The sequence below is a fragment of the Paenibacillus sp. FSL F4-0097 genome (genome assembly GCF_038593125.1).
GTDB classification, from domain to species: Bacteria; Bacillota; Bacilli; order Paenibacillales; family Paenibacillaceae; genus Paenibacillus_AQ; species Paenibacillus_AQ odorifer.
Genome location: NZ_CP151965.1, coordinates 922740 through 1038082 on the forward strand (window position 1 = coordinate 922740; position 115343 = coordinate 1038082).

Here is a 115343-nt window from a genome sequence, read left to right on the forward strand (position 1 = left end):
GAAGAAGTCAATAAGTACACTAAAGAGAAGATAAATGTCACCCTGAAGATGAATATGATTGATTTTGGTGATTATACACAAAAAATGCAGGTCAAAGTAGCCGCTGGTGAACCCATGGACATTCTCTTTACGTGCTCTTGGGCGTTCGATTATGTGCAAAATGCCCGCAAAGGCGCTTTTATGGAATTGGACAGCCTGCTTAATGAATATGGAAAAGGCATCGTAGACACGATTGATCCGGCGTTCCTGGAAGGTTCCAAGGTAGATGGACATAATTATGCCGTTCCTGCCAACAAAGAGCTTCCGGCGCAAGAAGTTTGGCGCTTCAATAAAGAGCTGCTCGACAAATATAACCTCGACATTTCCGGGGTGAACACAATGGAAAGCATTGAACCACTGCTGAAGACGATTAAAGAGAATGAACCGGGCATCACGCCTTACGCTATGGTGAAGGATTTCATGCCAGTGCTGCCGTTCGACTACATCATTGAAAAGATGCCAATGGCTGTTTATATGGACACGAAGGATTACAAGATCGTGAACATTCTGGAATCCCCAGAACTCAAAAGCACTCTTGAAACCGTTCGCAAATATTACAAGGCAGGTTATATCTCGCCGGAAGTAGCAACTACAACTTCGGTGGATGATCTATATAAATCTTCGAACTGGTTCATGGATCGCGCGGCTACCCAGCCGATGGCGGACAATCTGTGGTCGGCAAGCTACGGCTATCCTGTAGTTTCCACGCCAGCTGGCAAACCTTACATCTACAACTGGTCCGTTATGGGTTCGATGCAAGCCATCTCGGCTAACTCCGCATATCCGGAGAAAGCGATGGAGTTCCTGAACCTGCTTAACACCGATCCGGTGCTTCGCAACATGATTGACTCCGGAATCGAAGGCGTGCACTACGAGAAGACCGGTGAGAATTCCATGAAGAACCTGGATGAATCCAAGAACTATGACATGCCAACCTTCTCGCTGGGCAATATCATGATCAACTATTTGAACGAGGGTGACCCTGAGAACAAATGGGAAGAGTTCAAAAAGTTTAATGAATCCGGTGTAAATGCACCGCTGCTTGGTTTTAACTTCGACACTTCTAAGGTGACCACTGAAATCGCTGCGGTTCAGAACGTAAAAGAAGAATACTGGTCACCACTGATGACTGGAACCGTTGATCCTGACGAGTATCTACCGAAAGCTATTGAGAAATTCAAGGCAGCTGGTTTGGACAAAATTATCGCTGAAGCGCAATCGCAAATTGATGCCTGGAAAGCGTCCAACAACAAGTAAAACATCAACGTAAGAGAAGATCGGGGCAGGGGCGTGGCCTCTGACCCGGTCTTTTTTTGAAATATAAGGACATACAGGAGGGATCTAAGTGTGAAGACAATCAGCGGATTTATAAAAAATATTATGAATAACAAGATTATGCTGCTCATGGTTTTACCAGGTGCGCTTTGGTTTCTCTTTTTCTCTTACCTGCCGATGATAGGAACGATTATTGCTTTCAAGGAATACCGCTTTAGCCGCGACGGCTTCTGGGCGAGTATTATCAACAGCAAATGGGTGGGGCTAGACAACTTCAAGTTTTTGTTTACCACCAATGACGCGTACATCATTACCCGCAACACCTTGCTCTACAATGGAGCGTTTATCCTGCTTGGCTTGATCTTGTCGGTTCTGATGGCGATTGTGCTGTCCGAGATTGTGAACAAGAAGCTGGCCAAAGTGTATCAGACCGGCATGTTCCTGCCCTACTTCCTGTCATGGGTCGTGGTCGGCTATTTTGCATTTAGTTTCCTGAGCTCCGAACGTGGGATGCTGAACCAGATCATGGGCTTTTTTGGCGCAGAGTCAATTCAGTGGTATTCGGAAAAAGCCTATTGGCCGTTCATCCTGATCTTAGTCTATCTGTGGAAAGCGGTTGGTTACAACAGCGTAGTTTATCTCGCAGCTATTATGGGGATCGACAAGTCGCTGTATGAAGCGGCGATGATCGACGGAGCTAGTAAGTTCCAACAGATTCGCAATATTACACTGCCGTTGCTGAGTCCAATTATTACGATCATGACCCTGCTGGCCATCGGTAAAATCTTCTACGCCGACTTCGGTCTCTTTTATCAGGTGCCTCGTAATTCCGGTACGCTCTACAGTGTCACGAATGTTATTGATACCTATGTCTATCAAGGCCTCAAAACAACAGGTGAGATTGGTATGAGCACTGCCGCAGGTCTGTATCAATCGGTTGTCGGCTTTACGCTAGTCATGACCTCCAACTATATTGTCCGCAAATACAACAAGGATAGCGCTTTGTTCTAGAACCTCATGAAAGGAGTGGGCCATATGTCTTCCATTACTAAGACTAAAAAAGAACGTGATTTCCACCATCTCTCAACGCCCTGGAATATCACTTTTAATCTGATAGCCGGCATCTTTGCGTTTCTGTGCGTGTTTCCGTTTCTGTTCGTCGTGATCATCTCCTTCACCGATGAGGTGGCGCTGGCGCGGGATGGCTATAAGCTGATTCCGGCAAAATGGAGTCTCGGCGCATACCGTTATGTGTTTGAATCCGGAGATATGCTGCTGCGTTCCTATGGTGTGACGATTTTTGTAACGGTGATCGGGACGATCATCAGCCTTTTGTTTATCGCTTTTTATGCGTATGCCATTTCCCGGAAAAGCTTCCGTTACCGCAATTTTTTCTCGTTCTTCGCGTTTTTTACCATGCTGTTCAACGGTGGACTTGTGCCGACTTATATTATCGTTACGCAGTTTCTAAGCCTGAAGGATACGATCTGGGCGCTGATTTTGCCGCTGGCGGTGAATGCTTTTTACATTATGATTCTGCGCACCTTCTACAGCACGAGTGTGCCTGATGCCATAATCGAATCCGGCAAAATCGACGGGGCGGGCGAGTTCCGTATCTTCCTGAAATTGGTGTTGCCTTTATCACTGCCCGGTCTGGCTACGATTGCCTTGTTCAGCACCCTCGGCTATTGGAATGACTGGTTCAATGCGCTGCTGTACATCGACAACCCGAATTTAGTCCCGCTGCAATCGATGCTGATGCGGATCGAGACCAGTATGCAGTTTATTTTGCAGAACTCCCAGAACAGTTCGCTCAGTCTGGAAGCTCTTCGCTCCATGCCGCAGGATACATCGCGGATGGCGATGGTGGTGCTGGCGACAGGGCCGATTATTTTTGCTTATCCGTTCTTCCAGCGTTATTTCATTCAAGGTCTTACTGTAGGGGCTGTTAAAGAATGAGTTATACAAACCCGAATTTACCTGCTGAAGAACGGGCGGAGCATCTGCTCGGACTGATGACTTTGGAAGAGAAGGCCGGCCAGCTGATTCAGCCTTTTGGCTGGCAGGCCTATGAACATAGAGACGGTAAGATGACCTTGACAGAAAGCTTCAAGGAGAAGGTTGCGGGGGGCGGCGTGGGCTCGCTTTACGGGATGTTGCGCGCTGACCCGTGGACCGGTGTGACGCTGGCCACTGGCCTGTCTCCGCGTGAAGGTGCGGAAGCGGTGAATACGCTCCAGCGGTATGTGCTGGAGCATTCGCGGCTGGGCATTCCGGTATTGATCGGCGAGGAATGCTCGCATGGTCACATGGCGATCGGGGCCACCGTATTCCCGGTGCCCCTGTCGCTCGGCAGCTCCTGGAATGTGGAGCTGTATCGTGAGGTCTGCCGCGCCGTAGCGCTGGAGACACGCAGTCAGGGCGGCGCGGTTACGTATTCGCCGGTGCTGGATGTGGTGCGTGATCCCCGCTGGGGCCGCACCGAGGAGTGCTTCGGCGAGGACGCTTACCTGATCAGCGAGATGGCGGTTGCGGCCGTTGAAGGTCTGCAGGGGGAATCCTTGCAGAGCGGCGGCAGCGTGGGGGCTACGCTGAAGCATTTTGTGGGATACGGCAGCTCAGAAGGCGGCCGGAATGCCGGGCCTGTGCACATGGGCTGGCGTGAACTGCTGGAAGTGGATCTGCTGCCCTTCAAAAAAGCGGTCGAAGCGGGTGCAGTCTCCATTATGCCTGCTTATAACGAAATAGACGGCGTGCCTTGCACGACAAATACAGAACTACTAGAGGATATACTCCGCGAAGCATGGGGGTTTGAGGGTCTAATCATTACCGATTGCGGAGCTATAGAGATGCTGGCCTCTGGCCATGATGTAGCTGAAGATGGCATGGATGCAGCAGTGCAGTCAATGGAAGCCGGCATCGACATGGAGATGTCCGGGGAAATGTACGGCAAATACCTGGTGGCTGCCGTCCGTGATGGCAAGCTGGACCCGGCACTGCTGGATCGTGCGGTCCGCCGTGTGCTGACGCTCAAATTCAGGCTGGGCCTGTTCGAGCAGCCATATGCTGATCCTGATGCGGCTGAACGCGTCATCGGCAGCAAGGCGCATCAAGAGCTGGCCCGGCAAGTGGCGGGCGAGAGCATCATCCTGCTGAAAAATGAAGCAGGTGTGCTGCCATTATCCAAGACGGCCGGCACGATCGCCGTCATTGGCCCTAACGCCGATGCCGGGTACAACCAGCTCGGCGACTACACCTCGCCACAGCCTCCGGCTAAGGTAGCGACCGTACTCAGCGGCATCCGCAGCAAGCTGGCTGCAGAGCCGGAGCGGGTGCTCTATGCACCGGGATGCCGGATCAAAGGCGATTCGCGCGAAGGTTTTGAAGCCGCGCTCGCTTGTGCAGAGCAGGCCGATACCGTTGTTATGGTCGTCGGCGGCTCCAGTGCACGCGATTTCGGGGAAGGCAGTATCGATCTCAAGACAGGCGCGTCCAAGGTGACGGAGAATGCCTGGAATGATATGGACTGCGGCGAAGGCATTGACCGGGTGTCGTTGACCCTGTCGGGAGTGCAGCTGGAACTGATCCAGCAGGTTCATCAGCTCGGCAAACCTGTGATCGTCGTTTATATTAACGGCCGTCCGGTGAGCGAGCCTTGGATTGACGAGCATGCACATGCCATTCTGGAAGCCTGGTATCCAGGCCAAGAAGGCGGACACGCTGTTGCGGATATCCTGTTCGGCGATGTGAACCCTTCCGGGAAGTTGACTGTATCTGTGCCGAAGCATGTGGGCCAGCTCCCGGTCTATTACAACGGCAAACGTTCCCGTGGCAAAAGATATCTGGAGGCCGATTCCCAGCCTCAGTATCCGTTCGGCTTCGGGCTTAGCTACACCGAATTTACGTACTCCGGCTTAAAGGTAGAACCAGAAGTAATTACGGCTGGGGAGACGGCTACAGTTTCCGTGGACGTTCAGAATACAGGAGACCGTGAGGGCGCAGAGGTGGTGCAACTGTACATTTCCGATGTCGCCAGTAAGGTCACCCGTCCCGCCAGGGAATTGAAGGCTTTTGACAAAATCAAGTTGGCTCCGGGTGAGAAGCAAACCGTGTTGTTCACGGTAGGACCGGAGCAATTGCAATATATCGGACCGGATTTAAGACCTGTTGTAGAGCCAGGAGCCTTTAAAGTGCTGGTGGGTAAGCATGTGAATGATACACTGAGCACCGATTTGACGGTGAGGGGGTAAAGACATGGAACGCATTAAACGCTTCATCCGCGAGCTCTCCGAGCAGCAATGGTTAGAGGTGGAGGAATTGCGCGATTGGGAGATTATGTCCTCGGTGTATCAATTGCCGGGACAGTATGACAAGCTGCAGCCTTACAAGGACGCCAGCAATTATGATCTCTTCCCGAGTGTGCAAGGAACGACCTATTTCTTCCGCCGTACTTTGGAGATTCCGGCTAACTGGCTGCCGGGCCACATCGGACTGATTTTTGCTTCAGGTGGGGAAGGGCTGCTGCGGGTGAACGGTGAATCGCGGCAAGGACTCGACCGCAATCATACCTTTGTGACCCTGACAGGTGATCCTTCTGGCCGTCCGTTGGAACTGGAAATCGAACTCTTCGATCCGGTCCCCGAGCCGGTGGACCCATTAAATCAACAGGCGGTGATCCAGCCGCCGATTCGGCTGATCCACAGCCAGCTGGTGCTGGTGAACAGACCTGTGCAGAGTCTAATGTACACGGCAGTAGTGATTCGCGATTCGGCAATTCTGCTGCCTGAGCAGGACCAGCGCCGTAACCGGATGCTGGAAGCTTTGTATGTGGCGATGGATGAATTCGTTGGCCTTACCACGCAGGAGATCCGCGATGGTGGTGAGATTACGCGAATCGAGCAGAAGCTGCGGGGCAGAGTCGGGGAGATCGGCGGTCATGCCGAAGGAACAATCCACATGGTGGGCCAGTCCCATATCGATATTGCTTGGCTGTGGCCTGCGCGCGAGACCGTGCGCAAGACTAGCCGGACGTTCTCGACGGTGAATGCCCTGATGGACGAATATCCTGACTATCAATATGCGCAGAGCCAGCCGCTGCTGTTCGAATATTTGAAAGACAATGACCCGGTACTCTATGAGAAGGTCAAGACGCGCATCCGTGAAGGACGCTGGGAACTGGTCGGTGGAATGTGGATCGAACCGGATCTGAACATTCCGAGCGGAGAATCGCTGATGCGGCAAATGCTGTATGGCCAACGCTTTTATCTGGAAGAGTTCGGGCGCACCTCGCAGATTGAGTGGCTGCCGGATACCTTCGGCTACTGCGCCTCTCTGCCGCAGATTCTGCAGCATGGTGGAATCAAATATTTTATGACCACCAAGCTGGGCTGGAATGACACTAATGTCTTCCCTTACGATCTGTTCCATTGGGTCGGCATTGACGGCACGCCGATGTTGTCTTACCTGAATCATGGGGTGAATGAGAATACGCTGCCCAAAGATGTTCATGAACACTATCAGTCCTTCCGCGAAAAAGATAAACATAACGAGCAGATGCTGCTCTATGGGCATGGTGACGGCGGCGGCGGGGTCACCCGCGAGATGCTGGAATATATCCAGCGTGCCGAGCTAATGGTCGGCCAGCCGGAGAGTAAATACAGTAATGCCGCGGATTTCTTCGCAGGTATTACGCGCAGTCAGCCGCAGCTGCCGCAGTGGCGGGGCGATCTGTATCTGGAGCTGCACCGCGGCACCTACACTACGCACGGCCGCAACAAGCGGAACAACCGCAAGGCGGAAGTGTTGTACCGTGAAGCGGAGCTGTGGCAGACACTAGCTTCGCCGCAGCTGGACACAGAGCAACGCGCCGTAGTTGCCGGGCAGCTGCATCAGGGCTGGAAGCTGATTTTGTTGAACCAGTTCCATGATATTATTCCGGGCTCGGCGATTACCGAAGCTTACGAGACCTCGGAGAAGGAATACGCAGAGGTGTTTGAGCTTGGTCGTGTTGCGCTTCAGCCGGGGCTTGCGGCATTGGCGGGGAACATTAACACATCAGGCGAGGGCACACCTTACATTGTTTTTAATAGTTTGGGTTGGACGCGTGATGCCGTGGTCGAACTTGCTCTCAGCGAAGAAGGAGCCGCCTGCGGAAACTTTGCGGTGTATGGCGAGGATAACGTACTGCTGGAAGCAGATGTCCTGACGGAGGAGGCAGCAGTTTCTGGTGTCTCGGTTCTCGTTCCGGAGATTCCAGCCTTTGGCTACAAAACGATCTGGATTCGTGATCTGTCTCAGAACACATCCGATGAAAGTCATGCAGAATCTGCCGCTGCTGAACATAATCAAACAGCTGTAGGAGCTGTTCCCTTCGGCGACCGTTGGGAGACGGACTATTATCGTATTACCTTTAACGAGCGGGGAGAAATCACCAGTCTTTTTGATAAAAAAGGAAACCGGGAGATCGTAAAATCCGGTGAGCCGGCGAATCGCTTCCACTTTTTCCACGACCGTCCCACGCTTTGGGATGCCTGGGACATTGACAACCGTTATGAAGCCCAACCCGCCGGGGAGGCTGAACTTATAGAAAAGGCAGTGATCCGCACTGGTGCGTTGCAGGATATTTTGCGCTTCCGCTGGAAGCTGGGCAAATCGGAGATTACTCAGGATATGATTCTACATCACCATAATCCCCGGATTGATTTCCAGACGCATGTAAGCTGGAACGAAGCCCATAAGCTGCTTAAGGTAGGGTTTCCGATTGATGTTGTGGCGGATAAAGCGACTTACGAGATACCTTTTGGTGCGCTGGAACGTCCGACCCACCGCAACACCAGCTGGGAGCAGGCGCAATATGAGGTTTGCGGGCACCGTTTTGCCGATGTATCCGAACGCGGATATGGTGTCAGTCTGCTGAATGATTGCAAATACGGCTATGACATCCAAGGCAGCACCATTCGTTTGTCGCTCCTGCGCGCGCCGAAATGGCCGGATGCTACTGCGGATCTCGGCGAGCATGACTTCACCTATTCGCTATATCCGCACCGTGGGGATTGGCAGGAGGCTCATACTGTTCGCCGTGCAGCAGAGCTAAATCATGAGCTGTATACTTTTGCCGCTTCATCAACACAGGGGCAGCTGCCGCCAACGGGCTCATTTATCGGATTCTCCGGTGAGCATGTGGTGCTGGATACGATCAAGCCATCCGAGGATGGGCAGGGGACTGTTCTGCGTTTCTACGAATCCTCGGGAGGCCGCGAGCGGGTTCAGCTCAAATGGCAGCATCCGGTTCAGAGCGTCTACCTGTCCAATGCTCTGGAAGAGCAGCTGGAACTGATCGAACACACGGCTGGTGGTGAACTGGAACTTCACTTTGCCCCTTACGAGATCAAAACAATCTACATCAGAAGTTAAATAATCACATCACAGATGCAAAGGAGCATAACTCACTTGGAACAATTCCGATTACCCAAAATAGCAATGCCCCAGCTACCGCTGCCGCAGGCTGTACAAGAAGTGCTTGCCGAAGCAGAGGAGAAGCTGGCACATCGCCCGAAGCTGTTGCAACTGTTCAAGAATTGTTTTCCGAATACGCTGGAGACGACGACTAAACTGCTGGATGACGGAACCACCTTTGTGATTACCGGCGATATTCCGGCCTCCTGGCTGCGTGATTCAGTGGAGCAGGTAATTCAATACGTGCCTCTGGCCAAAAACGATCCCGATCTCCAGCGCATTATCGGAGGTCTTATCAAACGCCATATTCAGTATATTCATATCGATCCTTACGCCAATGCATTTAATGAGTTGGCCAATGACTGGCACTGGAACACTACGGATGTGACCGAGATGTCGCCATGGGTGTGGGAGCGTAAATTTGAGATTGATTCGTTATGTTTTGTCGTACGCCTCGCTTATACCTATTGGAAAGAGACGGGTCTGACTGATTTCTTCGACGCGGGGTTCAAGTCGGCCATGCGCCAGATCTTCGATTTGTTCAAAAGAGAGCAGCGGCATTTCGAGCAGTCTCCGTACCGGTTCAGCCGCAATAACGGCATTCCGGAAGATTCTCTGCGCAATAGCGGTCTCGGCATGCCGGTGAACTATACCGGAATGATCTGGTCGGGCTTCCGGTCCAGCGATGATGCCTGTGATTTCCACTACAACATTCCTGGCAATATGTTCGCTGTTGTCGCGCTGCGCCAGATGCAGGAATTCGCGGAGTGGGTCTTCCGCGACCTAGACTTCCTGGCTGAACTTAAAGAGTTGGAATTTGAAGTGGATCATGGCATCAAACTCTACGGCATTTATCGCCATCCGGAGTTTGGTCCGATTTATGCTTATGAGACCGATGGCTTCGGCAATTACTGCCTGATGGATGATGCGGGAACGCCCGGACTGATCTCCATTCCGTATCTGGGTTACGCTTCGGCGGATGATCCCATCTACCAGAACACCAGACGTTTCGCGTTGAGCAAAGAAAATCCGTTCTATTACGAAGGCACAGCTGCCAAAGGGATCGGCAGCCCGCACACTCCGGAGAACTATATCTGGCACATGGCGTTGTCCATGCAGGGCATTACGGCTCAGACTGCCGAAGAGAAGCTGGAACTGATTGCGATGCTGGAAAGTACGGATGCCGGAACCGGATATATGCATGAAGGTTTCCATGTAGATGATCCTAGTGTATTTACCCGCAGCTGGTTTGCATGGTCTAACAGCTTATTTTCGCAGCTTGTCTATCGGGCGATGAAGGAAGGTATTCTGTGAGCGGGGGCCGTATCATCCTGTTCGCGGACCCGTCTTTTCCCGGGTATACCGCAGCGGGCGGACTGACCACAGAACAGGCACAGTCCATAGGATTACATCATACTGACTCTCCTGTTCATGCAGAACAGCTGGCCGAAACGCTGGACAGCGCCAAGGCCGGGGACTGCTTCGTTAGCTTCCATGCTCCATACTTCCCGAAGGAGGCTTGGCCTTCCATCGTCGCTTATTTGAGCAGAGGCGGCAGCTTGATCAGCATTGGGGGTGCCCCGTTTAAGCATCCAGTCCGCCTAGTCGCTGAAGAGTGGCGGATCGAAGCTGAGCAGACTGCCTATCACCGCCAGCTGCATATCCATGAAGCGCTGCGTGTGAGCAGCACAGATCGCATACAGCAGCATGTTGCGCTTAGAGACATTCCGCTCTTCGTAGGTGATGAGCAGCTGCTGGCTCTGGCGGATACCTGGAACCTGGTGCCGCATGTCACTAAAAGCAGTGACCTGCCGGAGCAGATGGGTTCCAGTGGACCTATGGACACGCGGATTTATCCGCTGCTTAAGGGCATTACCGCCGCCGGGCGGGAAGTTTCAGCTCCAGCTGTGCTGTGGGAGCATATCGGCGGGCCTTTTGCCGGTGGCCGCTGGATCTTCATCGGCCAACCGCTTACGCCTGACTTCTGGAATCAAGGCGGCACGGAAGCATTAACCCGCTGGGCAACTTTTGCCGCTCGGGGTGTAACAGAGCTGTGGCTGAAGCCTAACTATGCTTCTTATGAAGAAGGCGAGCGGCCGCTGCTGTTTATGCAGGGCCAGCGGCTAAGCCGCAGCCAATCGTCACCGACATCAGCGCAGTGGACCCTGAACATCACTCTGAGCAAAGACGGGGAGTCTATCCCATGTTTTACTCACGAGTGCAAGCTTGAGGTCAGTCGCGAGCTGAACTTCCTGCGTGTACCGCTTGCTGTAGAAATTCAACCTGGCCTGTATCATCTTTCTTGCCATGCTGTTTCTGAAGAAGGCGAAGTGCGGATGTTGCGTCAAGGCTTCTGGGGATATGACGTGGACCTGTTATCGCAGGGGGAAGCGATTAAGGCTGGAAGAGATTATTTTATCAAAGACGGTCAGCCTTTACCTGTTGTCGGCATGACTTATATGACCTCTGACGTAGCGCGGAAGTTTCTATTCCTGCCAAATGCTGATGTCTGGGATCGGGATATGGCACAGATGCGGAAGGCAGGCATCAACTGGATTCGTACCGGCATCTGGACAGCCTACCGCAATATTATGCAGGTAGACGGCCATGCCTCGGAAGAAGTGCTGCGGGCGATTGATGCTTTTCTACTGACTGCGAAGCGGCATGGGCTGCAAGTTACCTTTACGTTCTTCTCCTTTACGCCGGAGACTTGGGAAGGGACGAATCCTTATCTCGATCCGCGCAGTGTAGAAGCGCAAAAACGGTTCATCCGCTCCATCGTCGCCCGGCATCGCACGACAACCCATGTCGATTGGGATCTGATCAATGAACCGTCAATGTTTGATCCGCCGCGGATTTTCTCGGACGGACCGAGCTCGGCGCGAGATAAATATGAACGCGCTGCTTTCTCTGCTTGGCTGGAGGAACGCCATGGTGATATAACTTCGCTGCAAGAGCGCTGGAATATGACGCCGCTGGAATTGCCGGATTTTGCGGCTGCACAACCTCCTGAGCAAGAAGAGATTAACTTCAGTGTGCAGGATATTCATTCCGGGAAGCGCGGCACGCGTTGGCTCGACTACTGCCTGTTCTCCATGGACATGCACAACGTATGGGCAAGGGAGCTTAGCGGCACTATCAAGGAACTCTGCCCAGATCATTTAGTGACTGTAGGGCAGGATGAGGCTTTGGGTGCCCAGCGGCCATCGCCGTTCTTTTATGAGCGCGATGTCGATTACACCACTGTTCACAGCTGGTGGTTGAATGACAATCTGCTTTGGGATGGGATTTTTGCCAAAACCCATCACAAACCGAACCTCATCCAGGAGACCGGCATCATGTATGTGGAGACGCCAGACGGACGGGCTAAACGCAGTGAGGAAGAATTGCGGGCCATGCTGGAGCGCAAATATGCCTATGCGTTTGCTTCTGGAGGTGCCGGGGCTGTGCAATGGATCTGGAACACGAACTTTTATATGGATAATGCCAATGAATCGCAGATCGGTGCGCTGCGGGCCGATGGGACTGAGAAGCCGGAAGCGGATGTGTCTTATGATTTTGGGCGGTTCATCGGCGAAGCCGGGGGGTTATTTGACGGGCGGAAGCTGGAAGAGATTGCCGTGGTTTTCCCTTACTCTAATGATTTCTCGAACCGGAAGCTTGCCTATGATGCGACTACCCGCCTGACACGGATCTTATCTTATCAGCTTCATTTGCCTTTCCGCGCCGTATCGGAATACGATCTGGCTCCGCTGGAGGCAGAGCCGGCTAAGTTGATTCTCCTGCCAAGTGTGCACAATCTGGATAATGACGCCCTTCAGCACTTGCTGGACATAGTGGAGCGTACAGGTGCCGTTCTGCTCATTACTGGAGCATTGGGTGTAGATGCATACTGGCAGCCTTCGGATCGTATGGACGCAATAGTAGGAGTCCGTAAACTTGGCAACATGCGCCGTGAGGAGCAGCTTCTATTGAACGGACGCAAGTTTGCCGTCTCCTACGGACAGAAGCGAATCGCGGAGCTAGTCAAAGAAACGCCAGCAAATGCAGATGTTGATTCGTCTAGCTCAGGAGGTGTAGGTGATCACCTCATCGAACGCCAGATTGGCACAGGTCGCCTGATCTGGTGCCCGCTACCTTTAGAACTGAATGACCGCGACGAGCCAATCGCCGCGCTCTACCAATATGCTGCACAAGCCGCAGGTATCGAAACCGAGCTGGAATGGATCAGCGGTGGAGACCTGCCAGGTGTGTACGGGCGAAAGCTTGCTTTTGCAGAAGGTTCATTGTATATCTTCGTATCTGAATACGCCTGGGATGCCGAACTTGAAGTAAAAGATCCTGCAACTGGAGCTCATTACTCATTTTTACTGGAGAAGGAACGTTCGGTGTTGTTTGCAGCTGATTCAGCGGGCAAGCTGGTAGCTGTCTATAGACCTGAAGAGGTTAACATTACGCTTAATAAATGCTGAAGAACTGAGGTGTACACACAGATGACCCACACAACAACCAAAACAGCCCATATCGTGTCCCATACTCACTGGGACCGTGAATGGTATTTGCCGTATGAGAAACACCACGTCCGTCTGGTTCAGCTGGTGGATGCACTGCTTGCCAAGCTGGACGGAGATTCCGCCTTCCGCAGTTTTTACCTCGATGGGCAAACCATTATTCTGGAGGATTATCTTCAGGTTCGGCCAGAGAACAAAGAGAAGCTGGAGCAGTATATCCGGGATGGGCGAATCTTGATTGGACCTTGGTACATTTTGCAGGATGCGTTCCTGACGAGCGGTGAGGCAAATGTGCGGAATATGCAGATCGGCCATCAGGATGCCGAGAAATACGGCGAGCCTTCCAAAATCGGTTATTTTCCCGATACCTTTGGCTTGGTCGGACAGACTCCGCAGCTGATGTTGCAGTCAGGGATTACGAATGCTTTTTTTGGACGCGGGGTGAAGCCTACGGGATTTAACAACACTGTATCGGATGCGGGTTATGAGTCCTCTTTCTCCGAGCTGATCTGGGAAGGACCGGATGGATCCAAAATTCTCGGTATCCTATTTGCCAACTGGTATTCTAACGGCAATGAAGTTCCTGTAGAGGAAGGTGCGGCCCGGGAATTCTGGGACCGTAAGCTTGCGGATGCAGAGAAGTTTGCTTCAACGGGGGAGTTATTGTTCATGAACGGGTGCGACCACCAGCCTCTGCAATTGGATTTGCCGGAAGCTATCCGCACCGCCGAAAAGCTATACCCTGAAGTGAAGTTCGTGCATTCGAATTTCCCGGACTATCTGCAAGACTTGGATCAGCAATTATCTTCGGGTCAGCGGGAGCTCTCCACCGTTACCGGGGAACTGCGCAGCCAGCGTACAGACGGATGGGGCACCTTGGTGAACACAGCCTCAGCCCGGGTTTATTTGAAGCAGATGAACCAGCTGGGCCAGACTCTATTGGAAAAAGTAGCCGAGCCGCTGGCCTCCATCGCCCGCCTGTCCGGACAGGACTACCCACATCATCTATTCACCTATGCCTGGAAGACGCTGATGCAGAACCATCCGCATGACAGTATCTGTGGTTGTAGTGTGGATGAAGTGCATCGTGAGATGGTAACGCGTTTTGATAAAAGCCGGCATGTTGCCGAAAGCATCATAGATGACAGTGCTAAGTTTATCGCAGATCAAGTGGAGACTTCGGGCTTTTCCGCCTACGGGGAAGATGCAGTTCCTTTTGTAGTGATGAATACCACGGGGTGGAAGCGTACGGGAACGGTGACTATAGAGCTGGATGCTGAACGGTTATATCTGCGCGAGGGTTATCCGTTGGATGAGACCGCCCGCAGAATGTTGGCTGTTGATTTGTCCGGCCGGATTCTCGTCGATCACACAGGGGAGGAATTAGCGTCTACAGTGGAAGATCTAGGTTTAAGCTTTGGTTATGATCTGCCTGATGACCAATTCCGCCAGCCGTATATGTGCCGCAAGGTGAGACTTACTTTTGAAGCCCGCAATGTGCCTGCACTTGGACTCTGTACTTACGCTTGGGTACAATCAACTACGGAATCCGCTCAGGGAAGCTCTTTAATAGAAGGAGAGCGCAGCTTGGAGAATGCATCTCTCAAGGTAGTTGTTGCTGAGGATGGTTCATTTACGTTATTGGATAAGCATAGCGGTACCACTTATCGTGAGTTGGGGATTTACGAGAATACCGGAGACGTAGGCAATGAATACATGTACAAGCAGCCAGAAGGTGAACAAGCGCTGACGACCAAAGGCCAGCCTGGAGTCATTAAGGTGATTGAAGACTCTCCCTTCCGTGCGGCCATTGAGATCCGAATAGACTGGGAGATTCCGGCTTCGGCGGATGACACCTTGGAGGCGGAACAGCGTGCACTTGTGTATTATCCTGAGCGTAAAGCGCAGCGGAGTGTAAATACGGTGGTTTTGAAGCTTCGTACCGTCGTTTCGCTGGAGCGGGAAGGCAAAGGTGTGCATATTGAATCCACAATTAATAACCAAGCCAAGGATCACCGGGTGCGAATGCTGTTCCCTACCGATCTGTCTACCGATGTGCATCGTGTAGATTCTATGTTCGAAGTGGCTACGAGGGACAATAATCCGGCACCAGAATGGGCAAATCCGAGCAACACTCAACATCAGCAATCCTTTGTGGATGTCAGCAATGGCGATGTAGGACTTACGGTAGCCAACCAGGGATTGAACGAATATGAGGTTCTGCGGGATGGACGCAATACTATTGCCGTCACCCTGCTACGCAGCGTAGGGGAATTGGGGGATTGGGGTTGGTTCCCAACTCCGGAAGCTCAGTGCCTGGGTGAATATACAGCACAACTGGAGCTGATTCCTCATTCTGGTGAGGGAAGTGAACAGCGGGCATTTACAGAGGCCTATCAATTCCAGATCCCTTGGACGGTATGTCAGACCGGCCTGCATAGCGGGAAGTTGAAATCTGGATATACCCCATTGGTTTGGGAAGGAGACAACATGGCCTTCTCATCCATGAAAATGAACGGAACTTCAGGCGACTTGTTTTTGCGTTGGTACAATATGTCCGCTCAGCAGACACAACTGCAACTGAAAGTGAACAGTCCTCAAGAGTATTTATTTAAAAGCAATATCTTAGAGCAGCTTAACCCTGCTTTACAAGGAGCAACGTCTTCGGTTCACCACTTAGAGATAGGTCCATCTGAGATTGTAACTGTAGGTGCGAAATTAAGCTTCTAGGTAAAAAGATGCCCCGGCGCTTCCCTGCCGGGGCATCTTTTGATTTACTTTCTTCTATAAGACTTGTGCCAATCTTGAATGGCCTCTTGGCGGGAGGGAAATCTCATCTGGATCCAGTTGTTTGTTTCCCATTCATGAATCGCCTGCTGTTTAGTTTGGTAAAAGCTGTAGTCGCAAATGTTCCAGCTGTTATACAGTTTCTGATACCATTTCCCTTTAGGGATGTCGCCAGGGGAGCGGCGGACGGCTTTATTGGCTTGCTTTTTAGCCCATGAGGAACCGTGTTTCTGTTGGTCGCTGCACACGGGTTGCTTTTTCACACTTCTGCTCATTGATTCTCCAACCTCCTTTTAGAGGGAAGCTAGAGATCATGCAAGGTCTTTATATGAATCACCTCTTTGCCAAAAATAATGGAGTTGATACCTATGTATGAAGGGGACTTTGATGTTGAATAGATAGACGCGGAAAAGGGGAATGCGGTTGCGATACAATTGCGGAAAAGTATGTGTTTAGTTTTTTTAAAATAAAGCTTGCAATGAATCTCTATACATGATATATTCTAAGTCCGGCCAAGAAATACACATGCCGAGCTCGAAAAAGAAATTGAAAAAAGAGCTTGACATTAAATAGCTGAACATGATATAGTATAAGAGTTGCTGCTGAGACATTAAACGGCGCCAACGAGAACTTGATCTTTGAAAACTGAACAACGAGTGAGTAGGAAATCACGCAAGTGATATCCAAAATTAGAGAATTAATTTTCTCGTCAGATGTTTCAAAATGAGCATATCGCTCTTTTCAATACTAATTGGAGAGTTTGATCCTGGCTCAGGACGAACGCTGGCGGCGTGCCTAATACATGCAAGTCGAGCGGAGTTATTTTGAAAGCTTGCTTTCAAAATAACTTAGCGGCGGACGGGTGAGTAACACGTAGGCAACCTGCCCTTCAGACTGGGATAACTACCGGAAACGGTAGCTAATACCGGATAATTTCTTTTTCTCCTGAGAGAAGAATGAAAGACGGAGCAATCTGTCACTGAGGGATGGGCCTGCGGCGCATTAGCTAGTTGGTGGGGTAAGGGCCCACCAAGGCGACGATGCGTAGCCGACCTGAGAGGGTGAACGGCCACACTGGGACTGAGACACGGCCCAGACTCCTACGGGAGGCAGCAGTAGGGAATCTTCCGCAATGGGCGAAAGCCTGACGGAGCAACGCCGCGTGAGTGATGAAGGTTTTCGGATCGTAAAGCTCTGTTGCCAGGGAAGAACGTCCGGTAGAGTAACTGCTATCGGAGTGACGGTACCTGAGAAGAAAGCCCCGGCTAACTACGTGCCAGCAGCCGCGGTAATACGTAGGGGGCAAGCGTTGTCCGGAATTATTGGGCGTAAAGCGCGCGCGCAGGCGGCTATTTAAGTCTGGTGTTTAAACCTTGGGCTCAACCTGAGGTCGCACTGGAAACTGGGTGGCTTGAGTACAGAAGAGGAAAGTGGAATTCCACGTGTAGCGGTGAAATGCGTAGATATGTGGAGGAACACCAGTGGCGAAGGCGACTTTCTGGGCTGTAACTGACGCTGAGGCGCGAAAGCGTGGGGAGCAAACAGGATTAGATACCCTGGTAGTCCACGCCGTAAACGATGAGTGCTAGGTGTTAGGGGTTTCGATACCCTTGGTGCCGAAGTTAACACAGTAAGCACTCCGCCTGGGGAGTACGGTCGCAAGACTGAAACTCAAAGGAATTGACGGGGACCCGCACAAGCAGTGGAGTATGTGGTTTAATTCGAAGCAACGCGAAGAACCTTACCAGGTCTTGACATCCCTCTGAATCTGCTAGAGATAGCAGCGGCCTTTGGGACAGAGGAGACAGGTGGTGCATGGTTGTCGTCAGCTCGTGTCGTGAGATGTTGGGTTAAGTCCCGCAACGAGCGCAACCCTTAACTTTAGTTGCCAGCAGGTAATGCTGGGCACTCTAGAGTGACTGCCGGTGACAAACCGGAGGAAGGTGGGGATGACGTCAAATCATCATGCCCCTTATGACCTGGGCTACACACGTACTACAATGGCCGGTACAACGGGAAGCGAAGCCGCGAGGTGGAGCCAATCCCATCAAAGCCGGTCTCAGTTCGGATTGCAGGCTGCAACTCGCCTGCATGAAGTCGGAATTGCTAGTAATCGCGGATCAGCATGCCGCGGTGAATACGTTCCCGGGTCTTGTACACACCGCCCGTCACACCACGAGAGTTTACAACACCCGAAGTCGGTGGGGTAACCCGCAAGGGAGCCAGCCGCCGAAGGTGGGGTAGATGATTGGGGTGAAGTCGTAACAAGGTAGCCGTATCGGAAGGTGCGGCTGGATCACCTCCTTTCTATGGAGAATCGTCTTCTGCAATGAAGACATTCAAATCGGAAGCTTAGCTTCCACAATCTCAGGTTTAGGCCTGTTACTCACTCGTTGCTCAGTTTTGAGAGTTTAAGCTCTCAAGTAAGACTTGATCCTTGAAAACTGGATACCGAAACGAATTTGCGTTTTAGAACATCTTTTAGCAACTTGTGTAAACAAGTAAATGTTATTAGTGAGATTTTTCTTCGGAAGAATCAAGGTTAAGCTAATAAGAGCACACGGAGGATGCCTAGGCGCCAGGAGCCGACGAAGGACGTGGCGAACAACGAAACTGCCTCGGGGAGCTGTAAGCAAGCTTTGATCCGGGGGTGTCCGAATGGGGAAACCCAGCTGTGGTAATTCGCAGTTACTCATTTCTGAATACATAGGAAATGTAGAGGCAGACCAGGGGAACTGAAACATCTAAGTACCCTGAGGAAGAGAAAACAATAGTGATTCCGTCAGTAGCGGCGAGCGAACGCGGAACAGCCTAAACCTAAGAGCTTGCTCTTAGGGGTTGTGGGACGTCTCACATGGAGTTACAAAGGAATATGGTAGGTGAAGAGGTCTGGAAAGGCCCGCGATAGAGGTAAAAGCCCTGTAACCTAAACTGTATTCTCTCCGAGACGGATCCCGAGTAGTGCGGGGCACGTGAAACCCCGTATGAATCCAGCAGGACCATCTGCTAAGGCTAAATACTACCTGGCGACCGATAGTGAAACAGTACCGTGAGGGAAAGGTGAAAAGCACCCCGGAAGGGGAGTGAAATAGAACCTGAAACCGTGTGCTTACAAAAAGTCAGAGCCCTATTAATGGGTGATGGCGTGCCTTTTGTAGAATGAACCGGCGAGTTACGTTTAACATGCAAGGTTAAGCCGAGAAGGTGGAGCCGCAGCGAAAGCGAGTCTGAATAGGGCGACTTAGTATGTGGACGTAGACCCGAAACCGTGTGATCTACCCCTGTCCAGGGTGAAGGTGCGGTAACACGCACTGGAGGCCCGAACCCACGTACGTTGAAAAGTGCGGGGATGAGGTGGGGGTAGCGGAGAAATTCCAATCGAACTCGGAGATAGCTGGTTCTCCCCGAAATAGCTTTAGGGCTAGCCTCGGTATAAGAGTAGTGGAGGTAGAGCACTGATTGGGTGCGGGGTCCGCAAGGATTACCAAGCTCAGTCAAACTCCGAATGCCATATACTTATTGCCGGGAGTCAGACAGTGAGTGCTAAGATCCATTGTCAAAAGGGAAACAGCCCAGACCATCAGCTAAGGTCCCCAAGTGTGTGTTAAGTGGGAAAGGATGTGGAGTTGCACAGACAACCAGGATGTTGGCTTAGAAGCAGCCACCATTGAAAGAGTGCGTAATAGCTCACTGGTCGAGTGACTCTGCGCCGAAAATGTAACGGGGCTAAACACACCACCGAAGCTATGGCTAGATACGTATGTATCTGGGGTAGGGGAGCGTTGTGTAGGGGTTGAAGGTGTACTGAAAAGAGCGCTGGACACTACACAAGTGAGAATGCCGGTATGAGTAACGAAAAGATCAGTGAGAATCTGATCCGCCGAAAGCCCAAGGTTTCCTGAGGAAGGCTCGTCCGCTCAGGGTAAGTCGGGACCTAAGGCGAGGCCGAAAGGCGTAGTCGAAGGACAACAGTTTGAAATTACTGTACCACCGTAATCCGCTATGAGCGATGGGGTGACGCAGGAGGGTAGTGACGCGGACTGATGGATGTCCGTCTAAGCAGTGAGGCTGATGTGTAGGCAAATCCGCACATCATTAAGGCTAGGCTGTGATGGGGAGCGAAAATTGTAGTAGCGAAGGTCATGATCTCACACTGCCAAGAAAAGCCTCTAGCCAGGAGAAGGTGCCCGTACCGCAAACCGACACAGGTAGGCGAGAAGAGAATTCTAAGGCGCGCGGAAGAACTCTCGTTAAGGAACTCGGCAAAATGACCCCGTAACTTCGGGAGAAGGGGTGCCCCGGTAGTGTGAATAGCACGAGGGGGCCGCAGTGAAAAGGCCCAAGCGACTGTTTAGCAAAAACACAGGTCTGTGCGAAGCCGCAAGGCGAAGTATACGGGCTGACGCCTGCCCGGTGCTGGAAGGTTAAGGGGAGTGGTTAGGGGTAACCCGAAGCTATGAACCGAAGCCCCAGTAAACGGCGGCCGTAACTATAACGGTCCTAAGGTAGCGAAATTCCTTGTCAGGTAAATTCTGACCCGCACGAATGGCGTAACGACTTGGGCGCTGTCTCAACGAGAGATCCGGTGAAATTTTAATACCTGTGAAGATGCAGGTTACCCGCGACAAGACGGAAAGACCCCATGGAGCTTTACTGCAGCTTGATATTGAATTTGGGTACGATCTGTACAGGATAGGTGGGAGCCGTAGAAATCGGAGCGCAAGCTTCGGTGGAGGCGCCGTTGGGATACCACCCTGATCGTATCTAGGTTCTAACCTAGTACCCTTATCGGGTACGGGGACCGTGTCAGGCGGGCAGTTTGACTGGGGCGGTCGCCTCCTAAAGAGTAACGGAGGCGTTCCAAGGTTCCCTCAGAATGGTTGGAAATCATTCGCAGAGTGCAAAGGCATAGGGAGCTTGACTGCGAGACCTACAAGTCGAGCAGGGACGAAAGTCGGACTTAGTGATCCGGTGGTACCGCATGGAAGGGCCATCGCTCAACGGATAAAAGCTACCCTGGGGATAACAGGCTTATCTCCCCCAAGAGTCCACATCGACGGGGAGGTTTGGCACCTCGATGTCGGCTCATCGCATCCTGGGGCTGAAGTAGGTCCCAAGGGTTGGGCTGTTCGCCCATTAAAGCGGTACGCGAGCTGGGTTCAGAACGTCGTGAGACAGTTCGGTCCCTATCTGTCGTGGGCGCAGGAAATTTGAGAGGAGCTGTCCTTAGTACGAGAGGACCGGGATGGACGTACCGCTGGTGCACCAGTTGTTCCGCCAGGAGCATGGCTGGGTAGCTACGTACGGACGGGATAAGCGCTGAAAGCATCTAAGCGTGAAGCCCCCCTCAAGATGAGATTTCCCAATTAGTAAGACCCCTTGAAGACGACGAGGTAGATAGGTTGGAGGTGGAAGTGCAGCAATGCATGGAGCTGACCAATACTAATCGGTCGAGGGCTTATCCTATACTTAGAATGCAGATTTGTTTCGGATTCAGTTTTCAGGCGATTAAGCCTGAGCATTTACGCTGTAAATGCCCGTTTGGTGGCGATAGCGGAGGGGTTCCACACGTACCCATCCCGAACACGACCGTTAAGCCCTCCAGCGCCGATGGTACTTGGACCGAAGGGTCCTGGGAGAGTAGGACGCCGCCAAGCGGACAACCACATTACCCGTGGTATTTTTTTTGCCCTTAATATTAATATGTCTTAGAAGGGCCTTTAGCTCAGCTGGTTAGAGCGCACCCCTGATAAGGGTGAGGTCGGTGGTTCGAGTCCACTAAGGCCCACCATATTCCCTGATAGCTCAGTTGGTAGAGCACTCGACTGTTAATCGAGTTGTCACAGGTTCGAGTCCTGTTCGGGGAGCCATTTATGGAGAGGTGTCCGAGTTTGGCCGAAGGAGCACGATTGGAAATCGTGTAGGCGCCACAAGCGTCTCGAGGGTTCGAATCCCTCTCTCTCCGCCATAAAAATTATTAGCATGGCCCGTTGGTCAAGGGGTTAAGACACCTCCCTTTCACGGAGGTAACATGGGTTCGAATCCCATACGGGTCATATCATGGAGGCTTAGCTCAGCTGGGAGAGCATCTGCCTTACAAGCAGAGGGTCGGGGGTTCGATCCCCTCAGCCTCCACCATATTATTTTCACTGACGCGGGGTGGAGCAGCCCGGTAGCTCGTCGGGCTCATAACCCGAAGGTCGCAGGTTCAAGTCCTGCCCCCGCAACCAATTTACTCTTATACATTATGTTTAGGGATAAGCTGGTATGGTGAAAATGAATAGTATATACTTATTAATGACGCGGGGTGGAGCAGCCCGGTAGCTCGTCGGGCTCATAACCCGAAGGCCGCAGGTTCAAATCCTGCCCCCGCAACCAATTTACACTTATGCATTATGTCTATGGAACCGTGGTGTAGTTGGCCTAACATGCCTGCCTGTCACGCAGGAGATCGCGGGTTCGAATCCCGTCGGTTCCGCCATTTAGTTAATTATTATTGGGGATTAGCCAAGCGGTAAGGCAACGGACTTTGACTCCGTCATGCATAGGTTCAAATCCTATATCCCCAGCCATTTATGAGAGCCATTAGCTCAGTTGGTAGAGCACCTGACTTTTAATCAGGGTGTCGAAGGTTCGAGTCCTTCATGGCTCACCATTTTCTTTAAAGTGTGCGCGTGTGGCGGAATTGGCAGACGCACCAGACTTAGGATCTGGCGTTTCACGACGTGGGGGTTCGAGTCCCTTCACGCGCACCATGTTTTTGCGGACGTGGCTCAGCGGTAGAGCATCGCCTTGCCAAGGCGAGGGTCGCGGGTTCGATTCCCGTCGTCCGCTCCATATAGATTTTGCGCCCTTAGCTCAGCTGGATAGAGCGTTTGACTACGAATCAAAAGGCCGGGAGTTCGAATCTCTCAGGGCGCGCCATTTTTATTACTAAGCAGTTATAGTATTGTTAACGGGATGTAGCTCAGCTTGGTAGAGCACCTGGTTTGGGACCAGGGGGTCGCATGTTCAAATCGTGTCATCCCGATTTTATACCTTTGCGGGTGTAGTTCAATGGTAGAACTTCAGCCTTCCAAGCTGATAGCGTGGGTTCGATTCCCATCACCCGCTTATAATGAGAAACACCTGCCGGTATTAGGCGGGTGTTTTTTTGTGTAACTAAGCATGTATGGATACAATAGAGACTAGAGATTTTTATTTAGGGAGGGACCTGTGTTAAAGGGAATTGGACATTCTTACGGAGGCTTAAATAATAGAACAGCGTCCTCCTCCTTAATATAGGAAAGGGACGCTGCTGTAGTGGGTTTATAAGGGATCGTCCTTATATAAGAACGCCTACCTCACCATTATTCACGAACTTAATACTTTCGATCTTCACCTCTAGTTGACCTGAAGGAATCGCTAGCTGACAAGTACTGCCGAGCTCAGCCAGCAGCAACTGCATGCCTATAGGTGACAACATAGAAATCTTGTTATCGTTAGGTTCTGCTTGGTTAGGAAATACGATGGTATAGATATCTGTAGTATTATCGTCCAAGTAACGAAGCTGCAACTGGCTTCCGATAAAGACCTGAGAATTTAAATCTTCACCATTAAACTCAGTTAGTAATTGTTCCAGCTCAGAGCAATAACGGGACAACAGCGTTTCAGCATTGCTTCTATCCTTGCTTCGTACCGGAAAGTATTGATTTAGAAATGCGATTTTTTCTTCATCAAAATAGATAAGCTGCTGAAGCAGCTGTGTCCGTGAGCCTTCATAGATAAGACTATGGTTCATAGTAGATTTCACCCCCTCTAAGTAGCACATTCCTTGTAAACTTGTTATGGTGTGTTGCCATCTTAAAATCCCTCCTATACAAATAGAGGTCCCCCAATGGAGACCTTCTGATCAGTATACCAGCTTCTATTTGTAAATCCAATCCATTTTAAAAGGGGAATTAAAACCTTCTAAATATTGTAATGAAAACCTTTGACTATTACATACTTGGGTGCTATGATAGGCTGATGCATAGGCATTTCGTAGAAAACTGCGAAATGCCTATACTGTATTTTGAAGATATTTTTACATTAATTGTTACCTGGGGAGTGATACGCCATGTACATTTCGTTGAGTTCACATATAGATTCCAGAACTATAAAATAACTACTTAATTTATTAAAGGAGGAGATCAGGATGATTCAAGTTAAAGAGTTTGTAGATGCTGATAATTCTTATGCAGAGAATAAAGCTAATGAGTTCCTGGCAGGACTACGGGAGGAACAGATTGTGAATATCTGTTACGGTTCGGTAGTTAAATCATCACGTGATGGGGCAGAGCACCAAAGAACCACTATACTGGTCGTGTATAAGACAAATGAAAGGCAATAACTGGAACACGTTTTTTTCATGTCTATCCATTGTCTCTACGCTGTGCGTTGTGATTGTCATCATTTATTATGTTTTCAGCTAATTAGTAAAAAGAGGACCTTTCCCATCTACGGGCAAAGGTCCTCTTTAGTTTATAAGTGCATTTACAGTCTTACATTCCGTCTGGTACGGATAGACCCAAACCGGATGCGATACGCTGTCCCAAGTCTGGATCAGCCTTAAAGAAATGTTCAATCTGGCGACGTTTGATATCGTTACTTTCAACAGGAGTCATAGCGCCAACGATGTTTTGAACTAGACGGGTACGTTCTTCTTCAGACATTAGACGGTACAAGTCACCTGGTTGTGTATAGTGATCGTCACTATTGTAGGCGACACTATCCGCATATCCGGAGACTTCGAACGGCGATGTTTTATGCTGCGGTGATTCTTTTGGTCCACCTAAGCTGTTAGGCTCGTAATAGGCTCCGGAACCGCCATTGTTGCCCAAGGCCATGCCACCATCACGTTGATAGTTCTTCACTTCTACTTTTGGACGGTTGATAGGCAGGCTGTTGTGGTTAGGGCCAACCCGGTGGCGGTGTGCATCACCATACGCGAACAGACGGCCTTGTAGCAATTTATCCGGCGAAGCTTCAATACCAGGAACGAAAGAGCCGGGAGAGAATGTGACTTGTTCTACTTCAGCGAAGTAGTTCTCCGGATTGCGATCCAATACCATACGGCCAACCTCGATTAACGGATAATCTTTTTGTGACCAGACCTTTGTTACATCAAATGGATCAAAACGGTAAGTCTTCGCATCCTCGATCGGCATAATTTGCACGTAGAGCTTCCAAGCAGGGAAATCTCCTTTATCAATAGCATTGAACAAGTCTTCTGTATGATAATCCGGGTTTTCCCCAGCGATTTTGGAAGCAAGGTCTGCATCTAGATTCTTAATGCCTTGTTCTGTTTTGAAATGGTATTTCACCCAGACTGTATTACCCTCGGCATTTACCCACTTGAAGGTATGGCTACCAAACCCATGCATATGTCTCAGCGTAGCTGGAATTCCGCGATCCGACATCAAAATCGTTACCTGATGCAGAGATTCAGGCGATAAAGACCAGAAGTCCCATACAGCATTCGGGTTCTTCAGATGTGTCTGTGGATCACGTTTCTGTGTATGAATAAAGTCCGGGAATTTAATCGCATCACGAACGAAGAATACAGGCGTATTGTTACCTACGAGATCATAGTTTCCTTCTTCAGTATAGAACTTCACGGCAAAACCACGAGGGTCGCGTACGGTATCAGCAGAACCTAATTCACCAGCTACAGTAGAAAAACGAATGAACAACGGTGTACGTTTGCCTACTTCAGACAAAAAGTTAGCTTTTGTGTATTGGGTCAGATCTTTTGTAACTTCAAAATACCCGTGAGCGCCAGCACCTTTAGCATGAACGACACGTTCAGGAACACGTTCTCTGTTAAAGTGGGCTAATTTCTCAAGCAGATGGACATCTTGCAGCAAAGTGGGACCGCGGTCACCGGCTGTCATTGAATTCTGATTGTCGCCTACTGGAGCACCCCAGCTGGTTGTAAGATTATTATTATTGGAGCTCATTAATAGAATCACCTCATGAGATTTGATTTTAGATTTAGTATAAGTTCTATATTAATGTTTTTTAAAGAAATTGCAACACTTTTTAAATAATTGGCACATTACAATATGTGGGAATCGTCATTACATCGTTGGCACATTCAGATATATATGATAGACAAAGTGATTAATTGCTTAGCAGAATTAAAAAAGAAACAGCGCATCCCTACCATCACTGGAGGGGTGCGCTGCATTTTTTGATATAGAAGATATTCGGTTCTTGTACTTAGGCTTTAATGTACATTCTGTTGTAATATTCATCTAGCATTCTTTTGGTGGCAAACTCCGTACGGGTGGTTTCGATACTCTTTTTCATCATTTGTACCCATTGTTTACGATTCTCGTAAAAGGTTGGGAGCACACGTTTCAATAAGGTGTCGTACAGTGCATCACTATCATGCTTATCCAGCACCTCAAAGTCTGTAGTTTCGAAGCCGTCTCCAATCTGCCAGCCATTCTCACCATCGATGCAGGCTTCCGGCCACCAGCCATCCAGAATAGAACAGTTCAATACACCGTTCATTGCTGCTTTCATCCCGGAGGTGCCGCTGGCTTCCAGTGGTCTGCGTGGATTGTTGAGCCAAATATCAGCACCGCGCGTCAGCTGGGCGCCAATCGTCATATCGTAATTCTCGAGGAACACCACACTCTTTGGATACTTTTTCATCATCGCTACTAGGTTGCTGACGATTTTTTTACCGTTATCATCGAGTGGGTGCGCTTTGCCGGAGAATACAATTTGTATCTTTCCAGACTCCAGATAAGGTTCGATAATTTCTGGCTGCGAGAAGATCAGGTCGCTTCGTTTATATGGAGCTGCTCTGCGTGAGAAGCCAATGAGTAGATTGTCAGCATTTAGGCTAATGCCGGAACGTTCTTTGATGAACTGGATCAGTTCGCCCTTGATCTCTTTATGCACTGCCCATAAGTCGCCATCTTGTTCGTAGGCATGCGTCATTCTTTCATCTACCCAGGTAGGAGTATGGATGGCATTAGTAATGCCTATAATTTCTGATCTTCCGGCTACTTCCTTCCACATTTTATTAGCCGTATCGGCGTGTAGCTGGGCAACTGCGTTGGAGATACGTGACAGCCTTAGACCTGCAACCGTCATATTAAATGGCTCGCCGCCGATCCGCTCCATCTGGTCACGGGTTAAGCCGTTGAACGCACTCATATACTCAAGTCGGTCGAGAGGATGGGTTTCGTTGCCTTCTTTGATTGGTGTGTGGGTAGTGAATACTACTTCTTCGCGAGTCGCTTTCCAAGCTTCTTCGAAGGTATGGCCTCCGGACATTTTTTCACGGATTAGCTCGATAGCCGCTAGAGCCGCATGACCCTCATTGAAGTGATAGACATCAATAGGGATTTGCAGCGCACGCATAGCCTTGACTCCACCAATCCCAAGCACGATCTCTTGTGCGATCCGTTCCTCGCCGAACCAACCATACAATTGGCCTGTGATCCAGGCATCATTATTCTCGGGGATATCCGTATCCAGTAAATACAATGTGCTGTTGCCAAAATAATCAGTTTTCCATACTTTGCATACCACATCGGTTTTTCGGACTTTAACAGTTACCTTAACCCCTGTATCTTCAAGAAACTCATAAACATAATTGTGATAGGAGTCGTACGGATTGCCGTTTGCATCAATCTTTTGGTCCGTGTAACCTTGTTTCCACTTCAGCCCAATAGGGATGATAGGGGCGTTGATATCTTTTGCACCCTTAATGTAGTCTCCGGCAAGAATGCCCAGACCTCCGGCATACATTTTGAAATCGGAATGCAGCCCGTACTCCATACTAAAATAAGCGACTGACGGTAATTTTTGTTCGTTCACTTGATAAGCCTCCTAATCACGGATTAGATTAAATTGCAGTGAAGCTGCGGGCATTATCTTAGGTGCAAACGTTTGCTCAAAATAGTGCAGGCAATCATTGTGGAAGCGATTGCACCACTATTCTAGCACACTCGATGAATAAAAGCATAACGTCAATTTGGTGAAAACAACCATTTTGAATCCAATTGAGCGGAATTGATTGATAAAGTGGACAGAAGCCCCTAAGATAAAGAGATTGAAGAAATAATTAATGGTGGTGTCTAAGTTGGATATAGTTGTGATTGGAAGCTTGAATATGGACATGGTGGTACGTACAAAACGGTCACCGGATGCTGGAGAAACCCTAATTGGACAAGCCTTTGCTCTATCTCCTGGCGGAAAAGGGGCAAATCAGGCCGTTGCCGCAGCACGTCTGAATGCAGAGGTTAGTATGATCGGAAGAGTTGGAAAAGATACCTTTGGTAGCGAAATGCTGGAGATTATCAGGAATGAAGGCATTCATATAGAGCATATTTCTGTAAGTGAACATCAGGCAACAGGAGTCGCTTCGATCGTTATTGAAGAAGATGGAGAAAATCGGATTATCGTGGTACCTGGAGCGAATATTGAGCTTACGGTAGAGGATATTCAGGCATTGGAGGCTGTGATTAGCCAGGCTAAGATCATTGTGCTGCAGCTTGAAATGGATCTGGCGATGAGTGAGCAGGCGATTGCGATTGCCCATCGTAAGAGGATTCCGGTGATCCTTAATCCTGCACCAGCTAGAGTGCTAAAGGATGAGATGCTGGCTCAGGTATCTTACCTGACACCTAATGAGACAGAAGCCGGGATTTTGTCCGGAATGACTGTGGATAGCGCAGAGACTGCTGAGCAGGCAGCCCGTATTTTGCTGCAAAAAGGAGTACAGAACGTTATCGTAACCTTGGGCTCAAAAGGCGCTCTGATTGTGAATGCTGAAGGAGCCAAGGCTGTTCCAGGCTTCCCGGTAAAGGCGGTAGATACAGTTGCTGCCGGAGACTCATTTAATGGCGCATTAGCCCAGCAGTTAGTCTTAGGAAAGACCTTGGAGGAAGCCGTGAGCTTCGCTAATGCTGTAGGTGCATTGGCTGTAGGGAAAGAAGGGGCGATCCCTTCATTGCCGCAGTTGTCCGAGGTCGAGCAGTTTCTAAATCGTAAATCGCTGTAGAATAGACAGTACAGGATACTCAAGATCTATACTAGATGAGATAGGATAAGGAGCTTAAATAATGAGCAGAACAGTAACCGTTAAAAATGTGATCATCGGCGAAGGAATCCCTAAGATATGTGTTCCGCTAATTGGAGCGACCTTGTCTGAGCTGAAGCAGGAAGCTGAAGCGCTGAAAGTACTGCAACCTGATTTGGTGGAGTGGCGGACGGATTTTTTTGCTGAAGTGGAAGACGTTGCTTCTGTTAAGAACGCACTAAGCGAAATCTGTTCTGTGATTCCAGATCTGCCGCTGATTTTTACTTTTCGGAGTGCAAAAGAAGGCGGAGAGAAGCAAGTCAGCACGGAATATTACACAGCACTGAATAAAGCTGCTGCCGAGAGCGGTCTAGTAGATATAATAGATGTTGAATTATTTAATGATGAGCAGGATGTAAAGCTATTGGTCGAAGCTGCTCATACTCATAATGTATCTGTCATTATTTCAAATCATGATTTTCAGGGAACACCTCCTAAAGAGGAGATCATCTCGCGGTTATGCAAGGCGCAGGAGCTTGGCGGGGATTTGCCCAAAATTGCCGTTATGCCCCGAGATGCAGGCGATGTGCTAACTTTGCTGGAAGCTACACACATCATGAAGGAAAAATATGCAGACCGCCCAATTATAACGATGTCTATGGCGGGAGCCGGGGTGATCAGCCGTTTAGCTGGTGAAATTTTCGGTTCAGCGCTTACCTTCGGAGCTGCAGATAAACCTTCTGCACCTGGACAGGTAGCTGTGGTTGAGCTTCGGAATACATTGTCACTGCTGCACCGCAGTCTGTGATTTCTGCTGTTGATATTGCCGCAAAAAAAGGCGTCCGGAATATCCGGATGCCTTTTTCTATTTTAAAGTATTGTTCGTGCGCTTACGCATTTTTTCCCGTATATACATGTACGGCATCTCTTAGAAACGCAGCGAGTCCAGGGTGGCGCTTGTCATAGTATTCGGTAAAACGTTCATCATCAACATACAATTGTGCAACACCTACATGAGCTTCTTTGGAATAGGAATTCCAATAGTAGGAGAGCCACTCACGGTGTAGGTCAGCACTTTTTTGCGCCAATACACTGGCAGGATCTCCATGCTCCATCGCTTGCAAGAGCGTTTCGAACATCTCTTCCTCAAGCTGTTGTATAGCTGCATATTGTTCTTCTGTCATCCCTTTAAGCTTTTGGTTGGATTGATTAATGGTGTCATCTCCGTATTTCTCCCTTATTTCTTGGCCATATTTCTTTTCGTTATCATCTACCAGCTTTTGCTTAAAGCCTTCGAATTTTTCAGTATCACTCATGGTAATTCTCCCTTCTTTTTGAGCCAGCGTCTTTTCGACGTTAGCGATTAATAGATCTAATTGCTGTCTTTTTTCCAGTAGCTTGTCATGATGCTCCCGCAGCGCTTTGGCTCCGTCGAATGAGGGCTCTGTCATAATAGCCTTGATACGTTCCAGACTTAAGCCAAGCTCCCGATAAAACAAAATTTGCTGTAGTAGATCTACTTCGGTACGGCCATAGATACGATACCCTGAAGAGTTGATTCTCGCCGGCTTAAGAATGCCAAACTCATCGTAGTAGCGCAGGGTCCGTGTGCTGATTCCAGCTAACTCTGCGAGCTTCTGCACTGTGTATTCCGTAGTATCACCTCCTACAAATCAAATGTACACCTTTACGTAACGTGAAGGTCAAATGGTTTTTTTAGCATACCCAAAATAGCGGCAGCTACCCTCTGAATGATCATGGGGAAGTCTGCCGCTGCTATGAATAAGTCTATAATGTTGGACTTTGCTGCTGCCTGAATTTATTTATGGCCCATTTGTGCTGTGAAATAATTGTGCAATTCCTCCAGCTTGCGAGGGTCCGCAAGGGTTGCTTTGTCTGAGAAGTAGTGTTCAACGACAAGGTCCCAGGTAGGTACAATTTTTTGTGAGGTCATTGCCTTAATGGCTACCTTAACTGTTTTGCGTTCTTTGGCATTGGAGAAGGTATCTACGTAATGCTGTGAACGTTCAAAATCCAGATCCTTAAACACGGCGCGGAAGATCTCTGACGTCATCCGTGCATCATCCAGCGCCCGGTGTGCAGATCCAGTAGGCTCAAGCTCAAACAATGCCATCGCGCTTTCCACGCTGACATCATTGCTAAGACCACGCGCACGTAGAACTCCTTTGAGCAAATCGAAATACGTAGCGGACATCCAGTAGGATTCGTCCATCTTGTGCATGCGCACATCCTGAATGATTCGCTTCATATCTTCGCCACCCCAGGTAAGCAGCAGAACTCCATCTGTACTTAGATCAAGCCACTCTCTAAAAGCAGTGATGACTTTGGGGAAGCGGGCGGCAATGTCGATTTCCTCTTGAGGGATACCGGTTTTTTTCTTAATAAAGGAATTCAGGGTGGAGAAATATATAGGTTTGATCAAGGAAGAAAATTCATCCTTATACTGCAGTGAAGAGTCTAACCGGACGGCTCCAATCTCAATGACCTCCATAGGGTGCTCGCTGGCAAACTTACGGCCGTTGAATTCGATGTCCAGAATAATATAATCCACAGGTACTTGCCTCCGTTTCCATGACTGACGCTGTAGTGCTTAATACGTCGACTTCTCTATTTTAACAAAAAAAGTGATGTAATGGGGAATATGGAGACAAGCTAATATTTGCACAAAAAAATGAACCAGCACAACATCTGCGCACTGGTTCATTTAATCAGTATTTAAATTTAATCCTATAAAAGATTAATGTCCTGAATCGGCAGCAGGTTCAGGCATATGAATCGGCTGTTCATTTATAACAGATCCGTCATCAAGACGAAGCCAGGTATTGAAGTCTTGGTTGCCTTTGACCAGTTCTATGACGCGTGCTCCCCGCATAAAGCCTTCTTTTCCATAAGTATTGTAGCCGGTAGCACGGCCATAAGAAAGACGTATGCCATACAGGTTGCCGCTAAAATCGTTGATATGGTCATGTCCACAGAAGGTGCCAAGCACATCACCCATTTCCAACAAAGCCGAGAATAAGCCCGAGTTCACCTCAGGTGAGCATACACGCTCAAACTTATGCCCATGACAGACTTGTGTAGACCAGACATCCCGATATTCGGGAATTGGAATATGGAAGAAAGCCAAGGCAGGCAGCCTGTTCTCAGCAGTCTTCGGATTCAGCCGCGCAGATTCAGCCGTCAGCCAGTTGATCTGATTCCGCCCAACCCAATTGTAGCCCGGGATATCCTCATACTCGGAATAGCCGCCAGAGTCTAGAAAATACAAAATAGCGGCCGCGTGGTCTTCCTGATCTTTAATTTCAAGAGTGTAATTGCCCGAGCCCTCCAGCTCTTCTGGACCGGCTTCGGTCAGGCAGTGGGGATGTTCCAGGGCAATTTGCATCAGTTCACTTTTTGAAATCAGAGTTTCTGTGTCATGGTTGCCAAATACAAAGGTCCAAGGGATGCCGGATCTCTCCACGGCAGCGACAGCCTCACGAAATGCTTGTGCGGGGTGCTCGCATGCCTTGTTTCCCGGTGATACAGGACCCGTGTAAATAAGATCTCCCGTGAAAACCACAAGATCAGGTTGTTCCGCATCCAGAATGCGTTCCATCAGTGCTTCGGTAAGCTGATCCTCAGCTCTTCCATCCATCCAGTGCAGATCGGTAAATTGTACGATTTTAAAAGTGCCATTTTGCTGAAATGATAAACTGTGTCTCATTAGAAGTATCTCCCTCACTATCGAATATTGAATAGCAAGCTGTGGAGGCGCCAACCACTCATTGCGCCAAGAGGGCGTTGAGGGCTGACGTCGTTAGAAGCATAGCTATACGCAGGTCAGCCGATCCAGATCCGCTGAGTGCAATGATCTCCAGAGTTTCTACCGATCATAATATCATATTCCCCAGGCTCGAAGACCAACTGATCATCTTTCCCGTAGAACATTAACATTTCTCTGGTGATTTCGAAGGAAACCACCTGTTTCTCATGCGGTGCGAGTGTAATCTGCTGGAAACCTTTCAGTTCCTTGACCGGGCGCACGACACTTGCGCTGACGTCGTGGATATAGAGCTGAACGGTTTCCTTGCCGGCGATGTCCGAAGTATTCTCTACTTCAATGGAGGCAACCACCCGATCCGCAGCTTCAACATTGAAGCTGTTGTAAGTAAACTTGGAATAGCTCAGGCCATAACCAAAACAGAACAACGGGTCATTCGGGCAGTCCAGATAACGGGTAACGTAACGCACATTAGGATACATAGGATCATAAGGACGTCCCGTTTGATAAGCATTGTAATAAACAGGAATTTGCCCAACCGAGTAGGGGAAGCTCATCGATAAACGTCCGGAAGGATTATAATCTCCGAACAGCACATCGGCCAGCGAATTTCCTGACTCTGTACCCAGAAACCAAGCCTGCAGCAGAGCGTCGCTGGCATCAAGAACGGGTTTCAGCTCCAGTGGTCTGCCGCTGAATACAATGGTGACGATCTTTTTGCCGGTATCCTTCAGACGCCAGATCAGCTTCTCCTGATTGGCCGATAGGCGGAGATTGGATTTACTTCCGCCTTCCCCGGTATCCTGCTGATTCTCACCGACAGCGGCGAGAATTACATCACAATCCTTCAGCTGCTGGTAGGCGTCCTCGATTTCATCCTCCACATCAAAAACACCCTCAAGCATGCTTCCCAGCTCACCAGTCATGGCCGTAAGTATATCTTCGGCAGATGTTTTTTGCAAAATGCCGGTGTAGAGTGATACAGCCGGATCTTTTTCTGTCCCGGCCCAACCGCCCAGCACATGAATGGAGGTGGCGAAAGGACCAGCCAGACCAATCTTCATGCCACGTTTAAGGGGCAGAGCTTCATTGTCGTTTTTGAGCAGCACAACTGAGCTAGCTCCAAGCTCCCGTGCGGCCTGCAGATGCTCCGCGCTAGGTTTCGGAGCCTCATCCACCAGCGGATCTGCATCCTTGAATGGATTATCGAACAGGCCGAGCGCATCCTTGAGCTCCAGCACCCGGATGACGGCTTCATCGATCAAGGCGATGTCAAGCTTGCCTTCCTCGACCAGAGCAGCGCCGTGGTTTAGATAGTGAGTGGACATCATCTCAATATCCAGCCCAGCAGCCAGACTTTTCTCCGCTGCCTCACGGCCATCTATCGCGGCGCCATGGGGAATCAGCTCATTAACGGAATTGAAATCGGCGATGGTAACGCCGTTGAAGCCCCATTCTTCCCGTAAAATCCCGCGAAGAAGCTCGGAATTACCACTTGCCGGGATACGGTCAATGGTATTAAATGCGGCCATAACCATGGCCACTCCAGCATCTACGGCAGCCTTATAGGCTGGCAGGTAGAACTCACGCAATACGCCGGAAGACATATCCACTGTGTTGTATTCCCGTCCGCCTTCGGGAGCACCGTAACCAGCGAAATGCTTCACACAGGCAGCGATGCGTCCTTTTTCTTTTAGGTCTTTGCCCTGATAACCCCGCACCATACTTTCGGTGACACGGGCATTCAGATAGGGATCCTCACCAGATGTCTCCATGACGCGTCCCCAGCGCGGGTCGCGTACGAGATCCGTCATGGGCGAGAAGGTAACGTGAATACCGGCAGCCGCACTTTCCTTGGCGGCGATTTCGGCAAACCTTTCACAGGCTTCAAGGTCAAAGCTGCTGCCCATGGCCAGCGGAATCGGGAGGATGGTCCGGTAGCCGTGAATGACATCCGCCATGAAGAGCAGAGGAATCTTTTGTCTGCTGGTTTGCAAATGTCGGGTCTGCTGCTCGATTACATTCCGGGCTCCAATACCGTTAAGAACACTTCCGATACTCTCCATTACCTGCGGCTTAATGTTCAGTTCCTTAAATGGTCCGGTTAAATCCACGGTATCGTCCAAACCCCAATAGTGAGGACCTAGCTGGGTTAATTGGGCCAGCTTTTCGTCCAGGGTCATATCGTTCACAAGATCTTGGATAAACGTTTTAGTCATGGTTAACTCCTTCCTCGTGAGCGCATCGAAAGTTAGTTTGTTAAATAGATGTGTAGTTCCCCGCCGGGCAGCGTAAGCATGATTTTTATTTGCAAAGCTTACGTTATATAGGCGATAAGGATGGGAGTGAACCGTTAACTCTCCTGGCACGCAGCTCCGAGATGCGGAATGGGCCTGAGCTATAATCAGGTTCAATTGTTGTGAAAATCATAGCATTTCTCTCTTCGGATACAGGGATGAGGCATGAATTAAATCAGAAGAGGATTGCATCATTAAGATGTTACATATGGAGACTGACATGTCTATGAAAGAAAAGTATAAAAACGTTTCCACAAACGATACACCTCGATATTAGTCTGAACACCAAAAAAAGTCAATCGCCTTTGGAAAAACAGCTAATTTATATTTTTTTACGTGAAATGTGTAACTTTAGTACTTGTAATTCGAAAATAAAATAAATTGACAGCGCATACATTTTGGGAGTATGCTTCTCACACAGAGAGTTTTACAGAAACACTGGAAACGTTTCTACAACGCTCGATACACTTTTTTATGAAGGTTGGGCAAACTGTTTTTATTCTGGCTGCTGGACAAGAAAGGAAGGTAATTTATGCATGTGACTGAATGCATCTTTCAAATTGGAGGTGGGCACTTTGGCGAGACTGAAGCTTGTGGGTGGAAACATTGTTCGGGAAGTCATTAAGAACAAAGTTCTTTTTCTAATGTTGCTGCCTGTAATCGTATATTTCGTTATCTTTCACTATGCTGTAATGCCTGGAGCTTACGTCGCATTTGTAGATTACAAGCTCAATAAGGGGATTTTTGGAAGTAACTTTATCGGCCTTAAGAACTTTGAGTTTCTGGTTCAAAATGGGGATCTATGGAATATTACCAAGAATACGCTGCTCTATAATATCGTCTTTCTAGCTCTAGGTAATATCATTCAAATAGTATTTGCCATTATGTTGTCTGAGATCTCAGGCAAGTGGTTCAAAAAAATATCACAATCCGTTATCCTGTTACCGAATTTCATCTCCATGGTTATCGTCGGTGTGTTTGCCTACAATATATTCAATTTCAATTCCGGGTTTATCAATACGATGTTAACTGGAATGGGGCTAGACCGTTACGAGTTCTATTCCGATCCGGGCATCTGGAAATATATTATTGTGGCTTTCAAGATCTGGGCGGGTACCGGATATGGAATGATTGTTTATCTGGCAACGATCACAGGAATTAATCATGATCTGTACGAGGCTGCTTATATGGATGGAGCGACTACCTGGCAGCGAATCCGTTATATGACCTTGCCGATTCTGAAGCCAACCTTTATTCTGCTTCTACTGTTCGGTATGGGTGGAATTCTCAAGGGATCCTTTGACCTTTTCTATAATCTGATCGGTACGAACTCCGTACTGTATCCGCAGACAGATATTATCGATACCTATGTCTTCCGTTCACTGGTGGGACAATTCAACTTCTCTATGGGTGCCGCAGTGGGCTTCTACCAATCCTTATTCGGCCTGATTCTGGTGCTTGTGGTTAACTTTATTGTACGTAAGGTAGAACCGGACAGCGCTTTGTTCTAAGACTAGACACGAAACAGGGGTGATAAATATGGAAAATACGACCATCAAACAGGATTCCGGAAGCATTCTCATAAAAGCAGTCAGTTATATCTGTATCGCAATCTTTGCGCTATTCTGTTTATTCCCCTTCGCGTTGATGATCTCCTCATCGTTCATGAACGAGCAGGAAATTGTTCGTGAAGGTTATAAGCTGCTGCCGAAGGCATTTTCCTTTAAAGCTTACGAGATGCTATTCAACAACTCTACTCAGCTGGTGAATGCTTATCAGGTAACTATCTTCATTACTGTAGTGGGTACGGTACTCGGACTGTTTATGATGTCGATGGCCGGGTTCGTGCTCAACCGTAAGGATTTCAAGTATCGCAACTTCTTTTCCTTCTTGATTTACTTTACAACACTTTTCAGCGGTGGCTTGATTCCGACATACATCCTGATGGTGAAGCACCTGCATATGAAGGACAGCTTATTCGCTATGATTCTGCCAGGTGTAGTTGGCGCATGGTCCATCTTCCTGATGCGTAATTTCATGAAGGCGATTCCGGATTCCTTATATGAATCCGCTACCATTGACGGTGCTGGCGACTTTCGCATCTATTGGCGGATATTTATTCCGCTGGCGGTTCCATCCTTGGCTACCATCGGGCTTTTCTCAGCACTAGGCTTCTGGAATGAGTGGTATAACGGGATGTTGTATATTGACAGTCCGACGAAATATCCGCTCCAATACTTTTTGCAGCGAATGGTCAATCAGACGAACTTAGGAGCGCTAATCAACTCGGGAGCGGTCATCAATACTGCTGATCTTCCGACGCAATCCATCAAGATGGCTACAGCTGTGCTGGCCACTGGACCGATTATTCTCCTGTATCCATTTGTACAGCGTTATTTCGTAACAGGCCTCACCATTGGGGCTGTAAAGGGTTAATGGACGCAATCTTCTTTTCGAAGAGCGTTTATTATAAATGAAAGTTTCATAAATAGAAGAGAAAAGGGAGGCTTACCTAAATGAAAGGTAAAAAGATCGCGTCTTCTTTAATTGCTGTCCTCATGCTTACTGGAGCACTGACAGCCTGCACATCCAAGAACAACAATGAGCCGAGTAATGATCCGGCAGCCACGAAAGCTCCAGAGGCTTCAGCCAATGCAGGCGGAGTGGATACTTCCAAGGAAGCTAAGCTGGTGTACTACCTGTGGGGCAGCGAAGGAGTTAAAAATAAAGAAATCCTCGCTGAGATTAACAAGAAGCTCAAAGCTGATCTAAACGCTACGATTGAAGTGAAGTATATTGACTGGCCGGATATCGCTACTAAATACCCGCTGCTATTTGCTTCAGGCGAAGAATTTGATATGTCGCATGCATCTCCCGGAGCTCCGGTGTCTTATTTCACATTGGCTAGTGAAGGTGCTCTAGTGGACCTTACAGAAATGCTGGATAAAGTTGCTCCTAAGCTGAAGGCGGAAATTCCGGAAAGTGTGTGGGAAAATACAAAATACAAAGGCAAAATTTATGGTGTACCAAGTCTTTATAGCGAATATACACCTGCCGGTTATGCCTACCGTTCTGACTTGCTGAAGAAATACGGAATGGATAAAATCACTTCCATTGATGATATGGTTAAATACATGGATAATGTGGTTGCTAATGAGTCCTTCCCGCCAATTAACGGCAAGGCAGAAGATGCGGCCAATATGTTCAGAATGCTCGTAGATACTACAGGGATGTGGCTTAACGCTCCTGGTATATCTTTGAATGAGCTGAATCTTGTGACCAAAAGTCCAGAGGACTACAAGACCGTCTTCCATCCAGCCTTCACTCAGGAATTTGAAGATTGGGCTGTGAAGATGCGTGAATGGGCGGATAAAGGCTACTGGAGTAAAGATGTGCTGTCTGCAACCCTTGGCAGCAAGGATAACTTCAGAGCAGCCAACTCCGCAGGCTATTTGACTCATGCTCAGGACTGGATCGGCCAATACGGTGCGGATTTGAAAGCACAACCGGAATCAGATCCTTACTTCTTTACTTTTGCGGAAGCTAATAAGAAGATCAAACGTAAAATGGGCGTTGATAACTCGACTGTAATCAGCACGAACTCAGCTAATCCAGAGCGCGCTCTGATGGTGATCGAGAAGTTCATGACCGATGAAAGCTACTACAACCTCATCCAAAACGGTATTGAAGGCAAACAATATGTGATGGAAAATGGTGTTAAAAAGCAGCCTGCAGGCTTCAATGATAAAACGGACGGCGGAGGTTTCGCTGCTTGGTCACTTCGTAATGACAAATTCGTAGTTCCTACGGATACAGAAAACCCAATCCGTAACTCCTTATTCGCAGAATGGGATAAAGTGGCTATCGATGATCCTTACAATGGCTTCAGCTTTGATCCAACCAATGTTACAACTGAAATTGCTTCGATTTCCAACGTGAATTCACAGCTCGGTATTCAATTGATGCTTGGTAAAACAAGCAAAGATCCAAAAGCAGCTGTTGCAGAGTACCGCGATCAGCTGAAAAAAGCAGGAGTTGACAAGGTCATTGCCGAAGTAGAGAAGCAATTGGCTGCGTTTGTTCCTGTCAACTAAAGAAAGTTAAGGGGTGTAAGGGAGCTATAATTCGATATAGCTCCTTTACCCATAAATGGGGGAGTAAAGTGGATGTAAATATCAAGGATATCGCGCGGATTTCCGGTGTGGGCATCTCGACGGTCTCCAGGGTAATCAATAACAAGGGACCGGTGAGCAAGTCTACACGTGAGAAAGTGATGAGTGTGGTTAAGGAATACAATTATATTCCCAATTCCAACGCGCGGAATTTGAAAACTACACAATCTAAGAACATTGCACTTATGGTCAAGGGGATTACCAATCCTTTTTTCTCTAATATGATCAGAGAAATTGAACGGCAGGTCAATCTGCGGGGCTACCCGTTTCTTATCCAGCAAGTAGAGGATGGGACCGATGAAATCAATGCTGCTATTCAACTGGTGAAGGAGAAGAATCTGTGCGGGATTATCTTCATGGGTGGAACCTATGATCATTCTGAAGAGAAGTTCAAACAGCTGACGGTTCCGTTTGTGCTGACAACGATCACCTCAACGCAGGAGGTGAACCCGCTTATTTTTTCCAGCGTTATTATCAATGAAACGAAGGAAGCCTATAAGGCTACCAATTATTTGATCTCATTAGGTCATACGAATATCGGCTTTTTAGCCAAGTCTCCTTTATTGGATGAAACCACGGGCAACCGGCGGTATTTGGGCTACAAAAAAGCACTCGAAGAGCAGGGTCTGCCCTACGATTCGGGGCTGGTCGAGGATTGTGAATACAGTCCCAGCTCGGGTTTTAATGCTGCGCGAAGACTGCTCAACAAGAACAAGGGAATTACAGCTATATTTGCCGCTTCCGACACGATTGCCATCGGTGCTGCCAAAGCGGTGCTTACCGCGGGGTTATCTATCCCTGATGACATTTCAATCATTGGCTTTGACGGGATCGAGATGGCTGAATATTATCATCCTTCTCTGGATACAATCAGCCAGCCGGGTACGGAAATGGCCTTATCCAGTGTAGGTGTTCTGTTCGACCTCATTTCCGGACGGTCAAACCATCAGCATATTGTCTATGATGCGGTATTGCTCAAGCGTGGTTCCTGCAAGATGATTAAACCTCGTTAAGATCACACTATAAACCTTTATTGGAGTGGAACCGAAATGCAAGATACACTGAGAATAGGTACGATTGTTCGTGGTGGAGAAGCCGTTAAGGTCATTCCACAAATTGTGGGGCATGGATTTGAATCATTTAATCTGAACTTTTGGCAGACCACCGGCGAAACCGATTTGATCGAAACGGCTGCACGACTGAGGGAGTTAGCTGCTGAGCATGATTTTGTCATCTCTTCTGTGGGCATCTATGGCAATCCGCTGGATGGCAGCGGCGACAATGCCGACACATTGGCCAGCTGGGAGCGGCTGATTGATCATGCACATTTATTTGGCACAGATATTATAGGCGGGTTCACCGGCCGATTGCCAGGTTTGTCCATTGACGAGTCCATCCCGAAGTTTACAGAGGTGTTCGGAGAACTGGCGAAGAGAGCGGCAGATCGCGGCCTGCGAATTGCTTTTGAGAATTGTGCTATGGGCGGAAACTGGCAGAGCGGAGAGTGGAACATCGCTCACAATCCTTCGGCCTGGGAGAAGATGTTCAATGCCGTTCCGGCAGATAATCTGGGATTGGAATGGGAGCCTTGCCACCAGATGATCGCATTAATTGATCCGCTTCCGCAGCTGCGCAAATGGATGGATAAAGTATTCCATGTGCATGGCAAGGATGCGACCATCGCTTGGGACATCGTCAAGGAATACGGTATTCATGGCCCCAAACCTTATGTATGGGATCGAACCCCTGGCTTCGGGGATACCAATTGGGTAGATGTAATCACCATCCTGCGCCAAGCGGGTTATAAAGGTACGATTGATATCGAAGGCTGGCATGATCCAGTGTATCGTGATGAGCTGGAAATGACCGGCCAGGTGCATGCACTGAATTACTTGAAATATTGCCGTGGTGGCAGCTTTGTGCCTAATCCGGTTTAAATGGTGCGATATGAAAACAACCCAAAAATGACCTCGAAATCCACAATGAAGTGGAGGATGAGGTCATTTTTTTATAGTTAATCCTGAATCAGATATCCTTGTCCCAGCTGTATTTCTTTGAAACCTGCCAAATGGCGGGCTTGAAAGCGGACAGGGGAGCTGCCGCCAACCATAATGATATTTTGGATATCAGCGGCCCCTTCTGAAGGCAGGGAGAAGGCTTTGATATAGGCGTACTCTTCGGTAAGCGTCGTATAAATCGCGTTGATAAGCGGGTCATTTTCACCTTTTCCCATTAGATTCATGAGAATATATCCGCCTGTGTTTAGCTTCGAACGGGTAATACTGAAAAATTCACGGGAGACTAAATGCCTTGGTGTACCAGCGGCAGTAAATGCGTCCAAAATGATGTAATCATATACTTGCGGATTTTCACCTTCAAGGATCTGACGTCCGTCACCGATCACTACGTTATCTTGACTATATCCGAAGCAGCGGCGGCTTAATTCGACTACTTCGTTGTCTAGCTCGGCTACTTTAAATCTTTTCTCCGGAAAATGCCCGGCAATTGTTCCAATTCCATGCCCAATAAGAAAAACATCCTCAAAAGAGGGGAGGTTGAACTCCATGAAGTGAATGATGGCCCGCGGATATTCAAAGAGAATTCGTTGCGGGTCATTAAGATCCATCGCACCTTGAGTGGCATGATTCGAGAACTGCATAACGCGGAAGGAGCCTTTTTCACCATATAGTTCTGTTGTGTCGTAGACGGTTATTTCATGATTTTCGCTATTTCTTTGAAGCTCTGAATGCAAGTGATCAATCTCCTTATACAATAGAAATTCGTTTATATTCATTGGGTGTAACCCCGACAACACGTTTAAAAAGCTTGTTGAAATAGGCAGGGTCGCCATATCCAACCTCTGCCCCAATCTCGTGAACCTTTAGGTCCGGAGCATTCTTGAGCAGATGTTTGGCTTTGCGCAGCCGAATTTCGGTGATGTAGTCCGTCAGTGTAAGTCCAGTCTCTTGCTTGAACAGCTTGCTTAAATAGCTTGGGGTCAAAAAAACCATATTCGCCAAAGTGTTCAGATCCGCATGCTGATTATAGTTAGCGGATATCCAGCGTTTGATGGTTTCTATGGCTGTACCGGACATTTCCAGACGATGGGTTCTGATTTCGGTCAGAATATTTGTAAAGTGGGCGGTAAACATCTCCTCAATGTCGCTAAAGCTTAAGCTGGACGCGATTCTGTCATCCAACCTGAGGTCGGGAGCACTTTTATTGCGGGCCTCGAATTCTTGCAGTTCCTTTTGTGCGGTTTCTTCAATCCATCGACAGACACGGAGAATTTGGTCAGAGCCGGCTTGTTGCGCTTTCAACACTGAGAACAGGTCATGAACCCATTCTAAGATGCCTGTCACATTCAGAATCTGCAGGTTATGGATCAGCGGTTCTCTAATTGTATTAAAGTGATCCAGGATGTTTATCTCCGGCTGTTGAATATCCTGAATATTCGCGTAATGCACAGGCTCCGGATTATATATGCCCAGGTTGCACGCTTGTTTAGCATCTAGGTATGCCTGTCTAAGCTTGGAAACCTCATTATAACAACCGCTGGTACCTACATGTAGGATCTTTCCGTGCGCAGATATCCGCATAATGTCACCGATATCTTTTAAATCGTTGTCTGACAGCGGCTCAGCAGAATATACAATCCAGACGTATAGTCCCTTTTGAAGCTCTAAGCTGTCAAAGCTCAACGCCTTCTCTTGCCGCAGACTGTCTGCACAGGAGCAGACGGTTTCTCTGGTGCTCCCTTTGAGGACAAAGACCGAGAAATAAGTCTGGGGCAAGGTAAGGCTGGATAATAGTAGAGGGGAAGAGGGCTCTTCGATATGTAAGAATGTCAATAAAAGCCCGGAACGGTGGCGTTCTTCCTTGTCGCGCGCGAGCTGCCGTTCTTTGTCTAGCCGATATAGCAGCTCGAACAGCTGCTCTTTATTGATTGGTTTTAATAAATAGTCTACAGCTGAGCTGCGGATGGCTTCTCGGGCATAATTAAATTCAACAAATCCACTCATTAGAATAGAATAGATCTGCGGATGGGTGGCTTTTAACTGCTTAATCAGCTCCAAACCATTGATTTGCGGCATACGAATATCTGTAATCACGACATCAAGTTGAAGTGTGGTTAACTCATCTAATAGATGTTTTCCGTCGGAGTAGGTGCCGATGACCAGAAATTCGGCGCTTTCTTTACTGATCATTCGAGCCAGTCCTTCGCGGATTAAGATCTCATCATCAACAATCGCAATACGCAGCAATCAGAGCAGCCCCTCTCCTAAATAAATTCATCTTCGCTATATTTAGCGTTAATATCCTCAATGCGCAGGGTAACACGAGTGCCGACTCCAAGCTCACTCTCTACAAGCAGTCCAAACGAGCTGCCGTAATGCAGGCGGATTCTCTCATTTACATTACGTAGTCCAATCCCGAACCTTTCATTGTCCGTTCCAGTTTGCAGACTATTGTTTAAGGAACGAAGAGTAGCTTCATCCATACCGATCCCATCATCTTCTACACAGAAAACGGCATCTCCATGCTCGCTCCATGCGGTGATGCTCAAGGTGCCCAGTCCTACTTTTTGATCCAAGCCGTGAAAGACTGCATTTTCTACGATCGGTTGAAAGACAAGCTTAATAACAGGAAGATGAAGGAGTTCGTCCGGCACGTCAATGTTAAGTCTGAATTTGTCTGGGAATCGGATTTCCAGCAGCTGATAATAATTCCGTACATGATCCAGCTCTTGTCTAATTGTAACAGCCTCTTCGTTTCGGACAATGCTGTAACGCATTTGAAGTCCCAGTAAATAGGTTAGCTTCGCCACACGTGGATCATCATTGCTTTCTGCAAGCATGCGGATGGATTCCAGCGTGTTATAAATAAAATGGGGATTGATTTGGTTCTGAAGTGCCCGCATATCAGCCTTCTGCTTCCGTTTCTCCGTGATGGATACTTCTTGTAACAGATCTTTGACCCTTACGATCATCCGATTAAAATGACTGCCCAGCATCCCAATCTCATCATTATATTTGGAATGCTGCCAGACATCCAGATTACCATGCTGCACCCGTTTCATTAGGCGGACCAAGGATTTAAGGGGTTTGGTCAGGGCATGGGAAATTATAGTCGCAACAAAAAGCGCAAAGGCAATGATGATCAGTGTGGTCAAGATAAGCGTATTCCGATTCTTTTGTACAGGGGATAGGATACGTGTTAAAGGAATCGTAACCATGGTGGTCCAACCGGTCTGTTTCGAGACGGTATACACTGCAAGATAAGACTGGCCATTCAAGTCTATTTGAAAATGATCCTGCTGCTGATTTACTTGCTGCAGCAACAGCTTTGTATTCAGAGTTTGTGTATCGGCAGCCAGATTCGGAACCGCTGAATCTTCACTGGCATAGATCAGTTCTCCATTGTTATCTACAATGAACGTATTTCCTTGCGTAACTGCATTTACGGGATCGATAATACCCTTAAACAGATTGATGTCTACATCGAAAACGAGAATTCCTATATTCTGCAAAGTACTTACAGAGTTAATCGTACGCAGAACACTAAAGACCTCTTTATGGACATTCGAGTTGGTACGGATTGTATGTCTGCCCTGAATGACAGGCGCCGCTCCGGCATCTTCACTCATGGCTCTCCATTTAGCTAATCGTTCCTCTGGATACAGCTCATTAATTCCGGCGTCCTTATCATAAAAGACCGAACCGTACTGGTCTACCAAATACACGGCAATGATCTCTTCCTTAGTATGATTCAAATAGCTAAGGAACATCGCCATGCCCGTATTTTTTTCCCAGTCGGTATTTTGCTGTGTCAGGTAGACTTGCACATCGGTGTTATACAGCGGCAGGGCTGTATATCTCTTGAGGTCGGCAATATACCGGTCAATGGTATCTGAAGCATTCGATGTCATTTGACCCGCACCGTCAGTCGCATTCACAAGAACCGAGTTGAACATGGAGCGGGATGATAGATAACTCACATAAGTGATCGGCAGAGAGATCAGAAAGACAAAGATAACGATCAGCTTGCGCTCCATCGGTAGATTGGCAAGGAACAACCACATTTTGCGTAAAGTTAACCGGATGTATGATAGCATTTGCGTTGTTCCTTTCCTGTAATAAGCTACCTTATTTGACCGCTCCGCTGGTTACGCCTTCAAAGATGTAACGCTGCAGGAAGAAATATAGAATTACTGTTGGCAGCAGAATAAGCAGAATAGCTGCACAGATTAAATTCCATTCCCCCGAATTGACCCCTTGAAAACGCATCAGGATCGTCGTAACTACACCAAGGCTTTGTTTAGGCATATAGAGATAAGGGATGTACATGTCATTATAGATACTAATGGTTTTTAAAATAATCAAAGTAGCCGTTGCTGGCGTAAGTAAAGGGAAAATAATCGACCGATAGATTCTGAACAGAGAGGCACCTTCTACCATCGCACTTTCATCGAGATCCACGGGAATATTACGGATAAATTGCAGGTATAAAATGATTTGAATTACATCTGCTCCAATATAGAGCACGATCGGGGCGCCAAGCGTATTGTAAAGACCCATATTTTTGATGATACCAAAAGTCGCTACTTGTGTCGTGATACTAGGAATGATAGTGGCTACTAAATAAGCACCGAAAACAATGGGTTTCAATTTGAAAGAAAAGCGTCCTAATACAAATGCTACCATAGTCCCGAACAAAATGTTCAGAATTAAAGTGATAGCTATAATAATTAATACGTTGCCAAAGCCATTGAGTAGACCTCCACGCTGGAACACGGCAATGAAGTTATCGAAGTTTAAAAAGCTTTTTGGCAACGCGGTGGAGCTACTGCTGTTGAATTCTTCGGTCGATTTGAAGGCGTTAACGATGACCACATATGGAGGGAAGAGCACGACGAATACGCCGATAATTAGCGAAAAGTATTTAATGATATCTGTAAAACGAAACTTAGAGTGTGTCATAGCTACTTATCTCCTCCCCGGCTAAGAACAAGTTGTTGTATGAGCAGTACGATGACGACAAAGAAGAGTAGGATTATACTCATTGCAGATGCAAGGCCGTAGTTGTTAAATGCAAATGCGGTATCGACAACCCGTTGTACATAAGTTTGGCTGGCCCCTGCAGGACCACCTTTGGTCAACACGAAGGGGAGATCGAATACTTCCAGTGCCCCTGTAACGGTAAGAAATAAATTAAGCTGAATAACAGCCTTCATATTGGGCAAAGTGATTCTCCACAGCGTTTGAAAGGAGCCGGCACCATCGATCTTAGAAGCTTCATAAATGTCACGTGGAATGGCCTGCAAGGATGCGATATAAATGACCATGTTGTAGCCCATGAAACGCCAAAATCCTGTGGATGCAAGGGAGTAGTTGACTAGTCCTTCTGTTCCAAGCCAACTGGTCTGTCCGAGGCCGGTCAGGCCAATGCTATTCAGGAGCATATTCAATGAACCGTTAGTAGTGTCAAAGACATAACCGAACATAAAGGCTACAGCGACTCCGTTCATGATATAGGGAAGGAAAAGTAAGATGCGGAATGCATTTTTCCCTTTTAGTCTACTATTCAGCACAACCGCAAAATAAATAGCAACGATATTCTGGAGAATTCCCATTGCAAAATAAGCAAAGTTATGTGTGAAAACCTTGAAGATATCAGGATTGGAGAAGACCTCGCGGTAGTTATCTAGGCCAACCCAAGGTTTTTCGGGACTATAGCCATCCCAATTTGTAAAGCTGTAATAGATCAGTTTAAGTGCCGGATAATACGTGAATGTTGCAAGCAGCAACAATGGAATCGTGAGGAAGGATACAATGATTATAGTCTTCTGTTTGTTATAGGAAAGTGTTCCGAACATCGCTAGCCCTTCTTTCATAAAAGCGTGGTATGGAAAGGCAAAATGGATTATCCGTAAAGGCAATAATCCATTTTGCGCCGTTCTGTACTTCTAATCACAAGCTCAAATTAATAGCCGAGGTCCTTCTTGGCTTTAGCCCAAGCTTTATTCCACTTGTCTAATACAGTTTGTGGATCCTTGGCAAGCACGAATTCCTGTACTACAGCAGGAAGATCCAGTTGTGCCTTGTTACCGATCTCTGTAACCTTCGCATCGTCAACAGTTCCTTCTACCAGTTCTACTCCGGTAGCTTGGAATTCTTTCAGCTGAGTCAGATTGGATTCCTTGCCTTTTAATGGAGAGATAAAGCCAGCGAAATCCTCATAGCCCGAATCCTCAATCATCCATTTTACGAAGGCTTTAGCTGCCTCTAAATTTTTGCTGTTTTTGGCAACGGCATAGAAGAAGTCAGGGCTTAGGGTAGCAGATGGTTTACCCGAATTGTCATAAGGGAATGGGAAGAAGCCGACATTGTCTGAAGCAGCGCCTGCTCCGATGACTTGGTTAATAACCCAGTTGCCAAGATAATACATGGCGAACTTGCCGGAAGCGATGTCCTTTTTCGATTGTTCCCAGTTGGTGGAGTTGATGTCTTTTTCCAGATAACCTTTTTCGTTGAGCTCACTAAGCAGGCTAAAGGCTTTACCGTAACCGTTGTCCATAGTGAATGGTGTTTCAGAGTTCAGCTTAGCATTAGGAAAGTCGGGATTGTCTTCAATTAGGCGTGGTGTATCATAAGCCCAAGTACCAAGTGGCCATTTGTCTTTGAAGTTGGAGGACAGTGGAATGACGCCTTTTGCTTTCAGCTTCTCGCAGGCAGCCAGGAATTCATCCCAAGTCTTAGGCGTTTCGGTGATGCCGGCATCGGTGAATGCTTTTTTGTTATAAACAATTCCGGAAGTAGAGTTCCCTGTAGTAATTCCGTACAGCTTACCATCAAAGGATTTGAAGTCTTTAAAGGTGATTTGGTCATTCAAACCGAGATCATCCAGTGAAGCAAAGTATTTCGGCAAGTCAGAGTTAGGGATGGAAGGAATAAACATAACATCTGGAAGCTCGCCGCTGGCCATTCTGACTTTAGCCTGTTGGTTATAGTCGGTTTGGGAAGCTTCGAACTCGACTTTAATGTTCGGGTATTTTTCATTAAAGCGCTTTACATATTCGTCATATTCTTTACCGATCATGTCTGTTCTGTTAGTTAGGAAGGTGATTTTGCCGCTGATATCAGCTCCTGCTGCAGGTTCTGCAGTTGCATTCGTGTCACCGCCGGTATTCTCTGTGTTAGTTGCTGCGGGCTTATCAGTTGCGGCAGCACCGTTATTCGTGGTGTTGTCATTATTCGAACCACAGCCAGCAAGCGTTGAAGATAAGACCATAATCATAACAAAGGATAACGAAAATAACTTATTTCTCATAGCTTAATCCCCTTTTCGTTTTTATTGTTAGCGTTTACATGAACATTATAGCTTTATCGAAGCCGTTAATAAATGTATTGTATTATTATTTATTGTCTTTATTTGTTTTGTTTCTGCGTTTATAATTAGCATGTACCTAACAATAAGATAACAAAATACAAAGAATATCAAAAGGGTTCAATGAATTAATTTGAGTCTTATGCTATTTTTGAGAAGTCTATGCTTACAAAACTTTTAGGAGGTATTATGAAACATTTGCATATGAATCTTGCGAAGTGGGATTTTAGAGGCTGTGGTGATGAGGAATGGCTTCCGGCGACTGTGCCAGGTACAGTTCATACGGATTTACTAAAGAACGGAAAAATTTCAGACCCCTTTTATGGAACAAATGAACATGATCTACAGTGGATCGATAAGAAGGACTGGGAATATCAAACCTCGCTGCAGTTGGGGGAAGAGTGGCAGGAGCTTGCTTGTACGGAGTTAGTTTTTGAGGGACTGGATACTTATGCAGATGTGTACGTGAATAATGTACATGTGCTCGCTGCTGATAATATGTTTCTGGCATGGAAAGTGGATGTCAAAGATCAGCTGAAGACTGGAGAAAATAATATACGGGTGAAGTTCCGCTCTGTGGTTAAGGAAGATTTACCGAAATTAGCGAAGCTGGGTTATGCGCTGCCTGCCTCGAATGATCAATCCGAGCTTGGGGGATTAGATGAACAACGGATTAGTATTTTTGCGCGCAAAGCACCTTATCATTACGGCTGGGATTGGGGCCCGCGTTTTTTGACCAGTGGAATCTGGCGTGCAGCATCTCTGGTGGGACGTGACACCGTTCAAATTACTGACCTCTATATCCGTCAAAATGTGATTGCTAAGGAAGAAGCTCGCCTGACCGCAATGGTAGAAGTGGATGCTCCTGCTGCTTGGCGGGGAATGCTGCGAATAAGTGCCGATGGTTTGGAGTGGATGCAAGCGGTTACTTTAGAGGAAGGCAAGCAGCAATTAGAGATGAATATTGTTATACCTGAGCCACAGCTCTGGTGGTGCAGGGGCCTTGGAGAGCCTCATTTATATACTTTCCAAGCGGAATTGCTGCAGGGAACGGAAGTAGAGGTTAGCAAAAGTGTAAAAACCGGACTCCGCAGTATTGAATTGATTCGGGAGCGTGATGCCAAAGGAGCTTCGTTTTCTTTTGCGCTGAATGGAGTTTCCGTCTTCGCCAAAGGTGCCAATCATATTCCAAATGACAGCTTCACCACAGAAGTAACCGAGGAGCGGTATCGGCATGAAATTGCCACAGCAGTAGAATCGAATATGAACATGCTGCGCGTTTGGGGCGGCGGTATATATGAAGAAGATATTTTTTATCAGCTCTGTGATGAATACGGACTGCTGGTCTGGCAGGACTTTATGTTCGCTTGCAGTATGTATCCCGGGGACGAGGCGTTCCTTGAGAATGTGAAAAAAGAAGCCGAATACAACGTCAAAAGATTGCGCAATCATCCCTGCATCGCCTTATGGTGTGGCAATAACGAGATTGATTCGGCCTGGTCACAGTTCGAGGAAAATATGGGCTGGGGCTGGAAAGAAAAACTCGGCGCTGAGCAAAGAGCGACAATGTGGGCCGATTATATTAAAATCTTCCACCGTATTCTGCCGGAGGCTGTAGCCGCATTCCATCCAGGTGTGGACTATTGGCCGTCCTCGCCGCTGCGGGAGCTGACTGGCGATATAAATCAGCATGCGACGCGGATTGTGGGCGAAGGGGATGTGCATTACTGGGGTGTGTGGCACGGGATCGAGCCTTTTGAGAACTATAATACAAAGGTTGGCCGCTTTATGAGTGAATACGGCTTCCAGTCGTTCCCGGAACTGAAAACCGTAATGAGCTATGCAGAAGAGCAGGATATGGAGCTTACCTCAGAGGTGATGCTGGCACATCAGAAGAATGGTCGCGGTAATCTGCTGATTAAAGAATATATGGATATGTATCTGCCGCAGCCGAAGGACTTCAAAGCCTTTTTATATATGAGTCAAATCCTGCAGGCCGAAGCGATCCGAATCGCGATTGAAAGCCACAGAAGAAATAAACCTTATTGTATGGGCACTTTATATTGGCAGATGAATGATTGCTGGCCGGTGGCTTCTTGGGCGGGGATGGATTATAACGGGCGCTGGAAAGCTCTGCAATATACCGTGCGTTCAAGCTTCCAAGATGTTTTGTTGTCTATCGACGGTACAGACCGTGAGAAGGTAGACGTTCATGTCGTATCTGATTTAAGAACAGCAGTGAGCGCTGAGCTGGTGCTTACTTTGTATCAGTTTAACGGTTCGGTGCTGCGAGAGTGGACACATCCGGTTGAGCTGGGAGCTGATTCTGCTGCTATCGTATTCTCTTCTCCTGTGGCAGACCTGCTAGAAGGTCAACGGGTGGGTGACGTATTGCTTGGGATTTGCTTGCAGGCGGATGGCCGGGTGATAGATCACAAGCTGCATTATTTTATTCCGGAAAAAGAAATTGCGTTACAGCGCTCAGTAATTACCGTGCTGGAAACTCCAGAGAGTGGCGGATTAAGCTTCACCGTGACCAGTGATGTATTAGCTAGAGGCGTATACCTGACTTCAGAAGACGAAGGAATATTCTCTGACAATTATTTTGACCTTCTCCCAGGTCAGACCAAGACGATAGAGTTCTCACAACGCGGGAACGATGGAAGACACTGGATTCCAGCCGCACCTAAGGGGCTAAAGGTTCAATCGATGGTTGATTTTGTGAGCGAAGATTTGCTGTAAATCCTAAGGAGAGAAGGACTGGCACATGGGGATTTTAGTTCAGGAAGATAAGGGATTATTCCATTTACAGAGTGCAGGGATGAGTTACATTCTTCAGCTTGTAAATGATTATCCGGCACATGCGTATTGGGGCAAGAAGCTGCGTAGTGACAGCAATTTGGAAGGGCTGTTGAATCTGGGAGGAAATACGGGTCTCGACCGGCTCCCGCAGGAATACCCACAATACGGGACGGGAGATTTCAGAACACCTGCTTATCAAGTTCGGCTCGAAGACGGCACTCGTATTACAGAGCTGAATTACAGCGGGTATCGGGTAGTTGAGGGTAAACCTTCACTGCCGGGTCTACCATCCGTATATGTTGAGTCTGCGCAAGAAGCACAGACGTTGGAGCTTACACTTAAAGATGATTACACCAAGCTGAATGTTATTTTGCGCTATACAGTTTTTGAACATACTAACGTAATCACTCGCTCTGTGGAGTTCACCAATGCGGGCAAAACGCAGCTGCAATTGCAGCGTGCACTGAGTGCTAGTGTCGATTTCTCGTCTGGCGATATGGATATGATCTATTTGGCAGGAGCTTGGTCAAGGGAAGGTAATCTGACTCGTAGACGTCTGGTGCAAGGTGGTACGACCATTGGGAGCCGGAGAGGGATGAGCAGCCACCAGTTAAATCCATTTGCTGCGCTGGTGAAACCTGAAACGGATGAAAATCATGGAGAGGCCTACGGCTTCAGTCTTGTATATAGTGGAGGCTTTGAAGCTGAGGCAGAGGTCGATTCCTTCGGGATGACCCGGTTTACGATGGGACTGAACTCTTTTGATTTCTCCTGGCTGCTGGATCCGGGCGAACAATTCCAGACCCCTGAGGTAGTGATGGTTTATTCTTCCGAGGGGATCGGGGAAATGTCGAGAACCTATCATCGTTTGTACCGGACCCGTTTATGCAGAGGATTATATAGAGATAAGGAACGGCCCATTCTGGTCAACAATTGGGAAGCTACCTATTTCAACTTCGATGCGGATAAATTGGAGTCGATTGCGGCGGAAGGAGCCAAGCTCGGGATAGAGCTATTCGTGCTGGACGATGGCTGGTTTGGCAAAAGAGACGCTGACAACTCCTCTCTCGGAGACTGGGTGGAGGATCTGCGCAAGCTTCCGGGCGGACTGTCTGATGTGGCGCAGCGCGTGAACAATCTAGGCTTGCAGTTCGGCCTTTGGTTCGAGCCGGAGATGATCTCGCCGGACAGCGAGCTCTATCGTAAGCATCCCGACTGGTGTCTGCATGTGCCGGGACGCCGCCGCAGCGAAGCTCGCTGGCAATTGGTGCTGGACTATACTCGGGAGGATGTGCGCCAGTACATTTATGAGTCACTGTCCCGGATTTTCTCGACCGTGCCCATTAGTTATGTGAAATGGGATATGAACCGTTGTTTAACGGAAATTGGCTCTGCAGAGTTACCTTCTGAACGCCAAGGGGAAACCGCACATCGTTATGTGCTTGGTCTGTATGAGCTATTGGAGCAAATAACTTCAGAATTTCCACATATCCTGTTCGAGAGCTGCTGTAGTGGTGGTGGCCGCTTCGACCCAGGCATGCTGCATTACATGCCGCAGACCTGGACCAGTGATGATACCGATGCTGTGGAACGACTGAAGATTCAGTATGGAACAAGTCTGGTGTATCCGGTTAGTTCGATAGGCGCGCATGTGTCTGCCGTGCCGAATCATCAGGTAGGACGGATCACCCCGCTGTCCTTCCGTGGAGATGTAGCTATGTCCGGTAATTTCGGTTATGAGCTGGATCTTACGAAGCTTACAGACGAAGAGAAGGAAATTGTGAAGGAACAGGTTGCGAACTATAAGCAAATCCGCAGTCTTGTGCAGCAAGGGAATCTGTACCGGCTGCAAAGCCCGTTTGAGGGCAATGAGACAGCATGGATGTTCGTGTCCGATGATCAGCGTGAGGCATTAGTTTATTACTTCCGGGTAATGGCTGTGCCGCACCCGCCCCGCCGTAGCCTGAAGCTGAATGGTTTAAATCCGGAGCTGGATTACATTCTGGAGGTGAGTGGTGAGGTTTACGGTGGTGATCGGCTAATGCAGGCTGGACTGGCTCTGCCGGATATCCAGCAGGATTTTGTTAGCGGATGTTATAAATTGAAGGTGCAGGATTAGAATTCATTAGATAAACAGAAAGCAAACCCCGAGCAAACACGAGCAAGCCACCAGCAAGCCATGAGCAAGCTACGAGTAAGACATGAGCAAGCTACGAGCAAGCTACGAGCAAGCCATGAGCAAGCTACGAGCAAGCCATGAGCAAACACGAGCAAGCCACCAGCAAGCCATGAGCCTAGCTCGTGGTTTGCTTTTTTTGTTGGCAATGACGAATTTGAACCAGCTGAAGCTGCGGATGGCAAGGCAGCCTTGACCGTCTCCGCCTATACACATATATTCCTTATGTTATGACATCCTGTGCAGCTACCTTGCGTAAGACGCTGTAGCTTTTTTACCTGTTCATATTCCGTTCATATTAAGGTCATAGAGAGTACATCTTTATTGGTTAATCTTAGATTAGCAGTTAGTTATGGCAGTCCAATACACAGGTGATGACAGGAGAAGATACGATTGAAAATAAAAGAAGTAATGAAAATGAAGGCGGGCACGAGAACAAGTAAAATACTAAACATACTACTTAAAGTAATAGGAGCAATAATTATCGCAATCCTGCTTTTTCTCGCCATTGTTTATACAGTTAATCTGATCAGCAACAAATCGGAACAGAGTAAAATAGAGCCCTATGGTCAGTTAGTACCTGTTGATGGGAAAAATATGAATGTTTATATTCAAGGAAAAGGTGAAGAAACAGTCGTTCTACTACCGGGTTATGGCACAGCAGCGCCAGCTCTTGATTTTAAATCATTAATAAATGAGCTCTCACCGTTTTACAAAGTCGTCATGATTGAGCCTTTTGGGTATGGATTAAGTGATCTGACCAAAAAGGAGCGCAGCACAGAGAATATTGTAAGTGAAATTCATGAGGCTTTACAGGCTCTTAATATTGACCGTTATATTCTAATGGGCCACTCCATTTCAGGCATTTATGGACTAGATTATGTTAACAAGTATGAAAATGAAGTGAGTGCATTTGTCGGGCTTGATAGTAGTGTTCCATCGATAAGCGAGAGGAAAATCGAAGCTTCGGAATTAAAAACTATAAATCTGCTCAAAAAATCAGGTCTAATCAGATTGCAAATGAAATTCAGTGCTGACCCAATTGCTGAACTACCATTTGATGATAAAACAAAAGAACAAATGAGATTGATCAATCGCAAAAACATATTTAATCCCACCCAATTAAATGAAGCTGGAATGATGTATTCTAATTTTAAATCAGCTGAAAGTTTAACATTTCCTAAAAATCTTCCTCTTATTTTCTTTATACAAGCGAATCAACCAGCAACGGATAGATGGATACCAGAGCATGAAAAGCAAATCAAGGACTCTGTACATGGAAAAATAGTGAAGTTTGAAGAGGGACATTATTTATATCGCACTAAAGCAAAAGAAATCGTAGAAGACTTTCAGGCATTTATGAAAGAAATAAAATAAGTTTGCCGTCGAGCCGAGCGGATTTCAGGATTTCCTCTGATTTTCGTTCGGTTTTTTATTAGTCCGTAAGATATGGGGGAGTGCCACCAGTTAACGATGCTCCATCAATAGGGTTTGGTCTGGGATAAGAATGAGAAGGTGCTGACTGCATATAATGGAGAATTTCCTTGGTTGCTGCTAGGTTCCTAGGTACCCTGCTTCGAATCGGACTCAGGAGTCCTTATTTGCTAGAAAAGAGGTAATTGAGGCTACTTTCGGACCCCAGCGATGCTATTGGCTAATTATCGCAACCGCATGGGGTGTTTTGGAGTAAATAGCTGCACCTGAGTCCGATACCATCTCAAATGTGCGTTTTTTTCGCAAATAGCGTCTGTGCGGTCCGTAAGTAAATAGGGGGTAGGGGTGGTATGAGAGAGTATGAGAAAGTATGAAAAAGTATGAGCAAGTATGAGAAAGTATGAGGGAGTATGAGGAGGCACCAACAGTTAACGATGCTCCAATCATTATGGTTTGGTCTGGGATAAGAATGAGAAGGCGCCGACTCCATTTGATGGAGAGTTCTCTTGGCTGCTGCTAGGTCTAGGTACCCTGCTTCGGATCGGACTCAGGAGTCCTTATTTGCTGAAAAAGAGGCAATTGAGGCTACTTTCGGACTCCAGCGACGCTATTGACTAATTATCGCAACCGCATGGGGTGTTTTGGAGTAAATAGCTGCACCTGAGTCCGATACCATCTCAAATATGTGCTTTTTTCGCAAATAGTGGCTATACGGTCCGTAAGTAAATAGGTGAGTACGACCAGTATCGCGTGACCAACTAATCGAATGGGTGAGTACGCCAGTGCACACTGACCAACTAATCGAATGGGTGAGTACGACCAGTAGCGCGTGACCAACTAATCGAATGGGTGAGTACGACCAGTAGCGTGTGACCAACTAATCGAATGGGTGAGTATGACCAGTAGCGCGTGATCAACTAATCGAATGGGTGAGTACGACCAGTGGCGCGTGACCAACTAATCGAATGGGGAGCCGCCAGTGCGCGCTGACCAACTAATCGAATAGGTGAGTCCGACCAGTGGCACACTGACCAACTAATCAAATGATGCTTCCCAATGATCGAGGGCTGACTCGCTAATTATCCGTAGTTTCCAGTAATCTATGGTGAGCCCCATCTTCCACAACCTCCATAAATCCCACAATGAGCACCACGGTAGCCTTTTTAAGCTAGAGCATGTCCTATTTCCCTATAATCCACATTGACTTGGGTTTGTCACACCCCTATGATGATTATTAATATAAAATATATGACACGAAGAGGAGCGAAACATCATGGCTTTGGAGATCGAACGCAAGTTTCTGCTGCCGGAATTTCCGGAGCAGCTGATTCAAAAGGGAGAATTGAAGATTGTTACCCGTCATAATATCGATCAGACATATCTGGCGATAGATGGTGGTCAAGAGCTTCGTGTGCGTAAAATTACGGATCTGGACTCAGGTGAGGTAACCTACACGCATACGTTTAAGGATGGCAAAGGGATCAAACGCGAAGAGATCGAATATTTTATCTCAGAGGGTTTATATAATCAGATGATCGAAGCGGTAAATGCGGTAGCTTTGGTCAAAGAGCGAATTACAGCGGTGTGGAATGGCACAACGGTTGAGATCGACGTATATTCCCAGCTGAAATTGTCCGTACTCGAGGTTGAATTTGAATCTCTGGAGGAAGCGGAAAGCTTTAAAGAGCCGGAATGGTTCGGTAAGGATGTTAGTACAGAACGGCAATACAGCAACAAAACAGTCTGGAGAGAGCTGCAAAATAAGACAAAGAATTAACGGACTTTAGCGCGTAAACGTGGTAGTATATAGGGAAAACAAGCAGAAATAGCTTTATCATCCCTAACTAGCTTAAGGATAACGTTTAGGGTGAAACTTATAGTTAATTATAAGAACTTATAAGTGGTGCAACTATAATAGCCTTATATTTCTGCGAGAAACAGTTGTCATCTCTATAGGACGACAACGTCGTTTCTTCTTGTCATATATTAACGAGGGGTTCAGGAGGATGAGCATGAAGTTTATAAGCACAAGAGGTAATGTGGAACCTAAAGGTTTTATTGATACGGTGTTGATGGGACTTGCGGACGACGGTGGGCTGATGGTTCCATCCGAGATTCCAGTGGTTTCAGCAGCAACATTGGAAGAGTGGAGAAGTCTTAGCTATCAGGAGTTGTTCCTGAAGATTGTTGCCTATTACACCAATGATGAGATTCCTTACGAGGATCTGCAGGAAATGGTCAACACCAGTTATGCCAATTTCCGCACACCTGAAGTAACGCCTATACACCAAGTAAATGATTCTTTATATGTACTTGAATTGTTCCATGGGCCTACTTTTGCTTTCAAGGATGTAGCGCTGCAGTTTATGGGTGAGCTGTATTCATATATTTCCAAAAAACAAAACAAAATCATCCACATCCTCGGTGCAACCTCTGGGGACACTGGAGCGGCGGCTATTCAAGGTGTACGCGGCAAAGAAGGCATCAAGATCTGTATTCTGCATCCACACGGCAAGGTAAGTAAAGTGCAGGAGCTGCAGATGACTACGGTGGAAGACAGCAATGTACTGAATCTGTCTGTTCATGGTAACTTTGATGATTGCCAGAAGGTGATTAAGGATCTGTTCGCAGATCTGGACTTTAAAGGTCGGTATCATCTGCGTGCAATCAATTCCATTAACTTTGTGCGGATTCTGGCGCAGACTGTTTATTATTTCTATGCATATCTGCATGTCGATGGCAGCAACGAGAAAAAGATTAATATCAGCGTGCCTTCCGGTAACTTCGGTAATATTTTCTCGGGCTATTTGGCTAAGCAAATGGGGCTTCCTATTAACAAGCTAATCATTGCTACGAATGAAAATAATATTTTGGAGCGTTTCGTGAATACTGGCGAATACAAACCAGGTAATTTCACAAGCACTTACAGCCCTTCGATGGATATCCAAGTGGCAAGTAATTTCGAACGGTATCTGTATTATCTGGTAGGCGAGGATTCTGAGAAGTTATCCGCGTATATGTCCAAGCTGCAAACCGAAGGCAAGATTACGGTTGAAGGCGAGGCGCTTCAGCAGGTGCAGAAGGATTTTGCAGCGCTGGGTGTGAAGAATGATCAATGCTTGAATACGATCGCTAAGTATCAAAAAGAATATGGCTACCTGCTTGATCCACATACAGCATGTGGAATCGCGGCTTACGAAGCCTTTAATGGCCCGGATGAGATTGGCATTACCTTTGCGACTGCACATCCAGCTAAGTTCGATGAGGCAATTACTTTGATCGATATTAAGCAGGAATTCCCGGCACAGATTAAAGCATTGTTCGAGATGCCACAACATCAAACCGTAGTGGATCATGACAAGGATGAAATCGTGCGTCAGCTGCAAGCTTTTTACGGATTGTAATATCATATACAGTTCTACTTCACAGCACAGCCCCCGTTCTTGGGATAAGAACGGGGGCTGTTTGTGCGTTTATAGTAGCTTCTAACATTAACGTTGCGGCGTACGGGTCTGCTCCCTAGCTTTTTCACAAAAAGCAGCGACCTTGTAAGAGACATAGTACGCCAGCATTTTTTCAGAATCGGTAAAGTCGGTGTCCAGCAGTCTGCTAATAAGATCGAGCTTATATCTGAGTGTATTCCGGTGAATGTACAGCTCGTCTGAGGTAATCTGCATGTTCCGGTTATTTTTGAGATAAACGTAAAAGGTATGATACAGATTGGACTGGTGCACAGTATCGTATTCTTGAAGCTTGAGCAGCTCTGGATGGTAGTAGTTATTATCCTCGTTAAACACAACATCAGCAGAGAGCATCTCATAGAGCTGGATATCTGAGTAGTAAGTCAGCTGCTGCTGCGGGCTGAGAATGGAACCGATCCGAATAGCGTTTCGGGAGTGAAGATAGTGTCTCCTACACTGCGTAAGATTAGTGAATATATTGCTGATGCCAAGCGAGATGCCGGTTTGAGTTAGAAATTCCTGCAGTTGCTTATTTACAAGCTCTTTGGAGAGATTTCCGTCATGGATCATTACAATCTGCCCATCATAATAGGTGGAAGGACTGCCCGGAAAAAGCTGTTGCAAACGTTCTCTTAAATAATCATCATAACGGCCTGAACCCTCATACCAGGTAAGATCGAACAGCAGCACAAGCAGCTGATTTCCGAACTTTAATCCTGCACTCCGCATTCTGTCCTGAATGATCCGGTTGTCCTGAAGCTGTTCCTCTAGCAGTGCGCAGATAAAATCTTCAACTTTTATATTTTTGGCGTTGCGATAGTAGCTATTTTTGCCCATCTCTTCGGCAAGTATGGTAGCGGTGATGGACAGCAGCTCGTTATCTCTGGCGCGAAAAGGATTTTTGCATCCAAGAAGCAATACATTGCCGATTTGTTTGCCGGCTACTTTTATTTTGGAGATCAGTTTGGAGTTTGACGTTTCCTCGCAGGTTACTTCATAAGATTCATCGCTTTGTTTCCCACGCTGGACACTGTTCATTTTACTCACAGCCGCAATGAAGTCGTAAGAGCAATAACCTTTGCGGATATTATCACTCCATATGTAATCGTCGATATCGGATAGGTCAGAGTGAGCTACAATTTTGAAGCTGCAATCAAATACAATGACGGGATTCTGCAGTAGCTCAGCAGCTGTCTGTACGATAGCTGAAAGGCCTGCACCTGAAATGTATGCAGTAAACAAAGATGCGGTATAATGCTCCATTTCGATTTTACCTGATATTTGCTCATTTAAGGAAACATCCATTCATATCGCCCCCTAGTTCAATAATAGTGCAATATGCACTATAAAGAAGTGATTTTTGGTGCTTGTAAATATATTCACAAAGTATTGGACGCCTTAAACTAAAGGTGGAGGTGCTAAGCAGATGAAATATGAAAAACTGTTTGCAGCAGGTAAAATTGGACGCCTTGAACTTAAGAATAGAATTGTATTGCCGGCTATGGGAACGTCACTGGCCGCGGCCAGTGGTGAAGCATCGGACGAAATGATTGCTTTTTATGAGGAACGTGCCGCGGGTGGCTGTGGTCTAATCATTACGGAAATTACGCGTGTGGATAATGAGACCGGAGTAGGTACACCGAACCAGCTGAATGCAAGTGACTTGCTGTTTGTGCCGCGTCTGGAGAAACTGGCAAGAGCTGTGCACCGTCATGACAGCAAAATATTCCTTCAGCTCCAGCATCCGGGCCGGCAAAATCACGGACGGCTTATTGGAGGCAAACAAATTGTTGCTCCTAGCGCAGTGATGTCTTCAGCGATTGGGGAAATGCCCCGGGAGCTGTCTACTGAAGAGGTAGAAGAGTTAGTTCGTAAATTTGTGTTCGGAGCTTATATAGCTAAAACAGCAGGTATTGATGGCGTGGAGATCCATGGTGCCCACGGCTATCTTGTAGGACAGTTTCTGAGCCCACTTACCAATCTGAGAACTGATAAATATGGCGGTTCACTGGAAGGTAGAATGTCATTCCTGAATGAAATTGTGCTTGGCATCAAAAAGACCTGTGGCGCAGGATTCCCAGTATCGGTGCGAATCGACGGCGATGAATTTGTCTCAGGCGGGATTACACTGGATGAGGCTATCCAGACTGCGAAACATCTGGAAAGCATCGGAGTGGATTGCATAAATGTAAGCTCCGGCACTTATGAATCATCCAATACGATCATTGAGCCGATATCCTACCCGCAAGGCTGGAAAAAACATCTCTCCGCAGCCATTAAGCAAGCGGTGCAAATTCCAGTGATTGCTTGTGATGTGATCCGTAAGCCTGAATTTGCTGAGAGTCTGCTACAGGAAGGAAACACGGACTTTGTAGCCCTTGGAAGAGCCCAACTGGCCGATCCGGAGTGGGGTAACAAAGCGGCAGCAGGCAAAGAAGCAGAGATCAGAACCTGTATCTCTTGCCTGTACTGTATTCAGGAAGTGATGGAGTGCAAGGTAATCAAGTGTGCTGTCAATGCCAGAGTGGGCCGGGAGCTTGAATTTACAGAACCAGCAAAAGATGGCGATGGCAAAGTAGTAGCTGTGATCGGCGGGGGTCCAGCAGGTATGGAAGCAGCACGGATTTTGGCGCTCAGAGATTTTAAACCTGTATTGTTCGAAGCCAGAGATGTGCTAGGCGGCAGCGTGGAGCTGGGAAGCCGGCCACCATTGAAGGAGAAGCTGAACTGGTTTATTGATAATATGCAGCATCAGTTAGAGGACCTGGATGTTGATGTCCGTCTCTCTACGAAACCTACGCTGGAACAACTGAAGCAACTGAACCCTTATGCGGTATTTGTTGCCGCTGGGGCACAGCCTATAGTGCCTGTTATTCCGGGAGTGAAAAAGGCAGCGGTCTGCACGGTTGTTGACGTACTTAGTGGGTCAGTTGTGATTAAGAACAAGCAGGCTGTGGTCATCGGCTCCGGCATGACAGGGCTGGAAACGGCTGAATATTTAGCCGATATGGGAAATCAGGTCACGGTGGTGGAAATGCAGCCGCGGGTTGGCCCAGACGCCTATCTGCCAAATCTGATCGACATTGTGACTAGGCTGAAAAAGAACGGCGTGGAGCTCTTAGCATCAACCAAGCTGGTAGAAGTGCAGGACGGCGCGATTGTGCTTGAGAATACGTCCACTGGGGAAACTTCGCTGAAAAAGACGGATGCTGTTGTATTATCCATTGGTGTTACACCCGATCGCTCATTCGTTGATGAGCTGAAGCAGGTACTGCCCAATGTGAAGGTAATCGGCGATGCAGGCAAGCCAGGACGAATCGGACAGGCCATTCAATCTGGATTCGAAACGGCATTTGTGCTGAACTAAAGGGTTACTAATCTAAGGAGGGTTCATTCATGGTGAGTTTTGTGAAAAGTTTCGCAGATATGCAGAAATACGGAGGCAAGCCAACCACCTTTTATGATGCTGAGATGCTGACGGTGTATTGGGAGACCAAACCAGAGATTATCGAGCGTTTGTTGCCGAAGCCACTGAAGCCAACAAGCCGGCCGCTGGTAAATGCTTTTATCGCCAATTACCCAGCTACGAACTTTTGTCCACCTTATCGTGAAGCTGGATTGTTCGTTCTAGCAGACTATAACGGACAACTAGGCAACTACTGCCTGTCGATGCCTATTACAAGTGATATCGGGATGGCTATGGGCCGGGAAGTATGTGGTCTGCCTAAGAAAATGGCCGATGTGCGTATGAACACCTCAGAAGCTGGCATAGATGGGGCAATTGGCCGGCATGGCATTGACTTTTTCAACGTAAAAGCCACTATGGATGGACACTTCAATGACAATGGAGCCGAGAAGATTCTGGAGGAATATTACGGCAAAGATATCCCTTTGTATAACATCAAATATGCCAATGCAATTGACGGAAACGGCTTCGATCTGATGCCAATCTTGGTCACACAGCGTTTAGTCAGTGAGGTTAAAGTCTATAAAGCGGCAGAAGCCTCTATCACCTTCCAAGACTCCCCGCATGATCCTTGGAGTGAGCTTGAAGTTGTGAATATGCTGGGCGCGGTTTACACCGTCAGTACAAATGTGCTTGAAAAAGGTAAAATTCTGGAGCCTCTGAATCCAATGGAGTATCTTCCATACTGCTATCTCCGCTGGGACTGGTGGGAAAACAATTTGCAACCTGTTTCCTCAGTATAAGCCTACACGTTTGAAGTCCGTTTGTACGAAATGAAACCGAAGAAGGATCGGCTAACCAAACATTAGGAGGAATTAGAATGACTAACCTTTTTGATTTGACGGGTAAGACAGCTATTATCGCAGGAGCATCCAGTGGGATCGGGGTACAATTCGCAGAGATGCTTGCTGAGCAAGGAGCAGACATTGCTATTTTGGCTAGAAGATATGACAAGCTTGTAGCAGTAGCCGAGGATATCCGTGCTAAATACCCTGAACGCAGAATAATTCCTATTGAGTGTGATGTAAGAAAAGAGGACCAGATTATTGTGGCTGTTCAAAAGGTTATGGAAGCCTTTGGCAAAATTGATATTCTGCTGAACAATGCTGGTGTGGTGGATGCGGTTCCGATTGAGGCACTGGAAGAAGAAGCTTGGGATCGGGTACTGGATACTGATTTAAAGGGCGTTTTCCTGATGTCGAAACATGTGATCCGGCATATGAAGGAACGGAATTACGGTAAAATCGTCAATACAGCCTCAATGCTAGGCCTTACAGCTTCTGCTTCGGTTCCTACACATTCTTACAATGCTGCTAAAGGTGGAGTGATCCATCTGACAAGAGGGGTGGCGGCAACTTATGCTAAGCATGGGATTACTGTTAATGCGATTGGACCAAGCTTGTTCAAAACTGAAATGACTGAGAATACGTTATTTGCAGAAAAAGCGCTAAAAATGTACAACGCAGTGTGTCCGATGGGTCGCCCTGGTAATCCGGGGGAATTAAACGGCGCTGTGCTCTACTTTGCTTCAGATGCTTCCAGCTACACTACAGGTCAGACTTTGTTTGTAGATGGCGGCTGGACGATTATATAGAGCTCATCTGGGTCCGTAAGCTCAGGGAATCATTTTAATTCCAAAAAAAGGGTATCTCAAAAGCCATGAAAGGGTGGCTGGGATACGCCTTTTTTTGCGTTGTACGATGAGAGGTGCTCCGCCAGTAACAAGAGAATTGCTGAATTTATCAGAAATTGTCGTTAATTTGCCTTAAAAAGTAGACATGACTACCTATGAGTGAGAAAATAGCATGTAGAGTTAGTAATAACTAAAAAGGACGGGATAACATCATGACAATTCGTTTCGGGGTCATTGGAACAAACTTTATTACAGACCGCTTCGTGCAAGCCGGCTTGGAGAATGAGGAGTTTATCCTGACAGCCGTGTACTCTCGCACAATGGAGAAAGGTCAGGCCTTTGCTGCTAAATATGCGGGAGCTACAATTTATACGAATCTGGAAGATATGGTGAAAAGCAAAGATGTAGATGCTATATATATTGCCAGTCCAAATTCTATGCATGCAGAGCAAGCGATTATGTGCTTAAATCACGGCAAGCATGTGCTCTGCGAGAAACCGGCTGCATCCAACAGTACGGAGCTTAAAGCTATGATTGAAGCTGCGCGTACAAATGATGTGCTGCTGGTAGAGGCGATGAAATCGACCTTTATGCCGAACTTTGGAGTGATTCGGGATAATTTGTATAAACTCGGCCAAGTTCGCCGTTATTTTGCAAGTTACTGTAAGTACTCCTCCAGATATGATGCTTATCGGCAGGGGACTGTGCTAAATGCGTTTAATCCCGCTTTTTCCAATGGCTCATTAATGGATCTTGGTGTGTACTGTTTGTATCCAATGGTAGTGCTCTTTGGCAAGCCTCAATCAGTACAGGCAGTGGGTGTCATGCTCTCCTCAGGTGTGGATGGTGAAGGAAGCCTCGTTATGAAATATGACGATATGGATGCGGTAGTTATGCACTCCAAAATTTCCGACTCCTATCTGCCAGCTGAGATTCATGGAGAGAACGGTACGATGGTGATCGACAAGATCAATGAGCCTTATCAGGTGAAAATTTACTATCGTGATGGTACAGTTGAGGAGCTTACGTTGCCTCAGGTGTTTGAACCTATGTATTATGAGGTTGAGGAATTCATCAACTTGATTAAGAATGGTGAACGGGAGAGCAGAATTAATACTCATGAGAACTCCATGGCCGCAGCAGAGATTATGGAGGAAGCCAGAGCACAGATCGGTCTCCGCTATGCCTCAGATTTATAATAAATAGAATGGGGAGCAGGACTTGAAGACTTTTAAAAAGGTTTATATTGAGATAACAAGCGTCTGCAACCTCGCCTGCAGCTTTTGTCCACAAACCGCCCGGACGAAAAATTTCATGAAGCTGGATACGTTTAATACGATATTGGATGAAATTAAACCACACAGCAATCATATTTATCTTCACGTAAAAGGGGAGCCGTTGCTGCATCCCAAGATAGGTGAACTGCTGGATGCTGCTCATGCCAAAGGGTTCAAGGTTAATATTACAACTAATGGCACGTTAATTCATAAAGCCGGACCTAAAATTCTTGGTAAGCCCGCACTGCGTCAGATGAACTTTTCTCTGCACAGCTTTGATGGGCATGAAGGGTCAGAGAACCGTGAAGGCTATCTTTCAGAGATAATTTCTTTTGTACGGGAAGCCTCTGCGCAAGGGGTCATTATTTCTTTCCGCTTGTGGAATTTGACGGAGGATAATCTGACGAATCTGGAAAGAAACCGTAACCGTGAAACCCTCGCCCTGCTGGAGGAAGCCTTCAACTTGGATTTCAAGATCGAAGAAAAGGTTGTGCCTGGCAGTGGTGTCAAGATTGCCCCGCGCGTCTACCTTAATCAGGATCATGAGTTCCGTTGGCCAGCGCTAAATGAGCCGGAAGATGACGGAAAAGGGTTCTGTCATGCCCTGCGGAGCCAAGCGGCGATTCTTGTGGATGGCACTGTTGTGCCATGCTGTCTGGATGGTGAAGGAGTAATTAACCTAGGCAACATCCATGAGACTCCGTTCTCAGAGATTGTGGAGGGGGAGCGGGCGAACAATTTATTCTATGGCTTCTCACGTAGAGAAGCGGTGGAGGAGCTATGCCGCAAATGTGGGTATCGGCAGCGGTTCGGAACCTAATGACTGGAATGCAAACAGAACCGGGACATGGCTATTTCATGAATCCTGGTTCTGTTTTTTAATTAACGGGATTGTATATATATAATAATAGGTCTTTATAGTCTCCACTTTGGAGCGAAGGAGGAGCATATGCTGAAATCACTGGAAGCCATCGCCTTATACCGTGAAGGTGTGCAAGATCATTTGGAGGATAACCTTTGGCTGAAGCTTATTGTCCAAGCGGAGGAGCAGATAGTAAATTTGGAACGTGTGGAATCTCTGGAGGAGCTGGATCGCAGGAATCCCGTACTGGATTATGTGGAACGTAGCTTGCAGATTCTGGACCAACTCCCCCGTTCTATTTGGATAAAAGAGCTGGTGGAAGAAACGTTAATTTGGTCAGAAACGGCTAAGGGAGGTACAGCAAAGGAGCGGCTGGTTTGGCAGGAGGAAGGGATTAATTGTTTTGTACATAATTTAGGTTCCGCACAGTTATATGAGAGATATTTAGGGAGGGCTGTCTCCGAGAAAGGTGCGATGATTCAGCGGCTAATTGAAACTCATGGACTCATAGGACAGCAAATTCGCGGAGAAGTGCCGCCGGAAGTCAATAAGCCACTCCATGATATAGTGGAAGATCAGCTGCTGACCGCGGAGGAACTGGAACGCCTGCTGACCGTGCTCAATCATTGCATCATCGGAGCTGTGTCTCCCGAGTTATGGCAGAATGTGCAGCATGAAGTGAAGCAGCTTATTGAGCTGATTTCTTCAGGCAATCTTGCTAGTCCTATGCCGATGAAGGAACGACTGCGCAGAATGCGGCTGGGACCGATCTCTAGAGGAGAGGATTTCACTACGGAATGGGCTAAGCTGACGCAGGAAGGCTTCCATGCTGAACGGTTGGAGTCATTAAGTAAGATCACCTTCTGGTATGTAGAATCTGCACTACAGACCTTTTCGCTGGAGCAATTTCTGAAGGTGATGGTGCTTGCTGCCCAGAAGGCGCAGAATGAATCCTTAAGCCATATCAGCTTCGAACATGTCATGAACAGCATTTACTACGATTACAAGGGTGTTAAGAAGACCAACATTTATAAGAAGCGGATTATCGAAAAATATTTAGCGGAGCTTACATGGAAGGATATCGAGCAAGGGACTTTGCCTGCTGAGAACCCTCACCTACTCTTGCGGCAATATTCTAAGGAACATCTGCCAGACACGGTATTTTTTCAATTCCAATTCTCGGCAGCGGCTGAGAAGCTGATCGAATTCTGTATGGAAGCAGAAAAATCACCCTTGTATGAACGTGCTGTATTGCTGTTATTCGACCTATTCGAGCTGCGCAGGGACGCTTTCGACCGTTTTCATAATGAAGATACCTACTTAAGCCAAATGAATAATACAGCAGATTATAAAGCCGTAATTCTGGATCATGTCACTGGACAAAAAGTGCTGGATATCGGTCCGGGCGGCGGTGTGTTGCTGGATTTACTGGAAGAGCGTATGCCTGAGGTTACTCCTATCGGCATTGATATCTCAAGCAATGTAGTGGAAGCCTTGCGGCAACGCAAGCAGCGGGAAGGTCGCCAGTGGGAGGTGCTGCAGGGAGATGCGTTGAACCTTAAAGATTTCGTGGAGGCTGGAACGGTGGACACGGTAATCTTCTCTTCGATTTTGCATGAGCTATATTCTTATGTGCCGCTAAATGGTAATAAGTTCAATCACGACACCGTCTCCGCAGCTCTGCGAAGTGCCTTTGCGGTATTGTCAGCTGGCGGGGTTATCATTATCCGCGATGGGATCATGACCGAACCTGCATCATTGCTGCGGAGAGTTCACTTTTTGGAAGAGGACGGTCTGATGTGGCTGGAGCGTTATGCGAAGGATTTTGCTGGACGTCAGATTCAGTTTCAAAGATTAGGGGAACAAGAAGTGCTCATGCCCGTTAATGATGCCATGGAATTTTTATATACGTATACCTGGGGGGAAGAGGCTTATATTCATGAAGTCCAAGAACAATTTGGTTATTTCACCCCTACGGAGTTTGCCTCATTTATTGAACAGATTTTAGGAAAGCAGGCGAAGCTTGAGATCTTCCGGCATTACCTGCAAGAAGGTTATACCGAAGCTTTGCGTGATAGAGTAAGGTTCATGGATGAGAGCGGACAGGAAGTGGCGCTGCCGGACAGCACCTGCTTTATTGTGATTCGGAAGGAATAGCCGAAGAATAACATTAGCTGCATCTAAAAAGGCAATCGGCAGACCCTCTGATGCGAAGGAGATCCGATTGCTTTTTTATATAGAGAATCTTGCCCTTGTTAGATTAGTATTTCTAGCTGCGACTTATCAGATTCTTCGGCTAAACGTTGAATTTCTTGATAGGTAGCTAATTGTTCTGTCCGCTCATTGGTATTCTCTTCAGAAGGTTTAATTTCTGTTGAACCTGCTTTATCGATCTGATCTTTAATTTTATCTCCCGTGTCTTTCATGGCATCGCCTAACGTTTCGTTCATTTCCGATAGTTTAGTTTCGATTTTGGATAACTGCTCCCGTTTGGCTGTTGCAGAATGAGTAGAACGAGCCTCATCCAGCTCTATTTCCTTGGTCAGAATTTTAGCCTCGCCACGCATCTTAGTGTGGGTAGAAGAAACTACCTCCATTTGGCTAACATCTTGGCTTACAGAAACAATCGTATTCAATCTTTCATTTTGTATCTCTTGCTCGGTTTTAGGTTCATCCGTTGAATTAGCTTTTTGAGCATCTTCTAAGTTCTTTTGTTGCTCTTCGAAGCTGTATTTTGCAATTTGTTGGTCAATCGTTTGAAGCTGCTTGTCGAACTCCTTAAGTTGATCTTGAATAGATTCGAGATTATGTGAACTTTTGGTAGTTCTTTCAATCAGACTGTTCTTACTGTCGATGATATTTTGTTTTTGTTTAAGCAGGGAGTTAACCATTCCGTCCATTTTGGATTGACTTTGAAAAGCGGCCTTTGCAGATTTACTTATTGATAATTTGTCTCCATTACCATTACCACTAATATTGCTGTTTGATTTCATAGTTTTATCATTAGTTTGGTGACTAACAGATACATTAAACCTCGTTCCCATAGATGAGGTCATATTCGTTATATGCATGGTTCATTATCCTCCTACGACGATAAGATCTATCTATAATATATCGGCAAATCAGCAGTAATATTTAATAAAGAGAGCTGTTAGCCGCAGCGCTGTTTGATGGACGCTTAACGGCTACTTTGTCCAAATTATCCTCGAATGTTATTCGGTTGCAGCGTGTTTAAAGATTTGATAAGCATATCTGAACAAAGCCTGGAAGAGGAAGCTGTTTTCGATTCCAGGCTTTGTTATGTCTATTTGCCGGTGAATTTTTGTCGGAAGTGAGAGGGAGAGATGCCTTCTTTCTTGGAGAAGCAGGAAGAGTAGTAAGTAATATGATGGAAGCCAACCTCTTCAGCAATGCGGGCGATGGACCAGGAAGTCTGAATTAACAGCCGTTTGGATTGTTCTAGACGATAGGACAGGAGATAGGCCATAGGGGTCACACCATATATTTTCAGCATGTTTTTGGCGAGATAGTTGGGATGATAGTTAAGTTCTTTTTGAAGTAAGGAGTTAGTTATATCACGAGTATAATTTTGCCGAATGAACAATTCAATCTTCTCGGCGAGATGAATGGCGGTTGCATCTGATGCCTCGGCGAGATCGCGGTCCAAGAATTGCAGAAACTGTTGAAAGGAGGCTTGGCGCTTCCAGTTGCGCATCGATTGGGGTTCTTGTTCCAGATGGAAAAAGAACTCTAATACCTCCATTGCCTTCTCTGAAATTTTCATATACTTCGGAATAAAAATCGAGCATACATCGCAGTGATTTAAATAAGCTTTTTGTTTATGGCTCTCGATGAGCTCGCTCTGATTTTCCAGACATTCGTTCATATCCTGACACTCGATCCAGCTGCCGAAAGTCTGAAAATGAATCCAGATGATTTCTGTTTCGATAGGACAGGGGGCAAAGCCATAGTGATGGGCATCTGGTCGAAGGATGAGGAATTCTCCTTCCTTTAGCTCCCAGTGCACCTCGTTCTCGGCGATAGGCAACGTACCCTTTTTAACAATGATTAGATCAAATACGCCGATGCAATTACGACTGATATGATAGTCTCCAGCATTGTAGTGAGCACGGCCACAGTCTATGAAATAAGGAATAGGCGGTGTGATAAAGCTAAGAATCGGTGAGTTCATCGCGAGCCTCCAAAAGGTTGTAATTCCTAAAAATCAGGTTGGAATCCATCGTTTTTGCATGAAGTAGATGAAACTAGCCCGCACCTTTCCTAAACTCCGAAGGCGAGCATTTCATCGCTTTGCGGAAAACCTTTATAAAATAGCTTACATTATCAAATCCGACCTCGAATGCGATGTCGGATATTTTTCTTTCACTTTGCTGCAGCAGATCGGCAGCCTGGCGAATCCGGTAAGAGTTGATGTAATCGACTGGCGTTTTACGAGTCATCATTTTGAAGAAGCGGCAGAATTGCCCCTCGCTCATGGGAATAAGCTCTGATAGATCACGGGTACGGATCGGTTCCTGATAGTTATCTTGGATATAAAGGATCACCTTTTTAAGGCGGTTAATCTTGGTAGTATCTGCATCATCCGATTGGCTGCGGTTCTCAAATCGGCCCTCTGCGGTAATCTTGGAAAGCATGATTAGCAAAGTTCCTTTCATAAAGGTCTCAAATCCGGGCATTTTATTAGCGTATGCCTCCATCATTTGCTTCAGATGATGAAGCAGTTCCTGCTGCCAAGGGATAGCGGGTGTAATATGTCTCGGAAAGCTTTGGCGTTTCTCTTGCAGTGGCAAAATCGCGTTTTGCTGGATCGTATCGTACTGGGCGCTAGCCAAAAGATCAGGCAGAAATACAAGCGCACAGAATTTGCAGGGGGTGTCTTCGTTCAGCACATAGGCGGCGTGTATATCGCCAGATTCGATAAATACCGCTTCTCCAGCTCGGAGTGGAAAATATTCTGTGTCTACTTGGAACAGAATTTCTCCTTCTAGTAGCATAAAGAACTCCGCTTCTTCATGCCAATGTGTATCAAGTACATGCGTTCCGGATGGAAGCTCGATCCAATAAGCTGCGAGTGGAAACATACTATCTCCATGAACTCTGTTTTCTTTTAGCAAACTCTGAGTTGTACGGTCCATATAGACGCCTCTTTTCTTAAAAAACATCAAAATAGTGTTATAAATGAGCTATATAGTATTAGTTTTGTTCATTTTTTATCGGTATAATGCAACTATAAACACCAAATTGAAAGGTGGCAAGTACACAATGAAATTTACTGATGGTCTCTGGCTGGTTCGTGATGGTATCACGATTAACGGCGCAGTTCAAAATTATGTTGTAGAAAAGACTCCCGAAGGATTAACAGCAATTACACAAACGACTCCAATCACAGGGCGCGCAGCAACGCTGAATTCAACCCTGCTTACTGTAAAATTCCATTCCCCGCTTCCAGGCGTGGTAGGCATTAAAATTATTCATCATGATGGTGTACAGGAACGTGGTCCGGTTTTCGAACTGACTAAAGGTACTGGCGATCATGTGAAGATTGAAGAAACGGATCTCGAAACCGTGCTGATCAGCGGCGGACTTCGTGTAGTGATTCGCAAAGGCGAACAATGGGCGGTGGATTTCTATCGCGGCGAAGAACGTATTACAGGCAGTGGCTTTAAATCCATGGCTTACATCACCGACCAAGACGGCAACACGTACATGCGTGATGAGCTAGATCTCGGCGTAGGCGAATTCGTATATGGTCTGGGCGAACGTTTTACAGCTTTCGTGAAAAATGGACAAACCGTAGATATCTGGAACAAAGACGGCGGTACTAGCTCCGAGCAAGCTTACAAAAACATTCCTTTCTATGTATCAAGCAAAGGTTATGGAGTATTCGTTAATCATCCGGAATTGGTTTCCTATGAAATCGCTTCAGAAAAAGTGAAAAAGGCCCAATTTAGCGTAGCTGGAGAAAGCTTGGAATACTTCGTAATCGATGGACCTACCATTAAAGACGTTATTAGCAACTATACTGCTCTTACAGGTAAACCAGCGCTTCCACCAGCATGGACTTTTGGCTTGTGGCTGACAACTTCGTTTACTACCAACTATGATGAAGAAACTGTAAATTCCTTCGTAGAAGGTATGGCAGAACGTGATCTGCCGCTGCATGTATTCCACTTTGACTGCTTCTGGATGCGTGAGTATCAATGGACTGATTTTGAATGGGATAAACGTGTATTCCCAGATCCAGAGGGCATGCTGAAACGCCTGAAGGAAAAAGGCCTGAAGATCTGCGTATGGATCAACTCTTATATTGGCCAACGTTCACGCTTGTTTGAAGAAGGCAAGAAAAACGGATACTTGATCAAAAAGCCTAACGGTGACGTTTATCAATGTGACCTGTGGCAAGCGGGTATGGGACTGGTGGATTTCACTAACCCTGCGGCTTGTGAATGGTATGCCGGCTACCTGCGTGATTTGGTAGATATGGGCGTAGACAGCTTTAAGACAGACTTCGGTGAGCGGATTCCTACAGATGTAGTTTATTTCGACGGATCTGATCCGATGAAAATGCACAACTACTACACTCAACTGTACAACAAAGTTGTATTTGAAGTATTGGAAGAGAAGCTTGGCAAGAATGAGGCAGCATTGTTCGCACGTTCTGCAACTGCTGGCGGCCAACAGTTCCCAGTTCACTGGGGCGGAGATTGCTACGCAGATTATGAATCCATGGCAGAAAGCCTTCGTGGCGGTTTGTCCCTAGGTTTGTCCGGTTTCGGTTTCTGGAGTCACGATATCGGTGGTTTCGAGAACACTGCTCCGGCACATGTATTCAAACGCTGGTTAGCTTTTGGACTGTTGTCCAGCCACAGCCGTCTGCACGGCAGCACTTCGTATCGTGTACCTTGGGCGTACGATGATGAAGCTTGTGATGTTACCCGCTTCTTCACGAAGCTTAAATGCAGCTTGATGCCTTACCTGTATGATGTGGCTGGCCAGGCTGCAGAGCATGGCTGGGCTTCTATGCGGGCGATGGTTATGGAATTCCCGGAAGATCCAACATGCGAAGTGCTCGATCGCCAATACATGCTGGGTGATTCCTTGCTCGTAGCGCCTATTTTCCAAGAAAACGGCGAAGTGAAATACTATCTGCCAGCGGGTCGCTGGACACACCTGCTATCTGGTGAAACTGTACAAGGCGGATCATGGCGCAAAGAGAAATATGATTTCTTCAGCTTGCCACTGTTCGTTCGTCAGAACTCCTTGCTGGCAATCGGCAGCATCGACAACAAACCGGATTATGACTTTGCGGATGGCGTGAAATTTGGCCTGTATTCACTTGAAGAAGGTACTACTACTTCTGCAACCGTACGTGATCTTAAAGGTGCTCCTGAATTGACTGTGAAGGCTGCCCGCAAAGGCAACAGCGTAACAGTTACTGCAGAAGGCAGCGGTAAAGAATTCTCGCTTTCCCTTAAAGATCTGGGAGCTATCGCTTCCGTAGAAGGTGCAGAGCAAGTAGATGAGACTACAGTGAAAGTAAACGCAGGTGCAAAATCCGTATCGTTTACCATTAGACTGAAATAAGATGATTTCTTAAAGCATATTGATATAGCCATAACCTCTCTTGTAGACTGGGTGAACGATCTATTCCCTGGTCTATAGGAGAGGTTTTAGTGTTACAATCTTAACTAATAACGGGGGAAACGTTATGAATACTAATTTAATTAAGGGAAGTGGAGTTTTGAATCAGACGGACTATACCTCTGCTACGGTTCTTTCAACCGCCGCTAATTTTATTATGAATAGGCAAGAACCTTTTACACATACCTTCCGGACTTATATTCGGTTACGGGAAAACGGCCCGTTGCAGCTAAAATTTTGGCATAGCAATGCAGTGGATTCCACTTGGGACCAAGGGCTTGAAGCTTCGGGTAGTGAACCTGGGGGCAGTTGGGTGATCGAATCGGCTTTTATCGCTGATGGAGGAACTGAGCCAAACGGAGCTATTATTGAGCATACACAACATGCTGTCACCTTTGAAGGCAATGTCTCCAAACCAGTAGCGGCCGGTGAATGCTTCTGGAGTGATGAGACAAGCATTAATCTACCCGATGGCCATTACTTAGCTTTTACATGGACGATTAAGACAACCGCTGCGGGCAAATCCATTCCTTTCAATGTAGAAGGCATGCTGGCAACCGCTTATGATGCGCCCGGAAATCTGGCTGCACAGGAATCAGCCGATGGATTTACAGAATCCGACAAGCTTCTGGTACTGCCAAGCTATATCGGGTATAAGAAAGCTGTGAATAAGAAGCTAGTATTTTTGGGAGATTCGATTACTCAAGGTGTGCGGACATTAAAGGACGGATACGAATATTGGGCAGCGAGAATTGCGGATGGTCTTGGTGCAGAGATTGGCGTATGGAATCTCGGCTCAGGCTGGGCTAGAGCGTATGATGTGGCTGCGGATGGCCCTTGGCTTCACAAAGCTAAACAGAGTGATGAACTGATGATTGTCCTCGGCGTAAATGATATTGATATTGGCTGCCGCTCTGCAGATGAGTTACTTGGTGATCTGACAACTATTATTGCTAAGATCAAAACAGCAAATGCTGATGCTAGTATTATTCTAAGTACGGTGCCGCCGTTTAATTTTCAGGAGGCAAGAGAAGAAACTTGGCGTAGAGTGAATCATGAAATCCTGACTAACCCACCCGCTGGAGTAGACCGTGTGTTTGATATAGCAAGCCTATTATCGTTGCCTGCACCAGACGATCACCGGATCAGACCGGAATATATGAGTGGACAAGACGACCCGCATCCGAACGGCATAGCCGGTAAGACGGTTGCGGACGCCTTTTTAAACTGGTATTGATCAACTCTTAAATGTGTCCCGGTAGTCCTTAGGTGAAGATCCGACCTGCTTCTTAAACACTTTGCTGAAATATTTAACATCATGAAAACCGACCATTTCGGAGATTTGGGCCAGCTTCAGACGAGGATTCTGCAATAGCAGCTTAGCTTTATCTATTCGGATATTAACAATAAAGTCGGAAAAGTTAATACCGTATTCCTGTTTGAATCGGCGGGAAATATATTCACGGCTAACAAAAAACTTTCCGGCCACTTCCTGTAAGGACAGGTCGGAAGCATAATTAAGCTCGATATATTTGACGATATCATGCATCGGATTACGTTCTTTAGCTTGTTTCAGGGCGATTACTTCGGCCAGCTCCTGCATTAGGGTATACGACCAGTCACGCCAAGCGAATAAGGAGAACGAGTAACCGTTCGTATAAGGAGCTGGGTGAAGCTGGTCGGCCTGTTCAAGCTCGGCCAGTGCACCTTCAGCTTCAGGGCCTAACATTTCCCGTACCAGCTGGGAACGAAATAGTAGAGCATCATTTTTCCATGAGTTTAGGATTTCTGGTGTCACAACTCCGCCTCGGCTAAGCTCATCCACCCAGTGCTGCGCAGCTGTTGATAATATCTCTGGACTTCCGCTGATGACTGCCATTTTCCAATCTTCCTTGACGTCAGCAAAGTTCGTTGTTGATACATTACCGCGAACCTCTGCTTTGGCGATCTCTTTACGATCTCTGAATTCTTCGGAGGAAGAGGAGAAATGGCAGTAATCCTCATGAATTAATAAGTTTCGGCGCTGTAATGCCTCTGCCACCTCTGCACGCTGATAAGGTAACTGCTTAGGTAAGTTGCCGATGCTGCTGATTCCAAAATGCATTCGGACCTGCAAGGTAGAGTAGATGCCATGATTGATTCTGCCTATTAGCTCGACCACAGAGGTCTGAATATCCCACAGAATAATTGCAATCTCCGGAGGACCTCCCCAATAACGAAAAGCAACACCCTTATGCGGACTGTGCAAAAATTCATTACAAATGTTGACGATAGCGTAGTTCATTAACTCGGTGTCTCCGCCAAAACGTTTAATCAACGGATTGTTACCCGCATCTGTCTGCACCAATATTAACCGAGCGGAATGGATGTTTTCCGGAATGATACCATCACTGCATAACCTCCGCAAAGATAAATCAGAATTGATCGGATCATCAATTAGTGCGGATAATAGCTTTTCCCCATAAATGGGCTTGAACTCATTAAGCTGAATACTCTGTTTCTGCCGCTCGCTTCGGTCATCTTCTTCTGAGCGCCAGGCTGCAACTGCTTTAGCTACCGCTACATTGATTGCCTCGGCTTCGATGGGCTTCAGGATATAATCAATCCCGCCATGCCGCACAGTCTGACGTACGAACTCAAAATCATTATGTCCGCTGACTACAATAAACTTAGTGTTGCCGGCGAATTCGTTCACCCAGGTCATTAACTCTATCCCATTACCTGATTCCATCATCATATCCATAATGACTAATGCTGGTTTAGCCTGCCGGATGATCTCGATGGCTTCATTTCCATTTCCGGCTTCCAGAACTTCATCTATTTGATGGGCGTCCCAGTCGACAAGCAGTCTGACTGCCTTTCTAACTCTTGCCTCGTCATCAACAATCAACGCCTTCATATCTTTTCACGCTCCGCTATAATTTCAATTTCCAATTTCACTACTACTCCACCCGCTCTAAGGTTATCAACAGTTAAAGTGGCACTATCTCCGCACACAAACTTGAGTCGAGCCAGAACGTTCGGCAGACCAATACCTGATCCTGTAGCTTCCTTGGTTTGCTCTGTATTTCTTAATAAATCTATATCTGTTCTAGTAGGATGCTGTAGCTTCTGCTTTAAAAGATCTAACTTCGCTGAAGGGATCGCATTTCCGTTATTTTGGATACAGATTTCCATCCGGTTGTCATCCACTCTTGCTGCGGTGATTTCAATGAATCCGTCACTGCGGGAAAGATTAAAGCCGTGTTTGAAATAATTTTCAACAATAGGCTGTAAAATCATTTTCGGCATAAACGTCTCTAAAAGTGATTCCTCCATATCGCAGCGGAAACTGAACTTATTTTCAAAACGTTCCTTTTGCAGTTCAATGTAGGCTTTGACATGATCCAGCTCATCCTTAACAGTTACGATCTTCTCCTCATTGTACATGCTGTAGCGCATCATTTTGGCTAGAGCTGAAAGAAGTGAGTAAATTTGGGGCACTTTAAGCTCTAAGGCCAGCGTGCCAATGATCTGCAACGTGTTATTCAGAAAATGCGGGTTGATTTGTGCCTGCAGTGCCCGCAGTTCATTGGTTTTATTGGACAATTCCAGCTTGTACTCCCTTAGGATCAGGTTGTTGATCGTGTCCATCATACTGCGGAATCGCTCGGTAACCACGCCAATCTCATCTTTGCCCATAGGTTGAATTTCAACATCAAGATTACCGGTCTGCACCTGATTCATGTAACGAGTCAACTGCTTGATAGGAGCCGTGATTCGAAAAGAGATCAGGGTCGTTAACGTGGCAATTGTAATCAAAAGTAGAACAAGGAGGATTATATTGATCGCTGCCGCCTCATTGGCTTCCCGGAAGAGATAGGACGTAGGAATCTGCTTCACGAGGGTCCAATTTAAACCTTGGGTTTCGATTCTCTGGTAAATAAACACAGCATCTTCCTCTTCAAAATACCCTTGGGAGCTTTGATTGGTAGCGATTTGCTTGTTGTACCAGGAGGCATGTAGACGCTTGCCGTATTCCTCACTGTTGCTTCCGTATACAATCTTGCCATCGCCATCCAGCAGCCAAATGTTTTCCTGTTTCTGATCATATAACTGACTGACGATGTCGGTAAGAGCCGTTAGCTTAACATCGATCGACAGGAAGCCGATTGGAGTGGTAGTTGGAATCCTTTCAATTCGTCTATGCAATGTGAACACAGGCTCCGGTATGAGTTGCGGGATAGGTGAAGTTAGGCCGTAGCTGTGACTTATATGTGTACTTTGTATAACCACAGGAGAACTGCTAGTGATATCTGAGTCGGCATAGGGAGGAATACCCTGCCAACGTTTGGGTGTATTCTGGGTGAGTAAAGTGGCTTTTCTATCCTTGGCACCGTACAGATACACTTGGGATATATCTGGCATGGATGAAGAAATGTAATTTAGAGAAGAATAAATTCGTGTATTTGCTGCCATATCCTCATATCCCGCTTCGAGCAGTCTGTAGAAATCTGAATCTGAATAAACGATAAGGGAGAGACGATTGATCTCCTGAATCAGACTTTCGATGTTTCTATTGCCTTGAAAGAGGAGGTTCGTATTCTCGTCTACTGCCCTTGTTCTTAGGGATTGAGTGCTATAGTGATAGCTAATAAACATGGTGGCCATAATACAAATTAACGTTGGCAGTAGGATAAAAACGATCAATTTTGTGCGAATCGTGTTCCATTTCATCGAAATTTGTCACATCCGATCAATATTTTACACCTGAAAGATCACTTTAGTAGGTGTGAGGTACCCTGAAAAAAACAGATAATATGTGTATAAAGCATAAACAAGTAAGTGAGCAAAAGAAAGGGGGGGGCAATAAATGCGCGGCACTAAGTTGTCCCAGTTAGGTCAACAGCTTTTTTTCGTTGGTCCGGCAGTTTTGTTTTTTACCTTAATAACGATTATCCCATTTTTGATGGGGATGTATTACTCTTTCACAGATTGGAACGGTGTATCCGGTAATGTAAGTTGGGTCGGATTTCAAAACTTTTCCACTATTTTCTCAAATGACCCTGACTTCTGGTCTTCCTTTTGGTTTACGGTAAGATTTACGGTGTTAGGTGTGATTTTGACTAACGTGGTAGGCTTCTTCTTGGCTTATCTGTTAACTAAACCTTTAAAGACACGTAACATGCTTCGGACCATTTTCTTTATGCCGAACGTGATCGGGGGATTGTTGCTTGGTTTCATCTGGCAATTTATCTTCATCAAAGGGTTCGCCACTATGGGCGACCTTACAGGATGGTCCTTCTTTAATCTTCCTTGGCTCGGTGATGCCACAACAGGATTCTGGGCGATTGTAATGGTCTTTGTTTGGCAGTCTTCCGGTTATCTAATGGTTATCTACATTGCCTCGTTGAGTAACGTATCTAAAGAAGTACTAGAAGCGGCTGATATTGATGGGGCTTCCCGTTGGCAGGTGCTACGCAATATCGTAGTTCCACTAATTATGCCTGCTGTAACTATCGGATTATTCTTGGCCATTTCCTGGTCATTCAAAATGTTTGACCTTAACTTGTCCTTGACGAAGGGCGGACCGTTCAAATCGACGGAATCCGTTGCTATGAATATTTACAATGAAGCCTTCCTGAACAATCGTTACGGGCTGGGTACTGCAAAAGCGCTGCTGTTCTTTGTAATTGTAGCCATCATTACTCTGATTCAGGTCCGTATCACGAAGAGCAAGGAGGTTGAAGCGTAATGAAACCTACAGAAAAAAAGAGATGGAATATTGGCACGGAAGTGATAATGATCCTCCTGGCCCTGCTCTTTCTCTCTCCATTCTATTTCTTGCTCGCAAACTCGGTGAAATCCTTCGGTGAAATTCTGAGTGATGCGGCAAGCTGGCCAAAAGTATTTATGTGGTCGAACTATTCAACCGCTTGGAAATTAGCCCGTTTCGGTGAAGCTTTCCGAAACTCGGTTATTATCACAGTTATCAGTGTTATTCTAATCTCTCTGTTCAGTGCGATGGCATCCTATCGTATGGTTCGGGCGAATACGAAATTCAATCAGTTCTTGCTGCTTATATTTGTAGCGGCAATGGTAGTTCCGTTTCAAACGATCATGATTCCAATTTTGAAGGTCGTAAATGTTATTGGAGTAAACAACTCTTTCCTTGGTTTGATTATCACGAATCTAGGGATTAGTGTTCCGATGGCGATCTTCCTGTTCCACGGCTTTATCAAGTCCGTTCCTCTTGAAATTGAAGAGGCGGCTACAGTAGATGGATGTAATCCTATTACCGTGTTCTTCCGTATTGTGCTTCCTTTGCTGAAGCCAATGGTGATGACAACAATCGTGCTAAACGCACTTGGAATATGGAATGACTATCTGTTGCCATCCTTGATTCTTCAGGCACCAGAGCTTCGGACCATTCCACTGGCGACTTTCTCCTTCTTTGGTCAATACACCAAACAATGGGATATGGCACTTCCGGCTCTCGTAATCGGGGTCGCACCAATTATCATTTTCTACCTGTTTATGCAACGTTACATTGTTGAGGGAATAGCGGCTGGCTCGGTGAAAGGTTAACACCGAGCCCTCCGTTCCAAATATTTTTTAAGCAGTCCACTATTTTAAGGGGGAATATATAATGAAGAAGAAACACTCCGCAGTTGCTCTATCAGCAGTAATGGCAATGAGTTTAGCTCTAACGGCATGTGGTGGTAATAATAACGCTTCTAGTAACTCACAAAATGGAAGCGCTGGCACAAATTCAGGTGAAGTGAAGACCGTAAAGATCTTCCAATTCAAAACTGAAATCGTAGAAGGCCTCAATGAGCTTAAGGTTGAATTCGAAAAAGAATACCCTAACATCAAGCTGGATATCCAAACAGTTGGTGGTGGTGCGGACTACGCAGCAGCATTGAAAACTAAATTCGCTTCCGGCGATGCGCCTGATATTTTCTCCAATGGTGGATATGCAGAAATGGAACTTTGGGGAGACAAGATGGAAGATCTGTCCGACCAACCTTGGGTAAAAGATCTGATTCCTATGGCTGCAGAGCCTATGACTAAAGATGGCAAAGTATACGGTATGGCAATGAACCTTGAGGGTATCGGTATTGTGTATAACAAGGACTTGTTCGCTAAAGCGGGAATCACTGAAACTCCAAAAACATTGTCACAGCTTGAAGAAGCAGCTAAAAAGCTGCAAGCTATCGACGTAACTCCTTTTGGTAATGCATATCAGGAATGGTGGCTGCTAGGTAACCAAGGGATCAGCGTAGCCTTTGCACAACAAGATAATGTAGATGAATTCATCAAAGGTTTGAATGAAGGAACTGGTACAATTGTAGGAAATAAAACGTTTGAAGAGTGGAGCAAGTATCTCAAACTGACTTTACAATACGGACAAAAGAATCCTTTGACCACAGATGCTAACACTCACCTGGCAATGTTCGCAAAAGGCGAAACTGCAATGATGCAAGAAGGTAACTGGGCACAAACTCTTGTTGATAACATCACTCCTGATATGAACATTGGTATGTTCCCTATGCCAATCAATGAAGATGCTGAGAAGAATGACAAAATGACTGTTGGTATCCCTGCGAACCTTGTAGTCAACAAAGAATCCGGTTCTAAAGAAGAAGCAAAAACTTTCTTGAACTGGTTGGTAACTTCCGATATGGGTAAAGAGTATATCGTTAAAAAATGGAAATTCATCCCTGCTTTGTCCACAATCGAAGCAACACCTGAAGACATCGGTATGCTTGGAGCAGACGTATGGAACTATGTAAAAGAAAACAAAGTTTATGGCCTGCAATCCTCCAAATTCCCTGATGGTGTAACGCAAGAATTTGCCAGCGTGATCCAACAGTTCATCGCTGACAAGGTTGACGTTAACGGCTGGATGACTGGTATGCAAGCTGCATGGGACAAGCTTAAAAAATAAGTAAAGCACATTTATAGAGAAGATTTAATGGATATTAGTGGTTAACAGAAGCGCTCTCCGTATACCTCATCAATTTGAGACGGGGAGCGCTTTTTTTGGGAAACAGGGCTGAATATCAAGGGATGGGGAGAAGCGCCAATGAAACGATATGATCATGTTCAGATGGGTGTGGACTATTACCCGGAGCATTGGGATGAATCCATGTGGGAACCAGATATCAAGTTGATGAAAGAAACAGGTGTTAAAGTAGTCCGGGTTGCTGAGTTCGCATGGAGTCGACTGGAGCCAACTGAGGGGAATTACCAGTTCGAGTGGCTGGACCGCGCGCTGAACCTTTTTCATCAATATGATCTGCAGGTTGTGATGGGTACTCCAACAGCTACACCGCCAAGATGGTTAACGACGAAATTTCCAGATGTGCTTCCGGTGTTTGCTAATGGAGAGACCTTTCACCCGGGGGTACGTGGACACCGCTGCTATAACAGCACATCACTGCGTGAGTATGGCAGCCGTATTATTCTGCGTCTTGCCGAGCGTTACAGTGAACACCCGGCCGTCATAGGCTGGCAGACTGATAATGAATTTGGCATGTTGGATTGTCATTGTGACGCTTGTAATACTGCTTTTCGAGCATGGGTACAAGCTAAATACGGAACACTGGATGAGGTCAATGCAGAATGGGGAACCGTAGTTTGGAGCGGGGAGTACAGCGATTGGAATGAGCTTACCGTGCCGCTGGGCGGATCACCTCATCAGAATCCCTCTTTTCTACTGGACTTTCAGCGGTTTCAGTGGGATTCGGTGGTAGCGTTTCAGACGGCGCAGATCAATATTTTGCGTATGATTTGTCCAGAGCATTTCATAACCCATAACTTTCACAGCTATCCGCAGCGTCTCGATATGTACGCAGTGGGTGCAGATCTGGATGTGGCTGCGTTTGATTATTATCCGAATACTTCGCCAACCAAACAAGATACGACGCCTTATAGCGGAGCGCTTTCATTGGACGTAACCCGTGGCATCAAACGTCAAAACTTCTGGATTATGGAGCAGCTGAGTGGATCGCCGGGTTGTTGGATGCCGATGTGGCGAACCCCTTATCCAGGACTGATTCGTGCCTATGCATGGCAGGCGATTGCTAGAGGTGCGGATACGGTTGTTCATTTTCGCTGGAGAAGTGCAATTTCAGGAGCAGAACAATTCTGGCACGGGCTGATTGACCACAGCAATGTTCCGGGACGCAGATTAGCGGAGTTCACGCAGCTATGTCATGAGGTTAATAGGCTGAGCGACAAGCTCCAAGGAACGATGCTGAAAAACGAAGTGGCTATCCTCCATTCCCATGAAGAGAAGGCCGCACTGGATATTCAGCCGCAGGCAGAGGGCTTTGATTATTATGAGAACATTAAGCAGATTCACCGGGCGGTAACCAAGCTTGGCATCGGCTGCGATGTTATCGACCTCAGACAACCGCTTGATGGATATAAAGTAGTGATCGCTCCGAATTTATATTTGCTGGATGAGGAGATCGTACGTAATCTGGAGGATTTTGCCCTCGCTGGCGGGACCTTGCTGATCACCAACCGTAGTGGTGTCAAAAATATAAACAACATCGCAGTCATGCAACCGCTGCCTGGGCAGCTGAGCTATTGTACCGGCGTTGAAGTGCTGGAGTATGATCCGATTGGCGTTGAAACACATGTCATCGTGGATGCGGAGGGTAACCCATATGAATGTACGCAGTGGTGCGACATCCTCCGGCCGGTAGTGGCCCAGCCGATTGCTTGGTATGGTGATGATTTCTATCGCGGCACACCCGCTGTAACTGTTAATTCCTTCGGTAAAGGTCAGGTTTATTACTTCGGAACTCATGCGGAAGAGAAGTACTGGTCAGTTCTATTAGAGAACCTGGCTAAGGAAAAAGGGTTGTTACGCTTTGAAGGATTGCCAAACGGAGTACAAGCCTCCGTGCGGACTGGAGATCAGGGAAGCTTCTTGTTCCTGCTTAACCTGAGCCGCGAGTCGGTGATCGTTCCGTTGCCACGAGAATACAGCAGCCTGCTGGATAATAAGATTCGATCGGGAGAGCTCCAGCTCGAGCCGTATGGTGTTGAGGTGCTGGAGATTTGAGTGGTTTTGAGTAAAGAGGTATTGAAGTGGGTTTGGGAGTGTGGCAGGAGAGAGGAAAGTGGAGTGGGGGATGTGTAGAGTAGGGTGAAGTGAAGGTTGGTGAAGATGGAGTGAGGGATGTGTGGAGTAAGGGAAGAGCGGTGTAGGGGAATGTGTGGAGTAGGAATAGTGAAGTAAGTGGAAGTGTGGAGTAAAAAATGAGTGGAGTAGGGCATGCAGAAACTTTAACAGAAGCACAACAGAAAATAGTTGCACTTCGTACACTTATTTGAAGTGTTGGAGTGTTTAATTGGTTTTAGTTGCACTTTGTGCAGCTAAAAATCGGCTTATCCCGCTGCAAGGCCATTTTCCGAGAATATAGTTGCACAGAATACACTTATATGGATAATTTCTGCCTTGCAGGCTATTTTAAGTGTACAAAGTGCAATTATTTCGTTTGACTTACTCATACTGAACTGAAGAGAGCTGCACAATGGACTCCATCATGATCAGATTTCCACATGGACTCCAACATGATCAGATTTCCGCATGGGCTCCAACATGATCAGATTTCCACATAGACTCCCATCATGTACAGATCTACACGATCCAGCTCAGAGGTGCCGCACACTCGCAGCCAAATGCACCCAGCCAACGTACCGTACCGCACCGCCCGTTTCTACACAATAGTAGCGCATACCATACTCTTACTACGTTCTAGCCGCATATTCTCAGCGAGCAATTTTTCCACAGTGGGCGGGACATTTTTAATGCAGGCGTCTAAATTGCTCCGGCGTAGTCCCGGATTGCTTGCGAAATGTGGCTACATAATGGCTGACATCGCGGAAGCCGACTAGCTGGGAGATAGCTTTTACCGTAAGATCGGGTTGGCTTACGAGCATTTCTTTGCTTTTGCGGATGCGTAAACGTACGAAGTAGGCATAAGGCGAGAGTCCGAAAGTTTGGACGAATAGGTTGTTAAGATAGCGCCCAGATACCCCTAGTTCATCGGCTAGATCGTTCAGTCCGAGATCAGGATCGCCATAATGGCTGTCCATCCATTTTAGCAGTGGCTGCAGCTTATCTACATTGCGGGAAATCGCCGTATTGTTATGAAGCTGGCCATATTTACTCAAAGTAAGCAAAAAACGATAAGCATCTGTGGAGGCGCCGAGACCAAACATATCCTGGTAGGCATCATGACGATCCAGCATTTCCTTCAGCAGATTGGGGAGAGGCGCTTCATTTTCCCAACGGTAAAAAGAATTACTATTCATCCCAAGCGTCTCCAAAATAGATTGTGCCGAATCGCCACCGAACGTTAGATAATAGGTACCCCAGTTTTTAGTGGAGGCCTCATAACGATGGGGTGTATAGGGAAGTAGTAATACGCCGCTGCCTACGGGCAAGGAAAAGGTTTTATTGTCAAAATGGATAATCCCTTCACCTTCTGAGGTCTGAAGCCAATGATACGTGTCATAGCCATCGGGGCGGGATACTTTTTCCTGATCATGATTGTGCCCCATACTGTCTAAAGTGATTGGCAAGTGCTGTCCACCTTCATGGACGAATACGATCCTGCGATGCATGATTTCGGACAATGTTATCCTCTCCTGTTAGTTCTATATTCTTATATGTATGAGATATTATTTTATATTTAAAGGGCAACCTTAACCATTTACAATAGATATATAATTATACTATAAAGGGTGTGCGAAGTGTGATTAACGATAAATTACCTAAAATTTGGTACGGTGGAGATTACAATCCGGAGCAATGGGATGCGCCTGTATGGGCTGAGGATGAACGGATGTTCAAGCTGGCGGGAATTGATGTTGCCACAATTAATGTGTTTTCCTGGGCTTTAATTCAACCTTCCGAAGATACTTATGATTTCTCCTCATTGGATGAATTAATGGATAGACTATATAAAAATGGAACTTATGTATGTCTAGCTACAGGAACAGGAGCGCATCCAGCTTGGATGGCTCACCGATATCCTGAAGTGACACGTGTCGATGTCCAGGGCAGAAAACGTAAGTTCGGTGGACGTCATAACTCCAATCCGAACAGTTCAGTTTACCGCAAGTATGCAGCGAAGCTGGCTGGTAAGCTGGCAGAACGTTACAAGGATCATCCGGCACTGGTAGCTTGGCATATTTCTAATGAATATGGTGGCTATGATTATTCCGAACAGTCCGCTGCTGCCTTCCGTGTCTGGTTGAAGGAGCGTTATGGTTCGCTGGATGCTTTGAACAAGGCTTGGAATACACGCTTTTGGGGACATACGTTTTATGATTGGGAAGAAATTGTGGTGCCAAATGAGCTGAGTGAAGAATGGAACGGTAACCGTACTAACTTCCAAGGGATCTCGTTGGACTATCGCCGTTTTATGTCTTATAGCTTGCTCGAATGTTACAAAATCGAATATGAAGCGATCAAAGAACACAGCACCAACGTACCTGTTACAACGAACCTGATGGGCTTTTATCCGGAGCTAGATTATTTTGAGTGGGCCAAGCATATGGATGTAATTTCTTGGGACAACTATCCTTCACTGGACACACCGGTCAGCTTTACAGCAATGACACATGATCTTATGCGTGGATTAAAAAATGGCCAACCGTTCATGCTGATGGAGCAAACACCGAGCCAGCAGAACTGGCAACCGTACAACTCTTTGAAACGTCCAGGCGTTATGCGCCTATGGAGTTACCAGGCTGTAGCGCGTGGTGCAGATACTGTGTTGTTCTTCCAGCTGCGTCGTTCGATAGGGGCTTGTGAAAAGTATCATGGAGCGGTAATTGAGCATGTGGGTCATGAACACACACGGGTATTCCGTGAATGTGCTGAGCTGGGCAAAGAGCTGGAGCAGCTTGGAGATCAACTACTGGATGCGCGCAGTGCGGCTAAAGTAGGGATCATCTACGATTGGGAAAATCGTTGGGCACTTGATCTATCAAGCGGTCCGTCGGTTGCCTTGGATTACGTGAATGAAGTTCACAAATATTATGATGCGCTGTATCAGCAAAATATCGAAGCCGACATGATCGGGGTCGAAGAGAACCTGTCCAAGTATGAAATTGTTATCGCACCTGTAATGTACATGGTCAAGCCAGGTTTTGCAGAGAAGGTTGAAGCCTTTGTAAAAGCGGGCGGCACATTCATTACGACTTATTTCAGCGGTATTGTTAATGAGAACGACCTTGTAACGGTTGGAGGTTATCCAGGCGAATTGCGTAAGGTGCTTGGAATTTGGGCAGAGGAAATCGATGCATTACTGCCAGGTATGAGCAATGAGCTCGTGCTGGATAAAACGTGGGGTAGCTTGAGTGGTTCTTATAAATGTGATCTGCTCTGCGATCTGATCCATGCCGAAGGGGCAGAAGTTTTGGCAGAGTACGGTTCTGATTTCTATAAAGGAATGCCTGCACTGACTGTGAATAAATTTGGCGAAGGTAAAGCTTATTATGTGGCGACTAGCCCAGAAGCTGGATTCCTGCAAGGATTCCTAGCGAATCTGTGTGCCGAAAAGAACATTCAGCCGCTGGTAACTGCACCGGAAGGTATCGAATCTGTTCAACGTGTGAAGGATGGCGTATCTTATCTGTTCTTGCTGAACCACACCGCTGGTGATTTAAGCGCCGATATTGGGGCGGCTGAGCGTACTGATCTACTGACAGGTAATGTAATTAGCGGTTCAGCTGTTGTGCCGGGTCGCGGAGTATTGATTTTGTCGGATAAAAAATAGTTGAGTCTCGTCTAACCTATATAAATTTGAAATCCCCACTACAAAACGCTTTTATGAAGCTGATCGTAGGTGGGGATTTTTTCTGTTATCTTTTGGTGTTTCAGTCGCTGCTCATTGTGCCTTCAGCCGTACCCATGGGGTTTCCGCTGCTTAAAGTAATGCTCTCCGCCAAAGTGGAATCGGATTTCAGCGTATATTGGATAATGTCACCAGCTTTCAGGTCAGCTAAGCTGATCGTGTTCTCCTGACGTGTGCCATTGTCGGAGGTCACCGTTACAATTTTGGTATCAGCATCAATTGTAATATCTGTGGTTTGCTCGGAGAAGGTTTGCTGCATCCCACCGCCCTGTGGTCCACCACCTTGTCCACCGCCGTCAGGGCCACCTCCTTCCGGCATTCCCCCCTCTGGAGGTGTACCGTTTTCTGAGCCTTGATCACCTTCGGGTCTTTCCGGTGGAGTACCGGCCTGACCATTTTGCATATCGGCTCCAGCCGTACCTCCAGTGCCTTGTGCGGGCGGGGAAGGCATTTCTGACGTATAGATTGTAATCGTGTTGTCGCTAATACTCTTAATCTTGCCGAAATTCATGGACATGTCGGGTCTGCCGTTTTGTTGATTGTCGTTTCCTTGAGATTGCTGTGCATCAGTGTTATCTACGGGTGCCGTGTTCGCTTGGTTATTGGCAACTGCTGTTCCTTCGGCCTCCGAATTCGTGCTGCAGCCAGCCAATAGTAGAGAAGCGAGTAGACTTCCTGAGATCATAATCGGTATTAATTTCTTCATTTATTTTCTCTCCTTAATAGTTTTAGATTGATTAGGAGAAATATATCAGACGGTTCTGAAAGGTTGCTTAAGATCAGCTGAAAGTTTGCCTAAAGAAATAGATCAAGGAAATGCTATATAATAATCATATAAGTGGGATAAAACTCTACAAAGGTAAGTCATGGTAAGACATAACCAACGTTCAGGAAAGAGGCAGTGCATGAAGAATTTACTCGTAACAGGCTACCGTGCGCATGAGCTCGGTATTTTTGACAATAAACATCCGGGAATTCCTTATATCAAAAAGGCGCTGTCTAACAGATTAAAGCCGCTAATTGAAGAAGGCATCGAATGGATTATTACCCCCGGCCAGTATGGTGTCGATCTTTGGGCTTGTGAGGTGGTATGTGAACTCAAGACTCAATATCCTGAATTGAAATTGGGGATCATTACGGCGCATACTGGACAGGAAGAGAAGTGGAAGGAAGAGAAGCAGGAGGAATACCGACGTATTATTGCGGGTGCGGACTTTTGCAGGGCGGTCAGTAATGCCCCTTATGACGGCAGCTGGCAGTTCAGGGCCAGAGATGACTTGTTGTTCCGCAAAAGTGACGGAATATTGCTCTTTTATGATGAGGATGCGGCGGAAGGCAGCCCGAAGTTTTTTAAAGAACGAGCGCTGAAGCTGCATGCAGAGGGAGACTACGAGCTGTTTCTTATTCATTCTGATGAGATTCAAAATATTGCCGATGAAGAAAATCAGCGAGATTATGAATAAAGCTACGAACGAAGACATCGCGAAATAAAAAAGCCCGAATCGGCATTGGGAAATCACCGTTACGGGCTTTAGTTTCTATTTGAACGAGAGGTGGAGAATAGGATGAGTGAGGTCAATCAAGCAGATATTTGTTATGTTATTTTGCTTAGCCCGACGAATCAAGACCGTAGAGACATGGAGATTATTCGTGGTCATGTTAAACATTTACAAGAGCTGGACCGCAAAGGACAATTAGTGCTGTGTGGTCCCTTTAGTGATTGTCCTGGCGGCATGGTTATTGTAAGAGCGAACTCACGCGAAGAAGCCGTTCTCCTTGCCGAAAAAGATCCTTACGTGCTGTCTGGTATTCGTAGCTATGAAGTGCGTACATGGAGTCTGTCCCATGAGGGAAACAGGCATTTAGGTATTGTTCCACTCCAGGAATAGGTTTAATCAAATGAAGCTTTTTAGCGAAGGTGCTTTTCGCACCTTGTAATGCTGCTCATAAGCATAGGCTAGCTTGATAAGCGTGGGCTCCTGATAAGCTTTTGCTGAGAAGGTTACACCAAAGGGAGCACCGGCCGACGTGTACCCAGAAGGAACGACGAGGGACGGATATCCTGCTCTGGAAGTAATTCTGGCGCCAAAATCGGCAGGGAACAGCAGGGCATCCAGATTGTATTCTTTCATAGTGGCATCGATGCCTTCTTCCTTGCACAGCTTCAGGTCAGTCGCACGATGGCGTAAATATTGAGCTTCGCTTTGTGTGCCGGAGGAGGTATATTCCGCATCTATTAACGTAGCTTGACCAAATCTCAAAGTCTCCACAGGGTGTGCATGATTAAAATCAATAATATCCTTCAAGGTTCGCATAGGTGCTCCGGGGCTCAAATGAGATAAATAAGCATTCAGTGCTGTTTTGAATTCGTTTAATACCACCGAAGAGTAACTAATTTCGCGGGCGGTTTTAATATCCGCGGGATCAATGATGGTTGCTCCAAGCTCTCTCATCCTGTTGACGGAAGCGTTGAACAAGGCAAGCTGCTCATCTGTTAGCTCCTCAAAATAATAATCACGTGGTATCCCAATTCTAGCTCCCTGCAAACCATTCGGATCAAGGAATACAGTATAATCCCCGTGGACTTTACCTGTATTTGTTCCCATCGCTGCATCGTGCTGATCATTGCCCAGCATGGCGTTTAGTAGCAACACGGCATCATGAACGGTTCTAGCCATAGGCCCTGCGGTGTCTTGTGTATTGGAGAGCGGCAGGATTCCTGAACGGCTGAGCAGCCCCACGGTTGGCTTAATGCCGATGATGGAGCCCAAATTACCGGGATTAAGAATCGATCCTGAAGTTTCTGTGCCAACAGAGACCGTACAGAAATTACAAGCGACAGCTACTGCTGAACCCGCACTAGAGCCGCCGGTTGGCGTAGAAATATTGTAGGGGTTAAGGACTTGCCCGCCGCGGGAGCTGTAACCGGAGGGCATGCCGTTCGTCATAAAATTGGCGAATTCGGTCATATTGGCTTTACCCATAATAATGGCTCCGGCTTCACGCAGTTTGGTAACTATAAACGCATCTTCCCCGGCAAAAGAATTCGCCAAAGCCAGCGAACCCGCACTTGTATGCATTTTGTCCCCAGTATTGATGTTATCTTTCAATAACACAGGTATCCCGTGCAGGGGTCCTCGAGGGCCTTTAATTGCCCGTTCCACATCCAGAGATTCTGCGATAAACAACGCATCAGGATTAATCTCCAGTACAGAGTTAATCGTCAGGCCGTTTTTGTCGTGATCAGCAATACGTTCATAATACATGAGAACTAGTTGTTTTGACGTAATTTCTCCGGCTTCTAATGCAGCTTGGATGTCCGGTATGGTGGCCTCTACGATTTCAAAACTCATATGCGTTCACGCTTCTTTCCCTCTAGGATATGGCTTCTCCTTCATCTAACCATAATTTGGGTGTTGTTGGTAGTTTTCTTTTTAGACTTACATTTTGATTGGCCATTTGATATATTCAGGTGTGCATTGTAATTTTTTTATTTTTCTAGATTAGGAGCTAAATTAAGAACATGAAAAACCACAACTTTGCTTCAAAAGTTATTACTTTTTTTGTGGTGATGATAAGTTTTGCTGTTTTATTTTCAAGTCAAGCCTTTGCGGACGACAGTGATCTCAAATGTTATTTGGACGGTAAGCAATTACATTTTAATGTAAGTCCTATCCTAAAAGATGGAGTTACATATGTACCCATGCGGTCGATATTTGAAGCTTTAGGCGCAACTATAAAATGGGATAATCATGCGAAGTCGGTCTCAGCGGTTAAAGGGGATATTAACATTTTTTATCTGGTCAAAGAAGGAAGAGTAATTGTAAACGCCAAAGAGAATGAGCATGTCTTAAAGGGTATCAATTTTCAAAATAATACACTCGTCCCTCTAAGATTTATTAGCGAAGTGTTGGGTAGTAGTGTCACTTGGGATGAAGGTGCAAAATCTATTTACATAACCTCACCAGTTGCCGAGGAGAAGCTTATTGCTCCGGTTAACAGAACAATTTCAGTAGGAAGTCAAGAGCAATCAAAATCGTTATCAGATGAGAGAAACAGGTTTGTTATAAACGTAAAGCACTACGGTATTAAAAATAATCAGTTGTATAGCTTGCTCGAATTTTCTAACATGGATAATAAAGACATCTCAATAAATTTTAAGCCCGGTGATCAAAAAATCATAAAGACGTTCTCAAAGGAAAAGGATCCCATGCCGACTCTGAAAATTGAAAATTGTACGGAAGTAACCCATAAAGTAGTTATCGATAATATTGGCGGGAATATATATAAAATCCCGGAATTTTCAGTTAATCAGGCGTGTGTCAGTTCCAACCAATCCCAACAAGATGCGCTTGATGTATGGCGGAACAACAATTCCGGCCTCTCGGAATTAGGCAGTAACCTCGTGTCTGTCCGTAAATATATTCAAGATCAGACGGGTGGGCTGCAAAACTTTGTGATCCCAGCCAATAAAGCTGAACAGCTGATCTTGGTCGCCCCAGTTGGAGGGAAGGATAGGTTGGTTGTGGAGGGCAGTTATTTTGTAGGAGGTCTATCAAATAAGACTATAGAATTCCAACTAGATTATGAAGTGGTTTCCGAGCTCGATTTGGGTATTTATAGTTACATATATACGGAACCTGTATATTAAGGATCGTTTTATTAGAAAAGAGGTGTCCGAACGGCCAAAATAAATGGCTGCTCAGACACCTCTTTTATTGTTAGTGTGTAGATTAAAGTCTGACAATTACTCCTGTGCTGCTGTAAACCCCTCTTCCGCTAAATATTCTTTAGCTTCCTCAAGCGTTTCAAACGCCATCTCCAGATTGAGGTCGGCATAGACATACCATAAATCATCCTCAAGCTTTAGGGTTAGGGTTTGGCCCTCATCATTAGTCCAGAGTGTATCGGCAGTTGCCGCAGCCTTTTTCTTTCTTTTGCTGGCTACAGGAGCATCAGGAATGTAAATAGACAGTGAGGTGATGGAGGCATCCAGCAAACTCCGCAGCTCGGATTCCGAGTAGTCGCGAATATTCACGAAGCCCTTATCGTCTGTCTCGTAGCCCCGCAGTAAGCCTGCGAACACATAGCCATTACCATTTGGATGCAGGTGAAAAGCAACGGTTTTCTTATCATGCTGGCTTTCCTCGTAGTGATAGTTCACGCGCCCAAGGGATACATTTTTGCGTTCCAGCTGGGGGTAAGAGTCGAGAATCGCTAATTTTTGTTCAAAAGTAAGCATATACAGCCTCCGGTTTTCGGTGTGATTGTGCACATGATTATACCATGTCGATGGATCGTAGACTATTTTTTTAGTCATCAAGCGGCAGAGACAGCACGAAGGTGCAGCCTTTGTCTGAGTGCTCCTCAAGCACGAGGCTTCCGTTCATAGATTCGGCCAACAGACGGCTGAAGGTTAGGCCGAGTCCTAGACCACGCAGTGTACTCTGCTTGTCGCTGCCCCGGAAGAAGGCTTCGAAGACATGCTCACTATGATTGGATGAGATGCCAAGCCCATTATCTTGAACACGGATTTCGGCAAAGCCATGACCTTGCTGCTCCAGCAGTTCTATCGTAAGCTGCACCCTTCGATCAGGAGCTTTGGCTTGTACGCTGTTATTAAGTAGATTGACGATAATCTGCTGGATACGAAGGGAGTCCCCACGCAAAAACAAGGGATTGATCGGCATATGGAGCACGGGTTCAGCAACTTCTTCCGCCTGTGTCAGCTTCCATTGATATACGATTTCGGATATCAGGGGTACGGCATCCAGTCGGTCGTGACGAACGGAAACCATTCCTGCAGTCAGGGCATTGTAATCCAGAAGGTCGGCTACCATTCGCTGCAACCGCCCAGCCTCCAGCAGGGCAATATCCAGAAATTCCACAGCTTCATCACCTTCAACGACCCCTTCGCGGACGGCATGCACCAGGCCTTTAATAGAAGTTACGGGTGTTTTCAACTCATGGGAGACTCCGGCCAGCATTACGGCTCGAGACTGCTCAAATTGCTGTAACTTGCCTGCCATCTCTTCAAAAGACATCATCAGCTCATGAATTTCCCGCTCTTTAGCATCCTTATCTAGAACGATATCATAACGGCCATGGCTGATTTGAGCCGCTGCCTCGACTACCTTCTGAATGGGTTTTGCCAGTTTACGAGATAAAAGGTAAATGGTTAGCCAACTTAAGATGATTAGAAACAGCAGCAGTATGGAGAAAAATATGATCTCCTCCTGTGGAATATGCCGCAGCGATTTTTTGGATTGCAGAACAATAACCTGTCCCAGTGTTTTGTCATCCGAATTTATGGAAGCCACAGCAGCTTTAAACTCCGGACTACGGGAGTCGTTCAGGCTATCATTAAGCTTATATCTCATTTCCTTGTCAGTTAGAGGTGGCAGGGAGAACAGCATTTGACCTTGTTGATCTGTAATGATCACGCACATCTCTATGGTTAACTTGAAAAACCGTTTCCGGTCTTCGATCAGCTTTTCGAGATTTTGGCTGATTTCAATGGAGCCTTCCATATTTAAGCTGCGATCTGCAATCTCCTGTGCCAAAAGCCCCGCAGTCTGCAGACGATTGCTCATAGCCTCCTGACGGATCCACCATAATGTAGCTAAAGCTGTGAGGAGCAGGCCTACACTAATAATGAGCAGATAACGTATCGTCCAGTAAGAAAGGATAGAGGTGCGTTTGGCGTTGTTTCTCTTTAAGTTGTCCATAATTGATATCCCGTCCCCCTTAGGGTACGGATTTCCCCCTCACTAGTAGGCCAGTGCGACAACGCTTGGCGTAGTCTTTTGATCGACAAATCTACCGCCCGGTCGCTTCCTTCATAATCCATTTCCCATACAAATTCTATTAATTGCTCACGCGTACAAATCTGATTAGGCCTTTCAGCGAGAAATAACAGCACTGACATATCCCGAGGACTAAGACTCAGCTCAGCCCCATTCAAAAAGACAGCACGTGCTGTGAAGTCGATAAACAAACTGCCATAATGCCGTTTACGGCTGCCATCTGACCACTGCGAGGGACGGCGTAAGACAGCGTTCACACGTGCCACCACTTCCTCGGGAATAAAAGGTTTAGACATATAATCATCCGCACCACTGTCGAGGCCGGCTAGCCGGTCATTGATCCCATCTCTTGCCGTCAGCATGATCACAGGGCAGCTGCTTTTTTCACGGATGAGCTTAAGCAGTTCAAAGCCGTCCATGTTTGGCAGCATGATGTCTAGTAATACTAATGAAGGAGGAGATATAGCAAAAGACTCCAGCGCAGCGCGTCCATCAGCTACACGGGTGACTTGAAAGCCTGCTTTTTTCAGATAAGCACTGAGGACCCTAGAGATGGCTTCTTCATCTTCTACAACAAGAATGGATTTCGTCAAATTGGAGTACCTCCAGTCCATAAAATTTACGACAAGTTTAACACATCATAGCCCGCTCTGCTCTGACTTCTTCCTGACATATTGCTTTGTTAGAATGAGGGACGAGCTTGAAAGCATACAGAAATTATGAATATTGGAGGGAACAGGATGAAGAGAAAAAGAATAGCCTTGATCGCTGCAGGAGTTATTATCGTAGGAGTAGTCACAGGTTATACATTACTGGATAAATCGCTGGGCAATAATGTAGAGATCGAGTCCGTGATTCCAAATCAAGCAACAACAGCAGGTGCTGGAGAGACAACAAATAACACTGGAGCATCAGCAGGGGTGGCGGTCACAGCCGAACAATTAAACGGGGATTGGACCCTTGCGGAGACCTCTAAAGTCTATTGGTCAGTGACGACCTCTAAAGAAACAGTAAACTTCGTAGACAACAAAGTTCAGGGCACCTGGAAGGTAAATATAGAGGATTCTACTTCGATGGCCGGGGAAGGGACAGTGGATATGAGCGCTCTGGATTCTGGCAATAGCCAACGGGACGAGCATGTAAAAGGAGAGGATTTTCTATCCGTTACGGAATTTCCACAATCCACGTTTGTAGTGAAGTCATTTTCGGAGCTGCCGGCAGAATGGACTGAAGGAGCAACTGTGCCTGTTGAAATGCAGGGGACGCTTACCGTAAAAGGAGTAGAAAAGGACGTCACCTTTCAGTCGCAAGCGGCGTATAGCGGGGGACAGTTGATGTTGTCGGGAACGACAACAGTAGCCTTTTCTGACTTTGGTCTAAGCAATCCCCACACCGTTGTGCTGGATACAGAAAATAATCTTGAGGTTCGCTTGGAGCTTGTGCTGACAAAATAGTAGCTCTTCCGTAAGGATAACGCTGCTGTGAATTTTATAGAGAGACTGTACTGAAGAGATTTTCCCAGGCCGTGTTGGCGTTTGGGAGAGTCTCTTTGGTTTGGAATGAATTGTATGTTTTAATAGTAGTATCTGTCGAATAACTAGCAATAGTGGAGGTGTTCTTTATGATCAAGGTGGCGGCAGCAATTATACATAATGTAGAAGGGCAGATTCTTATTGCCCGGCGGCGGCAAGGTAAATCGCAGGCAGGTCTGTGGGAATTTCCTGGTGGCAAAATAGAGCAGGATGAGAGCATCGCAGAGTGTCTGCAAAGAGAGCTTCAGGAAGAGATGGGCATCACAATCCTTCCCTATGAGAGCTTTGGCATAAACGAGCATAACTATGGAGAGATAAAGATCCAATTGATTGCTTGGAAAGCGCGGTATCAGGGAGGTGTAATTGATCTGGTGGATCACGACGAACATAGGTGGGTGCTTCCGGCTGAGCTGGGTCAGTTCATGTTTGCTCCGGCAGATCTTCCTTTTGTAGAACGTCTACTGATGGAATCAAAGCCGGATTGAAGGGAGATAGAATATAATATAGAAGAAAGGAAGAGCTTAAATGCCTGTATATGAAAAGCTAGTGCGTGACGGCATCCCCGATTTGATAGCTTCTCAAGGGAAAGATTTTAACACAAGGATATTAGAGTCCAAAGAATACATAACTGAACTACGTAAAAAATTGCAAGAAGAGTCGGAGGAATATTTTCAGGCAGCAAGTGATGAAGAAGCTTTGGAGGAGCTTGCCGATATGCTGGAAGTGATTCAGGCTCTGGCGGAGACACATGGGAGCAATAGCATGGAGCTGGAGAAGCAACGTGCAGAGAAAGCTAAACGTCGCGGTGGATTTAAGAAGGGGATATATCTGATTGAAGTGGAAGGAGAATAACGGGGAGATTATTTTTCCGCACAAGGAGGGTAAAACGTTGTTCAAAACCAAACTGACGATGATCTTAAGCAGTGTGGTGGCCTTGATTCCTGTAGCTATTTATTTATTCCTTTATTCCAAAATGCCGGATACCGTCCCGATTCATTATGATGGGAACATGGCTGATCGATTTGTAAGTAAAGCTAGTCTGGAGGTTATTTTGCAAAGCGGGCTGGGTTGTTTGGGATTCATAATCATGAAGCTTTTACAGTTCCTTTTGCAAAAAGCGTTTATTCAAAGCTCTAACGAGCACTCAGCGGCCTTGAGCAAGATCTGGAATATTGCTATTTTGGTGGTGACGGTGGTGTTTGCTGGCATCAGTTCCTATACATTCATTAGAATGGTCTGATAGAATTAAAGAGACTTAGCAGAAGGATTAGGAGGAACATGCAAATGAAAATGGACAACGCTTACAAGGTGAGATGGGGAATTATTAGCACAGGCTGGATTGCTCATCAATTTGTTACTGATTTGGCGCATGCCAGTAATGGTGTGGCTTATGCCGTTGGGTCAAGATCTCAGGAAAGTGCCGATGAATTTGCTAAAAATCATGGGATTCCGCATGCCTATGCAACCTATGAGGAATTGCTGAATGACCCAAATGTAGACGCGGTATATATTGGAACGCCGCATCCTTTTCACAAAGAAAATGCTTTAATGGCGCTGCGTGCAGGCAAAGCTGTCCTGTGTGAGAAACCTTTTACCGTAAACAGCGGTGAATTGGAAGAAGTTGTGGCCTATGCTAGAGCGCATAAGTTATTCCTGATGGAGGCGATGTGGAGTCGCTACATCCCGGCGATTGTAAAGGTTAGAGAATGGATTGCTGAGGGCAAGATCGGTGATGTTCGTTTGGTGAAGGCAGACCTAGGGTTTCGTACCGACTGGAACCCGGAAGGCAGATTGCTGAATCCGAAGCTGGGCGGGGGTGCGCTGCTGGATGTGGGGATTTATCCGGTTTCTTTTGCCTCCATGGTGTTTGGACCTCATCCTGAGTCTATTTCCAGCACAGTGCACATAGGTGAGACTGGAGTGGACGAGCATTTCTCGATGCTGCTGTCATATGGTAACGGGAAAACCGCTTCGTTGAACGGTGGTATTCGTCTTAACATGTTGGAGGAAGCGCATGTGTTTGGCACAGAAGGCCGTATTATTGTAGAGGGTACATTAGTGAACCCGAAATCGGCTGCGCTTTATATAGGAGATGAGAAGGTAGAGAGCTTTGTGGATGACCGTGCTTCTATTGGATATTGTTTTGAAGCGGAGGAAGTAGGACGGTGTCTTCAGGCAGGGCTTACAGAGAGTCCGGTGATGACATTGGATGAATCGTTAGCGATTCTGAAACTGCTGGATCAAGTGCGTGCACAGTGGGGGCTTAAATACCCTGGAGAGTAATTAAAATATAAATTAAACACCCCTCGGTGTAGTGCTGCACAAGTAGCTCCGAGGGGTGTTGTTATATTAACTAAGCTGCGCTAGTTCTGATTATTGGCGTTTTTGCCTGCCTGAACCCAGCCGGCCACTTCAACGGTACGCTTCGCTTGATGAAAAACAGCGTCACGGATCCGATCCTGATCTTCGATCATTTTACCGTCTCCATCTACGCTGACACTTGTTCCGTAAGGGTTGCCTCCCGCACCGAATGTGACTGGATCAGTATAACCGGGTGCTGCAACAATTGCTCCCCAGTGATACATCGAGGTGTAGAGTGCCAAAATCGTAGCTTCTTGTCCACCATGCGGGTTCTGTGCTGAGCTCATGGCGCTGACGACTTTGTTTACTGTTAGTCCTTTGCCCCAAATGCCACCGGTTGTATCAATGAACTGCTTCATCTGGGAAGCAATGTTACCGTAACGGGTTGGGGAACTGAAAATAATCGCATCTGCTTCGACTATATCGTCGGGTGTGGCGACTGGGATATCTTTTGTTTCTTCAGCTAGGGCCTTCATGGCTGGATTTGCGGCGATTTTATCCTCGGGGACCAGTTCCTGCACCTTCAGCAGTTTTACCTCAGCTCCTGCTTTTTCTGCGCTTTCCGCGGCCCATTGTGCTAGCTGGTAGTTAGTTCCTGTGGCACTGTAGTAGATGACAGCTAATTTGATTTTTGACATGCTGTAGTCATTCCCTTCGAGTGTAGTTCCATACTATTAATTACCCTAATGGTGTCTTTATAACCCAGACTGAAATCAATCTATTCGAACTGGACAGACAGATGTCCACTTTGCCTGTGTATACTAAGTTCAATCACAGGAAATGAGGGAGAATGATGAATACTTATTTTGTAGAGAAAGCGAAAATGACCTTGGCTGGGGTTAGCATACGCACAACTAATGAAGTGGAAATGGGACCTGATGGAGGTTTGCCGCAACTGTGGGAAACTTATTTTCAGAGTAATATTGCGGGGCAGGTAGCTACGGTAAATCCTGAGTATATCTATGCGTTGTATACGGATTATGAGAGTGATGCGAGCGGAGCATATACCGTTGTGATCGGGCATGAAGTAGCTGAGGAGAGACATTTAGAGGGAAACCAGCTAGAGGAAAACGGGCTAGAGGAAAGCGAGCTAGAGGAAAGCGAACTAGAGGAAAACGAGCTAGAGAAAAGCGAGCTAGAGGAAAGCGAGCTAGAGGAAAGCGAACTAGAGGAAAACGAGCTAGAGAAAAACGAGCTAGAGAAAAACCAACTAGAGGAAAGTCAACTAGTGGAAAACCAACTAGAGGAAAACCGACTGGAGGAAAGCCAACTAGAGGAAACCCAGTTCACCTATGCGGCTGTACCGGAGAGCAAATACATGGTTTTTACGACGAAAAAAGGTCCGGTATTTGAAGTGGTCGCGCAAGCGTGGGGGGAGATTTGGGCGTACTTTAAGGAGTCTAGGGAGGCAAGAACTTACACGGGGGATTTTGAGATTTATGATTCGCGAAATTTTGATCCTGCTGACACGCAGGTTGAGATTTATATTGCGATTGAATAGATTAGGGGAAAGATGGTTTTTATGTGCTTAGTGGGTTAAGTGCTTAAGCGGGAGGTTTTATAGGGAAAAGTTTTATTTTATAGGAAATTGTTTAAAGGGAAGTATTTTAGAGGGAAAAAGGGGTTTAAGGGAGTTGCTTCTGATAGTAGTACCAAGCAACTTGCGAGAGAAAGGGGGCTGCCGAGAGGTAGTCCCTATTTTTGCTGACGTGCCGGGTACCGAGGTGAAGGGTTACTTGACGGTGGAAGAGAATATGACAACTTAAAAGAATATATACATTTGAAAAGAATATATACATCTAAAAAAATATGTACATCAGTAAAAAATAATGCACAACGACTCTTATCTCATATGGGGATGTGTTGTTAATCCTTGCTGAGGCTTGCATTTAGGCAGACGGGGGGAGACATAAGAGAAGCATATACATAACTAATGTGTCTGCGGAAAATTGTACGGTAAAAATCCCGTAGATTTGCTGGATTGGCAGAAGTGGCGGGGATGTACGGTAGAAATCCCGCAGAATAGCTGGATTGAGACAAAGTGGCAGGAATGAACGGTATAAATCCCGTAGATTTGCTGGATTGGGCAGAAGTGGAGGGAATGAACGGGAAATATCCCGCAGAATAGCTGGATTGAGATAAAGTGGCAGGAATGAACGGTATAAATCCCGTAGATTTTCTGGATTGGGCAGAAGTGGAGGGAATGAACGGGAAATATCCCGTAGATTTGCTGGGTTGAGCCAAAGTGGCGGAAATGTACGGTATAAATCCCGTAGATTTGCTGGATTGGGCAGAAGTAGAGGGAATGAACGGGAAATATCCCGTAGATTTGCTGGGTTGAGCCAAAATGGCAGGAATGAACGGTAGAAATCCCGTAGATTTGCTGGATTAGGCTGAGGTGGCAGGGATGAACGGTAGAAATCCCGTAGAATCGCAGGGTTAGGCGTAGGTAGCAGAGATGAACGGTAAAAATGCTCTACATCAGCTGCAAAGCGTCGAATTAGTTAGAAATAAGAGCAAAAATGCTCTACATTAGCCGCATCGAGCCAAAGTAGCAAGAAAGAGAGGCAAAAGTGCCTTACATTAGCCGCAAACGCCGCTCGGACCTAGTCAAAGTTAGTTTGGTAGGGGAGCTAGTGGTACTGGTATTGTTAATGGAGTTAATGCGCTTATGGAACTGATCTAGTTGGTGAAACTAACGAGTTGATAGAGCTTGTGTAACTTTGTAACAGCTGGAGTTGGTGAAGTTAGTTAGTTAAACTAATGTGGTTGATAGAGCTACTCTAGTGGGAGAAACTAACGAAGTTGTTAGAGCTGAAGTAACTGGTGGAGTTGATGGAGTTGATGTAGTTGATGTAGTTGGCAAAGCTAGTTAGTTAAGCTAATGTGGTTGATGGAGCTGAAGTGATTGGTGAAGCTGATGTAGTTCATGTAGTTCATGTAGTTCATGTAGTTCATGTAGTTCATGTAGTTCATGTAGTTCATGTAGTTCATGTAGTTCATGTAGTTCGTTGAGTCGGCGGATCTGATGGAGTTGAGTAGAGATGCCCGATTAGCCAGCACACCAATATATAGAAATGGAGAATGCCAAATGGGAAAACAATTTACCGCTATACTACCAATACATGAAGAGTTTATTCTTCGGCAGCACCTTTTTTTCGTAGGGTCGGCGCCGCTTTCAGAAGATGGGCATGTTAACCTTTCGCCGAAGGGGCATGATTGTTTTCGGATTTTGTCTCCTAATCAGGTGGCCTATCTAGACATGACTGGCAGCGGTAATGAGACGAGCGCGCATCTGCTGGAAAACGGAAGAGTGACGGTTATGTTTTGTGCGTTTGAGGGGACGCCTAACATTTTAAGGCTGTATGGAACAGGGGCTGTGATTTTGCCTGAATCAGCAGAATGGGAAGCACTGTCCCCTATGTTTACATCTCTGCCTGGAGCCAGACAGATCATTTTGATAGATGTTCATAAAGTACAGACTTCCTGCGGATTTTCGGTTCCATTCATGAATTATGCGGGTGAGCGAGATACGTTGCAGCGTTGGTCTATCCAAAAGGGCGAGGCAGGTCTGAGAGAATATAGAGGAGAGAAGAACACTAAGAGTATAGACGGGCTACCCACACCTCTTGGACAAAAACTGACTAGACAGGATCTCCCATACTCATGACCCATAGAAGGAACATACAACCCATAGGATTATTCACCCAAGACGCTAGAAGTTTCCCGCGACTTTCAAGGTAGTTCACCCAAGTTGCTAAAGTTTCCCGCAACTCTCAGGGTCGTTCACCCAAGACGCTAGAAGTTTATCGCGACTCTCAAGGACGTTCACCCAAGTTGCTAAAGTTTCCCGCAACTCTCAAGGTCCTTCATCCAAGTCGCCAGAAGGTTCTCACTACTCCCAGGGTCGTTCACTTGTCGACATAGGTTATGCCACCGTCACTATATTGAATCTCACCCACCACACTACTAACTTCACATATTCATAATAAGTAATCCCGAAATCCCGAAATCCCGAAATCCCGAAATCCCGAATCCCGTAATCCCGTCTCCTGCATCCCATAATCTCTACCGCCCAAAGCTCATGCTACCCACGGATTCCACTATAAACACAGGAACATATTGCTCGCCTATGTCTGTTCCAACAAGCGCATATCCATTCTGATATTGGCCACTAACTAACGCGTTACCTGTAACGGAACCGACTTCTCCTTGGAGCAAAATATAAATCCCATCCGAGTAAGCAAGACTATTGCCGAAGTTATCTACGACGATCTCACAATGAAAAGAGACCTTTTCAAAAGGATGAGTGGTCAGATCCGCAGCTGAGATTACAGCATACTCCTGAACAATCTCCGCGAATTGATAGATGCCGTCTACTTTACGGTAAAGTGCCGTTTGCCCGTCAACACCGTCTCCAAGATCCGCATTAGGCACGAAAATAGAGTCATCGGACTGCAGTTCATAACTATCGCCAGCTATTGAAAATAACTGCGAAATACCATTCGATTTCATCTCATATGCTGTGAAAAGGGTGCGTCCACCTTCAACCTCAGATTGGGCTAAAACCACAGGTACACCTGAAGAGTTTGCCAACTGTTCATTAAAAGTAAGACTACGCAGACTCTCGAAGCGTGGCAAGCTGTTTCCGGTTAATGTGACCACATTGTCGTCGTTATTCATCGCAGCATAATAGAGCACGCCACTGTTATCCGTCCCGGCGACGATCACTTTTGTGCCCGATAGTCCTTTGCGGGAGATGACGTTGTCGTATTTGTTTTGCTCTTCACCGCCAGGAAGGAGGCGAACAGGATCAGCGATATTCCAGGCCAGCCTAGCAGCGGCAATGTTTGTCGAAGTATCCTCTAGCGGAGCAAGCTCTCCGTATAATTGTATCGCCTCAGCATATTGACCTTTAGTAGTCAGACGTTTGGCATTTTTTAGTAGCTTAGTCTTACTAGTATCGATCAAAGTCAGCACCTTGGATGAAGTGACACCTGCCGATCCTGCAAAATTACGATAAGCTACAGCATGCCCAGCAAAAGCTGTGATATTGTCACCTTCGAGATCTTTGTTCAAGATGATCTTCCCGCTGCTTTCTGCTTGTTGAAGTACCCAAGGAGCTTCGTAATTATGCTGGCTATAAGCACTCATCAGGGACAGGGTGCTTTCCAGCATGCCGGTAAAGTTTCCTGCTCCTGCTAAGGATTTTAATATAGCTGTATCATGGCTTATAAACTTTGAGGCTAGTAAATCCTCTTTGGAAGCTGCACTTCCATAATAAGCATCAGGAATCTGCAAAAGATTCCATTTGAAGTTCTCTTCATTACTCACCCCTCCGCTCTGGTTCTGGGCAAGCTCGGCAAGGAACTGCTCCTTAAACTGACGGAAATAAGAGGTGAACTGGTCTGAAATGCCTGAGGCCGACGATAACTGGCGATAATAGGATTCATAGGGGCCGTCTGGCTTCATATATGTAGCTTTTAAACTGAGCAGAGCTTGATAGCTCTTCATAAATCCGGCAAAATCCTTAGTCGCTGCTTCCTCCTTAGTAGAGGCTACCAAAACATTCAGAACTTTGCGGATATCTGTGATTGGAGCTAATTCATCCAGACGCTTTGCGACTCTTTCTTCCAGGTAATGAATAGAATGGTTGGCCGCTGCTTGGCGGTACTGATTCTCTGCATTAATCAGATCCCCAGCAGCGTAGAGACGGTCGGCTTCTTTGGTGATTTGTATTTTATCTGCGATGAGAAAAATCTTCTGTCCAAGCAGCACAAGCATGCATATACACAAAATGATCATAAAGTTTCGCAGGGTTATTAATTGTTTGAACGTCATATAGAGTAGCCTCTTTTTTCAAAATATAAGAAAGCCTAAGAAAGTATAAGTTTTACAGTATACATCATCCTTATATTTCTGTGAGAAACGGTTGGTTATCATCAATAAGGGTGATGTTTGCTTTATATTGGCTCATCTTAGCTTTCAGGTCTATTGGACCTCCGGGTCCCAGTGATATTTGGCTTCACGAATGTCAGCTACCCTGAGGTCTAAGCCGTTCCAAGGTTCATGGGGATTCGCAGCAATGAGTTTGGACAACCGCATAAAACGGTCTTTGGGCAGATCTTGCACGTATCGGCCAATCATATTGGAGTAGAGCAGGGCATAACGCTTCATTCTTACCGCCGCTCCCGCAACGCTCGTAAGGATGGTTAAGCCGTTAGCCATCTGGCGGATCTCCACTTCATAGTTCTTCACGTAGCGTAGTGTGCGATCCTTAATGAGATCGGGACGGACTTTAGCGATCTCGCCGATATATTCGGCTAGCAGTGGTTCGAAGTCTTTTAGAAGAAGCTGCTCCAGTTCTAGATCCATATCCTTGCGGAGTAAAAATCCATGCAGCAAAGCCACTCGCTGCCGCGCGATCCGGTCGCCGCGAAGCAGGATGGAGAGCTCGCGCAGCTTCTCATAGGCAAGAACATCATCCTCACGGAGTACGGAGACAGCTTCCTGACGGTTGACCTCCAGCCCTTCCTTGATGATGCCGATCCCACGACCAAGCAGCTCATTGAGAGAACGAAGATTCTCGTTCTGCCTTACTTTTCGCTGCGTATAGTACAATAGTCCAGCAAGCACAAGACCCCCGGCACCACACAATATCATTTGTTGGATGCTATTTCCAAAATAGACAGAGGCTAGTGTGAGCAGTAAGATGAATAGTAGACGGGTATGCATCTTCCGTCTGGCTAGTGATGCTGCGTGCTGCTTTACAGCAATAAGTGAGGCTCTGCCACATTTGCTACAGCGGTCTTCGCCAAGAGCGGTATACCGTCCGCAGTGGCGACAGATGCGCAGCTTGTCATAAGCGTAACGAGGGGCCTTAAAGGGCCGGAAGGTAACGGGTCTTTTCTTATTCACGGCCTTTATCGCCTCCGTTCAAAGCGGCTAGCAGTCGATCGTTAATATCATCACGTGTCAGTGGTTTGCGCTGATGTGCGGCATAAATGGAAATCTGAATTACGGCAATTAGGAACGTAATCCCAAGAATGACGTATGAAATCATGGAACAATCCTTTCTCATGGACGCTCTGCAGTCCAGATGGCTTTTAGAATGATAATCTTCTATGCATCAATGCACTGGGTCCGGCGGTCCTAAAGTTGAAGTTTACAAGGTTTAATTATATCATAATGGCATGCTATTTACAGATTTTAGCGATAGTGCTGAACCTGTCATATGTGCCTAATATAACACAAGAGGAGCCCTATTTATGCTTCGTAAATATCAAAGTATTAGAACAACCAAGACTCTCTTTCTACGTATCTTTCCGGTATTGCTCCTGGCTCTTTGTCTAGCTGCCTCGCCTTTTGCAGCTGTTAAAGCCTATGCAGCAACGTCGGCGCAATCTCACATTGATGCTGTGCTTCTTATTGATGTCAGCAACTCCATGAAGACTAGTGACAAGAACAAAATCGCCAACGAAGCGATGAAAATGTTCATAGATATGTTATCCACCCAAGGTGATAAAGTAGGTATTGTTGCCTATACCGACAAGGTGCAACGGGAAAAGGCTCTGCTGCAAATTAGCTCGGAGAGCGATAAGCAGGATTTGAAGGATTTTATTGATGGTTTGGACCGAGGAGCTTACACCGATATCGCTATTGGCGTAGAGGAAGCTGTGAAGGTTCTGCAGAATGGAAGTGACCCTTCCCATGAGCCTATCATTGTAATGCTCGCTGATGGCAATAATGATTTCAACAAAGCGACAGGCCGGACGCAAAGTGAATCAGATAAAGAGCTGAAGGCGGCCGTTGAGGTTGCCAAAAAGAATGGCTATCCCATCTATACCATTGGACTTAATGCAGATGGCAAGCTGAATAAACAAAGCCTCGCCGACCTGTCCAATGAGACAGGTGGTAAAGCATTTTCGACGGACTCAGCAGATGATCTGCCGCAAATCCTGAGTGAGATTTTTGCCAGCCATTTGAAGCTGAAGGTAGTGCCTGTGCAGTCGATTACTGCAAATGGCGATTATCAGGATGTGACCGTCAACGTGCCTAACGGCAGTGTTTTGGAAGCCAATATCTCAATTATGTCTTCACAGCCTGTGACAGCGAAATTAACGGACCCGTCAGGGAAAGAAGTTGCGATCCCCTCAAACAATGTCCTGCTGTCCAAGTCTTCTACTTATAGCTTGATTAAGCTACTGTCACCGCAGGAAGGAGATTGGAAACTTCAGGTTAAAGGTGTGCCAAAGGATAAGATTGATATTAATCTAGTCTTTAACTATGACTTGGAGCTTAAGATCGATGCGCTGCCATCAGCAACCTATAAAAAGGGTGATAAAATCGACATCACCTCGCATCTGTTCAGCAACGGTACTCAGGTAACACTCAGTAATTTGTATCAAGATATGAAGGCGGTACTGCTTGCTACAGATATCGATACAGGTGATGTGCAAGAAATCGAACTGGATAACTCCGGAGCTGTCTTCAAGGGTACATTTGAGGTAAAAGAAAGCCATAACTACGAGTTGAAGGTACGGGCAGAGGAAAGCAGCTTTTATCGGGAAAGTGCACCTGTCCAAATCAGCGCGAAGACAGGCGGAGCAGCAACAACAGCACCTTCTACAGGGACTGGCAAGGAAGAACCCCTGAAGGAAGCTTCATCCAAAACCCTGTATTACATTATAGGGGGCATTCTTTTAGTGCTGGCAGCTGGTGCAGCATGGTATGTGCTGAATAAGAAATCGGCACGTGGTTTTGTTGGACAGCTGGTAGTAGAGGTTAAAGACAGCAATACGGGTGAGAAGACCTACCCACAATATAAGAAGCTTGCAGGCTTCAAGGGCAAGTTCACCCTTCATCAGCTGCTGCAGTTGGCGCCTGAACTGAAGGAGAGCGAAAGTGTTATTTTCACACCGGCTAAGAATGACCGATTGCTGTTACGCAGCGGAGAAGGTGTTACTGTGGAGAGATCCGGACGTGCTGCGGATGCTTCGCGTGGTCTTGAACTGAAGAGTGGGGACCGCGTTTCAGTATCTCTACAGACGGTAGATAAGACGATTTATCTGGAATATTTAGTATAGTAGGCAATGGCAATGTATGCCGCAGAAATAGTTTTGCTGCAAGATATCTGAAGTACAGCTTCCGCAAAACTTTTAGGAGGATAAGCATATGAAACCAGTAGTAAGAGAGCATATACAGCAGTTGGATGTATCACTAGGCGGCGGGATTGTCAGCGATAAAATCAGGGTGGATACGATTGATAATCCGATCCTGATCATTGGACTAGGCGGCACGGGCATTGATGCCCTGCTGCGTCTTAAATATCAGATTAACCGCCGCTTTAAGCTGCCGGAGGATCCAATATCCAAGAAGAAACGGGACAAGCCGGATAATGTGGAATTTCTAGCTTTTGAGACGAATGAACAGGATCGCGGAAAAAAATACAAAGGCATTGGGCTGGACCCGCAAAATGAATTTGTACTGTTGGCGAATGCTGAAATCGGCGGACTGCTACAGAACCGTAGTATTCTCGATTCTTATATTACAGATTGGCTGTCACCTGAGTTAAGTATCACAGATGGTATGAATGGTGCTGCTGGTGTGCGGCAGGCTGGACGTCTGCTTTTGTTCACCAAGATTAATCAGGTTGTAGGCGCGATTGATAAGAAGATCAAGACGTTATCCGTAGGCACTAACAAAAAGCTGATGGTCTTTCTGCTGACAGGTCTGTCGGGCGGTACAGGCAGTGGGGCTTTCTTGGATATTGCCTATATCGTACGCGGTATTATTGAACGTGACTACGGATCAGCCGGTATTGACCGTGTGAACACACTGGGTTATCTCTTTACACCTGACGTGAACCTGTCTAATAAAAGTCTAAGTGAGCACACGCGTGAATATATTCGCAAGAACGGTTATGCAGCGCTAAAAGAGCTGGATTACTGGATGAATGTGGACAGTCGTGGTGAGCGATTCCAGCAGCAATACGGTAATATTTTGACGGTAAATTCACCGCTGCCTCCATTTAATCTATGTCATTTGATCTCTGCAACGAATACCGAGGGTAAGCTGCTGGAGAATGCGTACGATTACTGTATGAACGTAACGGCGGAGAACATCACGAACTTTATGGCGAGTGAAGAAAAACAGTCTGGTGAAGAATTCGCCATCCATGACTATATCAGTAATATCCGCACCAACATTGCGCAGATGAACAAGACCTACCCAGCTAACTATGAATACAACATTATCGGTGCCTCGTCTGCTGTGCTTCCGATTGAGGAAATGACGACTTACCTGGCTTTCCGCTTGTTTGATAAAATGGAAAAAATGTTCCAGCAGGCCCCTGGTCAAGAGGATGTAGAGAAATTCGCACGTAAGCTGGGGATTGATCTCGACAGTATGATCAAGACGTTTGAATCCCGTGTGCCTGAGCCGTTGCCAGGCTACGAGAACAGCGAACGCTTGAGCCATGCCAATGTTGTTAAGAATCAAGTGGTAAGCATGGATACAGAGCTGGAGCAGAACTTCCTGGCTCGTGCCCGTGAAGAATATATCAAATCGAAAAAGCAGTTGCCTGGCGAAATTGTGGGACGTTTCAGTGAAGAGCTGGAGCGCATCTTCCTGCACCCAGAGCAAGGGCCATTCTACGTTTCCCGTCTGCTGTATACCGAGAAGGGCTTCTGTATTTTGAAGCTGATTCAGTCTTATATTGAGGCTTTACGTGAAAGCTTGTTGCGTTTGCCACGTGATATTGAGACGGCTCAGGACAGTGCGGATGAGAAGCTGAGCGATGCCCGCAGTGCTTTTGTCTCCAAAGAGAAGAAGAAAAATGCTTATATTGAGGCTAAAATCAATGAATATTGGCTGCACGCCGATGTAGAACGCACTGAGCAAATGATTCAATTTTACGAGGACTTATATGAGCTCTTAAACGATGAGAACAGCCGGATTTACGGTGTGTTTACAGAGATTCTTAGTGCGCTTAGCTCGATTTTTGCCAAAAACGGGGACATCCTTATCAATGGCGAAGAGCAGGCAGACTATAAAGGAAACAAAACTTATTATTGGAACATTGTGAACGTGCCGGATATTTCAGCAACCATCTCCAAGATCATGGATCAGAAGGACGGCGACGACCTGATTCGCGACTTCACCCGTGAAATGCTGAAGCATTCCGGACGTTGGGTCAAAGAGCAGGAGATTGATATCGTCCGCTCGATTTCGGAATTCCTTAGCGATAAGTTTGGGGATCTGATTACCCGTTCGATGGAGGATTTCCTTGTGATGAAATTCGGCCATGAAGAGCCGCTGGATAAATTCGTTGAGCGGATTATTGCCGGTAAATTGGACGAAGAGGCTGTGCCTACCTTCCACCTTAGCAATAGCTCGGGCAGCTTACATTTCCCATCATGGGGTTTCGTTTCCGTGCCTGTTAAAGCGCCGGGTATCCTAAAAGGGATTCGTAATTATCAGAATAATGCGCTTGGCAAATCGCAATTTACGATCAAGGAAAGCCAAGTGAAAAACCGTATTTTCTGGCTTAATACACGTAATGGTGTGCCACTTTTCGTATACACGCCGCTCCGGGTGTTTGAAGAGAACTATGAGCGGACCATTCTCGACAAGGAAGGGATTGGCCGCCATCTCGTGATGACGGATAAGAACAACTGGACGTACCTGCCTTCTCCGATTCCGGAAAAATCATGGGGCGACACTTACGTCAATTCTCGTGTACGTGATTATAACGCTAGAGTGCGTGCAGACTTTGCAAAAGCGCTGGCAAGTGGAGTCATTATTGAAAAAGGTGTAGATGAGAACACAAGTAACAGATATTCTGTTGTGTTCACCAAACCTTTTGATCTGGACACCATTTTGAGTGGTTTCGATATGCAGCTGCAATCCACACGCCCGAATCTCGGTGAAGTGAAGAAGGCGGTTGATGAGCTGAAGAGCCTGCGTGAGAAGGGCTTGGAGCGCGAAGGCATTAAAGATATCTTTGGCAGCATCAACAAGGACATGGCGCAGGAGAATCTCATTCGTTCACCGCAGTTGATTTCACGTGTTCGTGTGGAGTTGGCCAAATATGCTGAACTGACTGCCAAAGCCACTGAGCTTGAAGGTGTGCTCCATCAATATCTGGACGAAGATAAGTGGATGGATCAGTTCATTGAAGCTTTGTATACGGACAGCATTATCAAAAAAGGCGCACTCTACGTTTATGACCGTGATGAAGAAGAGGACGCTTGGGAGCCGTTTGCTAATTTGATGAAAGAGCGCAGCTACGTAGAGTATGCCGTGTATCGGCACTTCCGGGAGCTGGATGAGAAGAGCCGCAGCGTACTGCTGCGTAAGGCAGCACGTCGTGCAGGTGAAATGACTGCCGCTGAAGACGTTACCCCGCTGCTCTATAAGCTGGAAGGACTGTATGTATCATTCCTGGAAGCACGCGACAGCTTGGAGTACGAACGGGTAGAGTATGAGAGCGGCGATGAGATGTACGGATTCTACAAGAGCATGACTAGCAAGCTCGGCAGTATCCGCAGAAAGTTGAAATAGGCCTATGATCAAAACACAGGCATTATCTTATGGTGAACAATATGCGGTACAGGAAGAGGCACAGCGCAGCAAAGGGGATGGACGCAGCAGCATCCATTACCCTGCCCTGTTTCTGTTCGTAGGCGACAAGGTTGCTCCGGCCATCGGTCCGGTGCTGGATAGCTGCGAACGAAAATGGGATAACGCCGGCGGGGTTATGGCATTACATGCTGTGTCAGGTGCGGCAAAAGAGGGAACAGACGGAAGCAAAAGTGAATCTGTTGCGGGAGGAAAAGACCGGGTGCTGGCCATGGCTTTGCCGGAAACGGCAGGGTCAGATCCACGCACTGTGCGTCATGAACTTTACCGCAAGTTTCATGAGGATACACGTTATCTTGCTGAAATGAATAAAGTTATCCGGCGGCTGAGCAACAGTATAGCGGATTATGGACGTCTATATTCATCTTTTGACGTCATCCATCTCTCTATCATTACGCGGGTTGATGATCCGCTTAATGTATTGCTGCCGGAAATTACACTGCTGGCTCGTGCTGTACTCGGCCAGTCCTTCAAGTCCGTACAGACAGATCTCTACGCTCTGATCAATGAGCGGGAGCAAGGGGATAATTTTGGATATTCCAGCTCAGTAGGGCTGGCTTTTCTGCGTGAATTGGACAGAATGCAGGCTACGGACTATAAGTTTAATGCGCCGTTACTTGTGACGGAAGACGGTCTGTCGATTCCAGTTGGCCATGGTCCTTCCGCATTATTTGACCTTGTGTATCTGCTCTCCGATAAAAATGAGCGCGGTATGATGTCTGCACACGGTATGGATGACAACTACGAGATTATTTCTCATATTAGTCTGCTCAAAAATCGGGTCCGCCCGGCTTCTGATCAGGCTACTGGTCATGGCGGATATAACAATATGACCTTCAAAAGCGGCATCAGAGGCAGCACTGGAAGACAAGGCTACGCCTCTGCTGGCTTTTCCGGGGTAAGAAGACCTAATGTTCAAATTGCTTTGGCAGTGCTGTATCATGCGTTCCGGCGGCTTGTCTCCGATATGAGTGAGGGCAGTTCGTGGACTATACGTGAACGGCAGGCGTTGTTAGGGCTGGACCCTGACAGCTTGCGGGAACACGCGGTACAGCTACTTCCGGAGAAAGACGGCCTGAATGAAATGACGGGTTTAATGAGTCACGGACGCCCTTCCTATAATGAACTGAAGCAGCTGTCACTTCGTGAAGCTGAACGGCAGTTGTTCGGTGAAGGGGGCGAAGCTTATTTCCGCAATAACTTTGTGGCAGAGTCAAACCGGAGAGTAGAGGGAATGAATCCATTACGCCAATGGCGCACTATGCTGGCGGCACAGGAAACATCTACGCCTGCGGTAAGCTTTTATCAGCTTGCGGAGTGGACGGCAGATCGTGATGAAGCCGGAAGTGTGCTCCATCTTTTACGTCAGCATATGGCAGGCTTGCGTTCCGCGATTCTCTCCATGCAGGAGGAGCTTGAGGATCTTTATGCAGAAAGCGTGGAGCGCCAGCCGTTCCAGCGTGTGCCGCTTTTTGACAAAAGAACAGTACGTAACTTCATTCATTACTTATTCTCAGCCGTATATGGCAAAAAATATGAACTATTGGGCCTAGAAAGTGAGCTTGCCCTATGCAGTCGTTTGGAATCTGCACTTGAGCAGCTTCATATGGAAAGTATGGCTCGTGTGAAAGCTATGGAGACTTTGGAGGAAGAATTGCGTATTACTGTTATGGACAGCATTGGGCGAACAAACGAAACAACGGGCCAGAACGTAATGGAATACTACCGCGTAGTCACAGAAGAAGTGATGAAGGATATCGAAACCCGGCGTGGACCTGGAATATTCTTCAGTGAGAAGTACATGGGCAGTATCTCCAAGCTCTTAGAACAAGGGAAAGAAGCTGTGATTGAGCGTTTGATTGATATTTGCCGCCGGGAGCTGCTGACAGCAGAACCTTTCAATTTATCTTTTGAGGAAGAGCTTCTGCGGCGTGCAAATGTTGCGGCAGCCTATGAGAATCGTCAGGTTCTATCGAGGGAAGAGCTGTTCAAGCGCTTGTATCATAATTTGGAAGAGGGCGCGGCCATTAATGTTCGGCTATTCGAATATACGCAAGAGCATCGTCATGAGGAGAAATATTTCTTCGGAGACAGTTCATCAGAATTCCTACGCTACGCATTTGGAGTGGATGAGACAACTCGGATTTACCGGTTAGGATTCGTGCATGAGCAGCGGAGGAGCGGAGTGGAGAAGCTCAACCTGATGGGCGGCTTTCATTTAGAAGACCTGCTCTATTATCGCAACGGTAAGGTCTATTATGAGACTTATGCTCAGAATGGCTATCAGCTCCATGGGCTGAGTGAAGATCAGCTTCCTGAGATGCGCTGATGGCGTAATAGATGGGTACCCTCACTTTGAGTCCCTTTATTGCCTTTGTGCAATATTGATACAGTAGATTTAAGTAGATTTCTGGGATAGGGACATTTCTCCTTATTTCCAATGCACACTGTGCAATAGAATAGAAATAGTTGTTCCTCCTACTCCATTCTATTGCACAAAGTGCAATCTGGGGGATGATAACACATCCGGGTAGCCCGTTTATCAGGCAGCATAACCCCCGGAATGTTTAAAGGATAATAGTACAATTCAGGTTTTCCCGGAAAGGAAGTATAACGATGCAGAGAAAAATCAATCTGCTGCTGCTCTTCTTCAGTCTGATCGGCGGCGGGGTCGCCTTTCTTTTTGGCGAATGGCTGCTAAGCTGGTATAACGATCTGCCTTCCATCCTGCTTGTGGGTATTTATTTTGCCATTGTGGCGCTGGGTGTCGGTGTAGGCTGCCTGCTTGCAGAGATGATCTCGCCACGACTGAACGGAGCTTCATGGAAACAACGCTACCTGGGGTTATCGTGGAAACTGCTGCCTCTGATGATTGTCCTTGCACTTGGAGTTGGAGCCTTAACGGAGTTCGTTTATGAACTGAATTTTGGCGGTGCCAGACCGGTTAAGAATGTGGTGATGGCTATCGATGACTCAGGCAGTATGACGCAGAGTGATCCCGATAATAGCCGGTATTCAGCAGCAAAAGCGTTAATTACAAAAATGGACACTGACAATAAGGTGGCCGTGGTGACCTTTAACAACGAAGCTGTAGTTGTCCAGCCTTTAACGCCACTTTCAAATTCGGAGAATCGTGAGAAGGTGCTGACTGCAATCGATAATCTGCAGCCAACCGAAGGCGGCACGAATATTAGCGGTGCGGTCTCGGAGGCACTCAAGGAAATTGATAGTGACGGCAAAAAAGACCAAGGAGCTATGGTCATCTTGTTGTCTGACGGAGTGAGTAATTTCGATACCACAAGAGAGTTGCAGGCTTATGTAGAGCGCGGTATTGCCGTGAATACCATTGGTCTGGGCTTGAATGATCCAGCAGGCAATCAGCTGTTGCAGGATATTGCGAGAGTGACAGGCGGACACTATTATGATGTCAAGGATTCAGCCCTTCTGGGCGATGTGTTCCAGCAGATCTATGACCGTCTGGGAGATCGGACGCTGCTAACTGAGCGCAGTGATTCAACGGCAGACAGTCCTTATTATGCTGCGGTTCGTATATTATCATTGATGTTGATGGGGGCTGCGCTTGGATTAGGTCTGGGAATTATGTTTGATAACCGTCATTTGGCTAAAAGCTTTGGGATTGGCGGCGTAATATCAGGCTTGTTCGCAGGACTGATTCTGGAATTTGGACTTAGCGGTGACTCCTTTACAGATAGTCTTATTCGTCTTCTGGCTGTTCTTATATTAGCTGCTATTATTGCATTATTTACAGGCGTCATTCCGGTAGGTGAAGGACGTATTTATCGAAATAGAAGAAACAATAACGCAGCGCCTGCACCAGCATCGGATAACTTTCCGGGTCGGCGCAGAAACCGGAACAGCAAAGGATTCTAGTGTAGCGGAAAGGGGTTTACATTAATGAGGTACGCCGAGGTTAATGCTTCCGCTCCGGGAATAACGGATGTGACATCCCAAGTGGATGACCGATTCTGTACGCTGAGATGGCGCTGGCCGGACGGCGTGCAGGCGGTGTACATCCACAAAACCTCCGCAGAAGCGGCTGACATGGGAACCGGAGATGATCCGCCAGTAGGGATGAAGCTCTACACTCGTGAGGAATACAAATCTAACAATGGTTATCGTGATCGATTGGATGATATCGGCCTGATATCCTATACGATATTTGCTCGTCTTGCTGAGAACGGTGAGACTGTACTGGTGAGGCAAAGTGATGGTGTGAACCGGGTGATGGTCAGTGCAGGCAAAGCCCGAATCTATTATTCCATTCAACAAAAAAAAGCCTTATTCGGAAAACAAAAGACCGTACATATGGCGATTACGGCAGAAGTGCCCGTGGCACGGGATGTCCTCTGTTATGTCAAGAAACGTGGAGGGCATCCGGCAGGGAAAGAGGATGGTATTCTCTTTCCCTTCGTACAGGATTTCGCTCCTGGACGCAATGTACTTCCGCCGATTGAAATCGGTAAGGATGATTTTGTACGCATCTTTTTCACCGATGGCAAGAAATATGGGCTTTATTACGAATTGGTACCGGAGTGAGACTCGGTCTACGTGTACAAGCGGGTAATGAGCA

Annotated in this window: 82 protein-coding genes, 15 tRNA genes and 3 rRNA genes (1 of these 100 only partly in view); 69 read left to right on the top strand and 31 right to left on the bottom strand. The window is 46.8% G+C overall.

What is annotated here, in order from left to right; all coding sequences use genetic code 11:
- The 8 genes from MHH86_RS03985 to MHH86_RS04020 form a co-directional block, all read left to right on the top strand.
- A protein-coding gene (locus MHH86_RS03985) for an ABC transporter substrate-binding protein (RefSeq protein WP_036684926.1) crosses the window boundary here: on the top strand, window positions 1-1296 show its 3' portion. Its footprint begins 207 nt before the window's first position; 1296 of the gene's 1503 nt are visible here — the last part of the coding sequence; its start codon lies beyond the left edge, outside the window; the stop codon is at window positions 1294-1296.
- A gap of 99 nt (window positions 1297-1395) precedes the next feature.
- The gene (locus MHH86_RS03990) at window positions 1396-2325 is read left to right on the top strand and encodes an ABC transporter permease subunit (protein ID WP_036684959.1); all 930 of its coding nucleotides are present in this window, start codon (window positions 1396-1398) and stop codon (window positions 2323-2325) included.
- A gap of 24 nt (window positions 2326-2349) precedes the next feature.
- Window positions 2350-3273 carry a carbohydrate ABC transporter permease gene (locus MHH86_RS03995; protein WP_036684927.1) on the top strand — a complete coding sequence of 308 codons (924 nt, stop codon included), beginning with the start codon at window positions 2350-2352 and terminating at the stop codon, window positions 3271-3273.
- The gene (locus tag MHH86_RS04000; RefSeq protein WP_036684929.1) at window positions 3270-5564 is read left to right on the top strand and encodes a glycoside hydrolase family 3 N-terminal domain-containing protein; all 2295 of its coding nucleotides are present in this window, start codon (window positions 3270-3272) and stop codon (window positions 5562-5564) included. The genes MHH86_RS03995 and MHH86_RS04000 overlap by 4 nt, the downstream gene beginning before the upstream one ends.
- 4 nt (window positions 5565-5568) lie before the next feature.
- A complete protein-coding gene (locus tag MHH86_RS04005; RefSeq protein WP_036684930.1) occupies window positions 5569-8727 on the top strand; it encodes an alpha-mannosidase in 3159 nt (1052 codons plus the stop codon).
- 36 nt (window positions 8728-8763) lie between these two features.
- Window positions 8764-10083: a glycoside hydrolase family 125 protein gene (locus MHH86_RS04010; protein WP_036684932.1), complete on the top strand. Its 1320-nt coding sequence runs from the start codon at window positions 8764-8766 to the stop codon at window positions 10081-10083.
- Complete coding sequence (locus MHH86_RS04015; protein WP_036684934.1) at window positions 10080-13241, top strand: alpha-amylase family protein; 3162 nt, start codon at window positions 10080-10082, stop codon at window positions 13239-13241. The genes MHH86_RS04010 and MHH86_RS04015 overlap by 4 nt, the downstream gene beginning before the upstream one ends.
- A 21-nt stretch (window positions 13242-13262) precedes the next feature.
- Window positions 13263-16010, top strand: a complete 2748-nt coding sequence (locus tag MHH86_RS04020) for an alpha-mannosidase (RefSeq protein ID WP_076215512.1) — start codon at window positions 13263-13265, stop codon at window positions 16008-16010.
- 44 nt (window positions 16011-16054) lie between these two features.
- On the opposite strand, the gene MHH86_RS04025 is transcribed toward MHH86_RS04020, so the two are convergent.
- Entirely contained in the window at window positions 16055-16342 is a 288-nt protein-coding gene (locus MHH86_RS04025) for a hypothetical protein (RefSeq protein WP_036684938.1), read from the bottom strand.
- A 473-nt stretch (window positions 16343-16815) separates the two neighbouring features.
- Here MHH86_RS04025 and MHH86_RS04030 point away from each other — a divergent pair.
- The 18 genes from MHH86_RS04030 (at window position 16816) to MHH86_RS04115 (ending at window position 23180) form a co-directional block, all read left to right on the top strand.
- Window positions 16816-18374 (top strand): 16S ribosomal RNA (locus MHH86_RS04030).
- A 233-nt stretch (window positions 18375-18607) separates the two neighbouring features.
- Window positions 18608-21533: ribosomal RNA gene (locus MHH86_RS04035) — 23S ribosomal RNA — on the top strand.
- A 74-nt stretch (window positions 21534-21607) separates the two neighbouring features.
- Window positions 21608-21724: ribosomal RNA gene (rrf, locus tag MHH86_RS04040) — 5S ribosomal RNA — on the top strand.
- Together the 16S, 23S and 5S rRNA genes with 15 tRNA genes alongside form the textbook arrangement of a ribosomal RNA operon.
- A gap of 57 nt (window positions 21725-21781) precedes the next feature.
- Window positions 21782-21858 (top strand) — tRNA-Ile (locus MHH86_RS04045).
- Window positions 21859-21861: 3 nt separating this feature from the next.
- Window positions 21862-21937: transfer RNA gene (locus MHH86_RS04050), tRNA-Asn, on the top strand.
- A gap of 5 nt (window positions 21938-21942) precedes the next feature.
- Window positions 21943-22035 (top strand) — tRNA-Ser (locus tag MHH86_RS04055).
- A gap of 16 nt (window positions 22036-22051) precedes the next feature.
- Window positions 22052-22123: transfer RNA gene (locus MHH86_RS04060), tRNA-Glu, on the top strand.
- 6 nt (window positions 22124-22129) lie between these two features.
- Window positions 22130-22205: transfer RNA gene (locus MHH86_RS04065), tRNA-Val, on the top strand.
- Between the two features lie 15 nt (window positions 22206-22220).
- A tRNA-Met gene (locus MHH86_RS04070) sits at window positions 22221-22297 on the top strand.
- 71 nt (window positions 22298-22368) lie between these two features.
- Window positions 22369-22445: transfer RNA gene (locus MHH86_RS04075), tRNA-Met, on the top strand.
- Between the two features lie 25 nt (window positions 22446-22470).
- Window positions 22471-22548: transfer RNA gene (locus tag MHH86_RS04080), tRNA-Asp, on the top strand.
- Window positions 22549-22564: 16 nt separating this feature from the next.
- A tRNA-Gln gene (locus tag MHH86_RS04085) sits at window positions 22565-22639 on the top strand.
- Window positions 22640-22646: 7 nt separating this feature from the next.
- Window positions 22647-22722, top strand: a tRNA-Lys gene (locus MHH86_RS04090).
- 15 nt (window positions 22723-22737) lie between these two features.
- A tRNA-Leu gene (locus MHH86_RS04095) sits at window positions 22738-22822 on the top strand.
- Between the two features lie 7 nt (window positions 22823-22829).
- Window positions 22830-22904: transfer RNA gene (locus tag MHH86_RS04100), tRNA-Gly, on the top strand.
- 10 nt (window positions 22905-22914) lie between these two features.
- Window positions 22915-22991: transfer RNA gene (locus MHH86_RS04105), tRNA-Arg, on the top strand.
- Between the two features lie 32 nt (window positions 22992-23023).
- A tRNA-Pro gene (locus MHH86_RS04110) sits at window positions 23024-23097 on the top strand.
- Between the two features lie 12 nt (window positions 23098-23109).
- Window positions 23110-23180 (top strand) — tRNA-Gly (locus MHH86_RS04115).
- 211 nt (window positions 23181-23391) lie between these two features.
- Here MHH86_RS04115 and MHH86_RS04120 read toward each other — a convergent pair.
- Entirely contained in the window at window positions 23392-23847 is a 456-nt protein-coding gene (locus MHH86_RS04120; protein WP_036686880.1) for a GreA/GreB family elongation factor, read from the bottom strand.
- A gap of 396 nt (window positions 23848-24243) precedes the next feature.
- Here MHH86_RS04120 and MHH86_RS04125 point away from each other — a divergent pair, with 396 nt between their 5' ends.
- Complete coding sequence (locus MHH86_RS04125) at window positions 24244-24438, top strand: sporulation protein Cse60 (RefSeq protein WP_036686883.1); 195 nt, start codon at window positions 24244-24246, stop codon at window positions 24436-24438.
- Window positions 24439-24589: 151 nt separating this feature from the next.
- Here the strand turns inward: MHH86_RS04125 and katA are convergent, their stop codons facing one another.
- Both katA and glgP read right to left on the bottom strand, forming a co-directional pair.
- Window positions 24590-26047 (bottom strand): catalase KatA, encoded by a 1458-nt coding sequence (gene katA / locus MHH86_RS04130; protein ID WP_036686886.1) that lies wholly within the window; start codon window positions 26045-26047, stop codon window positions 24590-24592.
- Between the two features lie 262 nt (window positions 26048-26309).
- A complete protein-coding gene (glgP, locus tag MHH86_RS04135; protein ID WP_038568806.1) occupies window positions 26310-27926 on the bottom strand; it encodes an alpha-glucan family phosphorylase in 1617 nt (538 codons plus the stop codon).
- 250 nt (window positions 27927-28176) lie between these two features.
- Between glgP and rbsK the strand changes: the two genes are divergently transcribed.
- Together rbsK and aroD are read left to right on the top strand one after the other, a co-directional pair.
- Complete coding sequence (gene rbsK / locus MHH86_RS04140; protein ID WP_076100571.1) at window positions 28177-29112, top strand: ribokinase; 936 nt, start codon at window positions 28177-28179, stop codon at window positions 29110-29112.
- Window positions 29113-29173: 61 nt separating this feature from the next.
- A complete protein-coding gene (aroD, locus tag MHH86_RS04145; RefSeq protein WP_036686891.1) occupies window positions 29174-29938 on the top strand; it encodes a type I 3-dehydroquinate dehydratase in 765 nt (254 codons plus the stop codon).
- An 82-nt stretch (window positions 29939-30020) separates the two neighbouring features.
- Here the strand turns inward: aroD and MHH86_RS04150 are convergent, their stop codons facing one another.
- The 4 genes from MHH86_RS04150 to bglX all read right to left on the bottom strand — a co-directional run bounded on the left by MHH86_RS04150 (window position 30021) and on the right by bglX (window position 35133).
- Complete coding sequence (locus tag MHH86_RS04150; RefSeq protein ID WP_076317262.1) at window positions 30021-30773, bottom strand: MerR family transcriptional regulator; 753 nt, start codon at window positions 30771-30773, stop codon at window positions 30021-30023.
- Window positions 30774-30949: 176 nt separating this feature from the next.
- Complete coding sequence (locus MHH86_RS04155) at window positions 30950-31702, bottom strand: 3'-5' exonuclease (RefSeq protein ID WP_036686897.1); 753 nt, start codon at window positions 31700-31702, stop codon at window positions 30950-30952.
- Window positions 31703-31888: 186 nt separating this feature from the next.
- Window positions 31889-32857 carry a metallophosphoesterase family protein gene (locus MHH86_RS04160; RefSeq protein WP_076296119.1) on the bottom strand — a complete coding sequence of 323 codons (969 nt, stop codon included), beginning with the start codon at window positions 32855-32857 and terminating at the stop codon, window positions 31889-31891.
- Between the two features lie 116 nt (window positions 32858-32973).
- Window positions 32974-35133 (bottom strand): beta-glucosidase BglX, encoded by a 2160-nt coding sequence (gene bglX, locus MHH86_RS04165; RefSeq protein WP_076317263.1) that lies wholly within the window; start codon window positions 35131-35133, stop codon window positions 32974-32976.
- Between the two features lie 644 nt (window positions 35134-35777).
- On the opposite strand from bglX, the gene MHH86_RS04170 reads away from it, so the two are divergent.
- The 5 genes from MHH86_RS04170 to MHH86_RS04190 all read left to right on the top strand — a co-directional run bounded on the left by MHH86_RS04170 (window position 35778) and on the right by MHH86_RS04190 (window position 41320).
- Window positions 35778-36722: an ABC transporter permease subunit gene (locus MHH86_RS04170; protein ID WP_305953532.1), complete on the top strand. Its 945-nt coding sequence runs from the start codon at window positions 35778-35780 to the stop codon at window positions 36720-36722.
- 28 nt (window positions 36723-36750) lie between these two features.
- The gene (locus MHH86_RS04175) at window positions 36751-37647 is read left to right on the top strand and encodes a carbohydrate ABC transporter permease (RefSeq protein ID WP_036686906.1); all 897 of its coding nucleotides are present in this window, start codon (window positions 36751-36753) and stop codon (window positions 37645-37647) included.
- An 80-nt stretch (window positions 37648-37727) separates the two neighbouring features.
- Complete coding sequence (locus MHH86_RS04180) at window positions 37728-39305, top strand: DUF3502 domain-containing protein (RefSeq protein ID WP_036686909.1); 1578 nt, start codon at window positions 37728-37730, stop codon at window positions 39303-39305.
- A gap of 68 nt (window positions 39306-39373) precedes the next feature.
- A complete protein-coding gene (locus tag MHH86_RS04185) occupies window positions 39374-40396 on the top strand; it encodes a LacI family DNA-binding transcriptional regulator (RefSeq protein ID WP_036686912.1) in 1023 nt (340 codons plus the stop codon).
- Between the two features lie 36 nt (window positions 40397-40432).
- On the top strand, window positions 40433-41320 hold the full coding sequence (locus MHH86_RS04190) for a sugar phosphate isomerase/epimerase family protein (RefSeq protein ID WP_036686914.1): 888 nt from the start codon (window positions 40433-40435) through the stop codon (window positions 41318-41320).
- 77 nt (window positions 41321-41397) lie between these two features.
- Here the strand turns inward: MHH86_RS04190 and MHH86_RS04195 are convergent, their stop codons facing one another.
- From MHH86_RS04195 to MHH86_RS04220, 6 genes are all read right to left on the bottom strand, one after another.
- Window positions 41398-42177: a fused MFS/spermidine synthase gene (locus MHH86_RS04195; protein WP_051491484.1), complete on the bottom strand. Its 780-nt coding sequence runs from the start codon at window positions 42175-42177 to the stop codon at window positions 41398-41400.
- Window positions 42149-43648, bottom strand: a complete 1500-nt coding sequence (locus MHH86_RS04200; RefSeq protein WP_076214902.1) for a response regulator — start codon at window positions 43646-43648, stop codon at window positions 42149-42151. Before MHH86_RS04200 ends, MHH86_RS04195 begins: the two co-directional genes overlap by 29 nt.
- Window positions 43649-43665: 17 nt before the next feature.
- A complete protein-coding gene (locus tag MHH86_RS04205) occupies window positions 43666-45498 on the bottom strand; it encodes a sensor histidine kinase (protein WP_076214905.1) in 1833 nt (610 codons plus the stop codon).
- A 31-nt stretch (window positions 45499-45529) separates the two neighbouring features.
- Window positions 45530-46363: a carbohydrate ABC transporter permease gene (locus tag MHH86_RS04210; RefSeq protein ID WP_051491485.1), complete on the bottom strand. Its 834-nt coding sequence runs from the start codon at window positions 46361-46363 to the stop codon at window positions 45530-45532.
- Between the two features lie 2 nt (window positions 46364-46365).
- Window positions 46366-47259, bottom strand: a complete 894-nt coding sequence (locus tag MHH86_RS04215; RefSeq protein WP_036686923.1) for a sugar ABC transporter permease — start codon at window positions 47257-47259, stop codon at window positions 46366-46368.
- 107 nt (window positions 47260-47366) lie between these two features.
- A complete protein-coding gene (locus MHH86_RS04220) occupies window positions 47367-48713 on the bottom strand; it encodes an extracellular solute-binding protein (RefSeq protein WP_076317264.1) in 1347 nt (448 codons plus the stop codon).
- Between the two features lie 246 nt (window positions 48714-48959).
- Here MHH86_RS04220 and MHH86_RS04225 point away from each other — a divergent pair, with 246 nt between their 5' ends.
- The 6 genes from MHH86_RS04225 (at window position 48960) to thrC (ending at window position 58586) form a co-directional block, all read left to right on the top strand.
- A complete protein-coding gene (locus MHH86_RS04225) occupies window positions 48960-51512 on the top strand; it encodes a glycoside hydrolase family 2 protein (protein ID WP_076317265.1) in 2553 nt (850 codons plus the stop codon).
- A gap of 25 nt (window positions 51513-51537) precedes the next feature.
- The gene (locus MHH86_RS04230; RefSeq protein ID WP_076214914.1) at window positions 51538-53691 is read left to right on the top strand and encodes an alpha-galactosidase; all 2154 of its coding nucleotides are present in this window, start codon (window positions 51538-51540) and stop codon (window positions 53689-53691) included.
- 82 nt (window positions 53692-53773) lie between these two features.
- On the top strand, window positions 53774-53944 hold the full coding sequence (locus MHH86_RS04235) for a hypothetical protein (RefSeq protein ID WP_155986616.1): 171 nt from the start codon (window positions 53774-53776) through the stop codon (window positions 53942-53944).
- Window positions 53945-54159: 215 nt separating this feature from the next.
- Complete coding sequence (locus tag MHH86_RS04240) at window positions 54160-55125, top strand: alpha/beta hydrolase (protein WP_076317266.1); 966 nt, start codon at window positions 54160-54162, stop codon at window positions 55123-55125.
- Window positions 55126-56455: 1330 nt separating this feature from the next.
- On the top strand, window positions 56456-56959 hold the full coding sequence (locus MHH86_RS04245) for a CYTH domain-containing protein (protein ID WP_036680734.1): 504 nt from the start codon (window positions 56456-56458) through the stop codon (window positions 56957-56959).
- Between the two features lie 235 nt (window positions 56960-57194).
- Complete coding sequence (gene thrC, locus MHH86_RS04250) at window positions 57195-58586, top strand: threonine synthase (protein ID WP_076214919.1); 1392 nt, start codon at window positions 57195-57197, stop codon at window positions 58584-58586.
- Window positions 58587-58673: 87 nt separating this feature from the next.
- Here thrC and MHH86_RS04255 read toward each other — a convergent pair whose 3' ends face one another.
- Window positions 58674-59948, bottom strand: a complete 1275-nt coding sequence (locus MHH86_RS04255) for a helix-turn-helix domain-containing protein (protein ID WP_036680738.1) — start codon at window positions 59946-59948, stop codon at window positions 58674-58676.
- A gap of 121 nt (window positions 59949-60069) precedes the next feature.
- On the opposite strand from MHH86_RS04255, the gene MHH86_RS04260 reads away from it, so the two are divergent.
- From MHH86_RS04260 to MHH86_RS04285, 6 genes are all read left to right on the top strand, one after another.
- The gene (locus MHH86_RS04260; RefSeq protein WP_076316989.1) at window positions 60070-62010 is read left to right on the top strand and encodes an NAD(P)/FAD-dependent oxidoreductase; all 1941 of its coding nucleotides are present in this window, start codon (window positions 60070-60072) and stop codon (window positions 62008-62010) included.
- Window positions 62011-62039: 29 nt separating this feature from the next.
- The gene (locus MHH86_RS04265) at window positions 62040-62852 is read left to right on the top strand and encodes an acetoacetate decarboxylase family protein (RefSeq protein ID WP_081383818.1); all 813 of its coding nucleotides are present in this window, start codon (window positions 62040-62042) and stop codon (window positions 62850-62852) included.
- A 77-nt stretch (window positions 62853-62929) separates the two neighbouring features.
- A complete protein-coding gene (locus MHH86_RS04270; protein WP_036680744.1) occupies window positions 62930-63703 on the top strand; it encodes a glucose 1-dehydrogenase in 774 nt (257 codons plus the stop codon).
- A gap of 251 nt (window positions 63704-63954) precedes the next feature.
- On the top strand, window positions 63955-64941 hold the full coding sequence (locus tag MHH86_RS04275; RefSeq protein ID WP_076147302.1) for a Gfo/Idh/MocA family oxidoreductase: 987 nt from the start codon (window positions 63955-63957) through the stop codon (window positions 64939-64941).
- Between the two features lie 22 nt (window positions 64942-64963).
- Entirely contained in the window at window positions 64964-65839 is an 876-nt protein-coding gene (locus MHH86_RS04280) for a radical SAM/SPASM domain-containing protein (RefSeq protein WP_036680750.1), read from the top strand.
- A 129-nt stretch (window positions 65840-65968) separates the two neighbouring features.
- Window positions 65969-68038 (top strand): class I SAM-dependent methyltransferase, encoded by a 2070-nt coding sequence (locus MHH86_RS04285; RefSeq protein WP_038568826.1) that lies wholly within the window; start codon window positions 65969-65971, stop codon window positions 68036-68038.
- Window positions 68039-68136: 98 nt separating this feature from the next.
- Here MHH86_RS04285 and MHH86_RS04290 read toward each other — a convergent pair whose 3' ends face one another.
- From MHH86_RS04290 to MHH86_RS04300, 3 genes are all read right to left on the bottom strand, one after another.
- Window positions 68137-68952 (bottom strand): hypothetical protein, encoded by an 816-nt coding sequence (locus tag MHH86_RS04290; RefSeq protein WP_076147304.1) that lies wholly within the window; start codon window positions 68950-68952, stop codon window positions 68137-68139.
- Between the two features lie 233 nt (window positions 68953-69185).
- Window positions 69186-70073, bottom strand: coding sequence for a helix-turn-helix transcriptional regulator (locus MHH86_RS04295; protein ID WP_036680759.1), 888 nt, complete (start codon window positions 70071-70073; stop codon window positions 69186-69188).
- A gap of 73 nt (window positions 70074-70146) precedes the next feature.
- Entirely contained in the window at window positions 70147-71037 is an 891-nt protein-coding gene (locus MHH86_RS04300) for an AraC family transcriptional regulator (protein WP_036680763.1), read from the bottom strand.
- Window positions 71038-71164: 127 nt separating this feature from the next.
- Here MHH86_RS04300 and yicI point away from each other — a divergent pair, with 127 nt between their 5' ends.
- Both yicI and MHH86_RS04310 read left to right on the top strand, forming a co-directional pair.
- Complete coding sequence (gene yicI / locus MHH86_RS04305; RefSeq protein WP_076141754.1) at window positions 71165-73486, top strand: alpha-xylosidase; 2322 nt, start codon at window positions 71165-71167, stop codon at window positions 73484-73486.
- 124 nt (window positions 73487-73610) lie between these two features.
- Window positions 73611-74780, top strand: a complete 1170-nt coding sequence (locus MHH86_RS04310) for a GDSL-type esterase/lipase family protein (RefSeq protein WP_076099536.1) — start codon at window positions 73611-73613, stop codon at window positions 74778-74780.
- On the opposite strand, the gene MHH86_RS04315 is transcribed toward MHH86_RS04310, so the two are convergent.
- Together MHH86_RS04315 and MHH86_RS04320 are read right to left on the bottom strand one after the other, a co-directional pair.
- Window positions 74781-76442 (bottom strand): helix-turn-helix domain-containing protein, encoded by a 1662-nt coding sequence (locus MHH86_RS04315; RefSeq protein ID WP_076224961.1) that lies wholly within the window; start codon window positions 76440-76442, stop codon window positions 74781-74783.
- Window positions 76439-78259: a histidine kinase gene (locus MHH86_RS04320; protein WP_342479647.1), complete on the bottom strand. Its 1821-nt coding sequence runs from the start codon at window positions 78257-78259 to the stop codon at window positions 76439-76441. Before MHH86_RS04320 ends, MHH86_RS04315 begins: the two co-directional genes overlap by 4 nt.
- A 136-nt stretch (window positions 78260-78395) precedes the next feature.
- Between MHH86_RS04320 and MHH86_RS04325 the strand changes: the two genes are divergently transcribed.
- The 4 genes from MHH86_RS04325 to MHH86_RS04340 all read left to right on the top strand — a co-directional run bounded on the left by MHH86_RS04325 (window position 78396) and on the right by MHH86_RS04340 (window position 83603).
- Window positions 78396-79277 carry a sugar ABC transporter permease gene (locus MHH86_RS04325; RefSeq protein WP_036680772.1) on the top strand — a complete coding sequence of 294 codons (882 nt, stop codon included), beginning with the start codon at window positions 78396-78398 and terminating at the stop codon, window positions 79275-79277.
- Window positions 79277-80110, top strand: coding sequence for a carbohydrate ABC transporter permease (locus MHH86_RS04330; RefSeq protein WP_036680774.1), 834 nt, complete (start codon window positions 79277-79279; stop codon window positions 80108-80110). Before MHH86_RS04325 ends, MHH86_RS04330 begins: the two co-directional genes overlap by 1 nt.
- A gap of 61 nt (window positions 80111-80171) precedes the next feature.
- Entirely contained in the window at window positions 80172-81473 is a 1302-nt protein-coding gene (locus MHH86_RS04335; RefSeq protein WP_094902687.1) for an extracellular solute-binding protein, read from the top strand.
- 138 nt (window positions 81474-81611) lie between these two features.
- Window positions 81612-83603, top strand: coding sequence for a beta-galactosidase (locus MHH86_RS04340; protein ID WP_036680778.1), 1992 nt, complete (start codon window positions 81612-81614; stop codon window positions 83601-83603).
- Window positions 83604-84349: 746 nt separating this feature from the next.
- Here the strand turns inward: MHH86_RS04340 and MHH86_RS04345 are convergent.
- Window positions 84350-85183, bottom strand: coding sequence for an AraC family transcriptional regulator (locus MHH86_RS04345; RefSeq protein WP_235219448.1), 834 nt, complete (start codon window positions 85181-85183; stop codon window positions 84350-84352).
- Window positions 85184-85302: 119 nt separating this feature from the next.
- Between MHH86_RS04345 and MHH86_RS04350 the strand changes: the two genes are divergently transcribed.
- Entirely contained in the window at window positions 85303-87333 is a 2031-nt protein-coding gene (locus MHH86_RS04350) for a beta-galactosidase (protein WP_036680780.1), read from the top strand.
- 100 nt (window positions 87334-87433) lie between these two features.
- Here MHH86_RS04350 and MHH86_RS04355 read toward each other — a convergent pair whose 3' ends face one another.
- Window positions 87434-88117, bottom strand: a complete 684-nt coding sequence (locus tag MHH86_RS04355) for a hypothetical protein (protein ID WP_036680782.1) — start codon at window positions 88115-88117, stop codon at window positions 87434-87436.
- A 199-nt stretch (window positions 88118-88316) separates the two neighbouring features.
- Here MHH86_RS04355 and MHH86_RS04360 point away from each other — a divergent pair, with 199 nt between their 5' ends.
- Together MHH86_RS04360 and MHH86_RS04365 are read left to right on the top strand one after the other, a co-directional pair.
- Window positions 88317-88874, top strand: a complete 558-nt coding sequence (locus MHH86_RS04360; RefSeq protein ID WP_076141757.1) for a DUF1273 domain-containing protein — start codon at window positions 88317-88319, stop codon at window positions 88872-88874.
- 102 nt (window positions 88875-88976) lie between these two features.
- Window positions 88977-89300 (top strand): YciI family protein, encoded by a 324-nt coding sequence (locus MHH86_RS04365; RefSeq protein ID WP_051491142.1) that lies wholly within the window; start codon window positions 88977-88979, stop codon window positions 89298-89300.
- A gap of 6 nt (window positions 89301-89306) precedes the next feature.
- Here the strand turns inward: MHH86_RS04365 and MHH86_RS04370 are convergent, their stop codons facing one another.
- The gene (locus tag MHH86_RS04370; protein ID WP_076141758.1) at window positions 89307-90764 is read right to left on the bottom strand and encodes an amidase family protein; all 1458 of its coding nucleotides are present in this window, start codon (window positions 90762-90764) and stop codon (window positions 89307-89309) included.
- A 170-nt stretch (window positions 90765-90934) separates the two neighbouring features.
- On the opposite strand from MHH86_RS04370, the gene MHH86_RS04375 reads away from it, so the two are divergent.
- Entirely contained in the window at window positions 90935-92062 is a 1128-nt protein-coding gene (locus MHH86_RS04375) for a copper amine oxidase N-terminal domain-containing protein (protein WP_076141759.1), read from the top strand.
- Between the two features lie 96 nt (window positions 92063-92158).
- On the opposite strand, the gene MHH86_RS04380 is transcribed toward MHH86_RS04375, so the two are convergent.
- The 3 genes from MHH86_RS04380 to MHH86_RS04390 all read right to left on the bottom strand — a co-directional run bounded on the left by MHH86_RS04380 (window position 92159) and on the right by MHH86_RS04390 (window position 94810).
- Window positions 92159-92653, bottom strand: a complete 495-nt coding sequence (locus MHH86_RS04380; RefSeq protein WP_076099543.1) for a hypothetical protein — start codon at window positions 92651-92653, stop codon at window positions 92159-92161.
- A 70-nt stretch (window positions 92654-92723) separates the two neighbouring features.
- On the bottom strand, window positions 92724-94139 hold the full coding sequence (locus MHH86_RS04385) for a HAMP domain-containing sensor histidine kinase (RefSeq protein WP_036680794.1): 1416 nt from the start codon (window positions 94137-94139) through the stop codon (window positions 92724-92726).
- On the bottom strand, window positions 94127-94810 hold the full coding sequence (locus MHH86_RS04390; RefSeq protein ID WP_340939336.1) for a response regulator transcription factor: 684 nt from the start codon (window positions 94808-94810) through the stop codon (window positions 94127-94129). The genes MHH86_RS04385 and MHH86_RS04390 overlap by 13 nt, the downstream gene beginning before the upstream one ends.
- Window positions 94811-94957: 147 nt before the next feature.
- On the opposite strand from MHH86_RS04390, the gene MHH86_RS04395 reads away from it, so the two are divergent.
- The 5 genes from MHH86_RS04395 (at window position 94958) to MHH86_RS04415 (ending at window position 98032) form a co-directional block, all read left to right on the top strand.
- Window positions 94958-95671: a YceI family protein gene (locus tag MHH86_RS04395; RefSeq protein WP_038568856.1), complete on the top strand. Its 714-nt coding sequence runs from the start codon at window positions 94958-94960 to the stop codon at window positions 95669-95671.
- 167 nt (window positions 95672-95838) lie between these two features.
- Window positions 95839-96234: a (deoxy)nucleoside triphosphate pyrophosphohydrolase gene (locus MHH86_RS04400; protein WP_036680800.1), complete on the top strand. Its 396-nt coding sequence runs from the start codon at window positions 95839-95841 to the stop codon at window positions 96232-96234.
- Window positions 96235-96274: 40 nt separating this feature from the next.
- A complete protein-coding gene (locus tag MHH86_RS04405; RefSeq protein ID WP_036680802.1) occupies window positions 96275-96601 on the top strand; it encodes a nucleoside triphosphate pyrophosphohydrolase in 327 nt (108 codons plus the stop codon).
- 37 nt (window positions 96602-96638) lie between these two features.
- Window positions 96639-96989 (top strand): DUF1648 domain-containing protein, encoded by a 351-nt coding sequence (locus tag MHH86_RS04410; RefSeq protein WP_081387265.1) that lies wholly within the window; start codon window positions 96639-96641, stop codon window positions 96987-96989.
- 50 nt (window positions 96990-97039) lie between these two features.
- Window positions 97040-98032, top strand: a complete 993-nt coding sequence (locus MHH86_RS04415) for a Gfo/Idh/MocA family oxidoreductase (protein WP_036680866.1) — start codon at window positions 97040-97042, stop codon at window positions 98030-98032.
- Window positions 98033-98112: 80 nt separating this feature from the next.
- Here the strand turns inward: MHH86_RS04415 and wrbA are convergent, their stop codons facing one another.
- A complete protein-coding gene (wrbA, locus tag MHH86_RS04420) occupies window positions 98113-98748 on the bottom strand; it encodes an NAD(P)H:quinone oxidoreductase type IV (protein ID WP_036680804.1) in 636 nt (211 codons plus the stop codon).
- Window positions 98749-98900: 152 nt separating this feature from the next.
- On the opposite strand from wrbA, the gene MHH86_RS04425 reads away from it, so the two are divergent.
- The 3 genes from MHH86_RS04425 to MHH86_RS04435 all read left to right on the top strand — a co-directional run bounded on the left by MHH86_RS04425 (window position 98901) and on the right by MHH86_RS04435 (window position 101780).
- Complete coding sequence (locus MHH86_RS04425; protein WP_256717110.1) at window positions 98901-99611, top strand: effector binding domain-containing protein; 711 nt, start codon at window positions 98901-98903, stop codon at window positions 99609-99611.
- Window positions 99612-100996: 1385 nt separating this feature from the next.
- A complete protein-coding gene (locus tag MHH86_RS04430) occupies window positions 100997-101125 on the top strand; it encodes a hypothetical protein (protein ID WP_342479648.1) in 129 nt (42 codons plus the stop codon).
- A 76-nt stretch (window positions 101126-101201) separates the two neighbouring features.
- A complete protein-coding gene (locus MHH86_RS04435; protein WP_038568865.1) occupies window positions 101202-101780 on the top strand; it encodes a pyridoxamine 5'-phosphate oxidase family protein in 579 nt (192 codons plus the stop codon).
- 258 nt (window positions 101781-102038) lie between these two features.
- On the opposite strand, the gene MHH86_RS04440 is transcribed toward MHH86_RS04435, so the two are convergent.
- From MHH86_RS04440 to MHH86_RS04455, 4 genes are all read right to left on the bottom strand, one after another.
- Window positions 102039-102173, bottom strand: coding sequence for a hypothetical protein (locus MHH86_RS04440; RefSeq protein WP_256717387.1), 135 nt, complete (start codon window positions 102171-102173; stop codon window positions 102039-102041).
- 5 nt (window positions 102174-102178) lie between these two features.
- On the bottom strand, window positions 102179-103951 hold the full coding sequence (locus tag MHH86_RS04445) for a hypothetical protein (protein WP_076316995.1): 1773 nt from the start codon (window positions 103949-103951) through the stop codon (window positions 102179-102181).
- Between the two features lie 150 nt (window positions 103952-104101).
- On the bottom strand, window positions 104102-105028 hold the full coding sequence (locus MHH86_RS04450; protein ID WP_341144666.1) for a hypothetical protein: 927 nt from the start codon (window positions 105026-105028) through the stop codon (window positions 104102-104104).
- The gene (locus MHH86_RS04455) at window positions 105021-105173 is read right to left on the bottom strand and encodes a hypothetical protein (protein WP_155986556.1); all 153 of its coding nucleotides are present in this window, start codon (window positions 105171-105173) and stop codon (window positions 105021-105023) included. Before MHH86_RS04455 ends, MHH86_RS04450 begins: the two co-directional genes overlap by 8 nt.
- A 205-nt stretch (window positions 105174-105378) precedes the next feature.
- Here MHH86_RS04455 and MHH86_RS04460 point away from each other — a divergent pair, with 205 nt between their 5' ends.
- From MHH86_RS04460 to MHH86_RS04480, 5 genes are all read left to right on the top strand, one after another.
- Window positions 105379-107196, top strand: coding sequence for a vWA domain-containing protein (locus tag MHH86_RS04460; protein ID WP_076099549.1), 1818 nt, complete (start codon window positions 105379-105381; stop codon window positions 107194-107196).
- An 88-nt stretch (window positions 107197-107284) separates the two neighbouring features.
- Complete coding sequence (locus MHH86_RS04465) at window positions 107285-110674, top strand: tubulin-like doman-containing protein (protein ID WP_076099550.1); 3390 nt, start codon at window positions 107285-107287, stop codon at window positions 110672-110674.
- Between the two features lie 4 nt (window positions 110675-110678).
- Window positions 110679-113081 carry a transcription initiation factor TFIID gene (locus MHH86_RS04470; protein WP_081382498.1) on the top strand — a complete coding sequence of 801 codons (2403 nt, stop codon included), beginning with the start codon at window positions 110679-110681 and terminating at the stop codon, window positions 113079-113081.
- A 287-nt stretch (window positions 113082-113368) separates the two neighbouring features.
- Window positions 113369-114643, top strand: a complete 1275-nt coding sequence (locus MHH86_RS04475; protein ID WP_036680812.1) for a VWA domain-containing protein — start codon at window positions 113369-113371, stop codon at window positions 114641-114643.
- A gap of 24 nt (window positions 114644-114667) precedes the next feature.
- A complete protein-coding gene (locus tag MHH86_RS04480; RefSeq protein WP_036680814.1) occupies window positions 114668-115309 on the top strand; it encodes a hypothetical protein in 642 nt (213 codons plus the stop codon).
- The last annotated feature ends 34 nt before the right edge of the window (window positions 115310-115343 follow it).

Bases quoted from the DNA above. Each gene is read 5' to 3' on its own strand.
- MHH86_RS04210 (WP_051491485.1), bottom strand. From the start codon at position 46,363: ATGACACACTCTAAGTTTCGTTTTACAGATATCATTAAATACTTTTCG.
- MHH86_RS04180 (WP_036686909.1), top strand. From the start codon at position 37,728: ATGAAAGGTAAAAAGATCGCGTCTTCTTTAATTGCTGTCCTCATGCTT.
- MHH86_RS04120 (WP_036686880.1), bottom strand. From the start codon at position 23,847: ATGAACCATAGTCTTATCTATGAAGGCTCACGGACACAGCTGCTTCAG.
- MHH86_RS04475 (WP_036680812.1), top strand. From the start codon at position 113,369: ATGCAGAGAAAAATCAATCTGCTGCTGCTCTTCTTCAGTCTGATCGGC.
- MHH86_RS04470 (WP_081382498.1), top strand. From the start codon at position 110,679: ATGATCAAAACACAGGCATTATCTTATGGTGAACAATATGCGGTACAG.
- MHH86_RS04205 (WP_076214905.1), bottom strand. From the start codon at position 45,498: ATGCTATCATACATCCGGTTAACTTTACGCAAAATGTGGTTGTTCCTT.
- MHH86_RS04270 (WP_036680744.1), top strand. From the start codon at position 62,930: ATGACTAACCTTTTTGATTTGACGGGTAAGACAGCTATTATCGCAGGA.
- MHH86_RS04370 (WP_076141758.1), bottom strand. From the start codon at position 90,764: ATGAGTTTTGAAATCGTAGAGGCCACCATACCGGACATCCAAGCTGCA.
- MHH86_RS04245 (WP_036680734.1), top strand. From the start codon at position 56,456: ATGGCTTTGGAGATCGAACGCAAGTTTCTGCTGCCGGAATTTCCGGAG.
- MHH86_RS04230 (WP_076214914.1), top strand. From the start codon at position 51,538: ATGGGGATTTTAGTTCAGGAAGATAAGGGATTATTCCATTTACAGAGT.
- MHH86_RS04335 (WP_094902687.1), top strand. From the start codon at position 80,172: ATGAAGAAGAAACACTCCGCAGTTGCTCTATCAGCAGTAATGGCAATG.
- MHH86_RS04025 (WP_036684938.1), bottom strand. From the start codon at position 16,342: ATGAGCAGAAGTGTGAAAAAGCAACCCGTGTGCAGCGACCAACAGAAA.
- MHH86_RS04195 (WP_051491484.1), bottom strand. From the start codon at position 42,177: ATGAATATAAACGAATTTCTATTGTATAAGGAGATTGATCACTTGCAT.
- MHH86_RS04435 (WP_038568865.1), top strand. From the start codon at position 101,202: ATGGGAAAACAATTTACCGCTATACTACCAATACATGAAGAGTTTATT.
- MHH86_RS04325 (WP_036680772.1), top strand. From the start codon at position 78,396: ATGCGCGGCACTAAGTTGTCCCAGTTAGGTCAACAGCTTTTTTTCGTT.
- MHH86_RS04300 (WP_036680763.1), bottom strand. From the start codon at position 71,037: ATGGACCGTACAACTCAGAGTTTGCTAAAAGAAAACAGAGTTCATGGA.
- MHH86_RS04220 (WP_076317264.1), bottom strand. From the start codon at position 48,713: ATGAGAAATAAGTTATTTTCGTTATCCTTTGTTATGATTATGGTCTTA.
- MHH86_RS04455 (WP_155986556.1), bottom strand. From the start codon at position 105,173: ATGATTTCATACGTCATTCTTGGGATTACGTTCCTAATTGCCGTAATT.
- MHH86_RS04365 (WP_051491142.1), top strand. From the start codon at position 88,977: ATGAGTGAGGTCAATCAAGCAGATATTTGTTATGTTATTTTGCTTAGC.
- MHH86_RS04330 (WP_036680774.1), top strand. From the start codon at position 79,277: ATGAAACCTACAGAAAAAAAGAGATGGAATATTGGCACGGAAGTGATA.
- MHH86_RS04275 (WP_076147302.1), top strand. From the start codon at position 63,955: ATGACAATTCGTTTCGGGGTCATTGGAACAAACTTTATTACAGACCGC.
- MHH86_RS04355 (WP_036680782.1), bottom strand. From the start codon at position 88,117: ATGAAGAAATTAATACCGATTATGATCTCAGGAAGTCTACTCGCTTCT.
- MHH86_RS04395 (WP_038568856.1), top strand. From the start codon at position 94,958: ATGAAGAGAAAAAGAATAGCCTTGATCGCTGCAGGAGTTATTATCGTA.
- MHH86_RS04480 (WP_036680814.1), top strand. From the start codon at position 114,668: ATGAGGTACGCCGAGGTTAATGCTTCCGCTCCGGGAATAACGGATGTG.
- MHH86_RS04425 (WP_256717110.1), top strand. From the start codon at position 98,901: ATGATGAATACTTATTTTGTAGAGAAAGCGAAAATGACCTTGGCTGGG.
- aroD (WP_036686891.1), top strand. From the start codon at position 29,174: ATGAGCAGAACAGTAACCGTTAAAAATGTGATCATCGGCGAAGGAATC.
- MHH86_RS04310 (WP_076099536.1), top strand. From the start codon at position 73,611: ATGAATACTAATTTAATTAAGGGAAGTGGAGTTTTGAATCAGACGGAC.
- MHH86_RS04285 (WP_038568826.1), top strand. From the start codon at position 65,969: ATGCTGAAATCACTGGAAGCCATCGCCTTATACCGTGAAGGTGTGCAA.
- MHH86_RS04340 (WP_036680778.1), top strand. From the start codon at position 81,612: ATGAAACGATATGATCATGTTCAGATGGGTGTGGACTATTACCCGGAG.
- MHH86_RS04235 (WP_155986616.1), top strand. From the start codon at position 53,774: ATGAGCAAGCTACGAGCAAGCTACGAGCAAGCCATGAGCAAGCTACGA.
- yicI (WP_076141754.1), top strand. From the start codon at position 71,165: ATGAAATTTACTGATGGTCTCTGGCTGGTTCGTGATGGTATCACGATT.
- MHH86_RS04225 (WP_076317265.1), top strand. From the start codon at position 48,960: ATGAAACATTTGCATATGAATCTTGCGAAGTGGGATTTTAGAGGCTGT.
- MHH86_RS04380 (WP_076099543.1), bottom strand. From the start codon at position 92,653: ATGCTTACTTTTGAACAAAAATTAGCGATTCTCGACTCTTACCCCCAG.
- MHH86_RS04440 (WP_256717387.1), bottom strand. From the start codon at position 102,173: ATGGGATGCAGGAGACGGGATTACGGGATTCGGGATTTCGGGATTTCG.
- MHH86_RS04190 (WP_036686914.1), top strand. From the start codon at position 40,433: ATGCAAGATACACTGAGAATAGGTACGATTGTTCGTGGTGGAGAAGCC.
- MHH86_RS04460 (WP_076099549.1), top strand. From the start codon at position 105,379: ATGCTTCGTAAATATCAAAGTATTAGAACAACCAAGACTCTCTTTCTA.
- MHH86_RS04315 (WP_076224961.1), bottom strand. From the start codon at position 76,442: ATGAAGGCGTTGATTGTTGATGACGAGGCAAGAGTTAGAAAGGCAGTC.
- MHH86_RS04405 (WP_036680802.1), top strand. From the start codon at position 96,275: ATGCCTGTATATGAAAAGCTAGTGCGTGACGGCATCCCCGATTTGATA.
- MHH86_RS04465 (WP_076099550.1), top strand. From the start codon at position 107,285: ATGAAACCAGTAGTAAGAGAGCATATACAGCAGTTGGATGTATCACTA.
- wrbA (WP_036680804.1), bottom strand. From the start codon at position 98,748: ATGTCAAAAATCAAATTAGCTGTCATCTACTACAGTGCCACAGGAACT.
- thrC (WP_076214919.1), top strand. From the start codon at position 57,195: ATGAAGTTTATAAGCACAAGAGGTAATGTGGAACCTAAAGGTTTTATT.
- MHH86_RS04290 (WP_076147304.1), bottom strand. From the start codon at position 68,952: ATGCATATAACGAATATGACCTCATCTATGGGAACGAGGTTTAATGTA.
- MHH86_RS04215 (WP_036686923.1), bottom strand. From the start codon at position 47,259: ATGTTCGGAACACTTTCCTATAACAAACAGAAGACTATAATCATTGTA.
- MHH86_RS04360 (WP_076141757.1), top strand. From the start codon at position 88,317: ATGAAGAATTTACTCGTAACAGGCTACCGTGCGCATGAGCTCGGTATT.
- MHH86_RS04125 (WP_036686883.1), top strand. From the start codon at position 24,244: ATGATTCAAGTTAAAGAGTTTGTAGATGCTGATAATTCTTATGCAGAG.
- bglX (WP_076317263.1), bottom strand. From the start codon at position 35,133: ATGACTAAAACGTTTATCCAAGATCTTGTGAACGATATGACCCTGGAC.
- MHH86_RS04255 (WP_036680738.1), bottom strand. From the start codon at position 59,948: ATGGATGTTTCCTTAAATGAGCAAATATCAGGTAAAATCGAAATGGAG.
- MHH86_RS04000 (WP_036684929.1), top strand. From the start codon at position 3,270: ATGAGTTATACAAACCCGAATTTACCTGCTGAAGAACGGGCGGAGCAT.
- MHH86_RS04445 (WP_076316995.1), bottom strand. From the start codon at position 103,951: ATGACGTTCAAACAATTAATAACCCTGCGAAACTTTATGATCATTTTG.
- MHH86_RS04385 (WP_036680794.1), bottom strand. From the start codon at position 94,139: ATGGACAACTTAAAGAGAAACAACGCCAAACGCACCTCTATCCTTTCT.
- MHH86_RS03995 (WP_036684927.1), top strand. From the start codon at position 2,350: ATGTCTTCCATTACTAAGACTAAAAAAGAACGTGATTTCCACCATCTC.
- katA (WP_036686886.1), bottom strand. From the start codon at position 26,047: ATGAGCTCCAATAATAATAATCTTACAACCAGCTGGGGTGCTCCAGTA.
- rbsK (WP_076100571.1), top strand. From the start codon at position 28,177: ATGGTGGTGTCTAAGTTGGATATAGTTGTGATTGGAAGCTTGAATATG.
- MHH86_RS04400 (WP_036680800.1), top strand. From the start codon at position 95,839: ATGATCAAGGTGGCGGCAGCAATTATACATAATGTAGAAGGGCAGATT.
- MHH86_RS04320 (WP_342479647.1), bottom strand. From the start codon at position 78,259: ATGAAATGGAACACGATTCGCACAAAATTGATCGTTTTTATCCTACTG.
- MHH86_RS04005 (WP_036684930.1), top strand. From the start codon at position 5,569: ATGGAACGCATTAAACGCTTCATCCGCGAGCTCTCCGAGCAGCAATGG.
- MHH86_RS04415 (WP_036680866.1), top strand. From the start codon at position 97,040: ATGGACAACGCTTACAAGGTGAGATGGGGAATTATTAGCACAGGCTGG.
- MHH86_RS04375 (WP_076141759.1), top strand. From the start codon at position 90,935: ATGAAAAACCACAACTTTGCTTCAAAAGTTATTACTTTTTTTGTGGTG.
- MHH86_RS04265 (WP_081383818.1), top strand. From the start codon at position 62,040: ATGGTGAGTTTTGTGAAAAGTTTCGCAGATATGCAGAAATACGGAGGC.
- MHH86_RS04160 (WP_076296119.1), bottom strand. From the start codon at position 32,857: ATGAGACACAGTTTATCATTTCAGCAAAATGGCACTTTTAAAATCGTA.
- MHH86_RS04240 (WP_076317266.1), top strand. From the start codon at position 54,160: ATGAAAATGAAGGCGGGCACGAGAACAAGTAAAATACTAAACATACTA.
- MHH86_RS04175 (WP_036686906.1), top strand. From the start codon at position 36,751: ATGGAAAATACGACCATCAAACAGGATTCCGGAAGCATTCTCATAAAA.
- MHH86_RS04020 (WP_076215512.1), top strand. From the start codon at position 13,263: ATGACCCACACAACAACCAAAACAGCCCATATCGTGTCCCATACTCAC.
- MHH86_RS04295 (WP_036680759.1), bottom strand. From the start codon at position 70,073: ATGAACTCACCGATTCTTAGCTTTATCACACCGCCTATTCCTTATTTC.
- MHH86_RS04260 (WP_076316989.1), top strand. From the start codon at position 60,070: ATGAAATATGAAAAACTGTTTGCAGCAGGTAAAATTGGACGCCTTGAA.